General features: G+C 66.8%; 108 protein-coding genes and 1 pseudogene (2 of these 109 only partly in view). 69 read left to right on the top strand and 40 right to left on the bottom strand.

Annotated elements, in window-relative coordinates:
• A protein-coding gene (locus tag ACOI2T_RS35780; RefSeq protein ID WP_421875454.1) for an MFS transporter crosses the window boundary here: on the bottom strand, positions 1 to 157 show its 5' portion. The gene continues 1097 nt to the left of window position 1, outside the view; the window shows 157 of its 1254 coding nt (coding positions 1-157); the start codon lies at positions 155 to 157; its stop codon lies beyond the left edge, outside the window.
• A 52-nt stretch (positions 158 to 209) separates the two neighbouring features.
• Between ACOI2T_RS35780 and ACOI2T_RS35775 the strand changes: the two genes are divergently transcribed.
• Positions 210 to 758 carry a TetR/AcrR family transcriptional regulator gene (locus tag ACOI2T_RS35775; RefSeq protein WP_409502987.1) on the top strand — a complete coding sequence of 183 codons (549 nt, stop codon included), beginning with the start codon at positions 210 to 212 and terminating at the stop codon, positions 756 to 758.
• Here the strand turns inward: ACOI2T_RS35775 and ACOI2T_RS35770 are convergent, their stop codons facing one another.
• Together ACOI2T_RS35770 and ygiD are read right to left on the bottom strand one after the other, a co-directional pair.
• Positions 759 to 1253 (bottom strand): CYTH domain-containing protein, encoded by a 495-nt coding sequence (locus ACOI2T_RS35770; protein WP_409502986.1) that lies wholly within the window; start codon positions 1251 to 1253, stop codon positions 759 to 761. It abuts the gene before it with no gap.
• Between the two features lie 19 nt (positions 1254 to 1272).
• Positions 1273 to 2040 carry a 4,5-DOPA-extradiol-dioxygenase gene (gene ygiD, locus ACOI2T_RS35765; protein ID WP_409503083.1) on the bottom strand — a complete coding sequence of 256 codons (768 nt, stop codon included), beginning with the start codon at positions 2038 to 2040 and terminating at the stop codon, positions 1273 to 1275.
• A 46-nt stretch (positions 2041 to 2086) separates the two neighbouring features.
• Between ygiD and ACOI2T_RS35760 the strand changes: the two genes are divergently transcribed.
• Positions 2087 to 2728 carry an alpha/beta fold hydrolase gene (locus tag ACOI2T_RS35760; protein WP_409502985.1) on the top strand — a complete coding sequence of 214 codons (642 nt, stop codon included), beginning with the start codon at positions 2087 to 2089 and terminating at the stop codon, positions 2726 to 2728.
• A gap of 8 nt (positions 2729 to 2736) precedes the next feature.
• Here the strand turns inward: ACOI2T_RS35760 and ACOI2T_RS35755 are convergent, their stop codons facing one another.
• Positions 2737 to 3357 carry a nitroreductase family protein gene (locus ACOI2T_RS35755; RefSeq protein ID WP_409503082.1) on the bottom strand — a complete coding sequence of 207 codons (621 nt, stop codon included), beginning with the start codon at positions 3355 to 3357 and terminating at the stop codon, positions 2737 to 2739.
• A 205-nt stretch (positions 3358 to 3562) separates the two neighbouring features.
• Between ACOI2T_RS35755 and ACOI2T_RS35750 the strand changes: the two genes are divergently transcribed.
• From ACOI2T_RS35750 to ACOI2T_RS35740, 3 genes are read left to right on the top strand one after another with little or no spacing between them, the layout of a single operon-like run.
• On the top strand, positions 3563 to 5584 hold the full coding sequence (locus tag ACOI2T_RS35750; RefSeq protein WP_409502984.1) for a SaeA-related protein: 2022 nt from the start codon (positions 3563 to 3565) through the stop codon (positions 5582 to 5584).
• Positions 5581 to 8043, top strand: a complete 2463-nt coding sequence (locus ACOI2T_RS35745; protein ID WP_409502983.1) for a GAP1-N2 domain-containing protein — start codon at positions 5581 to 5583, stop codon at positions 8041 to 8043. Before ACOI2T_RS35750 ends, ACOI2T_RS35745 begins: the two co-directional genes overlap by 4 nt.
• A complete protein-coding gene (locus tag ACOI2T_RS35740) occupies positions 8036 to 9193 on the top strand; it encodes a TRAFAC clade GTPase domain-containing protein (RefSeq protein ID WP_409502982.1) in 1158 nt (385 codons plus the stop codon). The genes ACOI2T_RS35745 and ACOI2T_RS35740 overlap by 8 nt, the downstream gene beginning before the upstream one ends.
• Here the strand turns inward: ACOI2T_RS35740 and ACOI2T_RS35735 are convergent.
• Entirely contained in the window at positions 9190 to 10101 is a 912-nt protein-coding gene (locus ACOI2T_RS35735) for a DUF8017 domain-containing protein (protein ID WP_409502981.1), read from the bottom strand. The two genes, ACOI2T_RS35740 and ACOI2T_RS35735, sit on opposite strands and share 4 nt — an antisense overlap.
• 116 nt (positions 10102 to 10217) lie before the next feature.
• Between ACOI2T_RS35735 and ACOI2T_RS35730 the strand changes: the two genes are divergently transcribed.
• Positions 10218 to 10721, top strand: a complete 504-nt coding sequence (locus tag ACOI2T_RS35730; RefSeq protein WP_409502980.1) for a pyridoxamine 5'-phosphate oxidase family protein — start codon at positions 10218 to 10220, stop codon at positions 10719 to 10721.
• On the opposite strand, the gene ACOI2T_RS35725 is transcribed toward ACOI2T_RS35730, so the two are convergent.
• Positions 10718 to 11686 carry a pirin family protein gene (locus tag ACOI2T_RS35725; protein ID WP_409502979.1) on the bottom strand — a complete coding sequence of 323 codons (969 nt, stop codon included), beginning with the start codon at positions 11684 to 11686 and terminating at the stop codon, positions 10718 to 10720. The two genes, ACOI2T_RS35730 and ACOI2T_RS35725, sit on opposite strands and share 4 nt — an antisense overlap.
• Positions 11687 to 11732: 46 nt before the next feature.
• Here ACOI2T_RS35725 and ACOI2T_RS35720 point away from each other — a divergent pair, with 46 nt between their 5' ends.
• Complete coding sequence (locus ACOI2T_RS35720) at positions 11733 to 11999, top strand: DivIVA domain-containing protein (RefSeq protein WP_409502978.1); 267 nt, start codon at positions 11733 to 11735, stop codon at positions 11997 to 11999.
• Between the two features lie 206 nt (positions 12000 to 12205).
• Here ACOI2T_RS35720 and ACOI2T_RS35715 read toward each other — a convergent pair whose 3' ends face one another.
• Positions 12206 to 12499: a WhiB family transcriptional regulator gene (locus ACOI2T_RS35715; RefSeq protein ID WP_067849798.1), complete on the bottom strand. Its 294-nt coding sequence runs from the start codon at positions 12497 to 12499 to the stop codon at positions 12206 to 12208.
• A gap of 385 nt (positions 12500 to 12884) precedes the next feature.
• On the opposite strand from ACOI2T_RS35715, the gene ACOI2T_RS35710 reads away from it, so the two are divergent.
• Positions 12885 to 13658 (top strand): helix-turn-helix domain-containing protein, encoded by a 774-nt coding sequence (locus tag ACOI2T_RS35710; RefSeq protein WP_409502977.1) that lies wholly within the window; start codon positions 12885 to 12887, stop codon positions 13656 to 13658.
• 6 nt (positions 13659 to 13664) lie between these two features.
• On the opposite strand, the gene ACOI2T_RS35705 is transcribed toward ACOI2T_RS35710, so the two are convergent.
• A complete protein-coding gene (locus ACOI2T_RS35705; RefSeq protein WP_409502976.1) occupies positions 13665 to 15152 on the bottom strand; it encodes a MinD/ParA family ATP-binding protein in 1488 nt (495 codons plus the stop codon).
• Between the two features lie 388 nt (positions 15153 to 15540).
• Here ACOI2T_RS35705 and ACOI2T_RS35700 point away from each other — a divergent pair, with 388 nt between their 5' ends.
• The 16 genes from ACOI2T_RS35700 to ACOI2T_RS35625 all read left to right on the top strand — a co-directional run bounded on the left by ACOI2T_RS35700 (position 15541) and on the right by ACOI2T_RS35625 (position 33844).
• Positions 15541 to 17055 (top strand): EspA/EspE family type VII secretion system effector, encoded by a 1515-nt coding sequence (locus ACOI2T_RS35700; RefSeq protein ID WP_409502975.1) that lies wholly within the window; start codon positions 15541 to 15543, stop codon positions 17053 to 17055.
• Between the two features lie 66 nt (positions 17056 to 17121).
• The gene (locus ACOI2T_RS35695) at positions 17122 to 17406 is read left to right on the top strand and encodes an ESX-1 secretion-associated protein (protein WP_409502974.1); all 285 of its coding nucleotides are present in this window, start codon (positions 17122 to 17124) and stop codon (positions 17404 to 17406) included.
• A 3-nt stretch (positions 17407 to 17409) separates the two neighbouring features.
• A complete protein-coding gene (locus tag ACOI2T_RS35690) occupies positions 17410 to 18258 on the top strand; it encodes an ESX secretion-associated protein EspG (protein ID WP_067849788.1) in 849 nt (282 codons plus the stop codon).
• Positions 18259 to 18272: 14 nt separating this feature from the next.
• Positions 18273 to 18815, top strand: coding sequence for a YbaB/EbfC family DNA-binding protein (locus ACOI2T_RS35685; protein WP_409502973.1), 543 nt, complete (start codon positions 18273 to 18275; stop codon positions 18813 to 18815).
• Positions 18808 to 20532 (top strand): type VII secretion AAA-ATPase EccA, encoded by a 1725-nt coding sequence (gene eccA, locus ACOI2T_RS35680; RefSeq protein ID WP_409502972.1) that lies wholly within the window; start codon positions 18808 to 18810, stop codon positions 20530 to 20532. Before ACOI2T_RS35685 ends, eccA begins: the two co-directional genes overlap by 8 nt.
• A 3-nt stretch (positions 20533 to 20535) precedes the next feature.
• A complete protein-coding gene (gene eccB, locus ACOI2T_RS35675; protein ID WP_409502971.1) occupies positions 20536 to 21978 on the top strand; it encodes a type VII secretion protein EccB in 1443 nt (480 codons plus the stop codon).
• Positions 21975 to 24203, top strand: coding sequence for a type VII secretion protein EccCa (eccCa, locus tag ACOI2T_RS35670; protein ID WP_067849781.1), 2229 nt, complete (start codon positions 21975 to 21977; stop codon positions 24201 to 24203). Before eccB ends, eccCa begins: the two co-directional genes overlap by 4 nt.
• Entirely contained in the window at positions 24203 to 25984 is a 1782-nt protein-coding gene (gene eccCb / locus ACOI2T_RS35665; RefSeq protein ID WP_067849779.1) for a type VII secretion protein EccCb, read from the top strand. The genes eccCa and eccCb overlap by 1 nt, the downstream gene beginning before the upstream one ends.
• A gap of 149 nt (positions 25985 to 26133) precedes the next feature.
• A complete protein-coding gene (locus ACOI2T_RS35660; RefSeq protein WP_067849777.1) occupies positions 26134 to 26427 on the top strand; it encodes a PE family protein in 294 nt (97 codons plus the stop codon).
• A gap of 41 nt (positions 26428 to 26468) precedes the next feature.
• Positions 26469 to 27800 carry a PPE family protein gene (locus ACOI2T_RS35655; protein WP_409502970.1) on the top strand — a complete coding sequence of 444 codons (1332 nt, stop codon included), beginning with the start codon at positions 26469 to 26471 and terminating at the stop codon, positions 27798 to 27800.
• 89 nt (positions 27801 to 27889) lie between these two features.
• Entirely contained in the window at positions 27890 to 28189 is a 300-nt protein-coding gene (locus ACOI2T_RS35650) for a WXG100 family type VII secretion target (protein WP_067849773.1), read from the top strand.
• Positions 28190 to 28220: 31 nt separating this feature from the next.
• Positions 28221 to 28508, top strand: a complete 288-nt coding sequence (locus tag ACOI2T_RS35645) for a WXG100 family type VII secretion target (RefSeq protein WP_067849771.1) — start codon at positions 28221 to 28223, stop codon at positions 28506 to 28508.
• A gap of 116 nt (positions 28509 to 28624) precedes the next feature.
• Positions 28625 to 30055 carry an ESX-1 associated ATP-binding protein EpsI N-terminal domain-containing protein gene (locus ACOI2T_RS35640; RefSeq protein ID WP_067849769.1) on the top strand — a complete coding sequence of 477 codons (1431 nt, stop codon included), beginning with the start codon at positions 28625 to 28627 and terminating at the stop codon, positions 30053 to 30055.
• Positions 30052 to 31587: a type VII secretion integral membrane protein EccD gene (gene eccD / locus ACOI2T_RS35635; protein ID WP_084356625.1), complete on the top strand. Its 1536-nt coding sequence runs from the start codon at positions 30052 to 30054 to the stop codon at positions 31585 to 31587. Before ACOI2T_RS35640 ends, eccD begins: the two co-directional genes overlap by 4 nt.
• Before the next feature lie 170 nt (positions 31588 to 31757).
• Positions 31758 to 32606, top strand: coding sequence for a hypothetical protein (locus ACOI2T_RS35630; RefSeq protein ID WP_409502969.1), 849 nt, complete (start codon positions 31758 to 31760; stop codon positions 32604 to 32606).
• A 302-nt stretch (positions 32607 to 32908) separates the two neighbouring features.
• Complete coding sequence (locus ACOI2T_RS35625; RefSeq protein WP_421875440.1) at positions 32909 to 33844, top strand: ESX-1 system-associated protein; 936 nt, start codon at positions 32909 to 32911, stop codon at positions 33842 to 33844.
• A gap of 410 nt (positions 33845 to 34254) precedes the next feature.
• Here the strand turns inward: ACOI2T_RS35625 and ACOI2T_RS35620 are convergent, their stop codons facing one another.
• Complete coding sequence (locus tag ACOI2T_RS35620) at positions 34255 to 34437, bottom strand: hypothetical protein (RefSeq protein WP_409502967.1); 183 nt, start codon at positions 34435 to 34437, stop codon at positions 34255 to 34257.
• Positions 34438 to 35535: 1098 nt separating this feature from the next.
• Between ACOI2T_RS35620 and ACOI2T_RS35615 the strand changes: the two genes are divergently transcribed.
• The 3 genes from ACOI2T_RS35615 to ACOI2T_RS35605 all read left to right on the top strand — a co-directional run bounded on the left by ACOI2T_RS35615 (position 35536) and on the right by ACOI2T_RS35605 (position 38476).
• Positions 35536 to 36231 carry an EspK C-terminal domain-containing protein gene (locus tag ACOI2T_RS35615; protein ID WP_409502966.1) on the top strand — a complete coding sequence of 232 codons (696 nt, stop codon included), beginning with the start codon at positions 35536 to 35538 and terminating at the stop codon, positions 36229 to 36231.
• A 75-nt stretch (positions 36232 to 36306) separates the two neighbouring features.
• Positions 36307 to 37869: a PPE domain-containing protein gene (locus tag ACOI2T_RS35610; RefSeq protein WP_409502965.1), complete on the top strand. Its 1563-nt coding sequence runs from the start codon at positions 36307 to 36309 to the stop codon at positions 37867 to 37869.
• Between the two features lie 85 nt (positions 37870 to 37954).
• Complete coding sequence (locus tag ACOI2T_RS35605) at positions 37955 to 38476, top strand: EspA/EspE family type VII secretion system effector (RefSeq protein WP_409502964.1); 522 nt, start codon at positions 37955 to 37957, stop codon at positions 38474 to 38476.
• A 795-nt stretch (positions 38477 to 39271) separates the two neighbouring features.
• Here ACOI2T_RS35605 and ACOI2T_RS35600 read toward each other — a convergent pair.
• The 8 genes from ACOI2T_RS35600 to ACOI2T_RS35565 all read right to left on the bottom strand — a co-directional run bounded on the left by ACOI2T_RS35600 (position 39272) and on the right by ACOI2T_RS35565 (position 48088).
• Positions 39272 to 40492 (bottom strand): 9-bladed beta-propeller domain-containing protein, encoded by a 1221-nt coding sequence (locus ACOI2T_RS35600; protein WP_409502963.1) that lies wholly within the window; start codon positions 40490 to 40492, stop codon positions 39272 to 39274.
• A 291-nt stretch (positions 40493 to 40783) separates the two neighbouring features.
• Entirely contained in the window at positions 40784 to 41113 is a 330-nt protein-coding gene (locus tag ACOI2T_RS35595; RefSeq protein ID WP_409502962.1) for a YbaB/EbfC family nucleoid-associated protein, read from the bottom strand.
• Positions 41114 to 41123: 10 nt separating this feature from the next.
• Positions 41124 to 42518 carry a type VII secretion protein EccE gene (gene eccE / locus ACOI2T_RS35590; RefSeq protein WP_409502961.1) on the bottom strand — a complete coding sequence of 465 codons (1395 nt, stop codon included), beginning with the start codon at positions 42516 to 42518 and terminating at the stop codon, positions 41124 to 41126.
• Positions 42515 to 43864, bottom strand: coding sequence for a type VII secretion-associated serine protease mycosin (gene mycP / locus ACOI2T_RS35585; RefSeq protein ID WP_409502960.1), 1350 nt, complete (start codon positions 43862 to 43864; stop codon positions 42515 to 42517). The genes eccE and mycP overlap by 4 nt, the downstream gene beginning before the upstream one ends.
• A 188-nt stretch (positions 43865 to 44052) precedes the next feature.
• Positions 44053 to 44310, bottom strand: a complete 258-nt coding sequence (locus ACOI2T_RS35580; protein ID WP_067849752.1) for an HPr family phosphocarrier protein — start codon at positions 44308 to 44310, stop codon at positions 44053 to 44055.
• A gap of 9 nt (positions 44311 to 44319) precedes the next feature.
• A complete protein-coding gene (locus ACOI2T_RS35575; protein ID WP_409502959.1) occupies positions 44320 to 46344 on the bottom strand; it encodes a PTS fructose transporter subunit IIABC in 2025 nt (674 codons plus the stop codon).
• Positions 46341 to 47324 (bottom strand): 1-phosphofructokinase family hexose kinase, encoded by a 984-nt coding sequence (locus tag ACOI2T_RS35570; RefSeq protein ID WP_409502958.1) that lies wholly within the window; start codon positions 47322 to 47324, stop codon positions 46341 to 46343. Before ACOI2T_RS35570 ends, ACOI2T_RS35575 begins: the two co-directional genes overlap by 4 nt.
• Positions 47321 to 48088 (bottom strand): DeoR/GlpR family DNA-binding transcription regulator, encoded by a 768-nt coding sequence (locus tag ACOI2T_RS35565; protein ID WP_409502957.1) that lies wholly within the window; start codon positions 48086 to 48088, stop codon positions 47321 to 47323. Before ACOI2T_RS35565 ends, ACOI2T_RS35570 begins: the two co-directional genes overlap by 4 nt.
• Before the next feature lie 102 nt (positions 48089 to 48190).
• On the opposite strand from ACOI2T_RS35565, the gene ptsP reads away from it, so the two are divergent.
• Positions 48191 to 49879: a phosphoenolpyruvate--protein phosphotransferase gene (gene ptsP / locus ACOI2T_RS35560; RefSeq protein ID WP_409502956.1), complete on the top strand. Its 1689-nt coding sequence runs from the start codon at positions 48191 to 48193 to the stop codon at positions 49877 to 49879.
• A gap of 55 nt (positions 49880 to 49934) precedes the next feature.
• The gene (locus ACOI2T_RS35555) at positions 49935 to 50909 is read left to right on the top strand and encodes a pirin family protein (protein WP_067849742.1); all 975 of its coding nucleotides are present in this window, start codon (positions 49935 to 49937) and stop codon (positions 50907 to 50909) included.
• Between the two features lie 7 nt (positions 50910 to 50916).
• On the opposite strand, the gene ACOI2T_RS35550 is transcribed toward ACOI2T_RS35555, so the two are convergent.
• Together ACOI2T_RS35550 and ACOI2T_RS35545 are read right to left on the bottom strand one after the other, a co-directional pair.
• Complete coding sequence (locus ACOI2T_RS35550; RefSeq protein WP_067849740.1) at positions 50917 to 53064, bottom strand: FUSC family protein; 2148 nt, start codon at positions 53062 to 53064, stop codon at positions 50917 to 50919.
• A gap of 21 nt (positions 53065 to 53085) precedes the next feature.
• Positions 53086 to 53652, bottom strand: coding sequence for a TetR/AcrR family transcriptional regulator (locus tag ACOI2T_RS35545; RefSeq protein ID WP_409502955.1), 567 nt, complete (start codon positions 53650 to 53652; stop codon positions 53086 to 53088).
• A 124-nt stretch (positions 53653 to 53776) separates the two neighbouring features.
• On the opposite strand from ACOI2T_RS35545, the gene ACOI2T_RS35540 reads away from it, so the two are divergent.
• Genes ACOI2T_RS35540 through ACOI2T_RS35530 form a run of 3 tightly spaced genes read left to right on the top strand, consistent with a single transcriptional unit; the run spans position 53777 to position 56367 of the window.
• A complete protein-coding gene (locus tag ACOI2T_RS35540; RefSeq protein ID WP_067850061.1) occupies positions 53777 to 54412 on the top strand; it encodes a TetR/AcrR family transcriptional regulator in 636 nt (211 codons plus the stop codon).
• A 60-nt stretch (positions 54413 to 54472) separates the two neighbouring features.
• Positions 54473 to 55435, top strand: a complete 963-nt coding sequence (locus ACOI2T_RS35535) for a class I SAM-dependent methyltransferase (protein ID WP_409502954.1) — start codon at positions 54473 to 54475, stop codon at positions 55433 to 55435.
• The gene (locus ACOI2T_RS35530) at positions 55432 to 56367 is read left to right on the top strand and encodes a class I SAM-dependent methyltransferase (protein WP_409502953.1); all 936 of its coding nucleotides are present in this window, start codon (positions 55432 to 55434) and stop codon (positions 56365 to 56367) included. The genes ACOI2T_RS35535 and ACOI2T_RS35530 overlap by 4 nt, the downstream gene beginning before the upstream one ends.
• A gap of 57 nt (positions 56368 to 56424) precedes the next feature.
• Here ACOI2T_RS35530 and ACOI2T_RS35525 read toward each other — a convergent pair whose 3' ends face one another.
• On the bottom strand, positions 56425 to 56592 hold the full coding sequence (locus tag ACOI2T_RS35525) for a hypothetical protein (protein ID WP_165766104.1): 168 nt from the start codon (positions 56590 to 56592) through the stop codon (positions 56425 to 56427).
• A gap of 189 nt (positions 56593 to 56781) precedes the next feature.
• Here ACOI2T_RS35525 and ACOI2T_RS35520 point away from each other — a divergent pair, with 189 nt between their 5' ends.
• Genes ACOI2T_RS35520 through ACOI2T_RS35495 form a run of 6 tightly spaced genes read left to right on the top strand, consistent with a single transcriptional unit; the run spans position 56782 to position 61070 of the window.
• Positions 56782 to 57648: an SDR family oxidoreductase gene (locus ACOI2T_RS35520; RefSeq protein ID WP_067849730.1), complete on the top strand. Its 867-nt coding sequence runs from the start codon at positions 56782 to 56784 to the stop codon at positions 57646 to 57648.
• Positions 57645 to 58607, top strand: coding sequence for an NADPH:quinone oxidoreductase family protein (locus ACOI2T_RS35515; RefSeq protein WP_085150056.1), 963 nt, complete (start codon positions 57645 to 57647; stop codon positions 58605 to 58607). The genes ACOI2T_RS35520 and ACOI2T_RS35515 overlap by 4 nt, the downstream gene beginning before the upstream one ends.
• Positions 58607 to 59302 carry a haloacid dehalogenase type II gene (locus ACOI2T_RS35510; protein ID WP_409502952.1) on the top strand — a complete coding sequence of 232 codons (696 nt, stop codon included), beginning with the start codon at positions 58607 to 58609 and terminating at the stop codon, positions 59300 to 59302. The genes ACOI2T_RS35515 and ACOI2T_RS35510 overlap by 1 nt, the downstream gene beginning before the upstream one ends.
• A gap of 9 nt (positions 59303 to 59311) precedes the next feature.
• Entirely contained in the window at positions 59312 to 60034 is a 723-nt protein-coding gene (locus tag ACOI2T_RS35505; protein ID WP_409502951.1) for a methyltransferase domain-containing protein, read from the top strand.
• Complete coding sequence (locus ACOI2T_RS35500) at positions 60031 to 60516, top strand: DUF456 domain-containing protein (protein WP_409502950.1); 486 nt, start codon at positions 60031 to 60033, stop codon at positions 60514 to 60516. The genes ACOI2T_RS35505 and ACOI2T_RS35500 overlap by 4 nt, the downstream gene beginning before the upstream one ends.
• A complete protein-coding gene (locus ACOI2T_RS35495; protein ID WP_409502949.1) occupies positions 60513 to 61070 on the top strand; it encodes a YceI family protein in 558 nt (185 codons plus the stop codon). Before ACOI2T_RS35500 ends, ACOI2T_RS35495 begins: the two co-directional genes overlap by 4 nt.
• A gap of 262 nt (positions 61071 to 61332) precedes the next feature.
• On the opposite strand, the gene ACOI2T_RS35490 is transcribed toward ACOI2T_RS35495, so the two are convergent.
• Positions 61333 to 61587: a hypothetical protein gene (locus ACOI2T_RS35490; protein WP_409502948.1), complete on the bottom strand. Its 255-nt coding sequence runs from the start codon at positions 61585 to 61587 to the stop codon at positions 61333 to 61335.
• Positions 61588 to 61647: 60 nt separating this feature from the next.
• On the opposite strand from ACOI2T_RS35490, the gene ACOI2T_RS35485 reads away from it, so the two are divergent.
• The gene (locus ACOI2T_RS35485) at positions 61648 to 66108 is read left to right on the top strand and encodes a cation-translocating P-type ATPase (RefSeq protein ID WP_421875425.1); all 4461 of its coding nucleotides are present in this window, start codon (positions 61648 to 61650) and stop codon (positions 66106 to 66108) included.
• A gap of 14 nt (positions 66109 to 66122) precedes the next feature.
• Positions 66123 to 66395, top strand: a complete 273-nt coding sequence (locus tag ACOI2T_RS35480) for a hypothetical protein (protein WP_085150064.1) — start codon at positions 66123 to 66125, stop codon at positions 66393 to 66395.
• 237 nt (positions 66396 to 66632) lie between these two features.
• Here the strand turns inward: ACOI2T_RS35480 and ACOI2T_RS35475 are convergent, their stop codons facing one another.
• From ACOI2T_RS35475 to ACOI2T_RS35460, 4 genes are read right to left on the bottom strand one after another with little or no spacing between them, the layout of a single operon-like run.
• Positions 66633 to 67442 carry a tyrosine-protein phosphatase gene (locus tag ACOI2T_RS35475; protein ID WP_409502947.1) on the bottom strand — a complete coding sequence of 270 codons (810 nt, stop codon included), beginning with the start codon at positions 67440 to 67442 and terminating at the stop codon, positions 66633 to 66635.
• A complete protein-coding gene (locus tag ACOI2T_RS35470; protein WP_409502946.1) occupies positions 67442 to 68668 on the bottom strand; it encodes an acyl-CoA dehydrogenase family protein in 1227 nt (408 codons plus the stop codon). The genes ACOI2T_RS35475 and ACOI2T_RS35470 overlap by 1 nt, the downstream gene beginning before the upstream one ends.
• Positions 68669 to 68700: 32 nt before the next feature.
• On the bottom strand, positions 68701 to 69897 hold the full coding sequence (locus ACOI2T_RS35465) for an MFS transporter (protein ID WP_409502945.1): 1197 nt from the start codon (positions 69895 to 69897) through the stop codon (positions 68701 to 68703).
• A 46-nt stretch (positions 69898 to 69943) separates the two neighbouring features.
• Complete coding sequence (locus ACOI2T_RS35460; RefSeq protein ID WP_409502944.1) at positions 69944 to 70825, bottom strand: LysR family transcriptional regulator; 882 nt, start codon at positions 70823 to 70825, stop codon at positions 69944 to 69946.
• Positions 70826 to 70946: 121 nt separating this feature from the next.
• Between ACOI2T_RS35460 and ACOI2T_RS35455 the strand changes: the two genes are divergently transcribed.
• Both ACOI2T_RS35455 and ACOI2T_RS35450 read left to right on the top strand, forming a co-directional pair.
• Positions 70947 to 71585, top strand: a complete 639-nt coding sequence (locus ACOI2T_RS35455) for a response regulator (RefSeq protein WP_409502943.1) — start codon at positions 70947 to 70949, stop codon at positions 71583 to 71585.
• A gap of 1 nt (position 71586) precedes the next feature.
• Entirely contained in the window at positions 71587 to 72747 is a 1161-nt protein-coding gene (locus ACOI2T_RS35450) for a sensor histidine kinase (protein WP_409502942.1), read from the top strand.
• A 3-nt stretch (positions 72748 to 72750) separates the two neighbouring features.
• Here ACOI2T_RS35450 and ACOI2T_RS35445 read toward each other — a convergent pair whose 3' ends face one another.
• From ACOI2T_RS35445 to ACOI2T_RS35420, 6 genes are all read right to left on the bottom strand, one after another.
• Complete coding sequence (locus tag ACOI2T_RS35445) at positions 72751 to 74346, bottom strand: LCP family protein (RefSeq protein WP_409502941.1); 1596 nt, start codon at positions 74344 to 74346, stop codon at positions 72751 to 72753.
• Positions 74347 to 74441: 95 nt separating this feature from the next.
• A complete protein-coding gene (locus ACOI2T_RS35440; protein WP_409502940.1) occupies positions 74442 to 75581 on the bottom strand; it encodes an acyl-CoA dehydrogenase family protein in 1140 nt (379 codons plus the stop codon).
• A 175-nt stretch (positions 75582 to 75756) separates the two neighbouring features.
• A complete protein-coding gene (pntB, locus tag ACOI2T_RS35435) occupies positions 75757 to 77193 on the bottom strand; it encodes a Re/Si-specific NAD(P)(+) transhydrogenase subunit beta (RefSeq protein ID WP_067849703.1) in 1437 nt (478 codons plus the stop codon).
• Positions 77181 to 78734: a Re/Si-specific NAD(P)(+) transhydrogenase subunit alpha gene (locus ACOI2T_RS35430; protein WP_421875417.1), complete on the bottom strand. Its 1554-nt coding sequence runs from the start codon at positions 78732 to 78734 to the stop codon at positions 77181 to 77183. Before ACOI2T_RS35430 ends, pntB begins: the two co-directional genes overlap by 13 nt.
• A gap of 109 nt (positions 78735 to 78843) precedes the next feature.
• On the bottom strand, positions 78844 to 79851 hold the full coding sequence (locus ACOI2T_RS35425) for a magnesium transporter CorA family protein (RefSeq protein WP_409502939.1): 1008 nt from the start codon (positions 79849 to 79851) through the stop codon (positions 78844 to 78846).
• Entirely contained in the window at positions 79848 to 80510 is a 663-nt protein-coding gene (locus ACOI2T_RS35420) for a TetR/AcrR family transcriptional regulator (protein ID WP_067849697.1), read from the bottom strand. The genes ACOI2T_RS35425 and ACOI2T_RS35420 overlap by 4 nt, the downstream gene beginning before the upstream one ends.
• A 132-nt stretch (positions 80511 to 80642) precedes the next feature.
• On the opposite strand from ACOI2T_RS35420, the gene ACOI2T_RS35415 reads away from it, so the two are divergent.
• The 5 genes from ACOI2T_RS35415 (at position 80643) to ACOI2T_RS35395 (ending at position 85390) form a co-directional block, all read left to right on the top strand.
• Entirely contained in the window at positions 80643 to 81956 is a 1314-nt protein-coding gene (locus ACOI2T_RS35415; protein ID WP_409502938.1) for a cytochrome P450, read from the top strand.
• Positions 81957 to 81976: 20 nt separating this feature from the next.
• Positions 81977 to 82591 (top strand): DUF3159 domain-containing protein, encoded by a 615-nt coding sequence (locus ACOI2T_RS35410; RefSeq protein WP_409502937.1) that lies wholly within the window; start codon positions 81977 to 81979, stop codon positions 82589 to 82591.
• A 141-nt stretch (positions 82592 to 82732) separates the two neighbouring features.
• On the top strand, positions 82733 to 83593 hold the full coding sequence (locus ACOI2T_RS35405) for an ABC transporter permease (RefSeq protein ID WP_409502936.1): 861 nt from the start codon (positions 82733 to 82735) through the stop codon (positions 83591 to 83593).
• Positions 83590 to 84621: a taurine ABC transporter substrate-binding protein gene (locus ACOI2T_RS35400; protein WP_409502935.1), complete on the top strand. Its 1032-nt coding sequence runs from the start codon at positions 83590 to 83592 to the stop codon at positions 84619 to 84621. Before ACOI2T_RS35405 ends, ACOI2T_RS35400 begins: the two co-directional genes overlap by 4 nt.
• Positions 84602 to 85390, top strand: coding sequence for an ABC transporter ATP-binding protein (locus ACOI2T_RS35395; RefSeq protein WP_409502934.1), 789 nt, complete (start codon positions 84602 to 84604; stop codon positions 85388 to 85390). Before ACOI2T_RS35400 ends, ACOI2T_RS35395 begins: the two co-directional genes overlap by 20 nt.
• A gap of 23 nt (positions 85391 to 85413) precedes the next feature.
• Here the strand turns inward: ACOI2T_RS35395 and ACOI2T_RS35390 are convergent, their stop codons facing one another.
• From ACOI2T_RS35390 to ACOI2T_RS35380, 3 genes are read right to left on the bottom strand one after another with little or no spacing between them, the layout of a single operon-like run.
• On the bottom strand, positions 85414 to 86406 hold the full coding sequence (locus tag ACOI2T_RS35390; protein WP_409502933.1) for a zinc-binding alcohol dehydrogenase family protein: 993 nt from the start codon (positions 86404 to 86406) through the stop codon (positions 85414 to 85416).
• Positions 86403 to 87080 (bottom strand): haloacid dehalogenase type II, encoded by a 678-nt coding sequence (locus tag ACOI2T_RS35385; protein WP_409502932.1) that lies wholly within the window; start codon positions 87078 to 87080, stop codon positions 86403 to 86405. Before ACOI2T_RS35385 ends, ACOI2T_RS35390 begins: the two co-directional genes overlap by 4 nt.
• A complete protein-coding gene (locus ACOI2T_RS35380) occupies positions 87077 to 87940 on the bottom strand; it encodes an alpha/beta fold hydrolase (protein WP_409502931.1) in 864 nt (287 codons plus the stop codon). The genes ACOI2T_RS35385 and ACOI2T_RS35380 overlap by 4 nt, the downstream gene beginning before the upstream one ends.
• A gap of 86 nt (positions 87941 to 88026) precedes the next feature.
• On the opposite strand from ACOI2T_RS35380, the gene ACOI2T_RS35375 reads away from it, so the two are divergent.
• Complete coding sequence (locus tag ACOI2T_RS35375) at positions 88027 to 88557, top strand: CGNR zinc finger domain-containing protein (RefSeq protein ID WP_409502930.1); 531 nt, start codon at positions 88027 to 88029, stop codon at positions 88555 to 88557.
• On the opposite strand, the gene ACOI2T_RS35370 is transcribed toward ACOI2T_RS35375, so the two are convergent.
• Positions 88542 to 88652, bottom strand: a complete 111-nt coding sequence (locus tag ACOI2T_RS35370; protein ID WP_110775414.1) for a hypothetical protein — start codon at positions 88650 to 88652, stop codon at positions 88542 to 88544. The two genes, ACOI2T_RS35375 and ACOI2T_RS35370, sit on opposite strands and share 16 nt — an antisense overlap.
• A 114-nt stretch (positions 88653 to 88766) precedes the next feature.
• Between ACOI2T_RS35370 and ACOI2T_RS35365 the strand changes: the two genes are divergently transcribed.
• Together ACOI2T_RS35365 and ACOI2T_RS35360 are read left to right on the top strand one after the other, a co-directional pair.
• On the top strand, positions 88767 to 89450 hold the full coding sequence (locus tag ACOI2T_RS35365; protein WP_067849675.1) for a TetR/AcrR family transcriptional regulator: 684 nt from the start codon (positions 88767 to 88769) through the stop codon (positions 89448 to 89450).
• On the top strand, positions 89447 to 90220 hold the full coding sequence (locus ACOI2T_RS35360; RefSeq protein WP_409502929.1) for an SDR family oxidoreductase: 774 nt from the start codon (positions 89447 to 89449) through the stop codon (positions 90218 to 90220). Before ACOI2T_RS35365 ends, ACOI2T_RS35360 begins: the two co-directional genes overlap by 4 nt.
• Positions 90221 to 90224: 4 nt before the next feature.
• Here the strand turns inward: ACOI2T_RS35360 and ACOI2T_RS35355 are convergent, their stop codons facing one another.
• Entirely contained in the window at positions 90225 to 91163 is a 939-nt protein-coding gene (locus ACOI2T_RS35355; RefSeq protein WP_085150128.1) for a LysR family transcriptional regulator, read from the bottom strand.
• A 131-nt stretch (positions 91164 to 91294) separates the two neighbouring features.
• On the opposite strand from ACOI2T_RS35355, the gene ACOI2T_RS35350 reads away from it, so the two are divergent.
• From ACOI2T_RS35350 to ACOI2T_RS35340, 3 genes are read left to right on the top strand one after another with little or no spacing between them, the layout of a single operon-like run.
• Positions 91295 to 92320, top strand: coding sequence for a tripartite tricarboxylate transporter substrate binding protein (locus tag ACOI2T_RS35350; RefSeq protein WP_409502928.1), 1026 nt, complete (start codon positions 91295 to 91297; stop codon positions 92318 to 92320).
• Positions 92320 to 92853, top strand: coding sequence for a tripartite tricarboxylate transporter TctB family protein (locus ACOI2T_RS35345; RefSeq protein ID WP_409502927.1), 534 nt, complete (start codon positions 92320 to 92322; stop codon positions 92851 to 92853). The genes ACOI2T_RS35350 and ACOI2T_RS35345 overlap by 1 nt, the downstream gene beginning before the upstream one ends.
• Positions 92854 to 92857: 4 nt before the next feature.
• Positions 92858 to 94381 (top strand): tripartite tricarboxylate transporter permease, encoded by a 1524-nt coding sequence (locus tag ACOI2T_RS35340; RefSeq protein WP_085150134.1) that lies wholly within the window; start codon positions 92858 to 92860, stop codon positions 94379 to 94381.
• Here ACOI2T_RS35340 and ACOI2T_RS35335 read toward each other — a convergent pair.
• Genes ACOI2T_RS35335 through ACOI2T_RS35325 form a run of 3 tightly spaced genes read right to left on the bottom strand, consistent with a single transcriptional unit; the run spans position 94334 to position 97254 of the window.
• Positions 94334 to 95014: a FadR/GntR family transcriptional regulator gene (locus ACOI2T_RS35335; RefSeq protein ID WP_409502926.1), complete on the bottom strand. Its 681-nt coding sequence runs from the start codon at positions 95012 to 95014 to the stop codon at positions 94334 to 94336. The two genes, ACOI2T_RS35340 and ACOI2T_RS35335, sit on opposite strands and share 48 nt — an antisense overlap.
• The gene (locus tag ACOI2T_RS35330; RefSeq protein WP_409502925.1) at positions 95011 to 96129 is read right to left on the bottom strand and encodes an L-talarate/galactarate dehydratase; all 1119 of its coding nucleotides are present in this window, start codon (positions 96127 to 96129) and stop codon (positions 95011 to 95013) included. Before ACOI2T_RS35330 ends, ACOI2T_RS35335 begins: the two co-directional genes overlap by 4 nt.
• 39 nt (positions 96130 to 96168) lie before the next feature.
• Positions 96169 to 97254 (bottom strand): alcohol dehydrogenase catalytic domain-containing protein, encoded by a 1086-nt coding sequence (locus ACOI2T_RS35325; protein ID WP_409502924.1) that lies wholly within the window; start codon positions 97252 to 97254, stop codon positions 96169 to 96171.
• A gap of 35 nt (positions 97255 to 97289) precedes the next feature.
• Between ACOI2T_RS35325 and ACOI2T_RS35320 the strand changes: the two genes are divergently transcribed.
• Both ACOI2T_RS35320 and ACOI2T_RS35315 read left to right on the top strand, forming a co-directional pair.
• The gene (locus ACOI2T_RS35320; protein ID WP_085150298.1) at positions 97290 to 97736 is read left to right on the top strand and encodes an acyl-CoA thioesterase; all 447 of its coding nucleotides are present in this window, start codon (positions 97290 to 97292) and stop codon (positions 97734 to 97736) included.
• Positions 97720 to 98157 (top strand): SRPBCC family protein, encoded by a 438-nt coding sequence (locus ACOI2T_RS35315; RefSeq protein ID WP_085150140.1) that lies wholly within the window; start codon positions 97720 to 97722, stop codon positions 98155 to 98157. Before ACOI2T_RS35320 ends, ACOI2T_RS35315 begins: the two co-directional genes overlap by 17 nt.
• Before the next feature lie 7 nt (positions 98158 to 98164).
• Here ACOI2T_RS35315 and ACOI2T_RS35310 read toward each other — a convergent pair whose 3' ends face one another.
• Entirely contained in the window at positions 98165 to 98857 is a 693-nt protein-coding gene (locus ACOI2T_RS35310; protein WP_409502923.1) for a GntR family transcriptional regulator, read from the bottom strand.
• Between the two features lie 137 nt (positions 98858 to 98994).
• On the opposite strand from ACOI2T_RS35310, the gene fadD5 reads away from it, so the two are divergent.
• From fadD5 to ACOI2T_RS35240, 14 genes and pseudogenes are all read left to right on the top strand, one after another.
• Positions 98995 to 100638: a fatty-acid--CoA ligase FadD5 gene (fadD5, locus tag ACOI2T_RS35305; RefSeq protein ID WP_409502922.1), complete on the top strand. Its 1644-nt coding sequence runs from the start codon at positions 98995 to 98997 to the stop codon at positions 100636 to 100638.
• A gap of 180 nt (positions 100639 to 100818) precedes the next feature.
• Positions 100819 to 101619: an MlaE family ABC transporter permease gene (locus ACOI2T_RS35300; RefSeq protein WP_067849655.1), complete on the top strand. Its 801-nt coding sequence runs from the start codon at positions 100819 to 100821 to the stop codon at positions 101617 to 101619.
• A gap of 1 nt (position 101620) precedes the next feature.
• The gene (locus ACOI2T_RS35295; protein WP_067849652.1) at positions 101621 to 102490 is read left to right on the top strand and encodes an MlaE family ABC transporter permease; all 870 of its coding nucleotides are present in this window, start codon (positions 101621 to 101623) and stop codon (positions 102488 to 102490) included.
• Positions 102491 to 102494: 4 nt separating this feature from the next.
• Positions 102495 to 103712 (top strand): MCE family protein, encoded by a 1218-nt coding sequence (locus ACOI2T_RS35290; protein WP_409502921.1) that lies wholly within the window; start codon positions 102495 to 102497, stop codon positions 103710 to 103712.
• Between the two features lie 55 nt (positions 103713 to 103767).
• Positions 103768 to 104799: a virulence factor Mce family protein gene (locus ACOI2T_RS35285; protein WP_067848808.1), complete on the top strand. Its 1032-nt coding sequence runs from the start codon at positions 103768 to 103770 to the stop codon at positions 104797 to 104799.
• Complete coding sequence (locus tag ACOI2T_RS35280) at positions 104796 to 106370, top strand: virulence factor Mce family protein (protein WP_067848896.1); 1575 nt, start codon at positions 104796 to 104798, stop codon at positions 106368 to 106370. Before ACOI2T_RS35285 ends, ACOI2T_RS35280 begins: the two co-directional genes overlap by 4 nt.
• A gap of 9 nt (positions 106371 to 106379) precedes the next feature.
• Positions 106380 to 108028 (top strand): annotated as a pseudogene (locus ACOI2T_RS35275) (virulence factor Mce family protein).
• Positions 108028 to 109179, top strand: a complete 1152-nt coding sequence (locus ACOI2T_RS35270) for a virulence factor Mce family protein (protein ID WP_067848802.1) — start codon at positions 108028 to 108030, stop codon at positions 109177 to 109179. Before ACOI2T_RS35275 ends, ACOI2T_RS35270 begins: the two are co-directional and overlap by 1 nt.
• 3 nt (positions 109180 to 109182) lie before the next feature.
• Positions 109183 to 110739, top strand: coding sequence for an MCE family protein (locus tag ACOI2T_RS35265; RefSeq protein ID WP_085150142.1), 1557 nt, complete (start codon positions 109183 to 109185; stop codon positions 110737 to 110739).
• Entirely contained in the window at positions 110709 to 111332 is a 624-nt protein-coding gene (locus ACOI2T_RS35260; RefSeq protein ID WP_409502919.1) for an Rv1363c family protein, read from the top strand. Before ACOI2T_RS35265 ends, ACOI2T_RS35260 begins: the two co-directional genes overlap by 31 nt.
• A complete protein-coding gene (locus ACOI2T_RS35255; protein ID WP_409502918.1) occupies positions 111329 to 112297 on the top strand; it encodes an RDD family protein in 969 nt (322 codons plus the stop codon). The genes ACOI2T_RS35260 and ACOI2T_RS35255 overlap by 4 nt, the downstream gene beginning before the upstream one ends.
• The gene (locus ACOI2T_RS35250; RefSeq protein ID WP_409502917.1) at positions 112294 to 112845 is read left to right on the top strand and encodes an Rv1363c family protein; all 552 of its coding nucleotides are present in this window, start codon (positions 112294 to 112296) and stop codon (positions 112843 to 112845) included. Before ACOI2T_RS35255 ends, ACOI2T_RS35250 begins: the two co-directional genes overlap by 4 nt.
• Positions 112812 to 113633: a mammalian cell entry protein gene (locus tag ACOI2T_RS35245; protein ID WP_409502916.1), complete on the top strand. Its 822-nt coding sequence runs from the start codon at positions 112812 to 112814 to the stop codon at positions 113631 to 113633. Before ACOI2T_RS35250 ends, ACOI2T_RS35245 begins: the two co-directional genes overlap by 34 nt.
• 16 nt (positions 113634 to 113649) lie before the next feature.
• Positions 113650 to 113872, top strand: partial view of a YoaK family protein gene (locus tag ACOI2T_RS35240; RefSeq protein ID WP_067848783.1) — the 5' portion only. It continues 446 nt past the right edge of the window; the window shows 223 of its 669 coding nt (coding positions 1-223); the start codon lies at positions 113650 to 113652; its stop codon lies beyond the right edge, outside the window.

The following is a 113872-nucleotide window of genomic DNA, read 5'->3' as shown; positions in this document are numbered from 1 at the left end:
GCAGCAGAATGGCGAGTGAGAGCATGCCCAGTGGCAGACGCGCGAACAACTGCGACGCGGTCACGTTCACCACGCCGGGCACTCGAACGAGATCGAGATAGGCCCGCACTGAAACCCTCCCCGCAGTTCCGTCGGGCCGGTTGGACGCCGAGGCCATCACTATACCGTCCAGACGGTACAGTTAACCAGGGCTGTCGTAAGCTCTCACGATGGCTTCGTCACGCGACCGCATCCTCGACGCCTACGAGGACCTGCTGGCCGTCGAGGGCGAACGCTTCGCGACGCTCGACGCGGTCGCGGCCCGGGCGGGGGTCTCGAAGGGCGGGCTCCTGTACCACTTTCCGTCCAAGGATCGCCTGGCCGAGGCGCTCTACGATCGGCTGCAGTTCCTCGCGGCCGAGGACGTGCAGCAGATGCGAACCGCTGCCGAAGGGCCGGCGCGCCACTACATCCGCACCTCCCACTACGCGGGCACACCACTCGACCGGGCCCTGCTCGCGGTCGCGCGGTTACAGCAAGCCGGGGACACGCGGGCCCGCGCGGTTATCGAATCGGTGTCGGGGGAGTGGTTGAACGTCTTGCACGAGGCGCTCGGCGATCTCGACGTGGCCCGCGCCGTCAAGCTGATCGGGGATGGGCTGTATTACAACGCGTTGTCCACTGCGTTGGGGGGCCATCCGGCCGGAACCGACGCCGATGACGGGCTTCTCGAGGTGATCGACCGAATCATCGCGAGCGCGAACGCATCCCGCAAGTAATCACGGCCGGCCCTTGGTGGCGAGATTCTTGTTCTTGTACGCCTTGTCACTCGTGACGTCGAGCGCGAACCACTCCGGTACCGCGAACGTCGCGGCGTCCGCCTCGTCGGTGAACTCGACTTCGGCGACCACCAAACCGTCGAGGGCGCCGGCATAAACGTCGAGCTCGATCGTGTGGGGCCCGTGCGGAATCCTCAACCGGGTCTTCTCGATTCGCGCGCCCTCCGACTTCGGCCACAGCGCCTCGAACATCTCGCGCGTGATCGGGATGGTCGATTCACCGCGCACCAGATCACCGGCCGACTTCACGGTCAGTTCGAACGATGCGTCATCGGTGCTGCGCACCCGCGTCTCGGAGCCGTCCGCGGCGACCGCGAGATAACCCTGTTTGAGGACCAGTCTGCGTTCGGCCTGCCGGTCGACATCGGTCGGAAGGCCACGGGGCTCTACTAGAAATTTCCGTTCGACCTCGGTCCCAGGTTTCTCAGTGGCCATGCCAGCAGCCTTCCATATCTCACCGACCGAGCGTGTATGCCGTCATCGACAGTGACCCGAAGGTGTATCCCCGAACCAGCGTGTTCACGGAATCCGTTCCGGCAGAGGCGACTCCGGCGAAGTACAGAAACGGGATGAAGTGATCGGGGGTCGGGACGGCAAGGGCGTAGTCCGCGTGCCCGTCAAGGGTGGCGACGTCGGCGGGGGAGTCGGCGATCACCGCCTGCGCGGCGTCGTCGAAGCGCTGTGCCCAGTCGTAGCCGCCGTCGGGTAGGTCGGCATCCATGCCGCGGAGGTTGTGCACGATGTTGCCGCTGGTCAAGACGAGCACGCCACGCTCGCGCAGCGGGGCCAGCTTCGCCCCGAGCTGCAAATGGTAGTCCGCGGGTTCGTTCGCGTTGATCGCCAGTTGCACAACAGGTATGGAGGCATCGGGAAACGCGTGGACCAGTACCGACCACGTGCCGTGGTCGATGCCCCAGCTGTCGACGTCGGCGCCCACCCACGTCGGATGGACGGTGTCGCTGATCTCCTCGGCCAGCTCCGGCAGACCCGGCGCCGGATACTCGACCGCGAACAGTTCACGCGGGAACCCGTAGAAGTCGTGGATCGTGCGGGGCCGCGGCATCGCCGTCACGGCCGTCGCGTTGATGTACCAGTGCGCGCTGACCACGAGGATCGCGCGGGGGCGCGGTACGGACTGCCCGAAGAGCCGCCACGCCTCGGTATAGCGGTTGGACTCGATGGCGTTCATCGGACTGCCGTGACCGATGAACGCCGCAGGCATGATCGTGGGCATGTTGCCAGCGTAGTTACCTCAGTACCGTGGCGTTATGACGCGATTCGTGCTGATCCCGGGCGCCGGGGGAGCCGGCTGGTACTGGCATCGGGTGGCCGGGGGACTTCGCGCCCGAGGGCACACCGCGGTGTCCGTCGACCTGCCCGGCGACGGCCGGCTGCCCGACTACCGCGACATCGTGCTGGCCGAACTCCAGGGCAGCGATGTGGTCGTGGCGCAGTCGCTGGGTGGCTTCACCGCCGGCGCGGTATGCGGGGTAACCCGGCCCGCTGCAGTGGTTTTCGTCAACGCGATGATTCCGGTGCCCGGTGAGACGGTGGGGGAGTGGTGGGGCAACGTCGGTGCCGAGGAAGCTCGGGTGGCCGCGGTGGACGGCTATCCCGAGGAGTTCGACGAGTTCACCTATTTTCTGCACGACGTGCCGCCGGACATCGTGGCCGAGGGCGAATCCGAGCGAAAGGAGCAGACCGACGCGATCGCCGCCGACCCGTGCGTCTTCGGCGGCTGGGACGATATCGCGGTCAAGGTCCTCGTCGGCGCCGACGACCGGTTCTTCCCCGCCGAGTTCCAGCGCCGGGTGGCCCTTGAGCGCACCGGCATCGCCGCGGACGTCATCCCCGGTGGGCATCTGGTGGCACTGTCGAACCCCGACGCCGTCGTCGATTACCTGGCCTGACAGCCGCGTCACTCCCAATAATCCGTGGCCACCAACTCGCCGAGCGGGCGGCGGCGAACCGGTCCGTGCCTGCCGCGCGGCCAGCCCACCACGACGTGCCCGGCCAACATCCAGTCCGGCGGTACGCCCACGGCGTCGCGGATGAGCTGTTCGCCGCCGTAGGACGCCCAGCTCGTCAGGCACGCGCCGAGGCCCTGCGCCCGCGCCGCCAGCAGGAAGTTCTGCATCGCCGGGAAGATCGAACCGCCGAGCAACAGCTCAGAAGCCGTCGGGAACTTCTGCTGCGTGAACAGCACCGAGGTGAATTCGCCTGCGCGATCGTGCAATTCGTACGTGGCGCGGTTCGTCCTGGCCCGCCGGCTGGTGTCGTCGTCGGCAGGCCGGCTCATACCGTAGACCGGTTCGATCACCGCCAGCGCCTGGGCCGCGGCCTTGGCCACCACGGCCCGCTGCTCGGGCGAGCGAAGCACGACGAATCGCCAGGCCTGGGCGTTGGCCCCCGACGGAGCCCACGCCGCGGCCTGCAGGCATCGGTTGAGGACGGCATCGTCGACCGGTTCGTCGGTGAATCGCCGGATCGTCCGGCAGGTCGACATGACTTCCCAGACGTCGTCGCTGGCCGAGGACATCGCGTCGGACATCGCACTCCCTTCGGTTCGCTTCACCGAACTTATGCGCTGGCGGCGCTCAGCAGGCGGCCCGGTACTAATCTCGAGGCTGCCGGTTGGACGTCGGGATCACTGGAGGAGCGTTGGCGCAGCACTGCACGCGGCGCCGCCCGCTGTTCGAGCCTTCTGATCCGGTGCCCGTATCCGGCGAGGACTTGGTGTTTTGATGCCCGACCTGCACCCCGCTGACGACCACGACGACGCCGACCCCCGGTTGGCGCCGCTGTTGGCGTGGCGCCAACAACTCGTCGACTCCGGCGCGGTCGCGCCGCGCAGCTTCAAGGAGGCGCATCTGCGCCTGGTGCTGAGATCGGGCCGTACCGATGTCGAGCAGATCCGCGCGATGCTGCCGGGGTCGGTGGCCGAGCACGCCGACGAGATGGCCCGGCTGCTGTCCGAGCTCGCCACGCCGCAGGCAGACGAACCCTCGAGCGCGGGTAAACACCGCAGCCTCGATGACCCGCCGCCACCGGTGGCGGAACCGGAACCGCCGACGGTGGAAACCGCCGTCCCGACAGGCGAATTCGCCCCGTTCTTGTTCAGTAGCCAGCAGGTGGCACTGCACGACATCACCGTGCGCCGCCCCGATGGCGCGAGCGGCGCCGTCGAGCTGAGCTGGCCGAGGTATGAGACGCCCGGCGTCGTGATGTACCGGGTGGTCAGCACCGACGATCAGGCGCCCTACTCGCCGGACCTCGCACATCAGGTCGCGGTCACCGAGCAGCCCGCCGCCAGCGATGACCGGCCGCAGCTGACGCCGGTCCGGCACTACCAGGTGTGGGTGAACACCGGTGGCTCGCACGCCCAGGCGCGAGCCGCCCAGCCGGTGCTCTACGCCACCGCGGTGCTGGTCAGGCCCGTCACCGGATTCGACGTCCGGGAGGATGCCGGCTGGGTGGTCGGGCAGTGGACGGCGCCGCCGGGCATGTCCGCGGTGCACGTGTTCCGGATCCCGATCGATGAGGTCGACCGGGACGAGGCGCAGTACCGGATCCTCGCGGGCAGTGAGAACCTGGCGGGCTTCGTCGACACCGAACCCGTACGAGGCCAGCGATACCGGTACCGGGCCCGCTGCGCCGCCAACGTCGACGGTGTCGTTCGGCTGTCGGACGCTGCCGAGGCCGACGTCGAACTCGCGGCGGCACTCGCACCCGTCACCGACATGACGGTCGAATCCGGCGCCGACGGCGTCTCGTGCGATCTGTCATGGACCCCGCCTGCCGGGGGACAGGTCGCGATCTACCGCACGCAGAGCGGTCCGAGCGCCGGCGCCGAAGCCATCGAGCTGCCCGAGGGCGCGCTCGAACAGGTGGGGCTCACATCGGACCTTCGCCTCACCCATCCCGTCTCCGAAACGCCCGGTCCGGGTGGTCGCCGCCGTTCGACGATGACGGGAGTGTCCTGGCCCTCGGAATGGAGCCGCGCGTATTTCACGCCGGTCACGATCCTCGGCGAACGGGCGATGCTCGGCCGCACGGTGTCCTCGGTGCGAACGGGCACGATCCGCGACATCGAGCTGGCCGAATACTGCAACAAGCAGGTGCTCACGTTCGACTGGCCGGACGGCGCGGCAGGCGTCGTGGTGTACCTGGCACCCAAGGGGCATGATCCGCGTACCGGTCTGACCGGTCGATCCTTCGAGATCTCGCTTGAGGAGTACGAGAAGTACGGCGGTATGCACCTCACCGGTCAGCTGCCGGTCGGCGGCTGCTCGTTGCACCTGGCGCCGGTGGCGTTCGCGGGTGGCCGGCGCGTGACGGGTGCGTTTTCCAGCATCGAGTACCGCGGCCTGCTCCGGTTGCAGTACGCGGTGCGAATCGGCCGGGACCCCAACGGTTTTCCCACCACGGCCACGGTGGCGATACGGGCCGAACACAACGTCCCGGGGTCACCGGGCTTCGTTCTGGTCAACAATCCGCAGCGGCTGCCGCTGAGCGCGCACGACGGACAACCCGTCGACGTGGCACCGCTCGACGCACAGGGCCAGCTGGCCGACCACCCGACCAAGGAACTGCGTTGGTCGGCATTGACCACATCGGGCAACGGCGAGCTGTGGGCCGCCAACGTCAGCGGGTTGCAGGGCTGGATCCGGCTGTTCGTCAACATCGGTTCGCCTGCGCAGCTGCGGGTCATCGCACTGCTCGATCCGCCGGTGGACACCCTGCAACTCACCGCGGCGGCCCTGTGACGCCCCGGTACGGCCAGTTGGCCTACACGTCGTTCGACGCAGCGGGGTCCGTCGGAGGTTGGCAGGTCAAGGAGACCAGCGGCGAGCTGACGCCCGAGGAAACCCAGCTGCTGCTCGCCGGGGTGCGCACGGTTTTCCGCCCGGTGGAGCCGCCGCCGGACTACCCGACGCCCGAGCAGCTCGAGCAGGTGCCGCGTAGGCTCGCCTACTGCCGCACCGAGCAGTCCGGAGCCGCCTACTGGCACACCGTGCCCGCGGGCTCGGACAGCATCGGCCGCCCGGGCAACGTGTTCGCCCACGCGCTGCTGGACCGCACGCCCGATCCGCGTCGGCGGGCGATCGAATGGTGGCGCTCCCCGCAGTGGCTGCACCCGTACGGTGCGGCCGCGGTCGCCCGCGCAGCGCTGACCGACGTCGACCCCACGCCCGGCGGAGTGGTCACCAAAGACAGCGTCGTCGCATTCGCGCTGGACACGTCCACCTGGCGGTTGGCGACCCTGTTCGGTCTCCTCGATGCGGTGGCCGCCGCACTGGACGGCGGCGCGCCCGTGGTGCTCGGGGTCGAGTCCGCCGACTCGGCAGCCCAATGGATCGGGCTCATCAGCTTCCTGATGTCCCCGGGTACCGCAGCGCAGCTGAGTTTCTCGACGTTCGACCGCGCCGATCAACTCAGTCCGCACGGCGGTCAGGTACTCACCGCGGTGCCGATCGCCGATCTCGACGCCATCCCGTCCGGACTGGTGGCGATCAGCGAGACCGAGACCATGTCACTGGGTGAGCTCGGTGGCGAACCGCACCGCACCGCGGGCGGGCACAGCGTGGCCGTCACGCCCTGGTCGGCCATGGCCCAGGTGGTGCTCCTCGACCCCGGCTCGGCGCGCCGTCTGCTCGATGACATCGACGGTGTCGCGGAGCAGGTCCGCGACGATGGGCTGCACCCCGCGTGGCCCATGGCGATGGCGGTGACGGGCCGCCCCGAGTTCTCCGACGCCGAGATGGAAGCGCACGAGGTGATCGCCGCGCACTCGCCGCCGGGGATCGCGGTCGGATCCGTGGCCGCCCGCACCATCGCCGGTGTGTTGTCGGCAGCGGTGGGCACCACGACGGCCGATGCGTGGCGCGCGGTGCAGGAGCTACCGGAAGGGCCCGGCGCCGTGTTCGCCGACACCACCTACCTGTGCCGGGCGATCGAGGATGACACCTGGTTGTCGCAGATCGGGCCAATACCGTTGGGGCCGAGATTGTTTCACGGGAAACCAGTGCCTCGGCCACTGCGTGCGGCGATCGGCACGGCCCTGGCCGACGGTCAGGGGCCCGAACGGTTGCTGCGCGTGGTCGATCTGCTGCTGCGGGCGGGGGTGGAGGACGAGCGGATCCGCACGGCACTGGTCGACGACGTGGTGCCCCGCCTCGGTGACGTCCAGTTGCGTCAGCGCATCAGCACCGAGAGCAGGCTCGCGCTCGCCGCGGCGCTGCTTCGGGACGGCGACGTCGACGGCAGCGCGATCGGCGACGAGCTGCTCGACTGGCTCGCCGAGAGCGTCCGGCTGCCGCAGGCCGACACCCTCGCGCAGGCCGTCCCGTGGGATTCCGTCTGGACCCGTGCCGCGCTGCGCGCCGTACGCACTCGCCGCCGTGGCCCCGCCGAACCCGGCGACCCGGGCGCCCACCTGTGGTGGTTGCGGGCAAGCGAGCCGGGGGAGTTCGAGCGGACGGCAAGCGCGCAGGTGTGGGACCCCGCCGACCTCCTGCTGGCGGTCGGAACCGAGCCGCTACCGGGTGCGGCCGCGCTGCGGACTCTCGTCGGCGCACCCGATTCCGCCGCCCTCGACCAGCTGGCCGGCATGGTGATCGACGCGAACGGCGACAGTTTCGCGGTGGCGTGCGCCGCGGTCCGTCACATCGGCCCACAGGAGTGGCTGCAGCAGCGCTACCTCGAGACGCATCAGCGCGCGTACGCGCCGTTGTGGGATGACGTCCTGGCCGGCATCGAACCGAACGGTGTGCACGCCGACTTCGCGGTGCGGCTGCTGGCCTTCGCGCTGCTGGGAGTGCTTGCGGGACAACCGTATCCGCAAGCGTGCAACGGGTTGGTCGCGACCCACGGCCCCGACGCCGTGGACCGCGTGCTGCCCCTCGTCGCCGACCGCCACATCGTGCCGTACGCGGTGCTGGCGATCAGCCTGCTGCGGTCAGCGGCGGCGGAGACCGCCGATGTGCCGCTCGATTCGGTCCACGAACTGGTCAACCAGCTGGCCGAGCGGGTGGCCGCCACCCTGCCCGGCGACGAGAACGATGCCGAGGGCGTGACGACGCTGATGGTGCAGTTGTCGGGCGACTCGTCGGAGGGCACAGTGCGGGGATACCGCAAGATGGTGGGCAGGTTGTTGGCACGGCGGGGCGACCCGCACACGTCGCTCGCGGCGCGACTACGGGGGAGTGGTGGCAGGCATGAGTAAATGCCCGCGGTGCTTCGCGACGCTGAGTCCCAACCAGCATCTGTGGACGTTGCCCGCGCAAGCCGGTGGCACGCGTTACCGCGACGAGGTCGCCTCGGCGTACACCGGCGCTCCCGCCGACTGTGGCCCGCTCTACACCTGGTCGCGCAGCCCCGGCTACAACGGCCCGCCGCCGCCGACATCGGAGGCCAGCCGGGCGCTGCAGGGCCCGGCCGTGGAGATCTGCCCGGTATGCCATTTCACGTTGCCCGACGGCTGGCGTGAGGGGCACGCCATCTGCATCGCGCTTGCCGGTGCCCGCGCCACCGGCAAGAGCCTCTACATCGCGGTGCTGGTCAAGCAGCTCGAGCTGTTGTGCGAACGGTTCGGGTTCTCGATGCAGCCCGTCACGCGCGGTACCGCCCACGCCTATGCCACGAACTACGAGGCACCGCTCTACGTGCAGCGGGGGCTGATCCCGCCGACCCCGACGGTGCACACCCAGACCTCCGATCACCGTGAGCCTCTGATGTTTTCGATAGGGACCTGGCACGGGGTGCGCCGCCACCTGGTGCTGCGCGACGTCGCGGGCGAAGACATGGAGTCCGGCGACCTGCACGCGCCGCCGTTCCAGTTCTTCGCGCACGCCGACGCGGTGTTCTTCATGTTCGACCCGTTGCGGGTCAAGACGATCCGCGATCAACTGCACGATCTACTGCCGGCGCAGGTGGTCAGCGGCGGGGATCCGCGCACCGTGCTGACCAACCTGTTGACGGCGGTGCGCCCCGGTCAGCCGAAACTGGCCGTCATCCTGTCGAAGTTCGACGTGCTGCGTGCATTGCGGGAGGTGGAGGGCTCCGAGTGGGGCCTGATCATGTCCAACGGCGGTGCGGCATACCTTCGCGACACCTCCGACGGCAGGCAGTACGACGACGTCGACGGTCAACTGCTGCACGAGGAGGTGCGCAGCCTGCTGATCCGGCTGCACGGCGGTTCGATCGTCGCCGCGGTCGAGAACCCGGCCACGGGCATCCGGCTGCCGAGCCGCAATTTCGTGGTGTCCGCCCTCGGGCATCCGCCCAACGGAAATCGCCTGCACGCCAGGGGCATCGCGCCGTTCCGGTGCGTCGACCCGGTCCGGTGGGTCACCTCGAGCTTCGGCGTGCTCTAGTCGTCCTTGCGCAGGGTCGCGACGATCTCGTCGATGAGCTTCGGGTCCGGCGCACCGGGGTAGCCCTGTTCGAGTGAAACGATGAACATCACCGAACCCGGCTGACCGTCCACCTTGGTGGCCAGCATCGAATGCAGTGCCGACGGGCCGGTGCACTCGCTCGCTTCGATGCCGGTGACGGTCGCGATGACCTGGACCGCGGGTTCCCCGCTGACCGTCAGCTCGCGTCGCTCGCCCAGTGAAACCGTCGGCACCACACCGCTTCTCGACGTATAGATGTCCTCGACCAGTTGGGTTTCCCGCTGCAGGGCCTCGTCGATGTCGTCGGTGCTGTTGGCGCCGGGGACACCGGTGGCGCCGCGGTGCAGGTCCGGGCACTGCTTGTTGGGCATTTCGGCCGAGCCGGTCATCGTCCGCACGGGGCAGAAGCCGAACGGGCCGTCCGGACAGGGGACTTCCCAGCCGATCATGGCGGTGCAGCTGTTGACCGTCCAGTCCGGCGGTACGTCGTAGCCGAGCCCGCGGGGGCTCGCGACGGCGATCCAGTCCGGGGGAGTCTGCGGCGTGGGGCTGGCGACCCGTCCTTCACATTCCGGGGTAGCGGTGGTCGACGTGGTCGCCGATGTGGTCGTGGTGACGGCCTCGGTGTCCTCCCCGCCGGAGTTGAATCTCCATAACACCCCGCCTACGACGATCGCGATGACAAGAACCGCTGCCATCGCCGCGATGATCCACGGGGTCTTGCTGCGTTTCGGGGGCCTGCCGTGGATGGGTGGGGCCTCGCCGTAGCCCGGCCAGTTGTAGCCCGGCTGGTAGCCGCCGTAGTACGGGTTCGCCGGTGGTTGACCGTGGTAGGGGCCTGGGGGCGGCGGATTCCACCCGGGTGGATACCTCGAGGGATCGGTCAAAGCCGCGCGCTCCTCTGCAATGTTCGTTGTCCGGATTATAGGTACCGTGCCGCACCCCTGTGTCGCGCCGCACAGCGGCCGCTTATGGTGAGCACACCGAGCAGAGAGGGCGATGCGTGGGCAGGAACGAGCGGGCCAAGATCGTCATGACCGACGACGAGATCGCCGAATTCGTCGAACACAGCCGGACCGCCACCATGGCCACCGTGCTGCCGAATGGCCGGCCACATCTGGTGGCGATGTGGTACGCGGTCCTCGACGGCGAGATCTGGTTCGAGACCAAGGCCAAGTCGCAGAAGGCCGTGAACCTGCGCCGCGATCCGACGGTCACCGTGATGATCGAGGACGGCCTGACCTACAACACCCTGCGCGGGGTGTCGATCGACGGTGAGGCCGAGATCGTCGATGACCCGGAAACCATTCTGCGCGTTGGCATCAGCGTGTGGGAGCGTTACACCGGGCCATACACCGATGAGATGCGTCCGTTCGTCGACCAGATGATGAACAACCGCATCGCGGTCCGGGTCGTGCCCAGCAGGCTGCGCAGCTGGGATCACCGGAAACTGGGCCTGCCCGAGATGCCGGTGGGCGGCAGCACGGCGCAGTACCTCAACGCCTAGTTCGACGGGCGCGGGCGCGGCTTGAGTCTGCCGTTCGGCAGCGGCGGGGCGGGCAACCGCGCGGTGTCGCCGCGGTAACCGGAAACGTCGCCGAAGCGCGCGTCGTGGTCCTGCCAGAGTTCGCGATACATCGCGATGTCGTCGTGGCTGCGGCCGACGAAGTTCCACCACATCACGAGTTCCTCGGGGAACGGCGGGCCGCCGAGCAGGACGACGCGCGCCGGGCTGTCCGCGGGATTGGCGAGGTGCAGCAGCCGGTGGCCGGGAGCCTGGTAGGCGAGGTCAGCGACCTCGAGCGGCGTATCGCCGACGTGAACGACCCCCTGGTCCAACAGCACACCGTGTTCGAACGCGGGGTCGACATCGAGCGTCAGCACCGCACCGGCCTCGAGGTCGATCTGTGCGCCGAGCAGCGGCGTGAAAGTGTGCACCGGCGATCGGGAATCGGCCAGCTCGCCGAGAAACACTCGCAAGGTGGCGCCGTCGAACGTCCGGGGCGTGGGCGCGTAGTGCGCGAAGTCGCGACCGGTGTCGCGGTCCGAATCGGGCAGCGCAACCCACAGTTGCACGCCGTGCAGAACCGCCGTGTCGTCGGTGGAGACCTCGGAGTGGCAGATCCCGGCACCGGCGGTCATCAGGTTGAGCTCGCCGGGCCGCACCATGGCGTGCACGCCCGCGCTGTCGCGGTGTTCGATCTCGCCCGCGAAAAGCCAACTGACGGTCTGCAGCCCGGTGTGCGGATGAGGCGGAACATCCATGCCGCGGCCGCTGGCCCGGACATCGTGGGGTCCGTAGTGGTCGGCGAAACACCATGCGCCGATCAGCGATCGTTCGCGCTGCGGCAGGGTGCGCCGGACGAGCAGCGCCCGCGGCCCGCCCAGCGGCACCTCGCGTGCGTGCAGGACGCCGGTGAACGCCGAAGTGGCACATGTGAGCTCGGCAGGCGCCGTGTCGGTGTTGCTCATGAAGCCCACGGTAATGCGACCGGCTTCCGCGGTCGCCGCGGTTAGCATGAGCGCCATGAGCCGCGTGCTGACCGCCGAGGATGTTCGCAATGCCGAGTTCTCGAAGCCGCCGATCGGTAAGCGGGGCTATGACAAGAAGTCGGTCGACGATTTTCTGCAACTCGTCGCGCGCCGCCTCGACGGGCGGGGCCATCTCAGTGCCGACGATGTTCGCAACATCGGATTCCCGAAGCCCCCGATGTTTCAGCGGGGCTATGACGAGGACGAGGTGGATGCTCTGCTCGACGCGGTGGTCACCACGCTCGAGCTGTAGCGGGAAGAAGTTTGGGGGACGGTGCCGTCAGTGCGCCTCACGGCGAGTGGTCGCTCGCAGCGACGGTTTTGGATGGGGCCCGGGGCATGCCCGGCACCGTCGAGAGATGTAACGGCACACCCCGGGCCCCTATTCCCCCCCGATCGAAATGTCGCCCTCCCGCCGCCGTCCCCTCGAACGCGGCGGCGAGAGGGCAATGAGTCACGTCAGGCGGCGTCGGGGAAGATCAGCCGGGTCTTGCGCACCGGATAACCGTGGCGCTCGGCAAGTGACCGGAGCTGCTTGAGCGCGAACGTCCGGCCCCGGCCACCCTCGGGGACCATGATGCCGGCCCACAGGCCTTCGGCCCGGGGGAGTTCGCAGGCTTCGCGGGCGCACAGCCAGCGCCGCGGGCACTCGCGGCAGATGACCTTGGCCTCGTCGTCGGGAGTAGAGGTCCACCGTTCCGGGTCGCTCGTGCACACGCCGAGCGGGATTCCGTTGGCCATGAGTGCGTTCATGCTGCTGCTCCTGTTAGGGACTGTTGCGGTGGTCACCGCGTTGAGCAGAACGCTATAGCAACAACCGTAGCGATGCAACAGTTTCGCCGAAACTGAATCACGCCGCCGCTACGGAAGTTTGCATCGGTAACGACCGGTGACCACCTGGGTAAAGACGGGTTGCATCCAAAACTGCACGTCAGCGGGCGGTTTACGGAACTGGATCCAATCCGTAGCATCGGTGCGGTTTGTGCTGTGACAAAGGTGTAGCACCTATGTAATTTGCTGAAACCGCGCGGAATCCGAGGCGTAGCGGTGCTTCGGTAGGGGGTTAGGATTGACTGGTCCAGCGCCCACTTTCAGCCGCCCCAGCTCTGCAGGAACACCAGCGAGGAACCGTCCCGAGATGACCGATGCGGAGTTCGATCTCGCTACCGGTGAATTCGACATCGGGCTGGTGCGCGCCGGTGCCGCGGCCGCAGCACGGCGTCGTGAGCTCGACATCAGCCAGCGCAGCCTCGCCGCGGACGGCATCATCAACGCCGGCGCGCTGATCGCCTTCGAGAAGGGCCGTAGCTGGCCCCGGGAGCGGACGCGCCTGAAGCTCGAGGAAGTGCTGCGGTGGCCGCCCGGGACCATTGCGCGGCTGCGCCAGGGCGGGTCGGTGCCGGCACCGACGGCGCCCGTCGCACCGCCGTCATCGCCGCCCGCCGCGACAACCGACACGATGATCTCGGTACCCGGCACCGACGAGGTGCCGCTGATCGCGCAGGCGGTTCTCACCGCCGTCAACACCCTCGAGTCGACCGTGCCCACCCTGCCGGCCGAAGACGATCCCGAGTTCACGCCGCGGGTGACGGCGATGCTCGCCGATCTCCGCCAGCTCGAGGCGGTCGCCTCGCGTGCGGCCAGGATCAGCATGGTGACGCCGGCGTTGATCAAGGCGCTGAGCGCGGTCCGTCGCCAGATCGACGAGCTGACGACGCGTGCGGCCGCGGCCCCCGGGGCGACCTTGGGTCAGCGCCTGTACGCCGCGCGCCGCCACGCCAACCTCACCGTCGGCGAAACCGCGCAAGCCGCAGGGGTTTCCGAGGACGCCATCGCTCGCGCGGAAGCCGAGTACCCGGTGGATGCCGCGGCCGTGCACGCGATCGAAGCCGTCATCAAGACGCTGCGCTGAGCTGGTTCAGGACCGTTCGCGCGCCCGGTCGTCGTGTGTCGGGAAATGCTCGGCCAGTGCCGCGGCGATCTCCAGGAACTTCTTGCGCACCGGCGGTGACATCTCGTGGATGTCGACGACCCCGCCGGGCCGAAGGTGTCCGTCGAACGGGACCTCGACCACCACCTGCCCCTGGCCGGAGAACTGGTTGGCGAGGATCGACCGGGTGCGTTTGTCGGCGTGGCCGTCGGAGTCGTTGAGGACGACGACGGTCCGTTGCAACAGGCTGGTCATCCCGCGGGCGGCCAGCCAGTCGAGCGTCTGGCCGGCCGTCGCGGCGCCGTCGACCCACGGCGAGGACACCACGACGAGCGCGTCGAGATCACGCAGAACCTCTTGTGTCACCGGCGAATCCATCGTCGAGCTGCAGTCGACCACCGAAATCGAGAAATGCCGGTCCAGCCGGGTCGTGGCCTCGCGGTAGATCGCCGCGTCCAGCACGCGGCGGCGGGCCGGACTGCCCTCGCCGGCGAGGACGAACAGACCCGCCGAGTTGTTGCCGACCCGGCTGCGCACGTCGGCGAAGGTCTCCAGGTGCTTGTCGGAGGCCAACTCCCAATAGGAGCTGTGCGCGCGGGGATCGACGCGGCTGCCGAGTTTTCCGAACGAGGTGTCGGCGTCGATCGCGACCACGCGGTCGTCCTGGCGCAGGTGCGCGAACATCGACCCGATGCTCGCGGAGACCGTCGTCTTGCCGACGCCGCCCTTGCCCATGACGCCGACCTTGTAGTGCCCGCGCAGGACCCCTTTGACCTTGGCTTCCATTTCGGCCTGGCGGATGTCCTCGGGCGAGGGCCCCGGGTTGATGAGGCCGAACGTGGCCCGGTACACCAGCAGGCGCCAGCCGCTGCCGGGCGGTTGGCGCCGCTGCGGCACCAGGTCGTTGACCCTGATCCGGTCGGCGTAGGACCCCGGCGGGATGGCCGGCGGCGTGTGCGGCGGTTTGCCGGGCGCACCGGCGTCCGGTGCGAACCCTCCTTCGGTGGGCCACGGTTGGCCGGGCGGCGGGCCGTAGGGCTGTTGCGGTGGCGGGCCGGGTGGGCGCTGGGGTGGCATCTTCCAGCCCGGCGGGTGCTGGTCCCACGGGTCGGGGCGGGGGGCCGCCTGCCGCGGGTCGTGCGCAGGTTGCGGCGGCTGCTGCGGCGGATGAGGAGCGGGCGGCTGTGGCGGCGGGGGCTGCTGCGGCGGGGCTTGCGGAGGCTGGGCCGGCGGTTCCCGGAACGACGTGCGCGCCCGTTCGGCATCGGGATCGGTCGGAACGCCGTGCGGATCGTCTGGTTCGGCGTTGTTGGGCGACTTCGGCACCGTCGGGTCGACGGGCGGTCGCCCCGGTATGGACGGCGGCTCGGGGGCCTTACGCGGCCTCTTGGTCGGGCTCGTATCCGGTTCGAAATCGCTTTCCTCCGGCCCCGTCCAGCCAAGCTCTCTACGCAGGGTGTCGTCGGGGTCGGTCACGACAAAATCTCCTCCGGAAGTAGACGACGAGAATCTCGACCGCTCTCAAGTATCGACTACAACTCCTTTTGGCCGCAGTAGCCATGCTGGGTTCGCCGCCAGCAAACAGATTTTGGCACCGTCGTCCGGATTTCCGCGTCCCGGGGGCGATGCCGCGGGCGACGTTGTGCGCACCGTGTGACCCAGCGGGCGGATGCTGGTGACCGCATCGTGCGACTCGTGGTCTCCGCGCCCGGCGTCAAGCGGCTATAGGCGTTGCCAGCTGCAGTTATGGTGCCGTTGTGGCCACGCTGAACCAGCACTCAAGCGGTCCACGGTCGACCGAAATTGGTGCAAGAGATGTAGGTGATGCGCTGGTAATCTCTGATCCGGCGGAGGGGATGCAGGCATGGGAATGCTGAGCGATGTGGCCGATTTCGGCAAAGATGTCATCGATGACCGGGAAAAGTGGGCGGACCGATTCAAGAAGGTCGGCGACTTCATCGAGCGCAACGCAAAGGGCGACAAGCTGGAACGGGTGGCGAAAGCCGGCCGCAAACTCGCCGACTTCAGCAAGAAGTTCACCGACTTCTTCGAGTCGCGGCTGGGAAACCGACTGGTCAAGGCCGCCAAGTCGCCGATCCTGGCGGCCGGCCAGCACGTCATCGACGGCATGAAATTGACCACCGGGTTGGGCGACCCGGAAAGCGGCAGCCGGTTCGGTCAGGGGGCCGAGCGGCTGGGCGATGCCGGTCAGACTCTCACCGCGGCCTTCCCGTCCGCCGATTGGGACAGCAGCGGGTCGAACACCTACACCGGCAGGAACAACGAGCAGGTGAGCCGCACCCAGACGATGATCGGCGCCGATCAGTTGGTGGCCTCGGTGCTTTCGCGGGAAGCCCAGCAGATCGCCGCGACGCGCGACAACCTGGACAGCCAGTCCGACTGGCTGGGCGACATGAGTCTGATCACGATGGCCACCGGCTGCATTCCATTTGTCGGTAAGGCGGCGCAGATCGCGGCCGAGGTCGCGATGGTGAGCAAGGCCGTGGGCGAGTCGACGAATCAGCTCATGTCGATGCAGGACAACGCGAGCGCGAACGCCGCCGAGGTCCGCGGCGCGGTGAGCAAGTATGAGGCGATCGCCGATGCGGCGAAGCCGACCGGTGGCGATGAAGAGTTCGAGCCCACCGATGACGACGAGGCCAGTCCCGAGGCGCGCACCGAAGCCGATGCCGCTGCGGGCTCGGCGGCCGTACCCACCGCCGGATCGTCGACCAGTGCCGGCGGCGGGGGTGCTCCAGCGCCGCAGCAGGCATCCATGCGGGCGACGCCGTCGGTGCCGGCAGGCATGCCGGCGGGTGCAGGAGCGGGCGCGGCCCCTGGCGCGATGGGCGGTGACGTCGCCGGGGTGTTCGGCGCCGTGCTCGGTTCGGTGATGGGTCCCATCGGTGGGTTGCTCGGCGGCGTGATGCAGGCGGCGGGTCAAGCCGCACAGGCCGCCACGCAGGCCGCGACGCAAGCGGCTCAGGTGGCGAGCCAGGCCACAGGTCAATCGCCGGATCCGGCCGCCCTCGCCGAAACGGATGACAAACGCGACGAAAATTCCGAGGACGACGGCGAGGGCAAAGAGGAGAAGCCTCGCGACGACGGCCAGGACCGCGAGGCCGCTCAGACCGACGGCGAAAGTGACGCCGAATGGCCCGACGAGGCCGGTCCCGGCGGTAACACCGCTGGAGAAGGTGAGGAAGGCGCAGCCAAGACCTTGCCGCCCGACCTCGCCGAAGCTTCTGCGGAGATCACCGGAGCCGGTGCGGCGCCGGTGCATATCAGTGCGGATTTCGAGCAGAGCCAGCTACGTATGCCGGCGGCAGCTACATTAGAGCGCGGTATTCCTGGATCTGCGTCCGCGATCGATACGTGATGGTTCAGGAAATATCAGGGATCGAGGGGATTCATGTCGGGTGATTTGCGGGTTACCACCGCTCATTTGCGCGAGTTATCGGCCAAGCAAGGGGAGGCCGCTGCCGTTCTGACTTCGGCGACCGCCGCGGTCGACGGCGTCGACTCCGCGGTGCGCTGGACGCACGGGCCGATCTCGTGGTCGACCGCCGCGGCGGTCGAGGCCGCCCAGAACGCGCGACGCATCGCGGGCACCGGGATGGCGAACGTCTCGCAGGACCTGGGCGAGAAGTTGACGAGTGCCGCGGGCCGGTACGACAACACCGACACGACGACGGCCGAGGCCCTCGACGGAACTGTCGGAGCGAGGTAGGTCATGACTGCTCCGTACGGCGCCGATTCGGGCGCAACGCACATCGACGACGTCGTCGGCGTCGAGGTCACCATCGACGGGATGCTGGTGATCGCCGACAAACTCGAGCTCACCGACTTCCCGCCGTCGATGGGCATCCGGCTGAACATTCCGCAGCCCGATCTGCGCAAGATCGTGTGGGAACAGGTCGAGCGTGACCTCACGGCGCAGGGTGTGCTCGACGTCTTCGGGACGCCGCACCCCGAGGTGGCCGCGATGCTCGACACCCTGAGCCGGCCCGACCGCACGCTCGAGGGCCGGTGGTGGCGCCGTGACGTCGGCGGGAAGATGATCCGGTTCGTGGTGTGCCGCAAGGGGGCTCGGCATGTCGTCGCCGCTCGTGACAACGACATGCTGGTTCTGCAGCGGGTCGCACCCCAGATCGGTACGGCAGGCATGGTGATGACCGTGCTCGGCGAGGGAACACCCGCCAACGTCGAACCGTTGACTGGTGTCGCCGAAACGCTCGCGAATTGCCGCACCGCCGAGGAACTCACCGGCTACGGGATCCCGCCGACTTCGGCGCGGGCCTATGCCGGGATCATCTCCGAGCCCGACAGCTGGGTGGAGATCGTCGCGACCGAGCGTCATCCCGGCGGCACCACGTCCCAGGTCGATGTCGCGGCGGGCGTGCTGGATTCCAAGCAGGGCCGCATCGTGTCGATACCGCGTCGTGTCAACGGCGAGCTGTACGGCAGCTTCCTGTCGGGCACCAAAGACAATCTGCAACGTGCTCTGGACGGTCTGGTCGAGTTCCTGCCGTCGAAGGCATGGTTCGACAAGTCCGACTCGGACAGCTCCAATCTGCACTGAGAAAGGCCGCCACGGTGGGTGACTTTCCGCCACACGATCCGGATGACGACGGTGATTACGACAGTCTCGCCGCGCTGGATTTCTCCTACCCTGACGACGATTCGGACGATCTGGGCCTGGCCGCGTTGGACACGTACGACACCGTCGGTCAGGCCGGCGACGGTGAATACTGGGACGGCATCGGCGCACCGGGCGAGGTCGGCAACGAAGACGCGGACCTACCGGTGCCGCTTTTCACCGTCACCAACCCGCCCGGGACCGTGACGGTCAGTGCATACCTGGACGGACGAGTTCATCAGATCGATCTATCGCCGAAAGTCACCAATATGACCGAATCCGATCTCGCGGACGAGATTCTCGTCATCGCGGACCTGGCCGGCCAGCAGGCCAGGTCCGCTCAGTACTCGTTCATGCTCGAGGGCATGCGCGAGCACGGCCATGACGACGTCGCGACGCGCGATTTCCTGACCCGTGACCTGAACCTGCCGACACCCGAACAGGCCGATACGGCCCGGGCCCAGGTCTTCTCGACCCGTTATGGAGGTGACCATGGTTGACCACCTCGCCGGGATGTTCGGCAGCGCGGTCGGCATGCTGCCCAGCTCGCCGGCCCGTTCGCTCGAGATCTTCACCGAGATAACCAATTACGACGAGTCGGCGTGTGACGCGTGGGTCGGCCGCATCCGGTGCGGCGACACCGATCGTGTGACGCTCTTCCGGGCCTGGTACTCGCGGTCGAATTTCGGCCAGCTGGCCGGCGCCGCCGAGATCTCGATGAACGGGTTGAACGCCCGCATCCCGATCGGCGGCATCTACGGCAAGGACATCACGTATCCCATCAACTCGCCGTTGGCGATCACGATGGGATTCGCGGTCCAGGAGGCGACCGAAGGCAATTACGCCGACGCCATGGAGGCGTTGGAGGACGCCCCGTCGGGTGGCGCCGACCACCTGGTGTCGTGGATCAAAGCGGTGATCTACGGTGCGGCGCAACGCTGGACGGATGTCATCGACGAGGTGCGTGGGGCTGACCGCTGGCCGGACAAGTTCCTCGCCGCCGCGGCAGGAGTCGCGCACGGCGTCGCGGCGGCCAACCTCGGTTTGTTCACCGAGGCCGACCGCCGTCTGACCGAAGCCAACGACACCCCGGCCGGCCAGGCCTGCGCCCCGGCGATCGCCTGGTTCCTGGCGATGGCGCGTCGCAGCCAGGGCAACGAAGAGTCGGCACAGGTGCTCCTGGAATGGCTGCAGGCGAACTTCCCCGAGCCGAAAGTGACTGCCGCACTGCGTGATCCGGCCTACCGGCTGGAAACCACAACGGCCGAGAAGATCGCCGCCCGCAAAGATCCGTGGGATCCGAACAGCGTCGTCGCCGACACCTCGGCGCGCGACAAGCTGCTGTCGGAAGCCCAGGCCGAACTCGACCGGCAGATCGGCCTGAATCGGGTCAAGGAGCAGATCGAGGCGTACCGCGCGGCCACGCAGATGGCCAGGATCCGCGCCGCGCGTGGCATGAAGGTGGCGCAGGCGTCCAAGCACATGATCTTCGCCGGGCCGCCGGGCACCGGTAAGACGACGATCGCGCGCGTCGTCGCCAACATCCTGGCCGGCCTGGGCGTCATCGGCGAACCCAAGCTCATCGAGACGTCGCGTAAAGACTTCGTCGCCGAGTACGAGGGACAGTCCGCGGTCAAGACGGCCAAGACGATCGACCGCGCGCTGGGCGGGGTGCTGTTCATCGACGAGGCGTACACCCTCGTGCAGGAACGTGACGGCCGTGCCGACCCGTTCGGTACCGAGGCACTGGACACGCTGCTGGCGCGGATGGAGAACGACCGCGACCGGCTCGTGGTGATCATCGCCGGCTACAGCAATGACATCGACCGGCTGCTCGAGGCCAACGACGGTCTGCGCTCGCGATTCGCGACCCGCATTGAGTTCGATTCCTACTCGCCCGACGACATCGTCGAGATCGCGAAAGTCATTGCCAAGGCCAATGATTCACAGCTCGACGACACCGCGGCCAAGCGCGTGCACGAGGCGGCGACCCTGCTTAGCCAGCGCAGGCTTAACGGCAAGCCGGCCCTCGACATCGCAGGCAACGGCCGCTACGCCCGGCAGCTGGTCGAAGCCGGTGAACAGAACCGGGACATGCGGCTGGCCCGCTCGCTGGACTTTGACAGCCTCGGCGTCGAACAGCTCAGCGAGGTCAACGGAGAAGACATGGCGGCGGCGATCGCGGCAGTGCACGGCCGCCTGAACATCGGCGAATAAGCGATGGCAGGCTTCCGGCTCACCACCAAGGTTCAGGTCAGCGGCTGGCGATTTCTGCTGCGCCGCGTCGAGCATGCGATCGTGCGCCGGGACACCCGGATGTTCGACGATCCGCTGCAGTTCTACAGCCGTGCGGTGTTCGCCGGAATCGTCATCGCAGTACTGATCTGCCTGGGTGCGGCGCTGATGGCGTACTTCAAGCCGCTCGGCAAGCAGGGCAGTGACACGCTGTTGGTCGATCGCAACACCAACCAGCTCTACGTCATGCTGCCGGGCAGCTCGCAACTGCGCCCGGTGTACAACCTGACCTCGGCGCGGTTGGCACTGGGCAACGCCAGCGAGCCCGTCGCGGTGAAGTCCGAGGAGCTCAACCGGCTCCCCAAGGGCCAGTCGATCGGCATCCCCGGCGCGCCGTACGCGACGCCGACGGGTGCGCCCGCGTCGCGGTGGTCGCTGTGTGACACCGTCGCCAAACCCGACAGTGCCGCACCCGAAGTCGAACCGTCGATCCTCATCCGGTCGTTGTCCACCGACATGTCGGTCGGCCCGATGCGCGCCGATCAGGGCATGCTGGTCGCCTTCGAAGGGGCCAACTGGCTGGTCACGGAGGGCGGCCGGCACTCCATCAACCTGGCCGACCGCGCGGTGACGTCGGCGGTCGGTATCCCCGTCACCGCCAAGGCGGCCCCGATTTCCGAGGGCTTGTTCAACGCACTGCCGAACATGGGTCCGTGGCAGCTGCCGCAGATCGCGGCCGCGGGTGCGCCGAATACCCTTGGGCTGCCGGCGAATCTGGTCATCGGTTCGGTGTTCCAGACCGCTACGGAATCCGATCCTCAGCACTATGTGGTGTTGGCGGACGGCGTGGCACGGGTCAATGACACCACGGCGGCCGCACTGCGGGCCACCAACTCCTACGGTCTGCTCGAGCCGCCTTCGGTCGAGGCGAGCGTGGTCGCCAAGATCGCCGAGCAGGTGTACGTCTCACCGTTGCCGGACAAGCCGCTCGAGGTGATGTTGCGCCAGGATTCACCGGTGCTGTGCTGGTCCTGGCAGCGTGAGCCCGGCGACCAGGCACCCAAGGCGACTGTCATCGCCGGCCGCCGGCTGCCCATCCCGTCCACGGCGATCGGCTCGGGCATCGATCAGATCGACGGTGACGCAGTGGTTTACATCGAGGGCGGCCAGTTCGTCCGGCTGCAGTCACCGGACCCGCGGGTGGGCGAGAGCCTCTACTACATCGATCCGCAGGGTGTGCGGTACGGCGTCGCCAACGACGATGCCGCGAAGACTCTCGGTCTGTCGGGTGCGGTGAACGCGCCATGGCAGGTGGTGGGCCTGCTCGTCGAGGGGCCGGTGCTGTCGAAGGAGGCGGCGCTGCTCGAGCACGACACGCTGCCTGCCGATCCGAATCCGCGCAAAGTCGAAGGCGGGCAGGGCTCATGACGACGAAGAAGTTCACGCCGACCGTCAAGCGCGGCCCACGGCTGACTCCGGGCGAGATCAACGTGACCCCGCCCGACGACCTCGGGGTCGAGATCCCGCCGTCGGGCATCCAGAAGGCGCTGCCGTGGGTCATGGGCGGCGGCATGCTCGGGATGATCGCGATCATGATCTTCACGGGTATCCGGCAGCTGTCCCCGTACATGCTGATGATGCCGCTGATGATGGTCATGGCGACGGTCGGTTTCATGGCCGGCGGCGGTCCCGGCGGCAAGAAGGTTCCCGAGATCAACGCCGACCGCAAGGAGTACCTGCGGTACCTCGCGGGGCTGCGCACCCGCGTGACGTCGTCGGCGTCGGCGCAGGTGTCGTTCTTCAGTTATCACGCACCACATCCCGAGGACCTGCTGTCGATCATCGGCACCCACCGCCAGTGGGCGCGGCAGGGCAGCTCCGAGTTCTTCGCCGCGGCCCGCATCGGGATCGGTGCCGAGATCGCCGTCGACCGGCTGCTCAAGCCGAACACGAGCGGCGAACTCGCCGGCCCGCAGGGCGCACCGGCACCGCACCTCGAGCCGGTCAGCCACATGTGGGTGACGAAGTTCCTCCGGACCCACGGTCTGATCCACGACTGCCCGAAACTCGTTCAGCTGCGCACGTTTCCGACCATTGCGGTGGGCGGCGACCCGGACGGCGCCGCGGGGCTGTTGACCGCGATGGTCTGCCATCTCGCGGTGTTCCATCCGCCGGACCTGCTGCAGATCCGGGTGCTGACCGACAATCCCGAAGACCCGAACTGGTCGTGGCTGAAGTGGCTGCCGCACACCCAGCACCAGACCGACACCGACGCCGCGGGCGCCACCCGCCTCGTCTACACGCGGCCCGACGGGCTCAGTGACCTGACCGCGCGCGGTCCGCACACCGCCGACGCGGCGCCGGGCGGCCCGTATGTCGTCGTGGTCGATCTGACCGGCGGCAAGGCCGGATTCCCGGTCGACGGCCGGGCCGGCGTCACCGTTCTCACCCTCGGAAACCATCGCGGCTCGGCGTACCGGCTGCGCGTGGACGCCGACGGCACCGCCGACGACCGCTTGCCGAACCAGAATTGGCGTGAGGTGACCCGGGTCTCGGACCGGATGACGCCAGGACAGGCGAACCGCGTCGCCCGCAAGCTCGCCGGATGGTCGATCACCGGCACCATCATCGACAAGAACGTGCGCGTACAGAAGAAGGTGTCCAACGAATGGCACCACCTCGTCGGCGCACAGTCTGTCGCGGAGGTCACTCCGGCGCGGTGGCGGATGTACACCGACACCGACCGGGACCGGCTCAAGATCCCGTTCGGCCACGAACTCAAGACCGGCGAGATCATGTATCTCGACATCAAGGAGGGCGCGGAGTTCGGCGCCGGTCCGCACGGGATGCTCATCGGCACGACCGGTTCCGGTAAATCCGAGTTCCTGCGGACGCTGATCCTGTCGTTGGTCGCCACGCACCATCCCGACCAGATCAACCTGCTGCTCACCGACTTCAAGGGCGGCTCGACGTTCCTCGGTATGGAGAAGCTGCCGCACACCGCGGCCGTCGTCACCAACATGGAAGAGGAAGCCGAACTCGTCAGCCGCATGGGCGAGGTGCTGACCGGTGAGCTCGACCGTCGCCAGTCGATTCTGCGCCAAGCCGGTATGCAGGTCGGTGCCGCGGGCGCGCTGTCCGGTGTGGCCGAGTACGAGAAGCACCGCGAGCGCGGCGCTGATCTGCCGCCGCTACCAACGCTTTTCGTCGTGGTCGACGAGTTCGCCGAGCTGCTGCAGAACCATCCGGACTTCATCAACCTGTTCGACCGCATCTGCCGTGTCGGACGGTCGCTGCGCGTGCACCTGCTGTTGGCCACGCAGTCGCTGAACACCGGCGGTGTCCGCATCGACAAGCTCGAGCCCAACCTGACGTATCGAATCGCCTTGCGTACCACCAGCTCCGCGGAGTCCAAGGCCGTGATCGGAACGCCGGAGGCGCAGTACATCACGAACAAAGAAAGTGGCGTCGGGTTCCTGCGGGTCGGCATGGAGGACCCGGTGAAGTTCCGCAGCGTCTACACCGGCAACAACTACGTGCCTGCCGACGACGATGACGTGGACGGTGAGGTCAAGCCGCGGTCGCAACGGCAGGCCCGCGTGCGGATCCACCAGTTCACGACGGCCCCGATCTTCGATACGGCGGTGAACTGATGAGCACAGAGGCTGAACCGAGAGTGCTGCGCGAGGTGGTGCTCGAGCAGCTGGGCACGGGCGAATCGCGCGCCTACAAGATGTGGCTGCCGCCGCTCACCGACCCCACGCCCGTCAACGAACTCGTCGAGCGCGACTACCAGCGGCAACCGCTGCGTTTCGGGCTCGGAATCATGGACGAGCCGCGCCGTCACCGCCAAGAGGTCTGGGGCGTCGACGTTTCGGCCGCCGGCGGCAACATCGCGGTCGGCGGGGCGCCGCAGACCGGCAAGTCGATGTTCCTGCAGACGCTCATCCTGTCGGCCGCCGCCACGCACACGCCGCGCGACGTGCAGTTCTACTGCGTCGATCTCGGCGGTGGCGGTCTGATGTACATGGAAGACCTGCCGCATGTCGGCGGTGTGGCCACGCGCGCCGAGCCGGACCGGGTCAACCGCGTCGTCGCCGAGGTCAAGGCGGTGTTGCGCGCGCGTGAGCAGGTCTTCAAGCAGTACCGCGTCGGCTCCATCGCGGCCTACCGGCAGATGCGGCAGGATCCCAACAACCCCGCCGCGCAGGATCCGTTCGGCGATGTGTTCCTGGTGATCGACGGCTGGCCGGCGTTCGTCGCGGAGTTCCCCGACCTCGAGCCGGCCGTGCAGGACCTCGCCGGCCAGGGTCTGGCGTTCGGCGTGCACGTCATCATCTCCACCCCGCGGTGGACGGAACTGAAGTCGCGCGTGCGTGACTACCTCGGCACCAAGGTCGAATTCCGGCTCGGTGACGTCAACGAGACCCAGATCGACCGCATCACGAGGGAGATCCCGTCGAACCGACCGGGCCGGGCGATCTCACTGGAGAAGCATCACCTCATGATGGGCGTCCCGCGACTCGACGGGGTGCACAGCGCCGACAACATCGTCGACGCCATCTCGTCGGCCGTGTCGCAGATCGCCGCCCGCCACACCGACGAGGCGCCGCAGGTGCGGGTGCTGCCCGATCGGATCTACCTGCATCAGCTGGATCCGAACCCGCCGGGACCCGACGCCGATTACCGCACGCGGTGGACGGTGCCGATGGGTGTGCGCGAGTCGGACCTCACGGTGGCCTACAACCAGATGCACATGACGCCGCATCTGCTGATCTTCGGTGCGCCGAAGTCCGGCAAGACGCGGATCGCGCATGCCATCGCGCAGGCCATCTGCAAGCGCAACAGCCCGCAGCAGGTCCGGTTCATGCTCGCCGACTACCGGTCGGGCCTGCTCGACGCGGTGCCGCAGAGCCACCTGCTCGATGCCGGCGCGATCAACCGCAACAGCGCGACGCTGGAAGAGGCCATCAAGGCGCTGGCGGTCAACCTCAAGAAGCGGCTGCCACCGCCCGATCTGACGACGGCGCAACTGCGGGCACGGTCGTGGTGGAGTGGTCCGGACGTGGTGCTGCTCGTCGACGACTGGCACATGATCGTGGCGGCCTCCGGCATGATGTCGCCGATGGCTCCGCTGGCGCCGTTGTTGCCCGCCGCCGCCGACATCGGCCTTCATCTGGTGGTTACGTGTCAGATGAGCCAGGCCCACCGGGCGACGATGGACAAGTTCGTCGGGGCCGCCTATGGGGCCGGTTCGCCCACGTTGTTCCTGTCCGGCGAGAAGAACGATTTCCCGTCACGGGAGATCACAGTTAAGAAGAGGCCCCCTGGCCAGGCGTTTCTGGTTGCGCCGGATGGCAAGGAAGTCATCCAGGCCGCGTACGTCGATCCACCCGAAGAAGAAGTGTTAGCACCACCACTACAGGGCAGTTAGTATTTATTCCAACGCACTCAGCAACGCTGGCGGCGGCCCGCCAGCAAAGGGATCGGGGGACAGATTCCTTGACGACTTGGCAAATTGCTGCCATGCCGCCCATGAGTGCTTGTCCTTGACTAATCCGAATCGGAAAGGGGATTACGCAAATGCAACCGATGATGCACAATCCGGGTGCCGAGGCTATTGCCGCACAGGTGATCGCAAATGCCGCACGTGGTCTGGCCGGTGGCACCACCGCATCCGCCGCGGTCTCTGCACTGGCCCCGGCCGGCGCTGACGAGGTGTCGGCCATGGCGGCCGTCGCGTTCGCCAGTGAGGGTGTGGAGGCACTTGCGGCGAACGCATTCGCCCAGGAGGAACTCACCCGGGCAGGCGCTGCGTTCGCTGAGATCGCCGGCATCTACAACGCCGTCGACGCGGCCAACGCCAGCACGCTGTAGCCAAGTCGCAGTCAGTTTCGAGCAGATAGGGTCACCCACCGATGGTCGCGGCGCCGCCTATTCCGCCGGTTTGGATCGCATTTCCCCCGGAGATCAACACCGCACGTTTGATGTGCGGTGCCGGCCCGGCACCGATGCTCCAGGCGGCCACCGGATGGGAAGGCCTCGCGATTCTGCTGGAAACCCAGGCAGCGGAATTGGCCGGGGCGCTCAGCAACCTGACGGGCCTGTGGAGTGGCACGGCCAGTGAACGTGCCATCGCCGCCACGATGCCGATGATCATGTGGTTGCAAACCACGGCCGCGCAGGCGCAGAAGCGCGCCCTGCAGGCAACGGCACAGGCGAGCTCCTACAGCCTGGCCATGGCAACCACGCCGCCATTGCCGGAGATCGAACAGAACCACATCACGAACGCGGTCCTGAACGCGACCAACTTCCTCGGCATCAACACGGTGCCGATCGGGCTGAACGAGATGGACTACTTCGTTCGGATGTGGAACCAGGCGGCCGGTGCGATGGATGCCTATCACGCCGAAACGACCGTCAACCTGCTGTTCGAACCGATCATGCCGATGAAGCCGATCGTGCTGCCCGGTGTCTCCGCTGCAGTTGCGGGGTCGGCCCTTGCCGAGGCTGCACCGCGCGCCGCCCAGGGCGCGGCCCGCAACCTGGTGATCGAAAAGGTCGGCGCCCAGGCGATGATCGAAAACTCGGCCTTGCTGATGGGCAACGCCGCTGCGCAGGTCAACCACGCCGAGCAGCGCGCGGTCGGCGCGGCGAACAAGGCCGACAACGCCGCTCAGCAGGGGCAGCAGCAAGAGCAGCAGCCGGGCCAACAGCTCCTGCAGCAGGGCATGCAGATGGCCATGCAGATGGGTGGCCAGGCCGCACAGATACCGGCTCAGCTCGGTCAGCTGTTCCAGAGCCAGGTCCAGCAGTTCACGCAGCCGCTGCAGCAGGTGGCCACCCAGATGGTGAGCCAGTTCAGCAGCATGGGCGCCGAGAAGAGCATGCAGGTCGGTTTGATGGGCGCGAGCCCGTTCTCGAACCATCCGATGCTCGGTGGGTCAGGTCCGAGTACGGGTGCCGGCCTGGTGCGGGCGGCGTCCCTGCCGGGGGCTGGCGGGACGGCACCGCGCACGCCGATCCTGTCGAACCTGCTCGGCATCAGCGGCGAGATCAAGACGCCTGGACTGGCCGGAGCCGGGTCAGGTTCGAGCGGTCCGTTGGCACCGGTTGGCAGCGGGGCGGGCGGCGGTGGGCCGATGACCCAGGCCGGCCAGCGAAAGAAGGAAGGCGGGTCCAAGGACGGGCTCGTCGCTCCGACACCACTGACGTACGACCTTTCAGAAGATGATGACGACGACTGGTAAGTCGTCACAACACAAGACTTTCCGGCCGCCCGGCCGGAGGACTCGCCATCAATGTTGGTGAGGACAAAGGAAAATAAGGGGAATCCAACATGGCAATGAATACAGATGCCGCCGTCCTCGCCAAGGAGGCTGCTAATTTCGAGCGCATCTCGGGCGAGCTGAAGAGCGTCATCGGACAGGTCGAGTCCACCGCGGGCACTCTCGTCTCGCAGTGGCAGGGCCAGGCCGGCACCGCCGCCCAGGCTGCGTTCCTCCGCTACCAGGAGGCCGCCACCAAGCAGGTTCAGATGCTCGACGAGATCTCGGCGAACATCCACACCTCGGGCACGCAGTACACCTCGACCGACGACGACGAGGCCGGCACGCTGTCCTCGGCGATGAACCTCTGACCACCAGACCGCGAGAAAACGGAGAACAGACATGACTGAACAGGTATGGAATTTCGCCGGTATCGAGGCCGGCTCGAGCGAGGTCGTCGGCGCCGTTGGTACCACCAACGGACTGCTCGACGAGGGCAAGGGTTCGCTGGCTGCGCTCGCCGCGGCGTGGGGCGGCCAGGGTTCGGAGGCCTACCAGGCCGTTCAGATGCGTTGGGACCAGACCTCCAACGAGCTGAACATGGCGCTGCAGAACCTCGCCCAGACCATCAGCCAGTCGGGCGCGAACATGCTGCAGACCGAGAACGGCGTCACGGGGATGTTTGCCTGATCGACGCGTGCACGATGATGGGCGGGTCGGCCGACAAGCTAGGTGGCCGAACCCGCCCATCACGTGCGCATGGGTGTAAAGATCTGTTTATCTGCTTTGAGTATTGAGGGGTCCCCATGTCGGCCGACTATGACCGGCTCTTTCATTCGTCCGAACCGGGTAAACCGGTCGATGACGCCACGATCACCGTGGACAGAGATGCCATCCTGAAGGCCACCGCCGCGGCACCGCCGCCGATGCCGACGGGGGAAAAACCCACCGCCGACGCACCGTCGGGCTCGATGCCCGTCGCGCCGACCCAGTCGCAGTCTGCTGCCGCGCCTTCGCGTCACGCCGAGACCGCGCCGCAGGTCCCGCCGCCGATGCCGCCGCCGCCGGCGACCGCGCCGCAGTGGCCGCAGAACTCGATGCTGCGCGCACCGCAGCAGCAGTTCGGCACGGGTGCGCGCCACGAGCAGCCCCGTACGTTGCCCGGCCCGCCGCAGCGCGTCGCACCGGGGCCGGCCCCATCCCAATTCACCGACATCGATCCCGAGATCAGCGGGGCATGGCGTGCCGGCCAGGCGATTCCGGCGCCCGCCCAGCCCGGTCCGACGTCGGCCGCTTCCATGGGCAACCACCGCGCGATCGACGCGCTGTCGCACGTCGGCGTGAAGACCGCCGTCAAGATGCCGTCGCAACGCGGCTGGCGTCACTGGCTGTACGTGATGACGCGTATCAATCTCGGGCTCTCGCCCGATGAGGTCTACGAGCTGGATCTGCACAACCGGATCCGCCGAAATGCCCGTGATTCCTACCAGATCGGCGTCTTCGGTCTGAAGGGCGGCGTCGGCAAGACCGCGGTGACCGTCGCACTCGGATCGGCGATGGCCAAGATCCGTGGTGACCGGATCCTGGCGATCGACGCCGATCCCGACGGCGGCAACCTCGCCGACCGCGCCGGACGGCAGTCCGCAGCGACCATCTCGGATCTGCTCGCCGATCAAGAATTGTCGCGTTACAACGACATTCGCGCTTACACGAGCATGAACGCGTCGAACCTCGAGGTGCTGTCCTCGGAGGACTACAGCGGTGCGCAGCGTGAGTTCAACGACGACGACTGGAAGGGCGCCACCGCGGTGGTGTCGCGCTACTACAACCTCGTGCTCGCCGACTGCGGTGCCGGGTTGTTCCAGAAGGCGTCTCGCGGTGTGCTGTCGAGCATTTCGGGCATGGTGATCGTCGCGAGCGCATCGATCGACGGGGCCCGGCAGGCCGCGGTCACGATGGACTGGTTGCGCCAGAACGGCTATCAGGACCTGCTCGGCCGTTCCTGCGTGGTGATCAACCATGTGACACCGGGCAAGCCGAATGTCGACGTCGAGGATCTGGTGCAGCAGTTCGAACGCCACGTGCCGCCCGGCCGCGTCATCGTGTTGCCGTGGGACAAGCACATCGCGGCAGGCACCGAAATTCAGCTCGATCTCCTCAGCGACACGTTCGAGCGTCGGATCACCGAGTTGGCGGCGGCGCTGTCCGACGATTTCGACAGGCTTGAACGGCGTTGACCTCCACCGCCACCGCAGCTGCTGACGCGTCGAGCGCGACGCCCGGCCGACCGTCGACGACGAGGGTCACTGTCCTCACCGGTAAGCGCCTGACAGATTTGGTGCTGCCGGCGGCAGCCCCGATCGAGTCCTACATCGACGAGACGGTCAGCGTCCTCGGCGAGCTGCTCGAAGACACTCCCAAAGACGTCCTCGCCGGGTTCGACTTCTCGCAGCAGGGTGTGTGGGCGTTCGCGCGCCCGGGTGCCCCGCCGCTGAAGGCCAGCGAATCGCTCGATGATGCCGGCGTTGTCGACGGTTCACTGCTGACGTTGGTGTCGGTCAGCCGCACCGAACGCTACCGGCCGTTGGTCGAGGACGTGATCGACGCGATCGCGGTGCTCGACGAATCACCGATCTTCGATCGCAGCGCGCTGAATCGCTTTGTCGGGCTGGCAATTCCAGTCATCGCCACATTCGTCACGGTCATGGCGGTGATCAACTGGAACCGTACCGGTCACGATTGGTGGTGGTCGGTAGCACTTGCGGTGTTCGGCCTGGCGCTGCTCGGCGGCAGCATGCTCGCCAAGGGCCGCTACGACAACATCGACATATCCGAAAGCCTGCTGATCGCCTGCGCGCCGGTTCTCGCTGGTGCCGCGGCTCTCGCGGTCCCGTTGCCCCGCGGATTTGACGGACCCGGCGCACCGCAGGTTGCAGGCGCCGCGGCCGTACTGCTGCTGTTGACGCTCGGCACTCGCGGTGGACCGCGCGGCCGAGCCGAAGTGGCGTCGTTCATGGCGATACTCGCGATCGCGGTGACCGCGGCCGGCGTCGCGTACGGCTACGGCTGGAACGCCTGGGTGCCTGCCGGCGCCATCGCCTTCGGCCTCATCGTGGTGACCAACGCCGCGAAACTGACTGTCGCCGTTGCTCGTATCGCCCTGCCGCCGATCCCGGCGCCCGGCGAGACGGTGTCCAACGACGAACTGCTCGACCCGGTCGTCACACCCGACATGGTCGACGAAGAATCGCCTACGTGGCAGGCGATCATCGCGTCGGTCCCCGAATCCGCGGCACGGCTGCAGGAACGCAGCCAATTGACCCGCCAGCTCCTGATCGGCTTCCTGTCCGCCGGTGCGCTGATCCTCGCGGTCGGTGCGATCGCAGTTGTCGTGCAAGGACACTTCTTCGTCCACAGCATGATCGTGGCGGCGCTCGTCGCCGTCATCTGTGGCTTCCGGTCCCGGCTCTACGCCGAAAGATGGTGTGCTTGGGCGCTACTGGCTGCCGCGATCACGGTGCCGACCGGGGTGATGATCCGCCTGTGCCTGTGGTGGCCGGACAGTGCGTGGCTGATCATGGCGATCTACCTGGCACTTGGTCTGGTTGCGTTGATCGTGGTCGGTGCCACCGACAGCGTCCGACGCGTCTCACCGGTCACCAAACGCATTCTCGAGCTTCTCGACGGCGCATCCATCGCCGCGGTGATTCCACTCCTTCTTTGGATCGCCGGCGTGTACGACCTCCTTCGCAACCTGCGGCTGCATTAGTCGGAGGCGGCTGGTGCTGGTCAAAGTTGTGCGATCGGGGTGTATTCAGCTCGGGTAGCATTTTGCTGAACTACTGGTAGAGGGGACTGCCGATGAGCGCCGGGGCCGACGTCCGCACGAGCCGGGCGGGCTGAGTATCTGGTTGGCCTGCGCGAGGATTGGGGATTGCGATGAGTGAGCTGAGGGTCAACGTGCCCGAACTCAGAGCGAAGAGCTCTGGCCTGGAAGATGCGGCTAACAGCCTTCCGGAACCTCCTCAGCAGTTCACGTCGGCCGGAACTGATCCGCTGTCCCAGGCACTCACGAAGTTGACGCAGGAGAAAGAAGCGTCGTTCATCGAGGCGCTGCCTGGCACCAAGTCGGATTCTCAGAAGACGGCCAGCGACATGGGCGTGGCAGCTGATTGGTACGAGAAAACGGACCAAGAAATTCACGACGCCATCATGAAGCGGGTGGCCGAGTTCGACTCGATCTTCGGCCCGCCCGATACCGTCGGCGGGGGCGGAACTCCGGCTTCGAGCGGCGGTCAGTTCGGGCAGCTTGTTTACGGTGAGACGCCCGCTGGCCAGGGCGCGGCACCGCCGGCAGCGGTTGGCGGGCAGGCCCCGGTCGAGGCTGGTCAGCAGGGAGCGCAATCCGCAAGCCAGATCGCTCAACAACTCGGCCAGATGCCCATGCAGATGATGCAAGTGCCAATGCAAATGATGCAGCAGGCCGGGCAATTGCCGCAGGGCATCATGCAGGGTGTTCAGGGCGGGGTCGAGCAGATCAACAAGTTGGCGGGCGAAGCCGGCAAGAAGGATGCCGGTGAGAAAGCACAGCCCGAGCAACAGGCGCCGGCGGAACCCGACAAGCGCGAGGAAACCGCTCCACCTGTGCCCGCGGGTGCGGACGACACGGGTGCCAACACGCAGAATGCGCCGGTGGGACCGCCTACGTCTGGTGGCGCACCGCAGAGTGCTGCGCCCGTACCACCGAGCCCCAACAGGGTCCCATCCGATCCGTCAATTGCCTTGTGACCACGTGTGTTTGATGTGAAGGTGCGCCGATGACTTTGCCTCCCCCGCCGGATTCATATGGTTCCCAGCCGCCGAATGGTGGTGGGGTGCCGCCGTGGGGTGGGCAGCCTCCGCAGGGGTCTGGCGGCCAACCGCCATATCCTGGTGCACCGCAAAGCCAGCCATACGGGCAGCCATATCAAGGTCAACCAGGTGGGGCCCAGCAATGGGGACCGCAGCAACAGTGGGCGGGTGGACCGCCGCCACCACCGAACAAGGGTGGTAAGGGTAAATGGATTCTTGTTGGCCTCGCGCTCGTCGCCGTGATCGCCGTCAGCGTCGTCGCGACTGTCCTTGTCCTGCGCCCTGATTCGGGCGGCAATGGCAACGGGACCCCGACCGCCAACGGGGATTCAGAGTTCGCGAGCGCGAACGATACTGGGCCTGCGAACGTTATTACTGAGGATCCGACTTGCGATGCGTGGGGGCGGATTTCGCGGGATTACAGCGCTCAAGCGGAATCTGTGAAGTGGGCTGATCGTGACCCCAAGGTCTCAGCGGACGACTGGACTCCCGAACAGCGCACTGTCTATGACACCGTCGGAAAAGCGTTAACAGATGCCGTGAGCCTGACCCCAAACCTTCAGAAACAGACTCCGCACCGAGTCATGCGCGAATTGTATGGCCAATTCATCGCGTATGCGACAGCATTTGTCGACGCAATACCGAAGTACGACGCAAGTTTCGAGCCTCTCGCGAATGCGACCGGTGGGTTGATATCCGCTATAGCGAACGTATGTGCTGCGATCGATTACGACGCCATCCAATCTTTAGCGCCCTTAATCTCAGAGCCAAAATCCCCATCTGACGCTGCGACTATCGACACCGAGAACGAACGATTCCTAGTCGACCCAATCTCTACTTGCAGCCAATGGATTCCGGCCGCAACAAAATACAGTGATGCTACCGAACCGTGGATCGCTGTCGATCCGAAGATTCCCTCGACAGAATGGACACCCGAGCAGCGATCAATTTACGACGCGGTTGGTCAGGTAATGTCGGACTACGCTAATCAGATTGAGGAACTCGGTCGCCAAAGCGATAACGGCGTGCTGGAGGATATTGCTGTACTATCAGCCCAGTACTTTCGTGCCTTCGTAATAGCGATCCCAAATTACTCCTCGAACGATAATCTCTTAGCGGAGTCGGCTCGCTTCTTGTCCGGCACTATATATTGGGCTTGCAAGGCGGCAGAGTGAGCGCCGCATCACGAAGTTCCCTCGGAGGCGTCGCGGGTGTAGCCGGCGGCGCAGGTGGCGCAGCGGTTGGTGCTGCTCTAGGTGGTCGAGCAGGGACGACACTCGGCAGTCCGGCTAAGCGGGATAAGCCCAGTGGTCAATACGCCGATCAGATGACGGGGCCAGGCGGCTGGCCAGAGACGGATGAAGGCGAATTCGAGCGACGTAAGGAAGTCCTTACCGAGATCAAATCCAAAGTCACAGAGGCTAGGCTCGGATGGGATAACCTGCGTGCATTGCTATTTAACGGAACGTATATATGGTCAGGTAAAGGCGCTAGCGCAGCGGCCGGACAGGCGGAGCAGCGCTCTAAGGCGATGACGAAATGCGAGAACGAGCTTGAAAAGGCAATCCAATGGTGTGATACCGCTTCAAAAGGGATTAGCACTGCCAAAGATCACATTATCAGCAATGTGGATAGAGAGCTCGGCGAAATAGGGCGGCTTCTTCGAAATGCCAAGGATCAGGATGTTTCCGAGGCCATCCAAGATGTAGTTAACAGAGGTCTGGGAAATAATCAGAAAACGTTGCAGCTGCTCGCCGACCTCGTTCATGGTGGCGGCTTAGCTCAATCCCCATTAATCGAGGACGAAGATCGTCCAGATCAGGCGGAAGAGCGGGAGCCCGGTATATATACTTTGGTTTCTGAGCATCGACGAGGTGCACCCGTTGATGCACTACCCGGTCATACACCGGACGCAGTGCCTCCGAATCTACCCGCCACACCGCAAAGAGGGCGCGTCGATGCAGTAGCGCCAGAATCGGTCCCGGACGCGGCGCCGAAACCGGCCGCGGACGTCCCCCAGGTATCACCAGGCGACTCGCCCGGTGCAGGACCGGGCGCGGGAGGGCCAGCTGGCCCGTCGAGAGGCCGAGTCGATGACGCGCTCACGGGAAGCACACCGCCTCCTGCAACCACTGCTCCAAGGAGTCCGGCTTCTCCGAACGGTAAACCACCTGTTGGATCCGGAGTTCCTTCCTTTCCTGGCGTGCCAGGCGGCCCCGATGCGCCGGCACAGGCAGGCGCACCCAGCATCGGCGGTGGCGCCCCTGCCGCACCCACCGCCCCAGTCAGCCCGCTTAGCGGTGGCGGCGGACCGTCGTCAGTGGCAAGCAGTTTCGAGCCGGCGGCAGACGCGTCGCAGGCAGCGTCGGCCGCACAGGCTGGCGCCCAGCCGCCGCCGAATCCGATGCAGCAGTTCGCTCAGTCGTTTGCGAACGCGGCCGGGCCGCAGATGCAACCAGCTTCGGCGGGCATGGCTCCGCCCCCGCTGGAACCGCTCGATTCGACCGCGCCGACGAACACTGGTCCAGCCCCGGCTGCCCAAAGCAGTGCACAGGCGCCTGTCGCCCCGCCGCCGCCCGCAACCGGCGGTGGCTCGACCGGCATGGGGATGGGTTCGGGTGGAGGCGGAATGCCGCCACCGATGCCATTAGGCCCACCTCCGACGGCGCCGCCGGCAGCTCCCGTCGCACCCGCGAGTGCCCCACCGCCTCCGCCGGCTGCGCCCAGCGCGGCGAGTGCGGCGGCCATTGGTGCGGCGCCAGTGCCCGTTTCGGCTGCGCGCGCTCAACGCGACGCGGCCGCTGGGCTATCCCGCCGGGCCTCGGGTTCGGATTTGGTGGACTTGGCCCGTCGCATAGGCGCGGCGTTGAACGTCGATGTGAAGCAGCCGCGGCTCTTCTGGCTGACCGGACTGACCACCGATGGGTCAATCGTGGTGGCCAACAACTACGGGATCGGGTTCATCCCGGACGGCGTAAACCTGCCCGAGCGGGTGAAGTTCGTCAGCGCCGACGAATCCATACCGCCGGTGGAACGCGGGAAGTGGGCGACGTACCCGATCGTGGCCCTGCACGGGTGGGCACAGGCTCACGACACGTCGCTACGCGCGGTGATCGCCACCGAAGAGCAGTTCAAGGGGTTTGATTCCGGCGTCGCACAGGTGGTGCTGCAACCCGATGACCTTCCGACGAACGGTCAGATGCAAGGTCGCTCGCGACTCGAAGTGATCGCACCCGACGCGATGGCGAAGTTGGCGAAGGTCAGTGACACTGCGCTTGGTGAACTTCTGCCACCCGCACCAGCTGATCCGGATGGACCAGCGGACCGTCGGGCAAAATTGCTCAGAGAGGTCTTCCAGCCCCTGCTGAGTAAGGACCCCGGGCGGGTGGTCGTGCACTTGAACGCGATGATTGCCTACGCAAACCATATGCAGGAGTTGGCGTTACATCGCGCGCATACCGCCGTCGGACCCGACGCGCAGCGCGCCGCGATCGCCGACGGAATCTATTGGCAGCACCTCAGTGTGCTCACTACAGACGCAATCAGCGATGAACAGGCATAACCGCGCTGCGCACGTCGGACGACCGTTGGTCACACCGACACGCTATGAGCCCGGGACCGAGGCGTAGGGGGACCTATGGCAGATCAGATCAAGGTCGCTGCTGAGGAATTGACAAAGCGTGCGACATGGATCAGCGAACAAGCCGGGCGCTGGCCGACGGAGGCACCGAAGGCGTCGCCACCGGACGAGTTGAGTTCGACCAAGACCGCGGTCGACAACCTCAACGCGTACGGCGAATCGCTGCAAAAGTTCACCGATGTCTCGAAAGAGGAAAGCCTGCGCCTGGCAAGGACATTGGAGAAGGTTGCCAAGGCGTACTCGGATGTCGACGAGAACTGGGTCGATCCGATAGAGCGCGGTACAAAGGCGGAAGCGATTCCCGTACCTGCGCCGGAGCCTGAACTCCCCTTGCCGCCGGAGCCGCCGAAACCTGAAATGGTCAGTGCCGACGGGTATCTCAGTGTTGAAGAGACCGAGGAACGCCTCAACTCAGGCGACGCCGGGTCCCTCAACGACGCCATCGAGGCGGGTTTCAAGGGCATGATCGCCGTCACCAGCCTTGCGCCTGAAGCAAGCTTCGCCGACTGGGAAGGCGATGCCGCCGATGCAGCCTTCGCGAAATTCAACAAATTCCGGGACTGGCTTCAAGACCTATCGGACGCCTGGGAGAGTTACGCCGGCGCAGCCGTAGCGATCAAGAACGCTCACGACAAGGCCGTGGCCGACCACAAGCCGATCGCCGAGGCGTATAAAGCCTTGCAGGACACTTTGGACGACGCGCTGGAAGGGACGAACCCGAATCAGGCGGACATCGACGCACTGGTTGCGAAGATGGAGGCCGAGCAGGAAAAGTCCCGAATGGTCCGCGAGACCTACGCGAGTAGCTCGGATCCCGAGATGGCCAAAGTGCCTACCCCTCCATTCGGCGTAGCCGCAGGCGGAGGACCGCCGAACAACGGCGGCCAGCCTCCCGGTACGGGGGGCGGCGGTGGTGGCGGTACACCCGGCGGCCAGCCACCAGGAGGTATGCCTCCCGGGCAGCCCGCAATGTCGCCGGCGAGTGCGAATCCCGCTGGAGGCCAACCCGAATCGGCCGGCGCAGGAGGCTCGCCGGCAGGAGGCGGATCACCTTCCGGCGGTGGACAAGGCCAAGGCAGTGGCGGTGGCGGTGGTGCGCCCTCCGGTGCAGGTGCTCCGACGGGAGCTGAATTACCTTCTGGCTCCGGAGATATCCCGGGTCTTGCCGAGCCGAGTCTCAAACCCGCCAGTGCCGGTGGCGGTGGCGGGTCGGGTGGTGGCGCCGGCGGTGGCGGTGGTGGCATGCCCTCGGCCCCTCTCGGTCCGGCGGTTGGCGCTGAGACGGTTGCGCCGCCGGGTGGCGGGGCTGCTCGAGGTGGTGCCGGTATGCCAGCGGGCGCCGGACCGGCAGGCGGTGGAATGGCCGGTGCCGGCATGGGTGGTATGGGCGGAATGGGCCACGGTGCCGGCGGCGGCAATCAGGGCAAGGATAAGCGGCGGGACCCGAACCTGACGCCGGACGAAGATCTCTATACCGAGGACCGGGCTTATACCGAGGCCATCATTGGTCTCCAAGAACGTCGCAAGCGAGAGATGCAGGCGCGCAAGGATCCCAGCTAACCGATTCAACCGGGCACATTACTGTCATGGAGTTCGTTTGCCGTCGGCCATACTTGGGTAATCGTCCTGGCGAGAGGGCTTCGGGGTGAGTGCGCTTGATGGGTTCTACTCGACGTGGAACAAGGCCCGCGAAACCTTCGGGCAAGGTACTCCCGACGACGGCTCTCGGTTCGACGGTAGCTCCCGATTAATGCAGATGAAGGCCGGCGTCGACGCCGCTGCACCCGATGACCGCTGGCAAGGGTCCGGGTCACAGGCGTATGCGGCAGCCAACAAAGAGCACGCCGCGGTGTTCGAGAAGCTCGCCGAGCTCGATAAGAAGATGGCGGGCGAGGTCAAAAACGCTGCCTCCGTCGTTACGACCGGACGGGCCAACCTCGACACTGCTAAAGGCTGGGTCGACAGCATGGTGAACTCACTCGCAAAGAGTAATGCGAACGACCGTGAACAGAAGTTGATTCCAATTGCCCGCGAAGGTGATGGTCCCCGCGATGCCGTTTATCCGCACCCTAAGCAGCCGTACTTGGTTGATAGCCACCTGGTCGTTGCCGGTTGTCGTGCAGCTAGTCTTGGCAGTCCTTTTAGCCTCAATGTGGCTACTGGGTAAGTGGCCCTTCTCAACCGATGCTAACTTCGGGGGTGAACGTGCATGGTTGCTGACGGCCACAGTAATCGCTGTAATGTGTTCGGGACTCACGGCGGCGGCGCTTTCATCGGTGGCTTCGCGATCTCCCCAACGTCAGGGACTTGCCATTAGCTTCGCCGTCGCCGCAGCAATCGTTCTTATTGGCGCTTGCTTGTACGCCTTCTTGATATATCGGTAGCGTAAGGATTCGCTTTGGACGAGAATTCAGCCATTACGCGACACCTGAGCCGTTACGGTATATGGGGTTTTATTGCTGCGGCTTCGAACACGTTATTCCTAGAATTCGCAACGTGGGTGCTTGCTCCGTGGCTGCTATATGCGCTCCTTATCCTCCCGTCGATTATTCTCATCGACTTGGCCATTTCCGCTCTAGTGGCGATATTTGGTGGCGTGGCTGGGCAAATTGGCCGCGGACTGATGATCGGTTGTATCGCGGCCCCAGCGTCGTTGGCTATATTTGTTCCGGTCTTCATCATCGCGCACGCAATAGGTCCTATCTGATTAAGAAGTTCTCACTCAGGGGGGGCTTTAAACAGCGCGAAACGTCCTTCATCTGCCGCCGGATTGCCGCTGAGTAGATCGCGGTTCCCGTGATTGACACATGAATCTAAAGCGCGGCCACGTTCTTGAACCGCCGGCAAACCGTCGAGTCGATCCACAACGCGGTTGGGTGATCGCTTTCATATGACGCACCGGCCAGGGCCGTGCCAGTCGATGTCGCGATAGGGATTGTCTAGAACCAGCAGACCCATCGAATCATTCACGATGCGACACAAGAGAGTGGAGCTCCTTGGCGTCGTCGGAGAGCTCTACAAGCGTGTCGTTGATCCTCCATAGTCGATGAAACGACTCAGCATTAACCGGTGTGGCCCAAAGTTTCTCGCAGCTGGCAAGGTCCATCGCAAATGTCGATGCGCCAGTAACCTCGTTGGCGCTCGTCTCGAATACGCCGACACTTCCGTCATTTCCGATGTACTGACTCATGTTTGGCCTGCAGGCAACCCCTCCTTTGCCTGTTGTCAGGTCGAATTGTCGCCAGCGTCGCACTTTCGATGAGCCTTCCCACGTCGATTCAGGAACATAGAGGCGGTGGCCAATAAGCAAGGCATCACTTCCGAGGCCGTCGGGAAGTTGGATGAGTTCCGTTCCGTTAGCACCGAAGACGCTGTAGCTCGGGGAAGACTCCACCACAGGTGGAGTCGACGACAAGACCGACAGAGGTCCCGAAATATGTGTCTCGTGAAGGCGATTTCCTGTCTCATCGAAGAACATCACCGCGTCAGATACTGACATGCTGTTTTCAGCAACAGCCTTGATCGCGAAACCTCCCGGGTACACAACGGCAGCCTGCGGGACCAGCCCATCATCGATGTCGGGCGTGATCACTTTGCCGTCGATCAAGGAGAAAACAACCACTTGATCCGTGCCATCAGCCGAATCTTCGGCTATAGCAAGTGGCGCATGGTCGGCATCTGCAGTCCTAGGCGAGGTCGAGACCTTGGTGGTGCCCGGAACGAGCCACGTCGTTTCGGCTTGAGGACCGATGCCGAAAATGCCCTGGCCTAACATCTCTGCTACGGCGTATATGCCCACTTGGTCTACTCTGACGCCGCTTCCCGGTGTCGTGTGTAGCTGAGTCGGGCCGTTGAACAGAACTTTTCCCGTACGCGTGTCGATCACCCACGCTTTGCTTTGGACCTCGTCGCCGCGAACCTCGTCGGCGACGCACAACACCGACTCGGGCCCATTCAGGAAGCACTTGGGGGTATTCGAACCGGAGTCGATCGTCACCGGTGAAAACAGTGGTTCGCCTGTGTGGATGTCCAAGCCGACCAGCCATAGTTGCCGGTGGGGCTGACCTGGGTTGGTGGCGAGAAAGTAGCCGTGATTATCCACCGAGCCAACGAACGGAGTTGCCCACGTTGGATTGTCGGTAGTCCCTATGATGCTCGAGTCGGCAAGGCCCAGATCTTGCACGGTAGTACGCCACCCGGGTACCGGACGCAGCCCCATAGGTGCGGCGAGGACCTGTTGCGGCGGCGGTTGCCAGTCGCCTCGATGAAATGCTGTGCTATCGGACGACGGCCGGGTGCTCGCGAAAATGAGAACTCCGCCTACGACCGTAACCACCGCGACAGCGACAGCCAGGCCAACGATCCACCACCGCACACGACGCGGCACGGGTCGGACCGTATCGAAACTCCCCGTCATGCCCGCTGATCGCCCTGATCGCGGTTCTGAAGTCTCGAGGTACGACGGGCGCCGCTCCTAGCCATCCTCAGCGGTGATGTCCGCGACGATCGCGTCGAGCCGTTCCCGGTCCGCTTCAATCGATGCGGTCGCCGCTGCCGCTGCCTTCTGCAAGGCTTCGTTCAGCCGCTGCTCCACTGTTGCCGCGCCAAGTCGCAGCAACCCGTCCTCGATGAACACCGACGTCAGGTGATGGTGACCGTTCAACGTCACCTCGACCGTATCGGTTTCGTCGGTGCCGACGAACGCCTCGTTGTTCATCTTGTGGAGTTGGTCGTCCATGAGCGATTGCAGCCGCTGCGCCTGGCGCAATACGGCAGCGACCTGTGGATGCACGTCGTCGGTCACTTCAGTCCCCCTACTGCTCCAACGCCATCTGATAGCGGCTCTCTTCGCGTGGATTGATCAGCCGGATCGGCAGTTGCCGGTGTCGTGGCGTATCGATGAAGTTGGGCCGCAAGATCACCCGGCCAACACCTTGGTGGGGCCCGAGATAGGTCGTCGCATTCGGCCAAGCGACACGAGGCGTTCGGCCGACGCGTCCGTTGATCATCGTGGCGAACTCACGAAATTGCGGTCCCAAGGTGATCACCGCGCCGGACGCGGCCGCTCGAATCACGAACTGTGTAAAGAGCCTTGCGTCGCCGAGGTTGATGCTGACATCGACGTCGTCGAATGGCATGTACACGGGGTAGCGGTCGGATGTCTCGCCGACCAGCACGCCAGCCGAACCGATCGGCAAGTCATAGTGCTTGTCGGTGACCGGGGTGAGGCCTTGCAAGGCCGCTCGCTGGCCACCGAACAGGCACGAAAAGCCGCGTGGGGTCGTCGGATTGGCCAAGGTCGTCAGCAGAACGGTGCTGGTAGGTGCCGCACCCGGGCGTATGCGCACCCGGGTCGTGGTGTGATCGGCCCGTGCCGACCACCACACATCGGGCCCGCCCGGTGCGTTGTAGGCCGCGGTGAACGTGCTGCGTCCCTTGATCGCCGACCACGTCTCACGCTCGAAGCTGATCTCGGTGGCCTTGTCGTAGTCATCGAAGCTGCGTGAGCATCGTGCGTCAATCCCGTTGCTGGCCAACTGGTCCGCAATACGCGTCGTCGATGCCACGAGGTAGCGCGCCAGGCCCGAGACCCCGGCATCGCGGCGCAGTGCCGACCGCCGGGTTTTCTCGGGATCGGCCCGAAGCACAATCCATGTGCGCCGGTTCGCCGGCGCGGGATACGGGCCGACGACCTGCTCGTAGAGCGCCACGAGGCTGGCCGGGGCCGTCTTGCCGACCCGGTAGCCCGCCGACACCACGTCGGCCTCCAAGTCGGGGCAATGAGCTTCGAGCAGTTCCTCGACGAGCTTCGTGCTCACGATGTCATCCGACACCGCGTTGCCGTTGACGATCACGGTCGGTGTGAAAGGTCGTGGCACGAGCTCGATCACGGCGATCAGATAATCGCCCTGCCAGCGGACCGCGACATGATCGCCGGGCATGACGGTGGACCCGACCGCCGGCTCGGAAGCCACATCGGGTGTGCTGCGGTGGCGGCGACGCCACGAGAAGATCGCCACCACCCAGCCGGTGATCCGGCGCCCACGGATGGTGAGCACCGAGAAGATCGCGATGAGCACCGACAGCGTGATCCCCAACCACATGAGGTTGAAGTGCAGGCACACGGCGATGCAGGCGGGGATCAGCGCCGCCGTCCAGATGGCGTGGCCGGTGGTGAACCGAAAGCCGAACTGTCGCAAGAAGTTCATCGCCGGCGCCTCAACGCGCGCCGTGCCATGGCGCCGATGCCCAGGATCAGCGCCAGCGACACCCCGACGACCACCACTGCGGTGATCGGGCCGCGGTCTGGCGGCGGAATATAGACCGGCGGCGGAACTTCCTTCACCCGGAACGGAGCCTTCTCCGGCCCGTCGGGCACCTCCCACGTCAGCGCTGCGACCGGGTCGACGACGCCGGCACCGACATAATTGTCGACGCCTCCGCCCGGGTGGCGCGCGGTTGCGGTGATGCGGTTGATGATCTGTGCCGGACTCAGATCCGGGAAGCGCTGCTTGAGCAGCGCCGCCAAGCCGGACACGTAGGCCGCAGAGAAGGACGTGCCGTTGAGCGGAACCGGGCCGTCCTCACCCGGTGTCGCGTTGACGGGCTGGCCGTCGTAGCCGAGCGAGATGAGGTTCTCGCCGGGAGCCGCTGCGCCAACCCATGGGCCCGACATCGAGAAATTGCTGGGCTGCCCGTTCTGTCCGATGCTGCCGACTGTCAGTACCAGCGGGTCATACCAGGCCGGGCTGACGATCGTCTGCACCTGCTTCCAGCCCCGCGGATCGGCCGGGATGGACGGATCGGGTGGCGGGTTCTGCGTGCAGTCCTGGCCGGTGTTGCCGGCCGCGACGACGATGACTGCGTTCTTCACGTTCACGGCGTAGTTGATGGCCGCACCCAGGCTGGTCTCGTCGATACGGCGAGTCACCTTGTAGCAGGCCGCCTCGCTGATGTTGATCACCTGCGCGCCGAGATTGGCCGCATGGACGACGGCGCGGGCAAGGCTGCGGATGGAACCTGCCGTCTGGGTGCTGTTCGGGTCATTGGGATCCTGCCGCGAACCCTTGGGCTGGAAGGCGACCGACGTCTGGCGCAGCGAAAGCAACCGGGCATCCGGCGCGACGCCGACGAAGCCGTCGGTCGGGGCGGGCCGCCCGGCAATGATCGCGGCGGTCATCGTCCCGTGCGCATCACAGTCGGACATACCGTTGCCCGCAGCGTCGACAAAGTCGCCGCCCGGCTCGGCAGGAACGCGAGGTGACCCCTGCACGCCCGTGTCGATCACGGCCACAGTTACTCCGGCGCCGGTTGCGAACTTCTGCGCCTCAGCGATCCGAAGGTAGTCATTCGCCCATGGTTTGTCGGCGAAATTCGTGTTGGGCAAAACCGTCGGAGCTGCGCAGATCTTGCGCTGCTCCATCGGCTGATCCGGGCCCGTTTCGTCAGGTGGGACCGCTGCGGCATCGATCATAGGCGGGTCGATCGCCCACGCCGGAGGAGCACTGAAGAAAGCCAGCAACAAAGCCAGCAGCATTACGGCTATGCGGCGCACGCCTCACACTCCCCCGATGAAATTCGACCCGTCTGCAGTGTGCTGATGCACATCTGGCAAACAAGCCAATGTCCGCTCTGAAATGCATCTTCTCACGTCAAGCCGACTGGCTAATGGCACGGGGGAAACTATAACGGCGGACTGAATGCGCCGATGACGCTTCTTGTAGCAACGCCACCGAACATCAGTTAAGCGTCGAGATCCTGTTCGATGAGTTCGGCAACTTTCTTCAGTGTTTCGGCGTCGTCGGATGTGACGGTCACCTGAGCGCCGTTGCCGGCACCGAGCGTCATGATCATGAGGGCTGAACCGGCGTCTACCGGTTCACCGCCGTCGACCGACAAGGTGACCGGGACTCCGGCATTGACGACGGCTTCGGCGATGATCGCAGCCGGGCGGGCGTGGAGCCCGATGGCTGAGCCGACGGTAACGGTCTTGCTGGGCATGGATTCTCCTCAGGTGGTGGCCAGCGCCGGTGCTTCCGGCGTGGTGACGGACGGTTTGGCGAACTGTTTGGCGGTGATGACGGCAACGGCGCTGACGACGGTGCCGATGGCGAGGGCGATGAGGAACCACAACAGGTTTCCGATCGCGAAGAACACGAAGATGCCGCCGTGCGGTGCTTTCAGCGTCACGTTGAACGCCATGACCAGCGCGCCGGTGACGGCACCGCCGAACATCATCGACGGGATCACCCGCAGCGGGTCGGCCGCGGCGAACGGGATGGCGCCCTCGGTGATGAACGACGCACCGAGTAGCCACGCCGCCCGACCGTTCTCCCGTTCCGGCTCGGTGAACAGCCCGGGCCGGATGGCCGACGCCAACGCCATCGCCAGCGGCGGCACCATTCCGGCGGCCATCACGGCGGCCATGATCCGTAGCGTCGCGGGGTCGGCGATGTTGAGCCCGGCCGTGGCGAATGCGTAGGCGGCCTTGTTGACCGGCCCGCCGAGGTCGAAGCACATCATCAGGCCGAGGATGACACCGAGAATGATCACCGACGTTCCGGTCATGCCGCTCAGCCAGTTGGTCAATCCGGTGGTCAGCGCCGCCAGCGGGCGGCCGAGGAGCAGGAACATGAGCAGGCCGACGATCAACGATGCGAAGAGCGGGATGATCACGACGGGCATGAGGCCGCGGAACCACTGCGGGACGCTGATGCGGCTGATCCATAGCGCCGCGAACCCGGCGATCAGTCCGCCCACGATGCCGCCGATGAAGCCGCCGCCGACGAACACTGCCACGGCTCCGGCGGTGAAACCCGGTGCGATACCGGGACGGTCGGCGATCGCAAATGAGATGTAGCCCGCCAGCGCGGGAACCAGGAACATGAAGGCCAGCCCGCCGAGCGTGAACAGCACTGCTCCGAGATACTGCACGAGACCGCCCGGCGGAAGGTCGGCAAGGGTATTGGTGACGGCGATGTGGTGGCCGAGTGAGTTCATCCCGTAGGACAGCGGTTCCGCGCCGTCCGGTGGATTGCCGATCTCGTAGCCGGCGAACAGGAATCCGAGCGCGATCAGCAGACCGCCGGCCGCCACGAACGGGATCATGTAGCTCACGCCGGTCAGCAGGATCTGGCGCAACCGGGTACCCCAGCCGACGTCACCTGCCGGCGCCGCGGCCGCCGGTTCAGCAGAGCCGGCGACGCGCGGCGCGTCGGGATCGCCTGCCGCCGTGATGGCTTCGGCGACCATCCGGTCGGGTTCGTTGATGGCGCGTTTGACGCCGGAGGCGATGACGGGCTTGCCCGCGAAACGCTGGCGGTCCTTTACACCGACATCGGTGGCGAAAATGACCGCATCGGCCGCGGCGATGGTCGCCGCCGAAAGCGGGGTGCTGCCCGACGATCCCTGGGTTTCTACCGTGAAGTTCACGCCGGCCTTCTCCGCGGCCTGCTTGAGAGAATCGGCCGCCATGTAGGTATGGGCGATTCCGGTGGGGCAGGCGGTGATTGCGACGATCGACACGGGCTTGGCCGGTTCCGGTTCCGGTTGCGCAGCAGGAGCAGAAGGAGGAGCAGGCGCCGGGTTCACCACACCGTCCACCAGCGACACGACCTCATCGGCGCTCGACGCGGCCCGCAGCGATTCGACGAAGTCTTTTCGAACGAGGGCGCGCGCGAGGCTCGACAGCAGCTTCATGTGTTCGGCGCCACCGGATTCCGGAGCGGCGATCAGGAACGTGAGGTCGGCTGGGCCGTCCGGGGCGCCGAAGTCGACCTTGGGGGACAGCCGAGCGAAACCGATCGTCGGACTGTCGACGTAGGGGGAGCGGCAGTGTGGAATCGCGATGCCGCCCGGCAGCCCGGTGGCGGACTGCGCCTCGCGGGCCATCGCGGCACCGACCAGGCCGTCGGTGTCGGTGGTACGTCCGGCTCCGGCGAGCGCGTCGACCAGGCGGGCGATGACCGCCTGCTTGTCACCGCCAGCGTCGACGTCGAGCAGGACCAGATCGGTGGTGATGATCGGTTGAGTCATTGCAGTACTTCCGGGTTGGTGGTGACGAGCGGGGTTACGCGTACGGCGTCGAGGTCGAGTTGTGCGGGGGCGGGCAGTGCCGAGCCGGGGAGTGCCGCGGCCGCACTACCGTAGGCGACGGCCATCCTCAGCCGGCGTGGCGGTTCGGCGCCGCCGACGGCCGCACGCAGGTAACCGGCGAGGGACGCATCGCCCGCGCCGACCGTACTGCGCGGCACGATCGGCGGCGGGGTGGCCAGCCACGCCCCGGTGGTGTTCACCAACACCGCGCCTGCGGCGCCCAGGGTTGCGAGCACCGAGCCGACTCCGCGGGCCACGAGTCGTTCGGCAGCGCTCACCACCGGCGACAGATCTCCTTGTGCGGCAGCGGTTTCCAGTGCCGTTGGCGACGCACCGACGATGCTGGCCAGCTCTTCGCCGTTGGGCTTGATCAGATCGGGCGCAGCCACCCCGAACCCGGCCGCCAGTTCAGCGAGCGGCTTCTCGGAGGTGTCGACGGCGACGCGGCACGGCATGGGCGCAAGCAGTCGCACCACGTGTGCGTACCAGTCGTCCGGGACCCCCGGCGGCAGTGAACCGGACAACACCACCCAGGAGGCCTGCTCGGCCTTGGCGACCACGCATTGAGTCAGCGCGTCCAGCGCGGCCGCGTCGAGACAGGCTCCGCGCTCGTTGAGTTTGGTTGTGGTGCCGTCTGTTTCGGTGATCGCCAGGTTGGTGCGCACCGGCTCTGCGATCGGGACTCCAGTGAACGGAACACCTTGGGCCCGCAGCGCGACCAGCAGCGGATCGGTGTCGGCTGCGGGCAACACCGCGACAGCGCCGACCCCGGCCAGGGTCAGGGCCCGCGCTACGTTGATGCCTTTGCCGCCCGGTTCGACGGTGACCGAGTCGACGCGTTGTACCGCGCCCCGCGTGAGTGCGGTGGCGAGCGTGACCGTGCGGTCCAGGCTCGGGTTGGGCGTGACGGTGACGATCATGCGATCACCACCTCGACGCCTTGCTCGGTGAGCTGCTTGCGATCGGTTTCGTCGATCTCCGCGTCGGTGATCAGCGTGTCGACGCTGTCGAGTGGGGCGAAGCTCACGAAGTCCTCCTGGCCGACTTTCGACGAATCGGCAACGACCACCACATAGTTCGCGGCCCGCACCATCGCACGCTTGACGGCTGCCTCCTCGGTGTCCGGGGTGGACAAACCGTGACGGACGCTGATCGCGTTGGTGCCGATGAAGGCGATGTCGACCCGCATGGTGTCGAGTGCCCGCAGCACCTGCTCGCCGACCGCCGCCTGGGTGAGGCCGCGCACCCGCCCACCCAGCAGTTGAAGGGTCACCGTCGGCATGGCGGCCAGGCGGCCCGCGATCGGCACGGAGTTGGTGACGACGGTCAACTCCCGGTCGGACGGGATCTCGGCGGCCACCCGCGCCGTCGTGGTCCCGGCATCCAGGAGGACGGTGGCGCCGCTCAGGGGAAGGAAGTCGATGGCCGCGGCGGCGATGGCATCTTTCTGCTCGGCTCGGGTGGTGTCGCGTTCGCCGACCCCGGCCTCCACGAGATGCAAGTTGCGGACGGGGACCGCACCGCCGTGCACGCGGCGCAGGACACCGGCCTTGTCGAGGACCGCGAGATCGCGACGGACGGTCTCGGTGGTCACGTCGTAGGTCTGCGCCAGCTCCGCGACCGAGGCTCGGCCGCGGCTCATCACCAGTTCGGCGATGGCCTGCTGGCGCTCTTCGGCGTACATGGGTCTCCGTTTATGTGGTTTGGGCCGCGCATGAATGTTGATATGTGTTGTTTTACGCTTGGCTGTGTTGACTTGTCAATGGTTTCCTGTAATCTGTCTCACATGAGCACTTCATCTCCGGCCACGTCACGGCACGTTCTCCGCGGGGTCCCGGTGGTGTCGGGCGTGCAGTACGCACCGGTGATCCGGCCGGGACGGCTCCCGGAGGTCGAGGTTCCGGACATTGATATCGACGCGGCGGACCGGGCTGCCGAAGCCGGCCGCTTCAACGCTGCCGCGACGGAGGTCGCGACCCGCCTGCGCGGTCGTGCAGCGCACGCGACGGGCGCCGCATCCGAGGTGCTGGCCGCCACCGCCACGCTCGCCCAGGACCGGGCATGGCTGGGTGCCGCCGAGAAACGTATCGCCGCCGGGGCCCCCGCGGTGCGTGCGGTCACCGAGGCCGTCGACCAGTTCGTCGAATTGTTCACCCAGCTCGGCGGTCTCATGGCGGAGCGTGTCACCGACCTGCGCGATATCCGGGACCGGGTCATCGCCGAACTGTCCGGCCTGCCGGAGCCGGGCGTGCCGCTTCCCGACGTGCCGTCGATCCTGTGTGCCGAGGATCTTGCGCCCGCCGACACCGCCGGCCTGGACCCACGGCTCGTGGTCGGGTTGGCCACGACTCTCGGCGGGCCGACCAGCCACACCGCGATCATCGCGCGCCAGTTGGGCATCCCGTGCGTGGTCGCGGTTGCGGGTCTCGACGACATCGTGGCAGGCACGATGGTGCTGCTCGACGGCACGGCGGGCACCGTCACCGCGGATCCTGATCCTTCCGAAGCCGCCGGCGCGCTCGCGACCGCGCAGCGCGCGGCGGCCGCGGCCCGGCGGTGGGCGGGGCCGGGCGCCACGGCAGACGGCCACGCGATCGCGATCCTGGCCAACGTGCAGGACGGCGCCGCCGCTCGGGCAGCGCGCGAGACGCCGGCCGAAGGCGTCGGGCTGTTCCGTACCGAGCTGTGCTTTCTCAACCGGGACAAGGAACCGACCGTCGCCGAGCAGGCGCAGATCTACGGTGAGGTGTTGCAGGCGTTCGCCGGTCACAAAGTCGTGATCCGCACCCTGGATGCGGGTTCGGACAAGCCGCTGAAATTCGCGGGTCATCCCGATGAGGCCAATCCGGCGCTCGGCGTGCGTGGCATCCGGATCGCGGAGGGCAACCCCGGCCTGCTGGACCGCCAACTCGAGGCCATCGCCGCGGCGGCGAAGACGACGGATAACCAGCCGTGGGTGATGGCGCCCATGATCGCCACCGCTGCCGAAGCGAAAACCTTTGCCGCGCAGGTGCGTTCTCACGGACTCACGCCGGGCGTGATGATCGAGGTGCCTGCCGCGGCGCTGCTGGCCGACAAGATCCTCGAGCACGTCGACTTCCTTTCCATCGGCACGAACGACCTCGCGCAGTACACGATGGCCGCCGACCGCATGTCGGCTGAGCTCGCCACCCTGACCGATCCCTGGCAGCCCGCGGTGCTGGCGCTCGTGGCCATGGCGGTGCGGGCCGGTGCCGCGGCGGGCAAGCCGGTCGGGGTGTGTGGCGAGGCGGCCGCCGACCCGCTGCTGGCCTGCGTGCTCACCGGGCTCGGCGTGACGTCGTTGTCGGCGGCCGCGGCTGCGATCCCCGGCGTGGGCGCGAAGCTCGCGCAGGTGACATTGCAGCGGTGTCGCGACGCCGCCGACGCGGTGCTCGCAACGGCCACGGCGGCCGACGCGCGTGCCGCTGCGCTGGGTGTTCTCGTGGGGGAATAATCGGACCGCGGTCCGGTTATAGGAGTATCAGCTCAGATACCCCTAGGAGGTACCGATGCCAGCCATCACTGCGGACACCTTGACCTTGCCCCGTATCGCGGCAGCTCAGGCGTCCGACACCGAACGCCCGGTGCGTTCCATCACGACCGGCCCGCGTGGTTACGAGGGCGAGGGCTTCCCGGTCGTGCGCGCATTCGCCGGTGTGAGTGCCGCCGATCTCGATCCGTTCGTCCACATGGACCAGATGGGTGAAGTCGAATACGAGCCGGGCGAACCCCGGGGCACCGACTGGCACCCGCACCGCGGATTCGAAACCGTCACCTACATGATCGACGGGCGTTTCGCCCACCAGGACTCCCACGGCGGCGGCGGCCTGATCACCGACGGCGCCACCCAGTGGATGACCGCGGGTTCGGGCATCCTGCACATCGAGACGCCGCCGGCCGAGCTCGTCGAGAGCGGCGGAACGTTCCACGGCATCCAGCTGTGGGTCAACCTGCCCCGCAAGGACAAGTTCGCCAGCCCGCGTTACCAGGCGATCGAAGGCAATGAGGTCAAGCTGCTGTCGTCGGACGACGGTGGCGCGCTGGTCCGGATCATCGCCGGCGAGATCGACGGCAACCAGGGGCCGGGAAGCACGCACACGCCGATCACCATGGCGCACGCCACGATCGAACCGGGTGCACAGCTCAACCTGCCGTGGAACCGCGACTTCAACGCGCTCGTCTACGTACTGTCCGGGCGCGGCAGCGTCGGCCCGGTCGCACATCCGATTCACCAGGGCCAGCTCGCGGTATTCGGCCCGGGTGACCGGATCACCGTGGCCGCCGAGGGAACACAGGACTCGAACCGGCCCGCGCTGGAGGTTTTGATTCTGGGCGGCAAGCCGATTCGCGAGCCCGTCTTCCACTACGGGCCGTTCGTGATGAACTCGAAGTCGGAGTTGATCCAGGCGCTGGAGGATTACAACGCGGGCAAGTTCGGTCAGATCCCGCCGAACGCGTTGATGCCGCACCGGCCCTTGCGGTGACGCCGCGCTAGTTGACCGATTCGGCGGGCTGCGGGTACAGCAACTCCAGCTCGCCGAGATTGGCCGCTACGGTCACCAGCGGCAGGGCCGCCGATACCGCGAGGCCGTCACCGTCGTTGGCCTCGGCGCGCAACGCCAGTACGAACGTGTCACCGATCGGCACGAGCGCCGAAGTGGTGTCCACGCCGGTGAGCCGGTCGCAGATGGCCTTGGCGTGGGTCTCGATCGACTCGCGCGTCGTCTGGTAGACGCCGAGCGGTGGCGGCACGACGTCGGCGATGAGCTCGGCCGCCGCCCGTACCCGGGTGGCCCGGTTGGCCGCCCGGACCACCGGAGCGCGCTGGTCGGTTGGTCCGCCGTTCTCCGAAAGATACTGGCGCACAGCATCATCCAGTGTCCGCGATGCTTCGAGGCCGGCGTGGCTGAGCGCGATCACCCGGTCGGTGGCGTCCTCGGAGGCGCCACGGGTCACGCGCAGCACGGCGGCCTTGAGGAATTCCGCGCCGACGGCGCGGGCCTGGTCGATCGCGTTCGCCACCGAGGCCTTCGCGCCGCGCGGCCACAGCAGGACCGACACCACGATGCCGACGAGCGCACCCACCACGACGTCCTCCACGCGGATCAAGCCCACCTGCCAACCGGTCGGGGCGATCAGGTTGAAGTTGATCAGCACCATCATCGTGAACGCGGCCTGCCCGGCGATGAACGACGCGACCTCGGGCACGTACGCCGAACCGAACGCGACGATCGGCAGGAGGATCCACAGCACCACCGGATCCACCCCGACCAGTTCGATGAGCACCGCGCCGAGCACGAATCCGATCGCCGTCCCGGCCACGGCCCGCAACACCCGCGTACCCGTGGTGAGCGCGCTGCTCCGTAGCACCGACATCGCGCCGAGCACGACCCAGAACCCGTGCTCGACCGGGAACACGTGGGTCACGGCGACCGCCAGCGCGAGCCCAAGGCCCGTGCGCAGGCTGTTGCGCAACACCACCGCCCGGGTCGCCAGAAATCCCTTGGCGATGGCCGCGATCGCAACGGTCTCGGGCATCACCCAGTCCGCGGTCCCCGTCTCGGGCAGGCGCCGGCCGAGCACGCGCGCCCACACCGGCCGGGCATCGGCCAGGGCGGCGTTGCCGATGACGCGCCCGGTCACCGCGATGGTTGCCGAGATGGTGCGGCGGACGAGCAGCGTGCGGCCGACCTCGACGGCGGCCGCGTCGTCGGCGCTGCCGAGGATCGCGGCGATGTCGTCGCGGTAGGTGCCTTGCGCGACCGTGCGCTGCTCGGCGAGCGCGGCCCACAGGTCCGCTCCCCGCCTTGCGCGTTCGGCGGCGTCGTGGATGCGCAGCACCGCGGCACTGTCGCGCAAGACGCGCACCGCGGGATCGCGCATCGCGCCGAGTTTTTCACCTGTCTCGTCGGTGATCCGGTCGGATATCCAGCCCAGGTCGTCGACCACCCGGACCAGGGCGCGGCTTCCCGCGGTGAGGGCGACGGGACGATAGTCGGCGCCGAGGAAGCTGGCGTACAACTCGTTCATCGCGCGCGTGACGTCGCGTGCGGATGCCTTGCCTTCCAACCGGTCGGCCAGCTTGCGGCAGACGCGGGCCGCGTACCGGCGCAGTTCGTCATGGTGGCGCGGAGGAAAGAGGAACAGCGCCGCGGGGACGCAGACCACGAGCGCGATCAGCCAGCCGAGGAGCCGGTCCGGGATGGGCCCGACGGGTGTGCACAGCGGCAGCACGAACAAGAGCAGGGTCGCACGCTGACCGGCGGCGACGATCTCGCTGAGCACCCCGGAGAACGCCACGACCACACCGATGACGAACATCGACAGCACGCTCAACCAGACGTGCGGCGCGATCAGGGTGCCCAACACGATCAGCACGGCCCCGTTGAACGCCAAGCCGCAGTACGCGAGCGCGCGGGCTGGCCGGTTGCCTGGGAAGTCCGCGGTGATCAGCAGCGAAACCGCGCCGAAGATACTGAACAACGGGGTCTGGGATCCGGCGCCGACGGCGAAGGCGATCGCGGCCGCGATCGGCAACACGATCCCCGCGCGCGCCGCGCGTCGCAGCGCGTCGTACTCGGGGTCGCGATCCCGCAGCCGGTCTGCTGCCCGGTGCCACATGTCGGCCGGGGTCAGCATGAGACTCGATCGTAGGCGTCTCTAGCCGGTTTCCGGTGTCGGAGTGAAGCGGCCCGACTCCAGCGCGTCGCGCAACTGGAACGAGATCCACTTGAGTGCCTCGGTGTCGCGCGGCAGCGTGCTCTGCTCGTAACCGACGATCAGGTAGACACCCCATGCCGCGAAATAACGGGCGTTGAGATCGTCACCGATGATCTCGCGCGCCGACTCGTAGATGATGTCGAACCGCAGTTGATCGACGACGGCCTGGACGGTGTAGACGTCCGGGTCGAGCGAACTCCACACCCGGATCGCCGCCTCGGCGCCGTGTGGCAGCGCGAGCGCCTCCTCGATGAGGGTTTCGATGCGCCGGTGCGGATCGGGGTCGGCGCGCACGGCCTCCACAACCCGCAGTGTCCGCGCCTGCCGCCAGTGTGCGATGAGCTCTCTGGTGTACGCGGACCAGTTGGGGAAGTAGTGGTAGAACGACCCGGTTGTGACGCCAAGCCGGTTACACACTTCGGCGAGTTTCAGGCCGCCGTAGCCCAGATCGGACAACACGTCCAGACCGGTGTCGAAGTACGACTCCCGTGAAACGACGCCTGCCATCCAGGTCACCCTAGTTCGTCGGTCAAGCCTCAATTTCCGGGGGTATTTGCTGGCAAATCCGCGCGCGAAACTCCGAATAGACACTCTGTGCGAGCGCCGAGGTGACGTGTGGCACAATTTGACCGTGGCGCACATTGCGAGCCGAGGACCGGGTCGTCCTCCGGCAGCTAAGGCAGCGGAGACACGCGAGCGCATATTGCATGCGGCGCGCGAGGTGTTCAGCGAACTCGGCTATGACGCCGCAACATTCCAGGCGATCGCGATCAGAGCCGATCTCACCAGGCCTGCGATCAACCACTATTTCGGTAGCAAACGCGTGTTGTACCGCGAGGTGGTCGAACAGACGAATACGACCGTGATTGCCGCGGGCATCGCCCGAGCGCGGGAAGCCACCACACTTCTCGGCAGGCTCTCGGCATTCTTCGCAGCCGCGATGGACGCCGAATCGGCGGATCGGTCGGCGGCCGCGTTCCTGGTCACCTCGGTGCTGGAGTCGCAGCGTCATCCCGAACTCGTGTCCGAAGAGCACGACGCGCTGAAGAATTCGCGTGAGTTCGTGGAGTGGGCCGTCAACGACGCGATCGAGCGCGGCGAACTCAATACCGACACCGACATCCCGGCGATCGTCGAAATGCTGGTCGCGGTGATGTGGGGCATGGGGTTTTACGCGGGGTATGTCGGCAGACAGGGCGAACTCGGCATCATCGTCGACAAGTTCGAAATGCTCATGGCCAACAAGCTCTGGCAACTTCGCGATTGAGCGGGGGCGTGACGCACGCCACCCAATAGCCTGGCTAAGTTTTAGTAGCATTGCTACTAAATGACTGATCTGAGCGAAGCGCAGTCCGTACGGGCTGCCGGGGACAGCTGGGACATCACCGAGAGCGTTGGGGCAACTGCGCTGGGCGTCGCGGCGTCGCGCGCCGCCGAGACCGCACAACCCGACCCGCTGATCCGCGACGAGTTCGCGTTCCTGCTGGTGTCTGCCGCGGGACCGGCCTGGGCCCAGCTCGCGAGTAGCGACCCGTACTGGATCGGCGACGACGAGGACGCGCGTCGTATCCACGAGATGGCACGCAACTATCAGGCCGTGCGGACGCACTATTTCGACGACTATTTCGCCGAGGTCGCGCACGCCGGGATCCGGCAGGTCGTGATCCTGGCCGCCGGCCTCGATTCGCGGGCATACCGGCTGGACTGGCCAGCGGGCACGACGGTGTTCGAGATCGACCAGCCGAAGGTGCTGCAATACAAGACCGCAACGCTCGATGCGCACGGCGCCGTCGCCCGGTCGCGCTACGTTGCGGTTCCCGTCGATCTGCGCGACGACTGGCCCGCGGCCCTCATCGAGAACGGGTTCGACCCGGCACAGCCGACGGCCTGGCTCGCGGAAGGACTACTGCCGTACCTGCCGGCCGATGCCCAGGACCGGCTCTTCGAATTGGTCGGCGCGCACAGTGCACCCGGAAGCCGGATCGCCGTCGAGGCTTTCAATCTCGATCCCGAGCGCTACACCGAGGAGCGGCGTGCCGAGCGCCGAGCTCGTGCCGCGCACATGCGCACCCAACTCGATCTCGACATCGACGTCGACGCCCTGATGTACGCCGATGCCGACCGGGCCGATGCGGCCGAATGGCTGGCCGCACACGGCTGGGAGGTCGACGCGGTGGCAAGTATTGACGAGATGGCCCGGCTGGGCCGACCGGCCCGAGAAGCCGACCTGGCTGAACTCGGCATGGACAGCGTGCTGCTGCGCGCTCGACTGGACGGAGAATCGCGATGAGCTCACTACGCACTCATGACGACACCTGGGACATCGCCACGAGCGTGGGAGCGACGGCCGTCATGGTCGCGGCCGCGCGTGCCGGTGAAACCGCACGCGACGACGCGCTGATCAAGGATCCGTACGCGAAGATCCTGGTCGCCGGTGCCGGTACGGGTGTGTGGGAGTCGTTGCTGGACACCGAATTCGCGAGCAAGATCGAGGACGCCGACCCGGAGGCCGCGGCGATCTTCGAGCACATGGGCAACTACCAGGCGGTCCGCACCCACTTCTTCGACGACTACTTCGCCAAGGCGGTCGACGCCGGAATCCGCCAGATCGTGATCCTGGCGTCGGGTCTCGATTCCCGCGCGTACCGGCTGGACTGGCCCGCGGGCACCACGGTGTACGAGATCGACCAGCCGAAGGTGCTGGAGTACAAGGCCGCCACGCTGGCCGAGCATGGGGTGCAGCCGGCCGCGCAGCGCCGCGAGGTCCCGGTGGATCTGCGGTTCGATTGGCCGAAGGCATTGCGGGACGCGGGTTTTGACGACAGCAAGCCCACCGCGTGGCTGGCCGAGGGCCTGTTGATGTACCTGCCTGCCGACGCCCAGGATCGGCTGTTCGAGCTCGTGACGGAGTTGTCGGCGCCGGCCAGCCGAATCGCGGCAGAAACCGCAGGCGTCAGCTCCAGTGAGCGCCGCGAGGAGATGCGGGAGCGCTTCCAGAAATTCGCCGACCAGTTCAACCTGGGTTCGGCGCTCGACATCCAGGAACTCATCTACGAGGACCCGGACCGCGCCGATGTCGCGGACTGGCTCAACGCCAACGGCTGGCAGGCACAAGGACAGCACTCACTGGACGAGATGAGCAGGCTCGACCGCCTCGTCCAGATGACGCAAGAGCACGACCGCAACGCGTTCTCGACGTTCGTCACCGCCGAAAAGCGCTGAATCACAACGAAAAAGGGCGCCCGCTCGGGGCGCCCTTTTTCGTTCGCTGATGGCGTGTCAGCGGCCGTTGCCGAAAACCGGGGCCGTCTGGCTGACGGTGGCGCGCTGCTGGGTGTCCTGCACCCAGTCGTGGTGCCCGATGTCGGCCGACGCCGGCCCGGCCAAGCCGAGCACTGCCGCTGCCAGTCCGCTGGCGACCATTGCGGTGAATCCGAGCTTCTTCATTTCATGTCCCCTTCCGAACTCTTTTCTTGACTCATTCAACTTAAGAAGCGCGGTGTTAATTCCAGGTGACGTGTGACTTCGCTTACTGAGCCGACCCGGTGCATTGCTGCCGATGAGCCCGCCGTATACAGAGAAGGAAAGCCACGCAGCTGTGACAGCCATTACGGCCCGTCGGAGGAGAGGAATCCCATGCCAGGAGTGCAGGACCGCGTCGTCGTCGTCACCGGAGCCGGTGGTGGTCTCGGACGTGAATATGCCCTGACGTTGGCCCGTGAGGGCGCCAGCGTCGTCGTCAACGATCTCGGCGGCGCCCGCGACGGCACCGGCGCCGGCCACAACATGGCCGATCAGGTGGTCAACGAGATCAAGGAAGCCGGCGGCCGGGCCGTCGCCAACTACGACAGCGTCGCGGAGCCCGAGGGCGCCGAGAACATCATCAAGACCGCGATCGACGAGTTCGGCAAGGTCGACGGCGTCGTCAGCAACGCAGGCATCCTGCGCGACGGCACGTTCCACAAGATGACGTTCGAGAACTGGGACGCCGTGCTCAAGGTGCATCTGTACGGCGGCTACAACGTCATCCGCGCGGCTTGGCCGCACTTCCGTGAGCAGAGCTTCGGCCGCGTCGTCGTCGCGACCTCCACGAGCGGTCTATTCGGCAACTTCGGCCAGGCCAACTACGGCGCCGCCAAGCTCGGCCTGGTCGGCCTCATCAACACGCTGGCCCAGGAAGGCGCCAAGTACAACATCAAGACCAACGCGGTCGCCCCGATCGCGGCGACTCGCATGACGCAGGACATCCTGCCGCCCGAGGTGTTCGAGAAGCTCACGCCCGAGTACGTCGCACCGGTGGTCGCCTACCTGATGACCGAGGAACTGCAGGACACCGATTCGGTCTTCATCGTCGGCGGCGGCAAGGTTCAGCGAACGGCACTGTTCCAGAACGAAGGTGTCACCTTCTCCGACGGCGTGCCGTCGGTCGACGATGTCGCCGCCAAGTGGGGCGAGATCACCGACCTGTCCGCGGCCCAGCAGGCAAGCTTCAAGCTGGGATGAAAGCGCTTGTAGCGCAGGCACTTACCGGCACCGCCGGGCTGGCGTACGCCGATGTCCCCGAACCCGAGTCGCATGACGCGGTGATCGTGGACGTCGGTGCCGCCGGCGTCTGCTTCCCGGATCTGCTGTTGTTGCGCGGTGAGTACCAGCTGCGGCTGGAACCGCCGTTCATCCCGGGTATGGAAGTCGCCGGGACGGTGCGCTCGGCGCCCGAGGGGTCGGGCTTCACGCCGGGCCAGCGGGTATCGGCGTTCACGATGCTCGGCGGCTACGCCGAGCAGGTCGCGGTCAACCCGTCCGGCGTGATTCCCACGCCGGACGGTCTCGACGACGGGGCTGCGGCCTCACTGCTCGGCAACTACTACACGATGCAGTTCGCGTTGGCCCGCCGTGGCGCGCTGCAGCCCGGCGAGACCGTGCTGGTGCTCGGCGCGGCAGGCGGGATCGGCACGGCCTCGATACAGCTCGCCAAGGCGCTGGGCGCGCGCGTCATCGCGATGGTGCACCGGCCGGGCGCCGAGGAGTTCGTCTCGGGGCTCGGTGCCGACGTGGTGTTGCCGCTGACCGACGGTTGGCGCCAGGCCGTGCTCGATGCCACCGACGGCCGCGGTGTCGACATGGTCGTGGACCCGATCGGCGGCGAGGCGTTCGACGACGCGGTTCGCGTCTTGGCCACCGAGGGCCGGTTGTTGGTCATCGGGTTCGCCGCCGGAGGCATCCCGACCGTCAAGGTGAACCGGCTGCTGCTGCGCAACGTCAGCGTCGTCGGCGTCGGCTGGGGCGAGTTCGTCAACCGCACACCCGGCGCACAGGCCGACGTCGGAGCCCAGCTCGGCAAGCTGGTGGCCGACGGGCTGCGGCCCCCGCCGCCGGTGCGCTATCCGCTGTCCGACGGGGTGGCCGCGCTCGACGCCCTGGCGGGCGGGCAGGTGCGGGGCAAGCTGGTCCTGGAGCCGTAATGAAGGCCGTGGCGTTCGACGTGTTCGGGACCGTGGTCGACTGGCGGTCCTCGATCATCGCCGAGCTCGAAACGTTCGGTAAAAATCAAGGGCTGCAACGGGATTGGCCTGCCTTCGCGGACAACTGGCGGGCTGGTTACGCCCCGGCGATGGACCGGGTGCGCCGCGGTGAGCTGCCGTGGACCAGGATCGACGATCTGCACCGCTCAATCCTGGTCGACCTGCTCGACGGCGCGGGCATCCGAATCGCCGACGGCGAGATCGACCACCTCAACCGGGCCTGGCATCGGCTCGACCCGTGGCCGGACTCGGTGGCAGGTCTCACTCGGCTCAAGGAACGCTTCGTCATCACCACGCTGTCCAACGGCAACGTGTCGCTGCTGACCAATATGGCCAAACATGCGGGACTGCCGTGGGATTGCGTGATCTCGGCGGAGTTGTTCCGGCATTACAAGCCCGACCCCGAGGCATACCTGGGGTGTGCCGAACTGCTCGACGTCGCACCGCGCGAGCTGACGTTGGTCGCGGCTCACCCCTCCGACCTCCGCGCGGCCCGCGCGGCGGGCCTCGGAACCGCGTACGTGGCGCGGCCGCTCGAGTTCGGGCCCGGCCGCCCGCCGCATTCGGTCGAGCAGGGTGAGTTCGACATCGTCGCGACGGATTTTGGCGACCTCGCCGACCAGCTCGGTGCGTAGCGTAGAACCATGGACACCGCTTCGAGCCAGGCCTTGCGCAAGGCGCTCGATCTGCTGATCGATCCGCCGGCCGAACCCGATCTCAGCCACGGCTATCTCGATCTGCTCGGAACGGGCAGTGACGCCCCGAAGAACACGGGTTTCATCCAGAAAGCGTGGGCATCGCCGCTCGGTTCGATGCTCTATGACCAAGCCCAGTTGCTGAACCGCCGGATCGTGTCGGCATCGCGGCCGCCCATCGACTGGTTGAACATTCCCAGCGGCGGCACCGCACTCGATGTCGGCAGCGGGCCAGGCAACATCACCGCGGCGTTGGCGCGGGCGGCGGGCCTGGACGGCGTGGCCCTGGGCGTCGACATCTCCGAACCGATGCTGGCGCGTGCCGTCGAAGCAGAGGCCGGGCGGCAGGTCGGGTTCCTGCGGGCCGATGCGCAGCGGCTGCCGTTCCGTGACGAGAGCTTCGACGCCGTCGTCTCGCTCGCGGTGCTGCAGCTGATTCCGGATCCCGTTGCGGCGCTGTCGGAGATGGTGCGTGTGTTGCGGCCGGGCCGGCGGATGGCGGTCATGGTGCCGACGGCCGGGCACGGTGCGGCGTTGCGGTTCCTGTCGAGGGGCGGCGCCCGGTTGTTCGCCGAGGACGAGCTCGGTGACGTGTTCGAAGATCTCGGCCTGGTCGGCGTGCGGTCCAAGACCCATGGGTTCATCCAGTGGGTCCGCGGGGCCAAGCCGTGAGCACGCTCGGGATCGTTCTCGTCGCGCTGGCGATCGCGATCGGCTTGATCGGCATCGTGGTGCCCATCCTGCCGGGCGGGCTGCTGGTGTTCGCCGCGATCGCGGTGTGGGCCGTCGTCGAGCACAACACGGCGTCGTGGATCACGCTCGGTGTGGCGACCGTGCTGTTCGTCGCCGCCGAGGTCATCAAATATCTCTGGCCGGTGCGGCGGATGCGCGCGGCAGAAGTCCGGACGCTCAGTCTCGTGGCGGGCGCGGTGCTCGGCATCGTCGGCTTCTTCGTGATTCCGGTGATCGGATTGGTGATCGGATTCGTCGCGGGGGTCTATCTGGCCGAGTTGGGCGCACGCCGGGACTATCGGCGCGCGTGGGCATCGACCGTGCACGCGCTCAAGGGTGTTGCGTTGTCGGTCGGTGTCGAGTTGGTCGGAGCCCTGTTGGCGACGATGGCCTGGGTTGCGGGGGTGTTCGCGACAAATTGACCGCCAACGGGCAGTGGACGCTGGACGCGTCGGACGGTGAATTGTTGCTGCACACCGGTGTCACCGGGACTGCGGCGCGCATGGGTCATCGGCTGACGATTGCGATGCGGTCGTGGCAGGCGACCGTGCAGTGGTCGGGTGACGATCCCGTCGAGGTCGCGGTGACGGTCGACCTCGAATCGCTTGACGTCATCCGCGGTGAAGGTGGTGTGACGCCGCTGTCGGGCGCCGAGAAGAAGCTGGTGCGTGCCAACGCGACGAAGTCGCTGCGGACCGGCAAATTCCCACACGCCCGATTCCGGTCGGCCGCCATCGAACGCGACACCGACGTCATCCGACTGATCGGCACCCTCGAACTCAACGGCCGCGCCGGCGAGCAGACCGTGGACATCCGGGTCGAGGATGACGGGGGTTCGTGGCGAATTTCCGGTGCGGCCGTCGTCGCGCACACCGACTTCGGCATCAAGCGGTACTCGATGATGATGGGCGCCATGAAAGTGGCCGACGAGGTTGAGGTGACGTTCACGGCCGGGCACCCAAAGTCCACCGAATAGCTTTGCGCTGCAACGGTTCCTGACCACATCCGAGAAATTCGTTGACGCATGTGTAGATCACGGCGTTAACGGGTATCGACCACAGGATGAACGTGAGGAGTCCGATCATGAACATCGTCTCAGGTGTCGTTCAAACCGTCGGCCGGACCGCGGACGTCGCCACCGCCGCAGCGGGAGCAGTCGGAGGCGCGGCCATCAACGGCGTCGTAGGTGGAATCAAAGGTACCGGAGCGGGAATCCGCGACGGGTTGAGTCGGGGCAGTCACTCGACGGCGGCGGCGGCCGTCACGATGGCCGCGGTCGGCACCGCGGGACTCATCGAATGGCCGGTGTTGCTCACGGTGGGCGGCGCGGCACTTCTGGTGCACCAACTCAACGAGCGTGCGCGCGACGGGCACACCGATGAGGCCGGTACGTCGTCAGGATCGTCGGGCACGTCAACCAGGTCGGCATCGGCGCGGTCAACATCACGATCGACGTCGTCACGATCGCCCTCCAAGCGCTCGTCGCCGGCCAAGGCTTCGAAGGCATCGGCCCGCCGGGCTTCAACTGGTTCGTCAACCCGGCGTACCGCTAAGTGATCGCCGGCATCGGACGGGCAATCCAGCGCGCGGCGACCGTGGCCACGACGGTGGCCGCGACACCCGTCGTGCTGACAGTCGGAACCGGTATGCGCATGGCGTCCGGTTCCGTTGGATTGGCCACCCGGCTCACGTCACCCGACACGCTCCAGTCCGCGCTCACGGCCGCCACCGAATTCGTCGGCGGCAAGCCGGGGCGCCGCTACTGGCGCGGGGATGAGCGGTGCTGGATCGAGGTTCGCGGGCTGCAGTCAGAGCACGGAAGCGAGATCGGCGCTGCCGTGGCACGTGCGGTCCGCGCGCAACCCGGTATCCGCTCGGCGAAGCTCAACTATCCGCTGTCGCGCATCGTGGTCGAATTCGACGACTCCTCCGAAACGCCGGATGTGCGACAACTCAGCGAGATCGTCGCTGCCGCCGAAACGTACGGCTCCGACGAGTACGCGGCTTCGGCCGCCGAACTCCCCGGCGACGGCATCGCGTTGGCCGGAAAGGTGATTGCGGCCGCCGCGAACGGTGCGGGCGTCTGCGTGGCGACGGCCGGCCGGGCGTTGATGCTGCCGCGGCTGCCCGCCGGCCTGACCGCCGCCGTGACGCTCGTCGACTATCAGCCGCGGGTCCGGTCGCTGCTCGAATCCCGGCTGGGGCCACAAGCAGCCGACGCGACGCTCGCCATCGCCGCCGCGACGGTCTATGCCCTCACGCAGTCGCCTGCGGCGGTCGCCGTCGAATTCGTCCGCCACCTCTCACAGGTCGCAGAGGCCGTCGCGGCATCCAACGCCTGGCAAGTTCACGAACCGGCACTGGCCTCCGAGGCGGAGTGCGCTGACACGGTTCCGGCACCGCCTCGACCGCATCCGCTGCCCGCCGGTGCGGTCGAACGGCACGCCGAGAAGTGCGCGCGGGCGCAAGCGGTCGCGGCCGCATCTGCCGGCGTGCTCGCCCGCAACCTCAACACCGCGGCAACCGCGGCGGTGGTCACGGCGCCCAAGGCCGGCCGCAACGCCCGTGAGGCGTTCGCGAGCTCGCTCGGGCGCGGACTGGCCGAGCGGTTCGATGTGTTGCCGATCCGGCCGCGCGCGTTGCGGATGCTCGACCGCATCGACGCCGTTGTCGTCGATCCGCGGGTGCTCGTGACGGACGAACTGCGAGTCGGCCAATTCCGTGACGTCGCCGAACGCGACCGTGCCGCGGCCTGGCGGTGGGCACAGGACAAACTCGACGAGGGTGCGCTGTCGGCCGGCTGGCACACACCGGATTTGGGCGGGGCGGCACGCAATGGCCGGGCTCGCGGCAAGGTGCTCGTGCGTCACGCGCATGACCCGCTGGCCCAGAGTCTGCTCGGCGAGATCCGTCGGGCCGGCGCGCATGCCGTGTCGCTGGATCTCGACCAGCTCGGCGATCTGCGTTCGTCGTTCGACGATCTGTACCCGCCCGACGGCGGTATCGATGCCGCGCTCGCCGGAGCCGTCGACGCCCTGCAGCGCAACGACCGCACGGTGGCCGTGCTGTCGGTGGATTCGGCGCGTGCGCTTCGGGCCGCCGACCTCGGGGTCGGACTGCTCGGTCCGCACGGTGGAACACCATGGCACGCCGATCTTCTCGCGGGCGACCTGGAGGCCGTGTGGCGCATCCTGCACGCGTTGCCCGCGGCCCGCCGGGCCAGTGAACGTGGCGTCGAACTCGCGACGAGCGGCTCGTTGCTCGGTGCGCTCTTGATGATTCCGGGTGTTCGTGGCATGGGTCCCGGTCCGGTGACGGCCGGTGCTGCCGCCGGTCTGGCCACCGGGTTCATGCTTGCCCGCGGGGTGCTGCTCGATCCGGCTCCTGCACCGGCCCCGGTGGAGGACTGGCACGCCATGACACCCGATCAGGTGCAGCAGCATCTCGCCGTTTCGGAACCTGATCAACCGCAAGAGGTTTCACCGATCGGACCGGCAGTGGTACGGCGGATCGGCGGCTCTGCCCGCCAACAGGTGTCCGAGCTCGCGACCGCGCTGCGTGGTGAACTGTCGGATCCCTTGACCCCCGTGCTCGCGGTCGGCTCTGCCGCGAGCGCATTACTGGGCTCACCGGTCGACGCCGTTCTCGTCGGGTCGGTGCTGACCGGAAACGCCGTACTCGCTGCCACGCAACAGGTTCGGGCCGAGCGGCTGCTGCGACGGCTGCTGGCGGTTCAGGATCCGCCGGCGCGCCGGGTCGTCGGCGAGGGGTACCAGAACGTTCCGGCCGCGCGGTTACGGCCCGGTGATGTGATCGAAGTGCGTGCGGGTGAGGTGGTGCCTGCCGATGCGCGGATCATCTCGGCGGTCGACGTCGAAGCCGACGAGGCGGCGCTCACCGGTGAGTCGCTGCCGGTGGCCAAACAGGTCGACGCGACACCGGGTGCGGTTCTTGCCGAGCGGCACTGCATGATTCACGCCGCCACGACGCTCGTGACCGGCACCGCGGTGGCCGTGGTGACCGAGGTCGGCGCGCAGACCCAGGCCCGGCGCGCGGCCGACATCGGACGCCGCGAAGGTCAGGCGGTCGGGCTGCAATCCCAGCTTCGCGAGCTGACCAACCGTGCACTGCCCTACAGCCTCGCGGGCGGCGCGCTCGTCAGCGGCTTGGGCGTCCTGCGCAAGCTGCCGTTGCGCAGCGCGGTGGCCAGCGGCGTGGCAGTCGCTGTCGCGGCCGTGCCCGAAGGGCTGCCGCTCGTGGCCACGCTCGCCCAGCAGGCGTCGGCCCGGCGGTTGACCCGCGCCGGCGCGCTCGTGCGAAGTCCCCGATCAGTCGAGGCACTCGGCCGCGTCGACGTCGTGTGCTTCGACAAGACCGGCACCCTCAGCGAGAACCGGCTGCGGGTATCGGAGGTGCAACCGGCGGGCAAGTCGTCGCGCGAGCAGGTGCTCGACTGCGCGGCCCGTGCCACGCCGCCCAAGAACGGCGACCACCATGAGCATGCGACCGACGCCGCGGTCGCGGAAGCAGGCAGCTTCGACTTCGGCACGATCGACGGCGCTGTCGCGTACCTGCCGTTCCGGTCGGGCCGTAAGTTCTCGGCCTCCGTGATAGGCGAGGTGCTGTCGATCAAGGGTGCGCCCGAGGTCGTGCTGGCTGCGTGCGGTGCCGACGCCATGGCGGACAAGGTTGACGAGATGGCGCGCAGTGGACTGCGGGTCATCGCGGTCGCGCGGCGCGTGCTGACGGCGGCGCAGGCCGAGCGCGCCCGCGCGGAAACCGACGACTTCGCCGACTTGTGCCGCGACGAGCTCGAGCTCGTCGGGCTGTTGGGGCTGTCCGATACCCCGCGCTCGGAGTCGGCAGCGTTGCTGAAGTCGTTGCGGCACCAGGGTATCGGCGTGCGGCTCATCACGGGCGACCATCCGGTGACAGCCAAAGCCATCGCGGCAGAGCTGGGCATGCCGGTGACTGCCGATCAGGTCATGAGCGGCGAGGAATGGGTCGCGATGCCACGCCGCAGCCAGGAGCGTGCGGTCGCCGAAAAGCGCGTGTTCGCCCGGATGTCGCCCGAGCACAAGGTCCAGATCGTCCAGACACTGGAACGCACCGGCCAAGTGTGTGCGATGGTCGGCGACGGCGCCAACGACGCCGCGGCCATCAGAGCCGCCACCGTCGGCATCGGCGTCGCATCGCGCGGCAGCGATCCGGCGCGCAGCTCGGCCGATGTCCTACTGCTCGACGGACGGATCGGAGCGTTGGTCGACGCGCTCGACGAGGGTCGCCATCTGTGGCGGCGGGTCCAGGCCGCGGTGTCGGTCCTGCTCGGCGGGAACGCCGGTGAAGTGGTGTTCTCGATCATCGGCAGTGCGCTGACCGGGCGGTCACCGCTCAACACCCGCCAACTGCTGTTGGTGAACATGATGACGGACGCGCTTCCGGCCGCCGCTCTCGCCGTGAGTCCGGCGACCCGCTCGGTCGACGGTGCCGGGCATGGTCCGGATCAGGCCGCGCTGTGGCGTACCGTCGCGATCCGCGGTGCGACGACCGCGGGTGCGGCGACGGGCGCCTGGCTGCTGGCGGGCTTCACGTTGACGCCGCGTCGCGCGTCGACCGTCGCGCTCGTGGCGCTGGTCTCCACCCAGCTCGCACAGACGCTGATCGACTCCCACAGTCCGTTGGTGGTCACCACCGCGGCGGGCTCATTGCTCTTGTTGGGTGCGTTGATCAGCACACCGGGGGTCAGCCAATTGCTCGGTTGCACGCCGCTCGGCCCGGTCGGATGGACGAACGCGCTCGCGGCAGCAGGTGTGGCGACCGCCGCGGCCGCCGTGGCGCCGCGGTTGGTCACCAGATTTCAGTCGTCGATTTCGACGACGCCGCAACGCCACAACACCGCATACAGCTCCCGCAACGGGATGGCCAATGCGCGCGTCACGACGTCGGTCAATGGATCCGCACTCACGACTCACACGGTGCGAAGGTCAAGCGTCGAGAAATCGAAAACGACATGACGGAAAGGCAACGAATGGCCGAAGACTCACAGAAAGCAACCGGCCACCGCGCAGCGGTGCAGCGGGTGCGTGAGGCCCGGGGGTTCGCCGTGACGCTGCCCGTGGTGGGCAAGGTCAGCGTTCCGCGCCCGGAACAGCTCGCCTACTACGGCGCATTGGGTTTGCTGGCGGCAACGGAGATCATCGAATGGCCCGTCGCGCTGGTGCTCGGGGCCGGGCACCTACTCATGCAGAACGAACACAGCCGCATCGCACAAGAGGTGGGTGAGGCACTCGAAGATGCGTGAGGGCCGAGATCCCGTCGGCCGGGTCCGGGCGGGTTACCGTCGTGCCCGCCTACGCGCGACAATGTCGCGGAAATCGCCACACAGATCACGTGAGCCACTCTGGGCTCAGCGTTGCGACCGCACCAGCCACTCCAGCGTCGTCAGCATCACCGGTAACGAAAAATGGAGTGCCCGATTGTCAGCGACATTGTCGCTACAAGGCGGGCACAGCGACACCATGCCGGTCTGCCCGCGCCGTCAGCCGAGGAGCGTCTTACGCAACGCCTCGATCTCGTCGGCAGAGACCCCGGCGGCTTCGACGAACCCTGTGACCGACCCATAGGCGTCGTCGAGCTTGCTCCAGGCGGCCGCCAGGTAGTCCTCCCGCACGCCGAGCACTTCGTCGGTCAGCCGGGCCTCGGCGAACGTGACCACCTCGGGCGCATCGTCGGCACGTGCGCGCACCGAATCCATGATTCGCGTGCGCAGTGCGGGGATCGCGTCGTTGCTGCGGAGGAAATCGGCGATGACGCGGTCACGATCGATACCGACCGTCGCCAGCACGGTCGCGACCGTGAAGCCTGTGCGGTCCTTGCCGGCAAAGCAGTGCGCGATCACCGGCTTGCCGTCGGCCAGCAGGGTGATGACCTGGCGCACCGCGTTGTGGGCGCCCGGCAGCGTCGGGAACTCCTCGTACACCTCGGTCATGTAGCGCCGAGCCGCCTCGGTGACGTCCTCGTCGCCCGGGGACTCCGACATCACGCGCTGAAAGGTGCTCTCGTGCGGTGCGTCCTGGTTGGAGTCGTCGTCGGGGTGGAACGGCAGCAGATGGACCGCCACGCCGTCGGGCACCTGGCCCGGGCCGCGCCGGTTCACCTCCTGGTGCGACCGCAGATCGGCGACGTCGGTGATGCCGAGCCGGCGGAACACCGCACGGCCGTCATCGGAGAGCCGGCTGAGTTCACTGGAGCGGTAGAGCACCCCGGGCCGGATCCCGGTCTCGGCTGCGACGTCGCGGAAATTCCACACGCCGCCCAATTGCACTGAGGCCCCGTTGCTTTCGGTCACTATCCCGTTACCGCCGAAGCAAGAGGCGATTTCTCGCGGCCCAACTCGGCACGTGCGATCGTGCGCATGTGGACCTCGTCGGGCCCGTCGAACAGGCGCATGGCGCGGTGCCAGCTGTAGAGCCGGGCGAGCGGCGTGTCGTCGCTGACGCCTGCCGCGCCGTGCACCTGGATGGCGCGGTCGATGACGTTGCAGGCGACCTGCGGGGCCACCGACTTGATCTGCGATACGAGCACGTGCGCGGCTTTGTTGCCCTCCTGGTCGATGGTCCAGGCGGCCTTCTCGCACAGCAGGCGGGCCTGGTCGATCTCGTTGCGGGACTTGGCAATCGATTCCCGCACCACACCCTGCTCGGCAAGCGGTTTGCCGAACGCGACGCGCTTCTGCACGCGGTCGACCATCAACGCCAGCGCACGCTCGGCCGCACCCAGCGCGCGCATGCAGTGGTGGATGCGGCCCGGGCCCAGCCGCGCCTGCGCGATGGCGAATCCGCTGCCCTCCTCGTGCAGCAGGTTCTCGGCGGGAACCCGGACGTTGTCGAACACGATCTCGCAGTGGCCGTGCTGGTCCTGCCAGCCGAACACCGGCAGCGAGCGCTGAATATCCACACCGGGGGTATCCACGGGCACCAGGATCATCGACTGCTGTTGGTGTGAGGCGGCGTCGGGATTGGTGCGGCCCATGACGATCAGGAGCTTGCAACGCGGATCGGCGGCGCCGGTGATCCACCACTTGCGGCCGTTGATGACGTAGTCGGCACCGTCGCGGAGCATCGTCGTCTCGATGTTTCGCGCGTCCGAGGACGCGACGGCGGGCTCGGTCATCGCGAAGGCGCTGCGGATCTCACCGGCCAGCAGCGGCTCAAGCCACTGCTTGCGTTGGGCCTCGGTCGCGAACAGGTGCAGCGTCTCCATGTTGCCGGTGTCGGGTGCGGCGCAGTTGAGTACCTCGGGAGCGACCTCCAGGCTCCACCCCGAGATCTCGGCCAGCGGCGAGTACTCCAGGTTTGTCAGACCCGATTCCGATGGCAGGAACAGGTTCCACAGCCCCTGCTCGCGGGCTTTGGCCTTGAGCTCCTCGACGATCGGGGGGACCGTGTGGTCCTTGTGGCCTTTCTCCTCGCGATAGGCGTGGTAGGACGCCTCGGCCGGGAACACGTGTTCGGTCATGAAGTCGGTGAGCCGCTTGTGGTAATCAGCCGCTTTGGCCGACATCGCGAAGTCCATGCCCGTCACGATATGACACGCGTCAAAGGGGGTCAGCGCCGCAGGGTGAGCGCCAATATCCCGGCCAGCGCGGCCAGACCCATCACGGTGCCTGCGACCGCGGGCCAGCCCGCGGCATCGAACGCGAGGCCGCCGAACCAGCCCACGGCACTGGAGCCGCCGTAATAGAAGAGGTTGTACAGCGATGACGCCTGGGCCTTGCTGTTGCCTGCCGCCACGCCGACCCAACCAGAGGCGATCGCGTGGGCGCCGAAGAAACCGGCGGTCGCGACCACGAGTCCCACCAGCACGGCGACGATGTTGTTGCTCAGCGTGATCGCGACACCGGCGATCATCGTGATGATCGAGGCCACCATGACGGTCCGGCGCCCGAACCGGGTGGCCTCCGCGCCGGCCCGCGCGGACGCCCAGGTGCCGGCCAGATAGGCCAGGAACACCAGGCTCACCACGGTCTGTGGGAGGTGGAACGGCGCCGCCATGAGCCGGAAACCGAGGAAGTTGTAGATCGCGACGAAGCCGCCCATCAGCAGGAATGCCTGGCTGAACAGCACCAGTTGGCGGGGCGAGCGCAGGTTGACCAGCAATCGTCTGCCGAGGTCGCGTTGATTGCGCGTCGGGGTGAAGCCCTGTGCAGGCGGCGCGAGTTTGACGAACGCCAGCGCGGCCAGCCCGCACAGCACCGCCACGATCAGGACGCCGACGCGCCAGCCGGCGTATTCCGCCACGGGTCCGGTGACGAGCCGGCCCGCCAAACCGCCGATCGTCGTGCCTGCGACGTAGGTCCCCGCCGCGCGGGCGGCATGCCCGGCGTTGATCTCCTCGGTGAGGTAGGCGACCGCGACCGCCGGGACCCCGGCGAGCACGAGGCCCTCGAGGAACCGGCCGCACAACAGCAGCTGGTAGCTCGGCGAGAACGGTACGAGAAGCCCGAGAACCGTTGCCGCCGCGACGGATATCGTCATCACCTGCACGCGCCCGATGCGGTCGGCAAGTGCGGCCCACGGGATGACGCCGACGGCAAGACCGATGGTCGCCGCCGATACGGCCAGGGCGGTGTCGGCGGCTCCGGTGCCGAGGTCCCTGGCGATCAGCGGCAGCACGGCCTGCGGCGAGTACAGCTGGGCGAACGTCGCGACTCCGGCGCAGAACAGGGCGGCGAGCAGGCGCCGGTAGTCGCTGGAGCCGCGCGGATGCCCTTGCCAGACAACAGTGGTCGGTGGGGCAGTCACTGAAACGAGGCTAGGCAGTGCCTGTCAATGTGTCCAATGCATAGAGTTACTCAACATCATGCGTGCTGCGTATGACAAAGTCCGCGAACCGCTCGGCCGCAGGCGGCAGCGACCGGTCGGCAGACCAGGCCAGGCCGAGTTGACGTTTGGCCGAGGCCTGGGAAAGCGGCAGGTAGACGGCCCCGGGCTCGGCCCGCTCGGGGCGGGGCACCGGCACGACGGCAACCCCGAAGCCCGCTGCGACGAGACCCTCCATGGTGGGGATCTCCATGGCTTCGAACACCACGTCGGGGTCGATGTCGGCCTCGGCACACAGTTCGTCGGTGAGCTGGCGAAGCCCGAAGCCGGGTGCCAGCGCGACGAACGGTTCGTTGCCGGCATCGGCCAGCTTGACGCGATTCCGCGACGCCAGGCGGTGGCCGCGCGGTACCGCGAGGCACAGTCGTTCCATGTACAGACCGCGCCAGCGATAACCCTCGGGGCGCGGTGAGGTGATCGCCAGATCGGCCTGGCCGCCGGCCAGTCGCTCGACGATCTCGTGCGCGGCACCCTGAACCAGTCCGAACTGCACCCGTGGCGCCTCCGCACGGAACCTTCGCAGCAGATCCGGGACGAACCAACTGGCTTGCGAATGAAGGAACGCCAACCGCACGGTGCCGCTGTCCGGGTCGCGTAATGCGGCGATTCGCTCGGTGGCCGAACGCATTTCGGCGATCGAACGCCGGGCATGCTCCAGCAGGATCTCGCCATATCCGTTGAGCCGCAGCCGCCGGTTCACCCGGTCGAACAGCGGGACGCCCACCTGCTCCTCGATACGTGCCAGGGCCCGCGACAAGGTCGGCTGGCTGATGCCGAGTTCGGTCGCGGCGTCGGTGACGTGCTCGGTTTCGGCGAGAACGACGAACCAGCTCAGCTCGTCTGTGTGCATGGTGGTGACTTTCCCTGCCGGGCAGGCACAAACTTGCGCTTTCGCCCGGCGTGTCGAGGGAGTTTGTGACAGCTCACCAATCGGGGAAACCCGTACGCATTGCTGTGCGATGCTGTGCCGCATGGCCGAGAAGGTGCAGGTCGTGGTGGGCGACGACCACCCGATGTTCCGTGAGGGCGTGGTCCGCGCCCTGACCTCGAGCGGCGAGATCGAGGTGGTGGCCGAGGCCGACAACGGCGCCGACGCACTGGAACTCATCAAGACTCATCGGCCGCAGGTGGCTCTGCTGGATTATCGGATGCCGCAACTGGACGGTGCGCAGGTTGCGGCTGCCGTGACGCGTGCCGAGCTGCCCACCCGGGTTCTGCTGGTGTCGGCACACGACGAGTCGGCGATCGTCTACACCGCACTGCAGCAGGGGGCGGCCGGGTTCCTGTCGAAGGAGTCCACGCGCAGTGAGCTCGTCAACGCGGTGCTGTCGTGCGCGAAGGGCCGTGACGTCATCGACCCGAACCTGGCCGCCGGCCTGGCCGGTGAGATCCGTCGCCGCAACGAACCCGACGCTCCGGCGCTCAGCCCGCGGGAACGGGAGGTACTCGATCTGATCGCCAAAGGCCGCAGCATCCCGGCGATGGCCAAGGAGCTGTACCTGGCACCGTCGACGGTGAAAACCCACGTGCAACGGCTGTACGAGAAACTGGGCGTCAGCGATCGCGGTGCGGCGGTCGCCGAGGCCATGCGCCGCCGGCTCCTGGACTGACATGGCGTCTGGCGTCGAATTCTTTGCCGCGCAACCAGTCCGGGTCTCTGCGGTACTGCGGTTGCCGCTGATCGGCTTGATCATGGTGCTGGTCTCGGTGTGGGAGGTCGACCACTGGCTGCCGGTCCTCTACGCGGTCATCTTGGGTCTCTATGCGGCCGCCGCGGTGCTGTGGTTGGTGGTGGTGTTGCGCGGGCCGATGCCGCCATGGGCCGAGTGGGCGTCCACCGGGGTCGACGTCCTGGTTCTGGTGGCACTGTGCGCGGTGTCCGGGGGCGCGACGGCCGCACTGCTGCCGGTGTTCTTTCTCCTGCCGATCTCGGTTGCGTTCCAGGATCGGCCAATCTTGACCGCGATCCTGGGAACCACCACTGCGGCGGCATATCTGGCGGTGTGGATCTTCTACTCGAAACGTGACGACAACGTCGGCCTGCCGAATGTGGTGTACATGCAGGTCGGTTTCCTGGTGTGGCTCGCGGTGGCCACCACCGCGTTGTCGCTTGTGCTGGCCCGCCGTTCGGCACGGGTGCGCGCACTGCTCGACGTGCGTCGCCGGCTGGTGTCTGAGTCGACGCGAGCCGACGATCTCCGCAACGCCGAACTCGCCGAGCATCTGCACGACGGGCCGTTGCAGACCCTGCTTGCGGCGCGGCTCGAACTCGATGAGGTACGCGAACGGAACCCGGATCCGGCGCTGGACATGGTGCACGCGGCACTGCAGGAGACGGCGAGCGGGCTACGGTCCACCGTGACCGCACTGCACCCCCAGGTGCTCGCGCAACTCGGTCTCACGCCTGCGGTGCGGGAGTTGTTGCGGCAGTACGAGAACCGCGGCGATCTCACCGTGCGTGCCGACCTCGATGAAGTCGGGCATCCGGACGGCCAGGCGCTGCTCTACCGCGCGGCGCGCGAACTGCTGGCCAACGTGAACAAGCACGCTCGCGCGAGCACGGTTTCGGTCGGCCTGCGCCGGACCGGCGACAGAACGGTGTTGACCGTGACCGATGACGGCGCCGGATTCGATCCGAACACGGTGGCCCAGGCGGTCGCGGACGGGCACATCGGCCTGGCCTCGCTGCAGGTCCGCGTCGAGGCGATGGGCGGGACCATGACCATCAGCTCAGAGACCGGGTATGGGACGCAGGTGACGGTGACGCTGTAGTCGTCACTTGACGCACGGCACCCCGGATACGGTCATCTGACTGAGGTCGGTGGGTGCCGGGGTGTACGTGCCGCTGGCCGTGGCGGCGACAGTGGTGACCGGTGTGCTGGGGGTCGTGCTGGATTCGGTTGTGCTCGTGGAATCGGCGGTCTCGTCGGCAAGGCTCATGTTGAGATAGTCGTCGCCGGGAAAATCGGTGCCGATCGTCAGCTGCACCGTGTCGGCCAGAATCTCTTGCGACGGCGTGGCCGTCACGTCGAGTTCGGTGGCCAGCGCTTGGGCCGCGGCCTCGGCGCCCGGTCCGTAGGCGATCGTGGTGGTGGCGGCCAGCGCCTCGGCGTCACCGATCTGGCCTTGCGTGAAACCGCTTGCGCCGAAGATTGTTTCGAGTTTCGCCGCCAACCCGATATAGGTGGAGGCGTTGACGACGTCGAGGATCGCGCCGTGGCCGTCGAGGGCCGGACTGGTCGGGGTGGACGACGCGGATGACGCGGCGGGGTCCGTCTCGGACACCAGGTCGTGCACGATCTTTCGCACGGTCGGGACGTCGATGATGTTGATGTCCTCGCCGTACTCGTTCTGGGTGAACTCCACGATCGGCAGGGTGTAGAGCGTCGGCGGCTCCTCGGTCAGGTCCGAGGCCCGCTTGGCGAAGCTGGCGAGGTCGAAGTCGGCGTCCAGCGCCACGTTCTGCTTGGTGACGTCCAAGAGGTCACGCAGCGTCGTCGGGCTGCTCAGCGCGCCGTTCTTGCTGAGCGCCGATACCAGTGCGGCGATGAAGGCCTGCTGCCGGCGGGTGCGGTCCAGGTCGGTGAAGCTCGCGTCGTTCACGTCGCGGCGCTGCCGCACGAACGCCATGGCCTGTGCGGCGTCGATCTGCTGCTCGCCTTTGTGAAAGTTCGCTCCTGAGTAGGGATCTGACGTGTCCTCGTTGAGACACACGGTGATCGGCGCGACCGCCTTGGCGATCTCGAAGAACGCGCCGAGGGTGATCTCGACGAAGTGGTCGATCGGAATCTCGAGAAGGTTCCGCACCGTGGCGATCTGGGCCTTCCGTCCGGCCTCTCGGGCTTCCTGCTCGCTCGGTTGAGGTACGTCTTCCGAGGAATCCGACGAATTCATCGCGGCGTCGTACGCATAGCCGTAGGCCTGCTTGACCTTGCCCTCACAGATGTCGTTCGGGCAGCCGGCCAGGTCGACGTAGTCGTCGCGCGGAATGGAGAACGCGGTCGCGGGGCTGCCGTCACCGGGTAGGTGAACCACGATCAGCACGTCGGCCGTGTAGTCACCCGCTGACTCGTCGCCGGCATGCATCGCGTCGTAGATGTCCTGCGGCAGCGGGTTGCCGTACTGATCGAGCCTGCTGTCGATCCCCATGATCAGGATGTTCTCGGTGTCCCCGGTCGAGCCGGGGTCACCGTCGAGCGCATTGGAGGTCGTGATGCCGTCCAGCGCGCCGCGGTAGGTCATCCAGCCCGTACCGGTGACGACCAGCGCAACGACCGCGGCCAGGCCGGCCGCGGCTCGCGATGCGGTTCGCACGCGCGGGCGCCGCCCGCGACGCCAGCGGTGTTTCCGCGCATGGGCTGGTGAATTCATGTCACCTGCCATTATGGGGTCGATCGCGCGAAATTGACCGGTCAGGAAATTGCGGCCCGCTCATGCACCCCCGGCGTCGGGACGCAGCCCGATCGTTACGAACCCAGACCGCGCGAGATGACGAGCCGCTGAATCTGGTTGGTGCCCTCGAAGATCTGGGTGATCTTGGCTTCGCGCATGTAGCGCTCGACGCGGAAGTCGCGGGTGTAGCCGACCCCGCCGAGTACCTGCACCGCATCGGTGGTGACCTTCATGGCGGCGTCGGTCGCCACGAGTTTGGCAACGCTGGCCTGTGTCGAGTACGGCAGGCCTTGATCGCGTCTGCGCGCGGCGTCCACAAACGTGGCGCGGGCGCTCACGACCGCGGCGGCCATGTCGGCCAACAGGAAACCGAGGCCTTGATGATCGATGATCTTGCGGCCGAACGTCGTTCGCTCGTTGGCGTAGCGGACGGCCTCGTCGAGGGCGGCCTGGGCGATGCCGACAGCGACCGCGGCGATGCCGAGACGGCCGGAATCCAACGCGGAGAACGCGATTGACAAGCCCTGGCCCTCGGCGCCGATCAACCGGTCGGCGTCGATGACGGCGTTGTCGTAGAACGCGGACGTGGTCGGTACGGCGTGCAGGCCCATCTTCTCTTCGGGCTTACCGAAGCTCAGGCCGTCGAGGGTCCCGGGCACGAGGAAGCAGGAGATGCCCTTCGAGCCCTCACCGGTCCGCGCGAACAGGGTGTAGAAGTCCGCGCGCCCGCCGTGGGTGATCCAGGATTTCGACCCGTTGATCACGTAGCCGTCGTCGCTGCGTTTGGCGGCACACCGCAGCGCCGCGGCGTCGGAGCCGGCTTGCGGTTCGGACAGGCTGTATGCCCCGATCTGCGCACCGGACAGCATGCCGGGCAGCCAGCGCGCCTTCTGCTCGTCGGTGCCGAACGTCAACAGCGGATGCGACGAGAGGCTGTGCACGCTCACCGCGACCGCGACGGCCGCCCACCGAGCGGCGATCTCCTCGAGGACCTGTAGGTACACCTCATAGGGCTGCCCGCCGCCGCCCCACTGCTCGGGCTGCGGCAGGCTCAGCAGCCCGGCCGCGCCGAGCTGGGCGAACACACCCTCGGGATAGGTCTCGGCCTTCTCGTGCTGGTCGACGATCGGGTCCAGCACCTTGTCGGCGATGTCGCGGGTCAGTGCGATGAGTTCGTGCGCTTCGTCAGAGGGCAGTAGGCGGTCCACCGGCATAGTTGGACATCCTAGTTTCTCTCCGCGGGACTGGACCTAGCGACGGCGAGTTGTTCGGGTCACGGCACTGTGACGAGCGTGCAGCCTTTTGCGGAAATCTCGCGAAATCGCCACCGTTGCTTGCACGCTCGTCACAGTGCGCGCCGAGTGACTTGTGCCAGGTACCTGCAGAGGACTACGCGTGCACGGCGGACAGCGCGTTGTTGATCGCGTCGACGCGGTCCTTGGCGTCGCCGAACAGCATCTGGGTGTTCTCGCGGAAGAACAGCGGGTTCTGCACGCCGGCGTAGCCCGAGGCCATGGACCGTTTGAACACGATGACGTTGGCGGCGTTCCACACCGTGAGCACCGGCATCCCGGCGATCGGGCTGCCGGGATCTTCGGCGGCAGCCGGGTTGACGGTGTCGTTGGCGCCGATGACGAGGACGACGTCGGTGTCGGCGAAGTCGTCGTTGATCTCGTCCATTTCGAGCACGATGTCGTAGGGCACCTTGGCCTCGGCCAGCAGAACGTTCATGTGGCCGGGCAGGCGGCCCGCGACGGGGTGGATGCCGAAGCGGACATTGACGCCGCGATCGCGCAGCTTGCGGGTCAGCTCGGCGACGCCGTACTGCGCCTGGGCCACGGCCATGCCGTAGCCGGGCGTGATGACGACCGAGCTGGCCGAGCTCAGCAGCTCGGCGGCGCCCTCGGCGGTGATCTCGCGGTGCTCGCCGTAGTCCTTGTCGTCGGCGGGCCCGGCCTCGATGCCGAAGCCGCCCGCGATCACGGAGATGAACGAGCGGTTCATCGCCTTGCACATGATGTAGGACAGGTAGGCACCCGAGGAGCCGACGAGCGCGCCGGTGATGATCAGCAGGTCGTTGCCCAGCAGGAAGCCCGATGCCGCCGCGGCCCAACCCGAGTAGCTGTTGAGCATCGACACCACCACGGGCATGTCCCCGCCGCCGATCGAGGCGACGAGATGCCAGCCCAGTAGCAGGGCCAGCACGGTCACGACCACGAGCAGCCACAGCTGCGGGTCGATCACGAACCACACGGTGAGCACGAAGAAGGCCACGAGTGCCCCGACGTTGAGGATGTTCTTGCCGGGCAGCATGAGCGGTGCGGACTTGATGCGGGCCGAGAGCTTCAGGTTGGCGACGATCGAGCCGGTGAACGTGACGGCGCCGATGAAGACACCGACGAACACCTCGGCCGAGTGGATGCCGATCATGCCCTCGCCGGCCAGGTGGGCGGCCTCGGCGCCGGCGGGATCACCCTCGACGTGCAGGTAGCCGTTCCAGCCGACGAGCACTGCGGCCAGGCCGACGAAGCTGTGCAGCAGCGCGATCAGCTCGGGCATGCCGGTCATCTCGACGACCTTGGCGCGCCACAGGCCGATCGCGGCGCCGACGATCATGGCGACGATCAGCAGCGCCAGGCCCAGCGGCTCGATCTTGCGCTCCAGCGCCAGGGCGACCGTCGCGACCAGTGCGACCGCCATGCCGGCGATGCCGAATGTGTTGCCTGCCCTGGATGTTTCGTGCTTGGAGAGGCCGGCCAGCGCGAGAATGAACAGCAGGGCCGCGACGACGTAGGCGGCCGTCGCGATGTTTTCTAGGGTGAACACGTTCTTAGCTCCTCGAAGAACATGGCGAGCATGCGTCGCGTCACCGCGAATCCGCCGAAGACGTTGATGGAGGCCAGCAGGATCGCCACGAAGGCCAGTGAGGTGATAGCGATGTCGCCGTGGCCGATCTGCAGCAGCGCACCCACGACGATGATTCCCGAGATCGCGTTGGTCACCGACATCAACGGGGTGTGCAGCGCATGGTGCACATTGCCGATGACGTAGTAGCCGATCACGATCGCCAGCGCGAACACCGTCAGGTGCACCTGCAGCGCGGCAGGCGAGATCGCGATGAGCGCGAAGATCGCGGCCGCGACCGCGAAGGTGATGCCGAGGCGGCGCCCGGTCGACATCGGCGGCTTCTCTTCTTTGACGGCCGGCGCGGCGGCAGCCGGCTGAGCGGCCGGTGCGGCCGAGACCTGGACGGGTGGTGGCGGCCAGGTGGTCTGGCCGTCGCGCACGACGGTCACCGACCGTTGCACCACGTCGTCGAAATCGAGCGTGAGCTGCCCGTCCTTCTCCGGCGTCAGCAGCTTGAGCAGGTTCACCAGGTTGGTGCCGTACAGCTGCGACGCTTGTGCGGGCAGGCGGCCGGCCAGGTCGGTGTAGCCGATGATCGTCACGCCGTTGTCGGTGACGATGGCCTGGTCCTTGACGGTGCCCTCGACGTTGCCGCCGTTGGCCGCGGCCATGTCGACGATCACGCTGCCCGGCTTCATCGACGCGACCATCTCGGCGGTGATGATCCGGGGCGCGGGCTTACCGGGGATCAGCGCGGTGGTGATGATGATGTCGACGTCCTTGGCGAGCTCGGCATACAACTGCGCCTCGCGAGCCTTGTAGTCCTCGCCCATCTCCTTGGCGTAGCCGGTGGCCGACACCTCGGCTGCCGCCGGGTCGACCGACACGTACTCCCCGCCCAGCGAGGCGACCTGGTCGGCGACCTCGGGACGCGGGTCGGTGGCCTTCACGATCGCGCCCAGGCTGCCCGCGGCGCCGATCGCCGCGAGCCCGGCCACGCCGGCGCCGACGACGAGCACTTTGGCCGGCGGAACCTTGCCCGCCGCGGTCACCTGGCCGGTGAAGAAGCGGCCGAACGTGTGGGCGGCCTCGACCACGGCGCGGTAGCCGGCGATGTTGGCCATCGACGACAAGACGTCCAACGACTGCGCCCGGGAGATACGCGGCACCGCGTCCATGGCCAGCACCGTGATCGGGCGCGTCGACAGCTTCTCGACCAGTTCGGGCTTGAGCGCGGGCGAGATCAGGCCGACGAGCGTCGCACCGTCGCGCAGACTCTTGATCTCACTGTCGTCGGGCGCATTCACCTTCAGCACGACATCGGAGGCCCAGGTCTGATCGGACGTGCCGATGTCGGCGCCGGCGTCGACGTAGGCGCCGTCGGCGAAACTGGAGGCTGCCCCTGCGCCGGATTCGACGACGACCGTGTAGCCGAGCTTGATGAGTTGGCCGACGGTCTGTGGGGTGGCGGCGACGCGTGTCTCACCAGGCAGAGACTCGCGGGGTATCCCGATGATCATCGATTTTCGGTCCGATCTAGTTGGTTGGGCATTGAAGAGTCTTGCATCTGGTTCGCGATATTGCGCGTGCCCCCTAGGGCGGTAAGCGACGCGCTTACCAACTGAATCGCTACAGCCAGTCGCGCCGTTTGAACATGACGTACAGCAGGATGACCAGTACGACGATCAACGCTGAACTGGCGATGAAGCCCGCCACGGTGTTGATTCCGGGATAGGTGACGTTCTGGCCGTAGAAACCGGTGATGGCCGTTGGCACCGCGATGATCGCGGCCCAGCCGGTGAGCTTTTTCATCACGGTGTTCAACCGGGCATCCTGCAGCGACAGGTTGGTCTCGAACACCGTCGTGACCATGTCGCGCAGGGATTCGGTCCACTCGGACGCGCGCAGCACGTGGTCGTACAGATCGGCATAAAGCGGGTCGAGTTCGGGCGACATCTTGGCGTCCAGCCGCCGGTGCTGGATGGTGCTGACCACCTCGCGCATCGGCAGCACCACCCGGCGCAGCTCGACGAGGTCCTTGCGCAACCGGAACGTGCGCCGCTGCAGCCCGTGCTTGGGACCGCCGTCGGCGAACAGTTCGTCCTCGAGCGATTCGATCGCGTCGTCGAGGGCCTGGACGGCTTCGAAATGCCCGTCCACGACGACATCGAGCAGGCCGTGCAGGAGCGCGCCGACGCCGTAGCGCTGCCCTCCGAGCTCGTCGAACCGCCGTGACACCTCACCGATGTCGAACTCGGTGGCCGAAGCCTCGACGCTCGGTAGCCGGACGGTGATGAGCCCGCGCGGTAGCACGAAGGCCGAGATGCGGTGTTTGACGAGAGCCGACACCGCGTCGCCGTTCGGTACGCGCGTCTCGACGGCGTACACCGTGAAGAACGTATGTGTGTGGTACACAGACGCTTTCGTGCGCTCGTTCGGGGCGATGGCATCCTCGACGGCCCAGACATTGAGTCCGAGCTCGTCGGCCAGACCGCGCAGCGTGTCGTGGTCAGGGTCGTAGATGTCGGCCCACAGCAGGGTGTCGTCGTCGGCGAGGCAGTCCGAGATCGCCGAGAAGCTGAAGTGTTCGTCGTCGGGTTCACCGGCTCGCCAGATCCGGCCCTGCACCTGCGTCATCCGACCGTCACCATGGGCAGAAGGTAGGTGCGGACATAGTCGCGGGTGTCCTCGATCGTCGCGAGCTTGATCCTCGTGTGCGGTGTGACGATGAACGACAACGTGAGCCGCGTGTGCAACTCGGCGACGGTGCGGATGTGACGCTCCTGTTCGGGCGTCGTCTCGGCCGTCCCGTAGAGGTCGGTGCGCAGCTGCGCGGCCGAATAGTCGGTCGCGAAGTCGATGATCGCGCCTGCGTCGATGGTCAGGCTCGGCAGGATGGTCTCGGGTTCGGTGCGCAGTAGTTTCTTGAGCAGCGCGTGCTCGCGCAGGAACGTCACCGTGAACACCGTGCCGTAGACCAGGCGGTCCTCCAGAGTTTCGGCGTGCGCGCGGGCCTGTGCGCTGCCGTCGAGGTAGCGCCGCGCTTCCGACAGCACGAGCGCGTCGATCAGGGCGTCTTTGGTGGGGAAGCGCCGGTAGAGCGTTGCCCGGCCGACGCCGCTGCGCTTGGCGACGTCCTCCATCGTGGTGCGCCGGATACCGACGAGTTCGGCCTGTTCGAGCGTCGCGCTCAAGATGCGGGTGCTGATCGCGTCGGGCTCACGTACGCGCGCCAGGACGTCGGGGTCGGGTTCGGCGAGCCGCCGCACGAAGTCCGCTGTTCGTGTCGATGTCACCGAACTCCTCCTTGCCTGCCCGTGCCGTCCGCCGTAGCCTAACCATCGAAACAAGCGAGACGATGATCGTCTAACTGTCTCACACGTCTCACACGTCTCATCGTAATGAGCGTCGCGACAAGGGGAGGTCTCATGGACATCGGATTGTGGGCACGGTGGCTGGCGTTGCACGCCGTACCGAAGTCCTTCATGACCGTCCAGGCGTGGCGGGGAAACCCCATGGCCCGGCTGATCGTCAATCACGGCCGGGGCAATGACCCCTATCCGGTGATGGAAGACGTCAGGTCGCGGGGCCGGCTGATCCGCACACCCTTCGTCTGGGTCACCGCTGACCACGCACTGTGCCGGGAGATCCTGCGCGACAAGCGGTTCGGCGTGACGCCGCCGACCGGTATGGAGATGCCGCGCGCACTGCGGATGCTGCTGGACCGTACCGACCCGGGTGTCGCCAACCCGGTCGAGCCGCCCGCGATGGTCATCGTCGATCCGCCCGACCACACCCGTTACCGGCAATTGGTGGCGCAGAGTTTCACCCCACGTGCGATCGAGACACTCGACACCCGGGTGGCCGCGGTGACGTCCCAACTGATCGACCAACTCGCCGCGAACCCGCGGCCCGATCTGATCGCCGACTACGCCGCGGCGCTTCCCGTCGCGATGATCGCCGAAATCCTCGGCCTGCCCACCGAAACCCATGCCCGGCTGCTGGAGTGGGGACACCACGGTGCACCGTTGCTGGACATCGGAATCCGGTGGAGCACTTATCGCCGGGCCATAGCCGGGCTTCGCGGGATCGACACCTACCTGAACGAGCACTTCCGTCAGGTGCGCGCCGGCGCCCCCAGCGACAACCCGTTCAGCCGGATGGCGGCGGACCACACGCTCACCGACCGCGAACTCACCGCGAACGCCGCACTGCTCATCGGGGCCGGCTTCGAAACCACGGTCAACCTCATCGGCAACGGCATCGTCCTGTTGTTGCGCCATCCCGACCAGCTCGTGCTCTTGCGCGACAACCCCGAACTGTGGCCCGCGGCCGTCGACGAGATCCTGCGCATCGACAGTCCCGTGCAGATGACGGCCCGCACCGCGCAGTCCGACATCGAAATCGGCGGGCAGCGGCTGAGGGCCGGCGACATGGTCGCCGTCCTGCTCGGCGGTGCCAATCGCGACCCCGCGGTGTTCGACGATCCGGCACGCTTCGACGTCACGCGCCCCAACGTCCGCGACCACCTGGCCTTCGCGTCCGGAATCCATGCCTGTCTCGGAGCCGCCTTGGCCCGCATCGAAGGGACGACCGCGCTGCGTGTGCTATTCGAGGCCTATCCGGACCTGCATCTCACCGAGACGCCCGAACGGCGCGGCCTCGTGAACCTGCACGGATACCTCCGGCTGCCCGCCCATCTGGGCACTGCCCGCGTCGAGGCCGCCGAACTGTTTCGCTGAGCTAGGTACGCTCGGTGAGCATGACGGACTCTCCGCTCGACGGACTGCTGGCCCGCGCGGGCGGCGTTCGCGGCCTGGTCTATTCGGGATTGCCCGTGACGACGTTCGCGCTGACTTCGGCAGTGTTCGGACGCATCCCGGCGACCATCGCGGCCTTGACAACAGCCGCGCTCGTGCTCGGGTGGCAGCTGTTTCGTCGGGAGTCCACTCGGCCGGCGCTGTGGGGGTTCGCCGGTGTGGCGGTGTGCGCGGGGCTCGCGCTGGTCACCGGCCAGGCCAAGGACTTCTATCTGCCCGGCATCTGGATGTACTTCCTGACGGCGACGCTGTTCACCGTGTCGATCGTCGTCAGGCGTCCGCTCGTCGGCGTCGTCTGGGCTTGGGTCACCGGGCGCGACGGCACCTGGCGACGAATTCCCCGCGTACGGCTGGCATTTGACGTGGTGACCGCCGTGATGGCGACCGTGTCCTGGTCGCGGTTCCTGGTCCAGTACTACCTCTACGACACCGACCAGGAGAGCCTGCTCGCGATCGCCCGGATCGCGATGGGATGGCCGCTGTTCCTGGTGACCACCGCAGCGATCCTGCTGGTCGTCCGGTACGCGATCCGGACGCTGCCGCAGTCCGCGACATAAAACTCACCGCGATTCCAGACCTTCATCCCGGTCCCCGCCGCCGGTACTAATACGCGGGTGAACACGACGCAGTCCGCCGACTCCTGCTGTCGCTGAAGCCGAACCGCCAACGTCGCTTCAGCAACAGAAAGTCGGCCGTCCGTGTCTGTCTTCGTCGATATCGTCCCCAGTGAGTCGCATACCGACTCGCGACCTGCCGCCACGCCCGCTAGGTGGCGCACGTTGCTCACGAAAGCCGTGTTGCCGTTGCTCTCGGTGGTCGTGTTCTTCGTGGTGTGGCAGCTCGTCGCGCTGGCCGGCATCTGGAATCAGACCTTCGTGCCGTACCCCAGCATGGTGTGGCGCGCGTTTCTCGACGTGTCGACAACTCATGACGGCGTTCGCGGCTACGGCGGCTACCTGTTGGTCGAGCACCTCTACATGACGCTGCGCCGCGTGTTGGCCGGTGTGGTCATCGGCGTGGTCGCGGGGGTGCTGCTCGGCCTGCTCATGGGCTCGGTCGGTTGGCTGCGCAGCGTGCTGGAGCCGTGGCTGACGTTCCTGCGTGCCCTGCCACCGCTGGCGTACTTCTTCTTGCTCGTCATCTGGCTCGGTATCGACGAGGCCCCGAAGATCACGCTGCTGGCCCTGGCCGCGCTTCCGCCGGCCGCCGTCGCCACGACTGCGGCCGTCGTCGCCGCACCGGTCGGGTTGCAGGAAGCGGCGCGCGCCCTCGGCGCCTCGCGCGCTCAGGTGATCCGCGACGTGGTGGTGCCGTCCGCCCTGCCCGAAACCTTCACCGGCATCCGGTTGGCGGTCGGCATGGCGTACTCGTCGGTGGTCGCCGCCGAACTGTTCAACGGCATTCCCGGCATCGGCGGATTGGTAAAGGACGCAAGCAATTACAACAACACGCCGGTCGTGCTGGTCGGCATCTTCGCCATCGGGATCTCGGGCCTGGTGATCGATGGAGCCCTACGTGCCGTGGAGCGGCGCGCTGTCCCATGGAGAGGAAAGATATGAACCTGAAGGCACTTCTGGCGACGGCGGCCGCCGCGATGCTGACGCTGGCGGGCTGCGCGGTCGACAACTCCGGAAACGACTCGCAGAAGCCGACGATTCGCCTTGGCTACCAGTCCTTTCCGAGCGGCGACCTGATCGTCAAGAACAACAGGTGGCTCGAAGAGGCGCTGCCCGATTACAACATCAAGTGGACCAAGTTCGACTCCGGTGCCGACGTCAACACGGCGTTCATCGCCAAGGAACTGGACTTCGGTGCACTGGGGTCCAGTCCCGTCGCCCGCGGGTTGTCGGCGCCGCTCAACATTCCGTACAAGGTCGCGTTCGTCCTCGACGTGGCCGGTGACAACGAAGCGCTGGTGGCACGCAACGACAGCGGCATCAACACCATCGCCGATCTGCGGGGCAAGCGCGTCGCGACACCGTTCGCGTCGACCGCGCACTACAGCCTGCTCGCCGCGTTGGCGCAGAACGGCTTGTCGCCCAGCGATGTTCAGCTCATCGACCTCCAGCCGCAGGCAATCCTGGCGGCCTGGGACCGCGGTGACATCGCCGCCGCCTACACCTGGCTGCCGACGCTGGACCAGCTGCGCAAGACCGGCAAGGACCTGATCACCAGCAGGCAGCTCGCCAAGGACGGCAAGCCGACCCTTGACCTGGGTGTCGTCTCCGACGAGTTCGCCGCGGCGCATCCTGATGTGGTCGACACCTGGCGTGAGCAGGAGGCCCGCGCGCTCGACGTCATCAAGAACGACCCAGCCGCCGCGGCCAAGGCCATCGCGGCGGAGATCGGCCTGCCTCCGCAAGAGGTCGAGGGACAACTCAAACAGGGCGTGTACCTGACGCCGGCCGAGGTGGCGTCCGAGCAGTGGCTCGGGTCGGAGGGTGCGCCGGGCAACATCTCCGCCAACCTGCAGAGCGCATCGCAGTTCCTGGCCGACCAGAAGCAGATTCCGGCAGCGGCACCGCTGCCGACATTCCAGGACGCGATCTATACGAAGGGATTGCCGGGTGCCATCACCAAACAGTGATGCCGGCGGCGCGCTGCGGATCCGCAACGTCGCGCACCGGTACGGCCGCGGCGCCAGTGAAGTGACCGCGCTCGGGCCGGTGAACCTCGAAGTCGAGCCGGGGGCGTTCTTGGTCCTCGTCGGCGCGTCGGGGTGCGGCAAGAGCACGTTGCTGCGATTGATCGCCGGTTTCGAAACCCCGTCCGAGGGTGAGGTTCAGGTCGCGGGTACGCAACCGACGCCGGGCGTCACATCCGGCGTGGTGTTCCAGCAGCCGCGGCTGTTCCCGTGGCGCACCGTGGGCGGCAACATCGAACTCGCGCTCAAGTACGCGAAGGTGCCGCGCGAGCGGCGAGCCGAACGACGTGACCAGCTTCTCGAGCGCGTGGGGCTGGAAGGCACTGCGCGCCGCAAGATCTGGGAGATCAGCGGTGGCCAGCAGCAGCGCGTGGCGATCGCGCGGGCGCTGGCCGCCGAGACCCCGCTGTTCCTGCTCGATGAGCCGTTCGCGGCCCTCGATGCGCTCACGCGTGAGCGGCTGCAGGAGGATGTCCGTCAGGTGAGCGCGGAATCCGGGCGCACAACGGTTTTCGTCACCCACAGCGCCGACGAGGCGGCGTTTCTCGGATCCCGGATCGTGGTGCTGACCCGGCGCCCCGGCAAGGTCGCCCTCGATCTGCCGGTCGACCTGCCCCGCACCGGCGTCGACCCGCACGAGCTGCGGCGCTCACCCGAATACCTCAGGCTTCGGGCTGAGGTGGGGGAGGCGGTGAAGGCAGCCGCGGCGTAGCCGCGAATCAGGCCAGGGCGGCCTCAGTCGAGGACGACGACCATTTTTCCGCCGGCCTCGCCCGCTTCCATGACGCGGTGAGCCTCGCGGATCTCGTCGAACGAGAACACGCGCGACGGTGCCGCCTCCAGCCGGCCGTCGGCGACCTGGCGGGCGATGTCACCCAACGGCACGTCGGACAACGGGAAGCCGGGAGAGCCGAACACGAAGCTGCCGAAGAAGCTGAGGTTCACGCCGCTGGCCATCCGAAGCAGCGGGTTAAAGTCGGGTATGGGATCGAGTCCGCCCAACCACCCTGCGAGGCATGCGGTTCCGCCCCGCCGCAGCATGTCCAGCGAGTCGAGGATCGTGCTGTTGCCGACGAGATCGAGTACAGCGTCGATCTCGCCCGATTCGGCGATGTGAGCGCTGAGATCCGGCACCTCCTTCTCGGCGCGCGCGGCGCCGAGGTTTTCGAGCAGGGCGAACCGATCAGGGTTGCGCGTGGTGGCGATGACGTGGGCACCGGCGCCGACGGCGAGCTTGACCGCGGCCTGCCCGAACGACGAGGTTGCCCCCCGGACTACCAGCGTCTGCCCTGATCGAAGATCGATGTTGCGAAACAGACAGGTCCAAGCGGTTGCGTAGGTTTCGGGCAACGCGGCGAGCGCCGCCCACGGCAGGTCGGGCTCGATGAGTGCCACGTTGGCTACTCGGACCCTGGTGTACTCGGCGTAGCTGCCGTTGATGGTGCGGCCCAATCCGCCCATGAGTGCGGCAACCTTCGCGCCGACGGGGAACTCGCCGCCCGGGCACGAGTCGACGATGCCGACGCATTCGATACCGCTGACCTTGGCCGCCTCGGCCCATTCACCGCGCCGCATGTGCATCTCGGCGTGGTTGATACCGAAACCCTTGATATGGATGACGACTTCGCCCGCCTTCGGTTCGGGCTTCGGGATGTCGGTATAGACCAGGCGGTCGAGGCCGCCGAAGCCGTCCAGGACAATGGCACGCATGGCTGATGTGCCGGTCATGACTGACCCTCCAGAATTGCGTTGAGCTGTAACAGATCTGTGGCCACCACGGTCGGTTGCGCTACCCCGGGTGCAGGTAACGGCGCGTTGCCCGGCCGGGTGATCAGGGCCCCGCTGAAGCCGGCCGCCTGTGCGCCGAGGGTGTCCCACATGTGCGCGGCCACCATCATGCAGCTTGACGGTGCGACACCCAGAGCGTTGGCCGCGCTGGTGTACAACACCGTCGACGGCTTGTAGACGCGGTGTTCGTCGACACTGAACTGATGCTCGAAGAAGCCGGCCAAGCCGGCGTGCTCCAACGGTGTCGGGCCGTAATGATGCGGTGAATTGGTCAGCGTCGCGAGGCGAAACCCGTTGTCACGGAGGCGCTGGAGACCCTCGGCGACGTCGGGATGGGCCGGCATGGTGCGCATGCCGTCGGCAAGACCACGCAGATCGTCGTCGTCGATGGCGACGCCGCGAATGTCGGCGGTCATGCGCAGCACTGCTTGCCCGAGTGAGAAGAAATCTGTGTAACCACCAGACAACGTGACGGCCATCGAGTACATGACCAACTGGCCGAACCATTCGCGCAGCACTGCGGGGTCGCCGAAGACCCGGTCGAAATGTGGCTGCAGCGAATCGATGTCGATGAGTGTCTCGTTCACATCGAACACCAGCACCTCGGGCTTCATCGGACGCGCCGCTGCAGGAACGCGTCGATCAGGTCGGCGACTTCCTCGACGTGCGTCTCCAGCAGAAAGTGTCCGCCGTCGAGCAGGTGGATCTCGGCGTCGACCGCATCCTTGCCGAACGCCCGCGCACCGTCGGGCCCGAAGATCGGATCGCCCTGTCCCCAGACCGCGAGGACGGGAACCTTGCTGGTGCGCAGGTATTCGTGCAGTGCCGGGTACAGCGGGGCGTTGGTCGCGTAGTCACGGAACAGCTTGAGCTGAACTTCGTCGTTGCCGGGGCGGGCAAGCTGCGCGGCGTCGTGGGTCCAGGTGTCCGGGCTGACGAGGGTCTCGTCCGAAACCCCGGTCAGGTATTGCCATTTGATGCCATCGACATCGAGGGCGGTGCGGACGCCGGCCTCGGTCTGCGGCGTCTGCTCGCGCTGGTAGTCCCACACGACGGTCCAGAAACTCTCGACGAAGCCTTCGTCGTAGCCGTTGCCGTTCTGCGTCACGATCGCGGTGATGGCTTGCGGCCGGCGCAGCGCGAGCCGCCAGCCGATGGGAGCGCCGTAGTCCTGGACGTAGATCGCGTAGCGGCTGACACCCAACTGATCGAGCAGGCCCTCGGTGAGATCGGCGAGCGCGTCGAAGGTGTAGTCGAACTCGCTGACCGTCGGGGCGTCGGAGTGTCCGAAGCCCAGGTGGTCGGGGGCGATGACGTGGTAGCGCTCAGCCAGCCGCGGGATGAGATCGCGGAACATGAACGAGCTGGTGGGAAATCCGTGGAGCAGCACGATCGCGGGGGCGTCGGGGGAGCCGGCTTCGCGGTAGTGCAGGCGCTGTCCGTCGACGGTGGCGTACCGGTGATGCACGGTCATGTCTAACTCCTTTGGTTGTTTTTACTGGTTAGCGATATTCAACGCCGACCCCGGGTAACCTGTCAATAGGAATTTGGAGGTTAGATATGGATCTGGTGGCGGTGCGCCCGGAGGACGAGACGCTGCTGCTCGATCTCCTCAACACCACGCCGGTGATGGAGGGTGTGCAGCACGACCTGCTCGACGAGCCGAAAACGGCTGCTGCCTGGTTGAGAGATCACGGCCTGACGCACATCGAGTTGGCGGACCTCATCTCGGCCCGCAATGTTCTTCAGGCCGTGGTGCGCGGTACGCAGTCGCCGCGGGCACTGAAGCCGTTTCTCACCGCGGTCGCACTGCAACCGACGATGACGGCTGACGGGGTGACGTGGGAACTGGCGGCCGGCGGCGTCGCACCGGGCGCTGTGCGCGCGGTACTGGCCTGGGACGCGTTGCGAATCAACAGCCCGGGTCGGTTACGGCCGTGCGCGAACGACGAATGCAGGCTGTTTCTGATCGACCGAAGCAAGCCGAACACCGCACGATGGTGTTCGATGGCGATTTGCGGAAATCGCATGAAGGCGCGCAGGCACTACCAGCGCGCCAAGACGACAGAGCCGGATCAGACCGGCGGATAGGCTGGTGGCGGGTAGACACCGCGCAGAGCCCACGGCAGCCACGAGAAGAAGAAATCGCCCTCGTCGCTGATGTCGTAGTCAGGATTCGGATCCATTCCGGCAGTCTAGACCGACTGGGCAAGATCAGAACAGGGATTGCCTACACTGTTCAACCAGCCAGTTGATTGATAGCCCCGGCATGGCCGGGCGAGGCCGATAGTGAGTGTCCTATGTCATCCGATGCAGACGCCGGTCGGGGCCGCACCGCGGCCGCGAACAACGGAACGTCCCGACGCGACGAACTGCTGACCGTCGCCGCCAAGTTGTTCGCCGCGCGCGGCTACCACGGCACCCGGATGGACGACGTCGCAGAAGCCGTCGGCCTGAACAAGGCCACCGTCTATCACTACTACTCCAGTAAGTCGTTGATCCTCTACGACATCTACAAGAGCGCCGCGGACTTCACGGTCGAAGCACTGCACGACGATCCGACGGCGACCGCCCGCGAGACGATCTACCACTTCACCCGCCGGTTGTTGGTCGGCATCGCCAACGACCTGGAGCGCGCCGCGGTGTACTTCCAGGAAGGCCCCTACATCGCCGAGTGGTTCACCGAGGAACAGGTCGCCTACATCCGCCGCGCCGAGACCACGGTCTACGAGCACGTACGTGACGTGATCGACCGCGGCATCGCCAGCGGCGAGTTCCACGACTGCGATTCGCACGTCCTGGCACTGGGCTACATCGGGATGACCCTGGGCGCCTACCGCTGGCTGCGGCCGCACGGCAGGCGGACCGCCGAGGAGATCGCCGTCGAGTTCAGCACCGCACTGTTGCGCGGGCTGATCCGCGACGAAGCCGTCCGTACGGACTCGCCGCTCGGCATCGACATCGAGACCGGGCAGCGTTCGTGAGCGATCTGTTCCGCCTCGACGGCAAGGTCGCGGTGGTCACCGGCGGCGGCCGCGGCATCGGGCTCATGATGGCCCGTGGGCTGCTGCAGGCCGGTGCGAGTGTCTACCTGTCGGGCCGCAAGGAGGCCGAACTCGATGCCGCCGTGACCGAACTTTCGCCGCTCGGCCGCGTCGCCGCGGTGCCTGCCGATCTCGGGACCGCCGAAGGGGTCGCCGCGTTGACCGCGGCGGTCACCGGGCGCGAGGACGCGATCCACGCGTTGTTCAACAACGCCGGTGCCGCGTGGGGCGCACCCTATGACGAGTTCCCGGAGTCCGGCTTCGACAAGGTCTACAACGTCAACGTCAAAGGCGTCTTCCTGCTCACGCGGGCGCTCACGCCGCTGCTGAATGCCGGTGCGACCGAAGACGATCCGGCCCGGGTGATCAACACCGGCAGCATCGACGGCATCGTCGCGCCCGAGCGGGGACGCGACAACTTCTCCTACAGCGCCAGCAAGGCCGCGGTGCACATGCTGACCCGTCACCTGGCCGGCGAGCTCGCCCCGAGAATCCTCGTGAACGCGATCGCGCCGGGCCTGTTCGAGTCGCGTATGACGAAGGAGCTGCTGCGGGCCGGCTCAGACGCGGTCGGGTCGGCATTGCCGCTCGGGCGCATCGGCAAGCCGGACGACATCGCGGGCATCGCGGTGTTTCTCGCGAGCCGGGCCAGCACCTACATCACCGGTGCGGTGATCCCGGTCGACGGCGGCGTCAGCACCATTCGCTGAATTCCTAGCCGAGGGCGATGAGGTCGTCGAGGTGTTCGGCTGACCGCTGCACCAGTTGCAGCACCTGCTGCAGCAGCGGTGTGAGACCGCGGCGCGCCCAGATCGCGTGGAGTTCGACGGGACGCGACGGATCGCTTTCGGGATGCCCGCCGCCGACGTCGACCAACGGTTTGTAGACCACGCCGTCGACGTGCAGCGCCGTCGCGCTCGCCGGCACGAGCGCAACTCCCTCACCGGCCGCCACGAGCAGTACCGCGGTGAGGATCTGCTGCACGCGCTGCTTGATCCGCGGATGTCCGTTGAACAGGAAGCGGACCGTCAACTCGTGGAAGTACCTGGCCTGCACCGGGTGGTAGCTGATCACCGGCAGCCCGTCGAAGTCCTCGGGACCGAGCGGCCCCGTCGCACCGGCCAGCGGGTGGTTCATCGGCACGACCGCGCGCAGCGGCTCGCGCGCGACGACGATCGACGACAGCGCCGCGGTGTCGAACGGCGGGCGGGCCAACCCGAGATCGAGCTCGCCGCGCCGGATGCCGTCGACCTGCGCGCCCGTCACGCGCTCGTGCAACACGACCTCGATGTCGGGAAGCTCGCTTCCGAGCAGACCCAGCAGCGGGCCCAGGATGCCGATCGCCGACACCGCGGTGAAGCCCAGGTGCACGGTGCCCGCCGAACCGCGCTCCACCCGTTGCGCCTGTTCGGTCGCGGCGTCGAGGGTGTTGAGCATCCGGTAGCAATCCTCGAGGAAGGCCGCCCCGGCCGGCGTCAGCAGGACACGCCGGTTGTCGCGGTCCAGCAAAACCGCCCCGACCGAACGCTCAAGCTTCTGAATCTGCCGGCTCAGCGGCGGCTGGCTCATCGCGAGCCGGTCGGCGGCCCGGCCGAAGTGCAGCTCCTCGGCAACCGCGATGAAGCAACGCACCTGGTCCAGCGTGATCGCCATGCATTGAAGGTATCAAGCGATGCTAAAAGAGGCTTGGACAGGTATCGTCCACGCTCCTTAACGTGTAGTGATGGCCGCCACATGACGGGCGTATTGCGCAGCACTTCACATCCCCCACAGGAGTACACGTAATGGCGATCTCAACCGCTCGCTCACGACCCGGGCGCACCCGCACCATCCTTGCCGCGGCGGCAGCCGCGGGTCTCGCCCTCACCGCGTGTGGCGGAGTCGAGACCACAACCGGCGGTGGCGGATCCGACGCAGGATGGCCCTCGGGCAGCGTCGAGATGTACGTCGGCGCATCGGCCGGCGGATCGAGCGATCTCATCAGCCGCGCGGTGTCGAAGGGCCTGTCCGACGATCTCGGAGCCTCGTTCCCGGTCATCAACCGCGAAGGCGCCAACGGCGCGCTCGCGGCCGCCGAGGTCGCGAAGGCTCCGGCGGACGGTTCGGTGATCGCGATCCAGAACGCGTCGCTGTTCACCATCACCCCGCTGGCTGTCAGCCCCGACGAGGTCACCAACCTCGACGACTTCGACGTCGTCTACGGCGTCTCCCGAGACGACTACGTACTCGTCACCAATCCGGCGAGCGGATTCAAGACGCTCGAGGACATCAAGAACGCCAACCGCCTCGTGAAATACGGCACCACCGGCGTCGGCACCGGCGCGCAGCTCTCGGCGGCCCTGCTGTTCAAGACCAGCGGCGTGGATTCCCAGGCGGTTCCGTTCGACGGCGGCGCCCCCGCGCTGGCCGCGGTGCTGGGCAACCAGGTCGACGTCGCGTCGATCCAGGTGGGCGAGGCGATCGAGAACATCCAGTCGGGCAAGCTGACACCGCTCGCGGTCTTCGGCCCCGACCGCATCGACTATCTGCCCGAGGTCCCGACGGCCAAAGAGCAGGGGCTCGACGTCGAGGTCACGCAGTATCGGTTCATGACGGTGCCGAAGGGCACGCCGCAGGAAGTCAAGGACAAGCTCATCGAAGGCTTGAAGGCGACCTATGCGACCGACGAGTACAAGAAGTTCAACGAGCAGAACAGCCTCACGCCCATGGAGATCTCCGGTGACGAGGTGACCGCACAACTCAACAAGGACAAGCAGCGCTACGCGGATCTGGTCGCCCAGTACGGCATCAACCTGCGGGACGAGGGCTGATGACCGCCGTGCAAGAACCGCACGCCCGCGACGTCCTCGCCGAGATCGAAGCCGAGGTCGCCCACGAACTGGAGGACGAGCGCCCGGCCGCAGGCGGGACCGCCTACCAGGTGATCGGGGCACTGGCCGGCCTGGCGATCGGTGTCGTCGGTGCGGTGCTGGCCTACGGGTACGGGCTCGGCTCGCTGGCCGAGCCGGGCCCTGGCCTGTGGCCATTCGTCGTCAGCGTCGTGATCGCGCTGCTGTCGGTGCTGCTGCTCGTTGTCGGCCGTGGACTGACCGACAGCGAAAAATTCACCCGCAGCAGCCTTTTGGCGGTCGCCGGGGGTGTGACGTTCGTGGCGTTCGGCCTGCTGATGCCGTTGATCGGGTTCGAGATCCCGGCCGTGCTGCTGTGCGTGATCTGGCTGCGGTTCCTGGGCGGCGAGAGCTGGCGCAGCACGATCGTGGTCAGCGTTGTCACGACCGCGGTGTTCTACTTCCTGTTCCTCTACGGCCTGCGGATCCCGCTGCCACATCTGATCGCCTTCTGACGCCATGGATTTCAGCGCATTCCTGGACGGCTTCGCACTCGTCGCGGAGCCGCACAACCTGCTCTACTGCCTGATCGGCGTACTGATCGGCATGATCATCGGCGTGCTGCCCGGTCTCGGCCCGGCCGCCACCATCGCGATCCTGCTGCCCATCACCTACACGATCGATCCGGTGTCGGCCATCATCATGCTGGCAGGCATCTATTACGGAGCGCAGTACGGCGGCACGATCACCTCGGTGCTGTTGCGGCTACCGGGTGAAGCATCGTCGGTCGTCACGGTTTTCGATGGTTTCGCCCTCGCCAAACAAGGCAAGGCCGGCACAGCGCTCGGCATCGCGGCGATCGGTTCCTTTGTCGGCGCGACGATTTCGATCATCGGTCTGACCCTGCTCGCCCCGGTGGTGGCCAGCGTCGCCCTCGATTTCGGGCCGCCCGAGTACGCCGCGCTGGCGCTGCTCGGTGTGCTGCTGGTCGCCACGATCGGCAGCGGCAACAAGCTCAAGGCGTTGATCGCCGGCGCGGTGGGCCTGCTGCTGGCGACCGTGGGGCGCGACAGTTTCAGCGGCGCATCCCGATTCACGTTCGACAGTCTGCAACTCGCCGACGGCATCGACTTCGTGGTCGTGGCGATGGGTCTGTTCGGCGTCGGCGAGATCCTCTACAACCTCGAGCAGCGGCACGGCAAGCCGCACGTCCCGGCCAAGGTCGGCAACGTCTGGCCGTCCCGCAAGGACCTCAAGCAGTCGTCGGGTGCCATCGGCCGTGGTTCGATCATCGGCTTCGTGCTCGGCGTGCTGCCCGGCGGCGGAGCCACGCTGTCGTCGATCGTCGCCTACGCCACCGAGAAGAAGCGGTCGAAGACGCCGGAACGGTTCGGGCGCGGGGCCGTTGAGGGCGTGGCCGCGCCGGAGACGGCCAACAACGCGGCGGCGACGTCGTCGTTCATCCCGCTGCTGACGATCGGCCTGCCCGCCAACGCGTCGATGGCGATGCTGTTCGGCGCGCTGTTGATCCTCGGCATCTCACCCGGCCCGCAACTCGTCGACGAGCACCCCGACGTGTTCTGGGGCGTCATCAACTCGATGTACATCGGCAACCTGCTGCTACTCCTGCTCAGCATTCCGCTGGTCGGCATCTTCGTGAAGATCCTGCGGGTCCGCCCCGCCATCCTGGCGCCGATCACCGCGCTGATCACGATCCTGGGCGTGTACACGATCAACAACTCGGTCTTCGACATCTTCCTGATGATCGTGTTCGGTGTCATCGGCTACCTGATGAAGAAGTTCGGGTTCGATCCCGGCTCGATGGTGCTGGCATTCGTGCTGGGCACCATCATCGAGTCGAGTACGCGCCGTTCGCTGTTGATCTTCGACGGCGACCCGACCGGCTTTGTGACGCGGCCGATCTCGGGTGCGATCCTGGCGATCTTCGTCGTGGTGGCGCTGCTGCCGGTCTTCCGGCAGGTGCACAGGCGCCGCTCAGAGCCGGCCGGCGTCGAGCCGCCGACGAGTGTTACCAAGGTGTAGGCGCATGGCGGCCCGGGCCAGATCCGGGTCGCCTGCGATCACCGCGGCCGCGACCTCGCCGTGCTCCCGCCGGACGCGTTCGGCGTGCGCGGCATCGGTGATGGAGTGCGTATCGCCGAGCCGGGTGCGCGGAAGCATGATCATCATCGGACCCAGCGAATCCAGCAGGTCGAGATAGAAACGGTTACCGCTGACCGCCGCCACCGCCCGGTGAAAGCGGAAGTCGGCCTCGACGGCATCCTCCGGGGCCGCGTCGACGAATTCGGCGAGCGCGGCCCGGACGGCTTCGCCGCCCTGGTGATCGATGCGGGCGGCCGCCAGAGCGGCCGCCTCACATTCGATGCCGAGCCGGAAGTCGATCATGTCGAGTACATCGTGATGGGTCCGGATGGCTGCCGACTCCACCGTGAACGACGTCGGCTCCGGCACCGCGAGCACGAATGACCCACGGCCCTGGAATGTTTCGACCAGACCTTCGGCGCGAAGCCGCGTCACGGCCTCGCGCACCACGGTCCGCGAAACCCCGAACTCCTCGATCAGTTCGGCTTCCGAAGGCAGTTTCTGCCCGGGCGGGAGGTCGCCGGCGAAGATCTTGTCCTTCAGACCGGCGACCACCCGTTGCGATGCGCTCACGAGCCGAATTCTGCCCGCTCTTTGGTGAGCGCCCGCATCTGGTCACTGAGCGTGAAGCCCAGGCCGGCCCGCTCGGGCAGCCACATCCGGCCGTCGCGAATCTCGATGCGCTCGTTGAACAGCGGGTTGAGCCACTCGAAGTGCTCGACCCACGGCTCGGTCGGGTAGGCCGCGGCGAGGTGCAGGTGGATCTCCATCGCGTAGTGCGGGGCCAGCGCGAGCCCGGCGTGCGATGCCAGCGTCGCGAACCGCAGGAACGGCGTGATGCCGCCGATGCGGGGCGCGTCGGGCTGCACGATTCCGCGGTAGCCCGCGTCGATCAGCGCCATGTGCTCGGGCACCGAGGTGAGCATCTCGCCCGTGGCGATGGGGGTGTCGAAGGTGTGGCTGAGATCGGCGTGACCGACGGCGTCCCACGCGTCGAGCGGTTCCTCGATCCAGATCAGGTCGTACTGCTCAAGCTCGCGGCACATCCGCCGGGCCCGCGCGCGGTCCCACTGCTGATTGGCGTCGACCATGAGCGGGTTGTCGCCCAGGTGCTCGCGCAGCGCGGCGACCCGCTCCAGGTCCGTTCTCCAATCCGGTTGCCCGACCTTGATTTTGATGCCGCCGATGCCGGACTCCAGCGACGCGGTGGCCTTGTCCTTGATCTCGTCGACCGAGGCCTGCAGGAAGCCGCCCGAGGTGTTGTAGACCCGGCACGAATCCCGGTGGGCGCCGAGCAGTTTGGCGAGCGGCAGGCCGGCGCGACGGGCCTTGAGATCCCACAGCGCGACGTCGAGCGCGGCGATGGCCTGGGTGGCCACGCCCGACCGGCCGACGGACGCGCCGGCCCACAACAGGGACTGGTAGATGCGGTCGATGTCGGAGGGGTCCTGGCCGATCGCGACCTCGGCGATTTCGGCCAGGTGGGTGTATTGAGCCGGCCCGCCGGCGCGCTTGGAGTAGCTGAACCCCATGCCCTCGTGGCCCTCTTCGGTCGCGACCTCCACGAACAGCAGGACGGTTTCGGTCAGCGGTTTCTGCCTGCCCGTCAGGACCTTGGCGTCGCTGACGGGATTGGGCAGCGGTAAGACGACGTGTGAGAGCGTGAGATGACGAATGCGATCAGACATATGACAAGTCTAGAACTTGTCATATAAGTTGAACAGGGGTCAGCTGAAATCGATGATCTGGCGCACCGCCCGGCCGTCGGCGAGCTCGTCCATGCCCGCGTTGATGTCGTCGAGCGCGATCGACGATGACACCAGGGATTCCACCGGAAGCCGGCCCGCCCGCCATAACTCGACAAAGCGGGGGATGTCGCGCGCCGGCACCGCCGAGCCCAGGTAGCTGCCGATCAGTGACCGGCCCTCGGCGACAAAACCCAACGGCGACAACGAGATTCGGGCATCCGGCCGGGGCAGGCCGACCGTGATGGTGCGCCCACCCGGACCGGTGAGGGCGATCGCGGTCTCCAGCGCGGCGGGATGGCCCGCCGCCTCGATCACCACCTCGGCCTTGAGATCGGCGGCCTGCTCGGGTGTGTAGGTCTCGTGCACGCCGAGTTCGCGTGCCCGCGCCAACTTGTCCGACAACTGGTCGACGCCGACCACCCGCACGTCATCATGCGCGAGCGCGGTCAGGGCCGCCGCCATTCCGACACCGCCGAGACCCACGACCGCCACGGTCTGGCCGGGCTGCGGCTTGCCGACGTTGAGTACCGCACCTCCGCCCGTCAGCACCGCGCAGCCCAACAGTGACGCCACCACCGCGGGGACATCGGCGGGAACGGGCACCACCGAGCGCCGGTCGACGACCGCGTGGGTCGCGAACCCCGAGACTCCCAAGTGGTGAAAGACCCGTTCACCGTTGCGGCTCAGCCGAATATCGCCTTCCATCAACGTGCCCGCACCGTTCGCGACCGAGCCCGGGCCGCACGGGGTCAGCCCGTCGGTTGCGCAGGCCGGACAGTGACCGCACCGCGGCAGGAACGTCATCACGACGCGCTGACCCTCCGGCAGGTCACCGGCTTCGACAATCCCGGCCGCCTCATGACCGAGCAGCATCGGGACGGGCCGCACGCGGTTGCCGTCGACGACCGACAGGTCGGAGTGGCACAGCCCGGCCGCTTCGATGCGGACCAGCAATTCACCCGGGCCGGGCTCGGCCAGGTCGAGTTCGCCCACGCGCAGCGGCCGCGATTCGGCATAGGGGCGGGGCAGGCCGATGGCCTCGAGGACGGCTCCACGGATCTTCATGAGGACCAGCCTGCCCCGACTGCAAGACTTCAGCCATGACGGGTACCGAACTCACTCCTGGCGATTTCCCGCTGCACTGGCCGGTGCTGACCCGGTGGACCGACAACGACATGTTCGGCCACCTCAACAACGCCGTCTACTACGAGTTGTTCGATACGGCGATCAACGGGTGGATCAACACCAACTGCGACATCGATCCGGTCAACGCGCCGTGGCTCGGCGTCGTCGCCGAGTCGGGCTGCCGCTACTTCGCCGAGCTGAAGTTCCCCGACCCCTTGGTCGTCGGGCTGTCGGTGGCCCGCTTGGGCAACAGCAGCGTCACCTATCAATTGGGGTTGTTCGAACCCGACGGGCCGGTCGCCGCGGTCGGGCACTGGGTGCACGTGTACGTCGACCGGACCTCCCGCAGGCCGGTGCCGATTCCCGACGCGATCCGCGCGCTGCTGCAGTCGATATGCTCTGCCGATGCCGCTCGTGAGTAAAACCGTCGAGATCGAGGCCCCGGCCGAGAAGATCATGTCGATCGTCGCCGACTTCGAGGCCTATCCGCAGTGGAACCCCGAGATCAAGGGCTGCTGGATCCTGGCCCGCTACGACGACGGCAGGCCCAGCCAGCTCCGGTTGGACGTCGAGATCCAGGGCCAGTCGGGCGTCTTCATCACCGCGGTGTACTACCCGGGCGAGAACCAGATCTTCACGATGCTGCAGCAAGGCGACCACTTCAAAAAGCAGGAACAGAAGTTCTCGGTGGTTCCGATCGGCGCCACGTCCCTGCTGACGGTCGACCTGGAGGTCGAGACCAAGCTCGCGATTCCCGGGCCGATGGTGAAAAAGGCCATCGGCGACACCCTGGACCATCTGGCCAACAGCCTGATCGCCCGGGTTCAGCAGTTGGCCGGCTGACGCGCCCCTAGTCCCACATCCCGATCTCGTCGAGACGTGCGATCAACCGCTGGGCGCCGTCGGTGAACTGCCCGCCGTTGAGTTCGACGGCTGTGCGGGTGTCGCGCCTGCGCAGCGCGTCGATCAGCCGCCGGTGGCTCTCGACGGCCTCGTGTCCCCAGCGGGGATCGGTCGAGTAGATGAGCGCGGGCAGGTAGCGCGCGACGTGCAATAGGAACCACGCCAGTTTGATGCGGCCGCTCGCGTGGTTGAACGCGCGGTGGAAGGCGAACTCCGCGGCCGAGATCTCCTCGGGATCGTGCCGGTCGACCGCGGCCGCGAGTTCGCCGTTGAGCCGTTCGAGTTCGTCGATCTCGGCGTCGGTGATGCGCTCGGTGGTCGTCGCGGCCAACTCGCGCGCGATCGTCGCCTGCAGCCAGAAGATGTCTTCGACGTCGGTGCGGCTGAGCGGTACGACGACGTGGCCGCGGTGCGGCTCGAGTTGCACCATGCCCTCGCCGCGCAACGTCCGCAGCGCCTCCCGAACCGGGGTGATGCTGACCCCGAGCGCGGCGGCCGTCTCGTCGAGCCGGATGAAGGTGCCCGGCCGCAGCCCGCCGGTCATGATCTCGGCCCGCAGATGCGCGGCCACCTCATCGGAGAGCTGCTCACGGCGCACTCCGCGGCGGCGTTGCACGGCTGCTCTGACAGGCGCGTTCACGTGTTTTCCGGTCGCCTTTCGGTCCGTCTGACAGGGGGTTGTCCCCGAGGCGCCGAGGCCATAATGTGACCGGGGCAACCCAATGTTTGATCAAATATCAACATCGTGCAACCCGATACCCATGGAGTACAGAGCCGTTGACTGCCGCGCCTTCCCTCACCGAGCAGCCGTACCTGGCCCGCCGCCAGAACTGGACGAACCAGCTTGCGCGGCACGCACTGATGCAGCCCGACAAGACCGCGCTGCGGTTCCTCGGGCAGACCACGACGTGGGGTGAACTCGATGACCGGGTGTCCCGGTTGGCCGGGGCGTTGAGCCGCCGCGGCGTCGGATTCGGCGATCGCGTGCTCATCCTGATGCTCAACCGCAACGAGTTCATCGAATCGATGCTCGCCGCCAACAAGCTCGGCGCGATCGCGGTGCCGGTCAACTTCCGCATGACGCCGCCGGAGATCGCGTTCCTCGTCAGCGATTGCGAGGCGCGGGTAGTGGTCACCGAGTCGGTGCTCGCCGGGGTGGCCACCGCGGTACGTGATCTCGACGCCACGCTGAGCACCGTGATCGTGGCGGGCGGCGACACCGAAGACGGCGTACTGGGCTATGGCGATCTGATCGCCGAGGACGGCCCGCTGCCCGAGCCGGTGGACATCCCCAATGACTCCCCGGCCCTCATCATGTACACCTCGGGCACCACCGGCAGGCCCAAGGGCGCGGTGCTCACGCACACCAATCTGACCGCCCAGGCGATGACGAACCTGTTCACCATCGGGGTGGACCTCAACCACGACGTCGGGTTCATCGGCGTCCCGCTGTTCCACATCGCCGGCATCGCGGGCAACGTGCTCAGTGGCCTGACGCTCGGGCTGCCGACGGTGCTGTACCCACTCGGTGCATTCGATCCGGACGCACTGCTCGATGTGCTCGAGGCCGAGAAGGTCACTGGCATCTTCCTCGTTCCCGCCCAATGGCAGGCCGTCTGCGCCGCACAGCGCGCCAAACCACGCAATCTCAAGCTGCGTGCGTTGTCGTGGGGTGCCGCCCCGGCCTCGGACACCCTGCTCAAGGAGATGTCCGACGTGTTCCCGGGTGCCGAGATCTTCGCCGCGTTCGGCCAGACCGAGATGTCCCCGGTGACGTGCATGCTGTTGGGCGAGGACGCCATTCGCAAACTCGGATCGGTGGGCCGGGCGATTCCCACCGTCGCCGCCCGCGTCGTCGACGAGGACATGAACGACGTGAAGGTGGGCGAGGTCGGTGAGATCGTCTACCGCGGGCCGTCCATGATGTCGGGTTACTGGAACAACCCGAAGGCCACCGCGGAGGCGTTCGCCGGCGGCTGGTTCCACTCGGGCGACCTGGTCCGGCAGGACGAGGACGGCTACATCTGGGTCGTCGACCGCAAGAAGGACATGATCATCTCGGGCGGTGAGAACATCTACTGCGCGGAGGTGGAGAACGTCTTGGCCGCCCACCCGGCGATCGTCGAGGTCGCGGTCATCGGCCGGCCCCACGAGAAGTGGGGTGAAGTGCCGGTGGCCGTTGTAGCACTCAGTCGCGCTGACAATCCGCTGACCCTCGAGGACCTCGACGCGTTCCTGACCGACCGCCTGGCTCGTTACAAACACCCCAAAGCGGTCGAAATCGTGGATGCTTTACCCCGTAATCCCTCGGGGAAGGTTCTCAAGACGGAACTCAGGGAGCGCTTCAGTGCACAGAGCCGCTCTGACGTTAGCGAAAGTACCTCTGCACCAACGGTTTCTGCAGGTCAACGCGATGGATGAAGCCTTTGGGCCGCCTTTGCTAACGGTTCAAGGCACAATCCAGCCGATGCGGTGTACGGCCCGGTTCGGATCGGGTACAGTCCGGTGGTCTCACTTACTACCCGCGAGTAGGGAGATGCAGATCACACACGGCGTTTGGCGGCAAGGAGGGGGCGTGCGACACGTCCAAGGGGACCAGCGGTGACGGCGTCCTCCGACGGTCTCGTCGGTTATGTGCGCGGTCAGCTGGAGAAGCCGCTGGCAATGGTCGGCGGCTTCTTCAAGATGTCGGTGCTGACTGGAAAGGCACTGCTCACAAGGCCTTTCCAGTGGAAAGAGTTCGTCATCCAGAGCTGGTTCCTGATCCGGGTGGCGTTCCTGCCGACGCTTGCGGTCTCGATCCCGCTGACCGTTCTCATCATCTTCACGCTCAACATCCTTCTGGCGGAGTTCGGCGCGGCCGACGTGTCCGGTGCCGGTGCGGCGCTCGGCGCGGTCACGCAGCTCGGACCGCTGGTGACGGTGCTCGTCGTGGCGGGCGCCGGATCGACCGCCATCTGCGCTGACCTCGGCGCCCGGACGGTCCGCGAAGAGATCGACGCGCTCGAGGTGCTCGGCATCGACCCGATCGAGCGGCTGGTCGTACCGCGCGTGGTCGCCTCCACCTTCGTGGCCTTCATGCTCAACGGCGCGGTGATCACCATCGGCCTGGTCGGTGGCTTCTTCTTCGGCGTCTATATCCAGAACGTCTCCGCGGGCGCGTACGTATCGACGCTGACCCTGCTGACCGGCTTTCCCGAGGTGATGATCTCGGTCATCAAGGCGACGCTGTTCGGTCTCATCGCCGGGCTCGTGGGCTGCTACCGCGGCCTGACCGTGGCGGGCGGTTCGAAGGGTGTCGGCACCGCGGTGAACGAGACCCTCGTGCTGTGCGTGGTGGCGCTGTTCGCGGTCAACGTCGTGCTCACCACGATCGGTGTGCGGTTCGGGACAGGGAACTGATATGAGTACGACACAGGTCCTGCGCTCGCGGTTCCCGCGAGCGTTCTCGCGCACGGCCGACGTCGCGGGCGCTCCCGCACGATTCCTCGACAGCATGGGGCACGTCGCCTGGTTCGTCGTGCAGGCCATCGTCCATGTGCCACATGCGTTCCGGCACTACCGCAGGGAAGCCCTGCGACTGGTCGCCGAGATCGGCATGGGCACCGGCGCCATGGCCGTCATCGGCGGAACCGTCGCGATCATCGGCTTCGTCACGCTGTCGGCGGGCTCACTGATCGCGATCCAGGGCTTCGCATCGCTGGGCAACATCGGCGTCGAGGCGTTCACCGGCTTCTTCGCCGCACTGGCCAACATCCGCGTCGTCGCACCCGTCGTAACCGGTCAGGCGCTGGCCGCCACGGTCGGGGCCGGCGCGACCGCCGAACTCGGCGCCATGCGCATCAGCGAGGAGATCGACGCGCTGGAAGTCATGGGCATCAAGTCGATTTCGTACTTGGTGTCCACGCGCATCATGGCAGGCGCGATCGTCATCATCCCGCTCTACGCGATGGCCATCCTGCTGTCGTTCATGTCCGCGCAGCTGGTGACGACGATCTTCTACTCCCAGTCCGTCGGTACGTATGAGCACTACTTCCATACGTTCCTGCGCGTCGACGACGTGATGTGGTCCTTCCTCGAAGTGATCATCATGTCCATCGTCGTCATGTTGAACCACTGCTACTTCGGCTATTTCGCGAGTGGCGGTGCTGTCGGTGTTGGTGAGGCCGTAGGGAGGTCGATGCGTACCTCGTTGATCGCGATCGTGCTGGTGGTCCTGTTGGCATCGTTGGCGCTGTACGGCACCGACCCGAACTTCAACCTCACGGTGTAGCGAAATGACGGCGCCGCAAGCTCCCTTGAACAAGCCGAAGACACCGCCGTACAAGCTCGCCGGTCTGGTGCTCGCGCTTGTCGCCGCATTGGTTTTCGCGCTCACGTGGATGCAGTTCCGGGGTGTGTTCGAGGACAAGGTGCAGTTGACGGTGATGTCGGGCCGGGCCGGTCTGGCGATGGACCCGGGCTCGAAGGTCACGTTCAACGGCGTGCCGATCGGCCGCCTGGCCTCCGTCGACGTCGAGACGGTCGGTGACAATCCGGAAGCCAAGCTGACGCTGGACGTGGACCCCAAGTACCTCAAGCTGATTCCCGAGAACGCGACCGCCGAGCTGCGGGCGACGACGGTGTTCGGCAACAAGTACATCTCGTTCGTGTCGCCCGAGGACCCGTCCCCCGCACGTGTGTCGGCTGCCACGCCGATTCAGGCGCAGGGCGTCACGACGGAGTTCAACACGCTGTTCGAGACCATCACCGCGATCTCCGAACAGGTCGACCCGATCAAGCTCAACGAAACCCTCACCGCCACCGCGCAGGCGCTCGACGGGCTCGGCGACAAGTTCGGCCGGTCGATCGTCGACGGCAACGACATCCTCGCCGACGTCAACCCGCGCATGCCCCAGATCCGCCGCGACATCACGGGTTTGGCCGACCTCGGCGAGATCTACGCCGACGCGTCCCCCGATCTGTGGGACGGGTTGACCAATGCGGTGACGACCGCGCGCACGCTCAACGAGCAGCGGGGCAATCTCGATCAGGCCCTGGTCGCGGCGGTGGGCTTCGGCAACACCGGCGGCGACATCTTCGAGCGCGGTGGCCCGTATCTGGTGCGCGGCGCACAGGACCTGCTCCCGACATCGGCGTTGCTCGACGAGTACAGCCCAGCGCTGTTCTGCACGATCCGCAATTACCACGACGCGGCCCCCAAGTTCGCCGCCCAGACCAGCAATGGGTATTCGATCCAGTTGCTCGACTCCTTGGTGGGAGCCGGCAACCCGTATGTGTACCCGGACAACCTGCCCCGCGTGAACGCCAAGGGCGGGCCCGAAGGGCGGCCGGGCTGCTGGCAGCCGATCACCCGTGACCTGTGGCCCATGCCGTATCTGGTGATGGACACCGGCGCGTCGATCGCGCCCTACAACCACTTCGAATTGGGGCAACCGATTTTCACCGAGTATGTCTGGGGTCGCCAAGTGGGGGAGAACACGATCAACCCATGAGCGGAGCGAATAGACAGCAGATGGCACGCGGGACCCGAGCCTGCGAGGGAGCCGCATGAGCATCAAGGGCACGCTTATCAAGCTCGGCATCTTCTCGTTGGTGCTGCTCACCTTCACCGCGCTCATCTTCGTGGTGTTCGGCCAGATCCGATTCAACCGGACGGCCGAGTACTCGGCGATCTTCAAGAACGTCAGCGGCCTGCGCAGTGGGCAGTTCGTCCGTGCGGCAGGCGTCGAGGTCGGCAAGGTGTCGAGCGTCGAGTTGATCAACGGCGGTGAGGAAGCCGAGGTGAAATTCAGCGTCGAGAAGTCGCTGCCCCTGTTCGACCAGACCACCGCCGCGATTCGGTACCAGGACCTGATCGGCAACCGCTACCTGGAACTCAAGCGCGGTGAGAGCAACAAGATCATCCCGCCGGGCAGCACGATTCCGCTCGAGCGCACCGAGCCGGCACTGGATCTCGACGCCCTCGTCGGTGGATTCCGCCCGCTGTTCCGCTCGCTGGATCCCGAGAAGGTCAACACGATCGCCAAGTCGATCATCACGATCTTCCAGGGCCAGGGCGGCACCATCAACGACATCCTGGACCAGACGGCCCAGCTGACCGAGTCCATCGCCGAGCGTGACCAGGCGATCGGCGAGGTCATCAAGAACCTCAACACGGTGCTCGACACGACGGTCAAGCACCAGAAGCAATTCGACGAGACCCTGGTGAACTTCGAAACGCTGATCACCGGCCTGAAGGACCGGGCCGACCCGATCGGCGCTTCGGTGGCCAACATCAGCAACGCGGCGGGCTCGCTGGCCGATCTGCTTTCGGACAACCGGCCGTTGCTCAAGGACACCGTGGGCTACCTCGACGTCATCCAGAAGCCGCTGGTCGATCAGCGGCAGGAGGTCAACGACATCCTGGTGCAGATTCCCGCGGCGTTGAAGATCATCGGTCGTGCCGGTGGTATCTACGGCGACTTCTTCAACTTCTACGCCTGTGACCTGACGTTGAAGCTCAACGGGTTGCAGCCGGGCGGTCCGGTCCGAACCGTCAGGGTCACGTCGCAGCCGTCGGGTAGGTGCACGCCGAAATGAGGACACTTCAGGGTTCCGACCGGTTCCGTAAGGGCCTGATGGGCGTCGTGATCGTCGCGCTCATCATCGGCGTCGGCTCGACGCTGACCAGCGTGCCGATGCTGTTCGCGGTGCCGACTTACTACGGGCAGTTCGCCGACACCGGCGGGCTGAACATCGGTGACAAGGTGCGCATCGCCGGTATGGACGTCGGCACCGTGCGGAGCATGGACATCAACGGCGACAAGGTCGAGATCGGCTTTACGCTGGGCGGCCGCACGATCGGCACCGACAGCCGCGCCGCGATCCGTACCGATACGATCCTGGGCCGCAAGAACATCGAGATCCAGCCGCGTGGTGACGAGACGCTGAAGCCGCGCGGCATGCTGCCGCTGGGGCAGACGACGACGCCGTACCAGATCTACGACGCGTTCCTCGACGTCACGCGCGCCTCGCAGGGCTGGGACACCCAGTCGGTCAAGCAGTCGCTGAATGTGTTGTCCGAGACCGTCGATCAGACCTCGCCGCACCTGAGTGCCGCATTGGACGGGGTCGCGAAGTTCTCCGAGACCATCGGCAAGCGCGATGACGACGTCAAGAAGCTGCTGGCCAACGCGAACAAGATCGCGACGGTGCTCGGCGACCGCAGCACGCAGGTCAACCAGCTGCTGGTGAACGCGCAGACCCTGCTCGCGGCGGTAAACGAACGCGGTCAGGCCGTGAGCATGCTCCTCGAGCGCGTGTCGTCGGTGTCGAATCAGGTTGAGGGCCTCATCAATGACAACCCGAACCTGAACCACGTGCTGGAGCAGTTGCGCACCGTCAGCGACATCCTCGTCGAACGCAAACAGGATCTGGCCGACACCCTGACGATCGCGGGCAAGTTCATCACCTCGCTGGCCGAGGCGCTCGCGTCCGGTCCGTACTTCAAGGTCATGCTGGTGAACCTGATCCCGCCGACGATCCTGCAACCGTTCGTCGACGCGGCCTTCAAGAAGCGTGGGATCGACCCGGAAGAGTTCTGGCGCAACGCGGGCCTACCGGCCTTCCGCTTCCCGGACCCGAACGGCGAGCGCTTCGAGAACGGCGCACCGCCCGCGGCCCCGACGCCGCTGGAAGGCACCCCCGAGCATCCGGGTCCCGCGGTGCCGCCGGGATCGCCGTGCTCGTATACGCCACCGGCAGACGGCATTCCGTCTCCGGGCAACCCGCTGCCGTGTGCCCATCTGACGCAGGGTCCGTACGGGCCGGTGCCGGGTGGCTACGGTCCGCCCGATGTCGCGACGTCGGCACCGAATCCGGATGGGATCGCGCATTCGCCCGGTGTGCCGAGCGCTGCCATCCCTGGACAGATGCCTCCGGACCAGCCGGGTGCACCTGTCGAGCTGGCCCCCGGCCCGCCGGGAGCCCGCACGGTTCCGGTGAGCCCGCAGCCCGGGCCGCCTGACTTCACTCCGGGTATCGCACCGCCGCCCCCGGCGATCGTCGGTCCGCCGCCACCACCAGGACCCGGCCAGCAATTGCCGCCTGCGGGTACGCCACCGCTTCCCGGCAATCCGCCGTTCCTGCCGCCAGGGTCGCAAGAGGGTTAGGCGAACGTCATGTCAACGATCTTCAACATCCGAAACATCAAGTTGCCCAGCGTTTCCCGGGCAGCTGTGATCGTCGGCGCGCTTCTGGTGGCCGCGGCGTTGGTGGCCGGGTTCCTCGGTATCAACCTGTACAAGCGACTGACCACGACCACGGTCACCGCGTACTTCCCCGAGGTGCTCGCGCTCTATCCCGGCGACAAGGTGCTCATCATGGGCGTCAAGGTCGGCGCGATCGATTCGATCGAGACCGCAGGCGACAAGATGAAAGTGGTCTTCCACTTCAACAACAAGTACAAGGTGCCCGCGGACGCGACGGCTTCGGTGCTCAACCCGAGCCTGGTGGCCTCGCGCGTCATCCAGATGTCGCCGCCCTACACCGGCGGACCGGTGATGGAGGACGGCGCGGTCATCCCGATCGAGCGCACCCAGATCCCCATCGAGTACGACGAACTGCGCAACCAGGTCACGCGCCTGCTCGCCGACCTGGGCCCGACGCCCGAACAACCCAAGGGCCCGTTCGGCGACATCATCGAATCGTTCGCGGACGGGTTCGCCGGCAAGGGCGATCAGGTCAACCGGACGCTCAACGGCCTGTCCGAGGCGTTGACGACGCTCAACGAGGGCCGCGGCGACTTCTTCGCGGTGGTCAAGAGCCTGGCGTTGTTCGTCAATGCGCTGCACCGAAGCGATCAGCAGTTCGTGGCGCTCAACAACGATCTGGCGCAGTTCACGAATTCGTTCACCAACACCGATCAGGAGTTGGCGACGGCGCTGCAAGATCTGGAGCGGGTCCTCAAGACCACACGTGAGTTCCTGGACGAGAACGGTGGAGTGCTCACGCACGACATCAACAACCTCGAGCAGGTGACCACGGCGATCCTGCAGCCGGAACCGCGCAACGGCCTGGAAACCGGTCTGCACGCCTATCCGAACCTGGCCGCCAACGTCGTCAACATCGTGGCGCCCAACCAGGGCGGCATCGTGGGCCTTCCCGTTCTGCCCGGCCTGACCAACTTCTCGAACCCGCTGCAGTTCATCTGCAGCTCGATCCAGGCCGGAAGCCGGTTGGGCTACCAGGATTCCGCGGAACTGTGCGCGCAGTACCTGGCCCCGATCCTCGATGCGATCAAGTTCAACTACCTGCCGTTCGGCCAGAACCTGGCCAGCACGGCGATGACGCTGCCGAAGCAGATCGCGTACTCCGAGAAGCGGCTGCAGCCGCCGCCGGGATACAAGGACACCACCGTTCCGGGTATCTGGTCGCGCGACACGTTGTTCTCGCACGGCAACCACGAGCCGGGCTGGATCGTGGCGCCGGGGATGCAGGGTGTCCAGGTGCAGCCGTTCACGCAGAACATGCTGACCCCGGAGTCGCTGGCCGAACTGATGGGTGGCCCGGACATCGTGCCGCCGCCTGCCCCGCCGGCGTTCGGCGTGCCGCCGGGCGGCAACCTGCCCGGTCCGCCGAATGCGTACGACGAGCGAAATCCGTTGCCGCCGCCGTGGTATCCGCAGCCCGGCCCGCCGCCGGCCCGGCTCCCGGAGTTATCCCGGGTGATCCGTTGTCGGCGCCCGCGCCCGCGCCCGCGGCCCCGGCCGCACCCGCTGCCCCGGCACCGGCCGGCCCGCCGCTGCCCGCCGAAGCAGGAGCCCCGTGATGAAGATTCGAAAGGTGAGTCGCATCGGCCGCCGCATCGCGGTGCTCGCCGCGGCGGCGCTCGTGCTGACCTCGTGCGGTCAGTGGCGCGGCGTGGCCAACGTGCCGCTGCCGGGCGGGCCCGGCACCGAGTCGGGGTCGACGACGCTGTATGTGCAGATGCCGGAAACGTTGGCCCTCAACGCCAACAGCCGGGTCCGGGTGCGCGACGTGTTCGTGGGCCGGGTTCGCAAGATCGAGCTCATCAACTGGGTGCCCACGCTGACGATCGATCTTCAGCCGGGCATCGAGCTGCCCAAGAACACGCTGGCCAAGATCGGTCAGACCAGCCTTCTGGGTTCGCAGCACGTCGAGCTCAATCCGCCCGAGGACCCGTCGCGGGAGATGCTCAAGAGCGGCGACACCATTCCGCTTGCCCAGTCGTCGGCCTACCCGACCATCGAGCGGACGCTGGCGGGTATCTCCGGCATCCTGACCGGTGGCGGCATCCCGAACATCGAGGTCATCCAGACCGAGGTGTTCAACATCCTCAACGGCCGCGCCGATCAGGTTCGCGAATTCCTCAACCGGCTCGACACGTTCACCGACGAGCTCAACCAGCAGCGCCAGGAGATCAACCGCGCGATCGACTCGACGAACCGGTTGCTGAACATCGTGTCGCAGCGCAACGACACGCTGGACCGGGTGCTGACCGAATTCCCGCCGCTGATCCAGCATTTCGCCGAGACCCGGGATCTGTTCGCGGACGCGGTGACTGCGCTGGGCCGGTTGTCGGCAGCCGCCGACGAGACGCTGTCGAACACCAACGCGAATCTGCACACCAACCTGCAGAACCTGCAGCGGCCGCTCAAGCAGCTCAGCCGGGCGGCTCCGTATCTGGTGGGCGCGCTCAAGCTGCTGCTGACCGTGCCGTTCAACATCGACAACATCCCGAAAGCCATTCGTGGCGACTTCATCAACGTGTCGTTGAAGTTGGACCTCACGCTGAGCTCGGTCGACAACGCGTTCCTGTCCGGAACCGGCGTCTCGGGCATGCTGCGGGCGCTGGAACAGGCCTGGGGCCGCGACCCGAACACGATGATCCCGGATGTGCGGTTCACACCGAACCCGCACAATGCACCCGGTGGCCCGCTGGTGGAAAGGGGGGAGTGAGGCATGCTGCTGACCCGCTTCATCAAGATGCAGCTCGTCATCTTCCTGACGCTGACGCTGGTCGCGCTGGTGGTGCTGGCGTTGTTCTACCTGCGGCTGCCCACGTGGGCCGGGATCGGGATGTACAAGCTCAACGCCGAGCTTCCGAACTCGGCCGGTTTGTACGAGACGGCCAACGTGACCTACCGCGGCACTACCATCGGCAAGGTCACGTCGGTGGAGCCCACCGAGCGGGGCGCCCGGGTCGAGATGGAGATCTACGACCAGTACAAGATCCCGGTCGACGCGAGCGCCAACGTGCACTCGGTGTCGGCGGTCGGTGAGCAGTTCATCGACCTGATCTCCGAGGGCGACCCCAAGCAGTACTTCAGCGAGGGGCAGACCATCACGAAGGGCACCGTGCCCGCCGAGGTCGGCCCGGCGCTCGATGCCGCCGAACACGGCCTCGCGGTGCTGCCCAAGGAGAAGATCGGCACGCTGCTCGACGAGGCGTCCAAGGCCTTCGGCGGTCTCGGCCCGTCGCTGCAACGCCTCGTCGACTCGACGCAGGCCATCGCGGGCGACTTCAAGCAGAACATCGATCCGGTCAACGACATCATCGAGAACTCCGGGCCGATCATCGACAGTCAGGTGAACTCGGGCGATGCGATCTCGCAGTGGGCGGCGAACCTGAACACGCTCGCCGCACAGAGCGCGCAGAACGATGCCGCGCTGCGCAGTGGTCTGCAGCAGGCCGCGCCGACCGCCGATCAGCTCAACGCGGTGTTCAGTGACGTACGGGAATCGCTGCCGCAGACGCTGGCGAACCTCGAGATCGTCATCGACATGCTCAAGCGCTACAACAAGAACGTCGAGCAGGTGCTGGTGGTGCTGCCGCAGGGCGGCGCGATCGCACAGACCGCGACGATCTTCGCGCCCGAGGGTCTGCTGCACTTCGGCCTTGGCATCAACTCGCCGCCGCCGTGCCTGACGGGCTTCCTGCCCGCCTCCGAATGGCGTTCGCCCGCAGACACTTCCACGCGTCCGTTACCCGACGGCCTGTACTGCAAGATCCCGAAGGACGCGCCCAACGCGGTCCGCGGTGCCCGCAACTATCCGTGCGCCGACGTGCCCGGAAAGCGGGCAGCCACCCCGCGGGAGTGCCGTAGCGAGGAGCCGTACGTGCCGTTGGGCACCAACCCGTGGTACGGCGACCCGAACCAGATCCGGAACTGCCCGGCTCCTGCCGCGCGCTGCGATCAGCCGGTCGATCCGGGCCGCGTGATCCCGGCGCCCTCGATCAACAACGGGCTCAACCCGTTGCCGGCGAGCCAGCTGCCTCCTCCCGAGGTGGCTTCCGGACCGACGAGCGATCCGCTCACCGCGCCCCGTGGTGGCAGTGTCACTTGCAGTGGACAACAACCCAACCCCTGCATCTACACTCCGGGAGCAGGCTCGACCGCTACCTATAGCCCATCCAGCGGTGAGGTGGTCGGTCCCGGCGGTGTGAAGTACTCCGTCACCAACTCGAATAACCCAGGAGATGACGGATGGAAGGAGATGCTGGCGCCAGCCAGCTGAACCTCACCGATCAGCAGGAACCGGAGCACACCGAACCTCAAGCCGAGGAGACCGTAGAGGACACCACCGAGGCCGTCGATGAGCGCCGGCCGTCCCGGCTCGGTCGGGGCTGGATGTCGGCCATCTGCGCGGGGCTGGTCGTCCTGGCTGCCGCCGCAGGTGTCGGTGGCTACCTCGCGTTGCGCGCGCATTCGGCCAGTGAGCAGATCGCGCGCGACGAGGCCGCGGCCCTGCAGGCGGCCAAGGACTGTGTGACGGCGACTCAGGCGCCGGACACCCAGGCCATGATCGAGGCCCAGACCAAGATCATCGAATGCGCGACCGGTGACTTCGAGACGCAGGCCGGCCTGTACAGCGGGATGTTGCTCGACGCCTATCAGGCGGCCAACGTCCAGGTGAAGGTGTCGGATCTGCGCGCTGCCGTGGAGAAGCACAACGACGACGGGTCGATGGACCTGCTCGTCGCGGTGCGCGTGCTGGTGACCAACACCGAGAAGTCGGATGAGGAACAGGGCTATCGGTTGCGGGTGAAGATGGCGCGCGCCGAGGACGGCACCTACAAGGTCGCGAGACTGGATCAGGTCACGTCGTGACTGCCGTGCTCGACTCCACCGACGTGGAAACCGTGAACGACACTCCGGACGTGCCGTTGGCGTCGTGGTGGTCGCGGGCCGGGGCGTTCGCGATCGACGTGGTTCCGGGATTGGCTGGGATAGCGACGCTGGCGTTGCTGGCCTTCGCGGCTCCGCTGTACGGCTGGTTGTGGTGGGGCTCCTTCGTCGCGGCCGTCCTGGTGACAATCGCCGTCCTGGCCAACCGCGTGTTGTGGCCCGCGACCAAGGGCTGGTCGGTGGGCCGCGCGGTGTTCGGCATCAGGGTCGTGACGCGCGACGACGGCAAGGCCGGTTCGGTCCGGCTGTTGCTGCGCGATGTCGCCCATCTGCTCGATACCGCCGCGGTGTTCATCGGTTGGCTGTGGCCGTTGTGGGACAAGCGCAAGCGCACGTTCGCCGATCTGCTGACCCGCACCGAAGTGCACCGCGTCGAAACCCCTGAGCACGACGCCCGTCGCCGCGCCGGCGTGGTTTTGGTGTCCGCGGCGCTCGTGTGTGTGGTCGCGGCGGGTGTGGGCTACCTGGCCGTGTACCGCCAGGACCAGGCGGTGCGCCAAGCGCACGAGCAGATCGCCAACGACGGCCCGCGGATCGTCGAGCAGCTGCTGAGTTACGGCGTCGATTCGTTCGACCAGGATTTCGCGCGCGCCCAGAGCCTCGCGACCGACAACTACCGCCCCCAGGTGATCGCGCAGCAGGACGCAGTCCGCAAGGCGGGCCCGACCACCAACGAGTACTGGGCGGTGAGCAGCGCCGTGCTGTCGGCCACCAAATCCGAAGCGTCGATGCTCTTGGCGATGCAGGGCCAGCGCGGAACCAACCCGCAGGACCTGAAGTTCATCACCGCGACCGTGCGGGCCGACTTCCGCAAATCCGGCGACGCGTGGCAGGTCGACAACCTCACGGTGCTCAAGAAGCCTCAGATGAACGGGGGCGGTCAATGAGCCCCCGCCGCCGTATCGAACCCGACGAGCGCGACTACTTCGCGGTCGAGCCCAAGCCGCCCATTCGGTGGGGGCTGCCGATCATCGCTTTGTTGTGCGGACTGTTGATCGCGGCGGCCGTCGCGGGCAGCACGTTCATACTCGTGCGGCACGAGACCGATCGTCGCACCGAGATCAAGAACGCGGCAGCACTGAGCTACGTGCGCGAGTTCATGACCGTCTACACGACGCTCGATCCGTTCCACGCCAACGACTACGCGGACCGCATCCTGACGCAGGCCACCGGCGACTTCCAGAAGATGTTCAAAGAGAAGCAGAACGAGATCATCATCCAGGTGGCCCGCGCCGAACCGACCGCAGGCACCGTCCTGGAGGCCGGTATTCAACGCTGGAACGACAACGGCAGCGCTGACGTGCTGGTCGCGACCAAGATCAACACCCGGTCGCCGGACGGGAAGACCAACATCGAGAGCGGAAACCGTTGGGTGGCAACGACTATTCTGGAAGGACAACAGTGGAAGATCAGCCAGCTGATCCAGGTGATCTGACGTCCGACGACCAGAAGCCACGCCGCCGTTGGGGTTTCGGACGCAAACGCAACGCGGAGCAGCCCGCCGAGGAGACGGACCGCAACGAGCCGTCCCCGGAGGCACGGCCCAAACGTACGCCGGTCGGCAAAGGGCGACGCGCAGCCGCGGTGGAGCCGGAGCCGGAGGTTGAACCGGAACCGGAAGCCGAGGTTGAGGCGGAAGCCGCGGAGCCTGAAGAGCCCGAGCCCGCCGCGGAGGAAAAACCGGAGCCTGTCCTCGTCCCGCACCGCCCGGCCGGGAAGCGGCTCACCTATGCCGCGGTGGGTGCGGCGGCGGTGTTCGTCACCGCGGGCGCATTCGCGGGGGCGATGGTGCAGCCGTACCTGTCCGATCGCGCCCTGGTGGACACCAAACTCCAAGTGGCACAGACGTCGGCCGATGCGATCACCACGCTGTGGACCTACACGCCCGACAACATCGAGTCGTTGCCCGACCGGGCGTCGCGGTACTTGTCGAATGACTTCGCCAATCAGTACCGGCAGTTCATCGATTCCATCGTGCCCTCCAACAAGCAGGCTCAGATCACCAACAACACGCAGGTGGTCGGCACGGCGGTGGAGAGCATCAGCCCGACGGAGGCCACCGCGATCGTCTACACCAACTCGGTGTCGACCAGCCCGGTGACCAAGAACGTTCCGTCGTTGCGGTACCTGTCGTATCGGTTGACTCTCGTTCGCGACGGCGGAGATTGGCGCATCACGCAGATGCCCGCGCTGACTCAACTGGATCTGTCGCCGCAGCTCTAGCCTCGAGGAGCTGGGCATGGCCATCGCGTCGCCGGTATCCGAACGACTCACTGTCACTGCGCTTCTGCTGCTGACATTGGCCACCGGAATCGTCGATGCGATCAGCGTGCTGGTACTCGGTCACGTGTTCGTCGCGAACATGACCGGCAATGTGATCTTCCTTGGCTTCTGGTTCGTGCCCCATTCGGGGGTGGACCTGACTGCCGCCGTCGTCGCATTCGCCGGTTTCGTGGCGGGCA

The sequence above is a fragment of the Mycolicibacterium wolinskyi str. Jessa 2025 genome (assembly GCF_049241375.1).
In the GTDB taxonomy this organism is placed as follows: Bacteria; Actinomycetota; Actinomycetes; order Mycobacteriales; family Mycobacteriaceae; genus Mycobacterium; species Mycobacterium wolinskyi.
The sequence above is the reverse complement of the archived record's forward strand: the minus strand, read 5'-3'. Positions and strand labels throughout refer to the sequence as shown.

Bases quoted from the DNA above. Each gene is read 5' to 3' on its own strand.
- ACOI2T_RS35775 (WP_409502987.1), top strand. From the start codon at position 210: ATGGCTTCGTCACGCGACCGCATCCTCGACGCCTACGAGGACCTGCTG.
- ACOI2T_RS35770 (WP_409502986.1), bottom strand. From the start codon at position 1,253: ATGGCCACTGAGAAACCTGGGACCGAGGTCGAACGGAAATTTCTAGTA.
- ygiD (WP_409503083.1), bottom strand. From the start codon at position 2,040: ATGCCTGCGGCGTTCATCGGTCACGGCAGTCCGATGAACGCCATCGAG.
- ACOI2T_RS35760 (WP_409502985.1), top strand. From the start codon at position 2,087: ATGACGCGATTCGTGCTGATCCCGGGCGCCGGGGGAGCCGGCTGGTAC.
- ACOI2T_RS35755 (WP_409503082.1), bottom strand. From the start codon at position 3,357: ATGTCCTCGGCCAGCGACGACGTCTGGGAAGTCATGTCGACCTGCCGG.
- ACOI2T_RS35750 (WP_409502984.1), top strand. From the start codon at position 3,563: ATGCCCGACCTGCACCCCGCTGACGACCACGACGACGCCGACCCCCGG.
- ACOI2T_RS35740 (WP_409502982.1), top strand. From the start codon at position 8,036: ATGAGTAAATGCCCGCGGTGCTTCGCGACGCTGAGTCCCAACCAGCAT.
- ACOI2T_RS35725 (WP_409502979.1), bottom strand. From the start codon at position 11,686: ATGAGCAACACCGACACGGCGCCTGCCGAGCTCACATGTGCCACTTCG.
- ACOI2T_RS35720 (WP_409502978.1), top strand. From the start codon at position 11,733: ATGAGCGCCATGAGCCGCGTGCTGACCGCCGAGGATGTTCGCAATGCC.
- ACOI2T_RS35715 (WP_067849798.1), bottom strand. From the start codon at position 12,499: ATGAACGCACTCATGGCCAACGGAATCCCGCTCGGCGTGTGCACGAGC.
- ACOI2T_RS35710 (WP_409502977.1), top strand. From the start codon at position 12,885: ATGACCGATGCGGAGTTCGATCTCGCTACCGGTGAATTCGACATCGGG.
- ACOI2T_RS35700 (WP_409502975.1), top strand. From the start codon at position 15,541: ATGGGAATGCTGAGCGATGTGGCCGATTTCGGCAAAGATGTCATCGAT.
- ACOI2T_RS35690 (WP_067849788.1), top strand. From the start codon at position 17,410: ATGACTGCTCCGTACGGCGCCGATTCGGGCGCAACGCACATCGACGAC.
- eccA (WP_409502972.1), top strand. From the start codon at position 18,808: ATGGTTGACCACCTCGCCGGGATGTTCGGCAGCGCGGTCGGCATGCTG.
- eccB (WP_409502971.1), top strand. From the start codon at position 20,536: ATGGCAGGCTTCCGGCTCACCACCAAGGTTCAGGTCAGCGGCTGGCGA.
- eccCa (WP_067849781.1), top strand. From the start codon at position 21,975: ATGACGACGAAGAAGTTCACGCCGACCGTCAAGCGCGGCCCACGGCTG.
- eccCb (WP_067849779.1), top strand. From the start codon at position 24,203: ATGAGCACAGAGGCTGAACCGAGAGTGCTGCGCGAGGTGGTGCTCGAG.
- ACOI2T_RS35660 (WP_067849777.1), top strand. From the start codon at position 26,134: ATGCAACCGATGATGCACAATCCGGGTGCCGAGGCTATTGCCGCACAG.
- ACOI2T_RS35655 (WP_409502970.1), top strand. From the start codon at position 26,469: ATGGTCGCGGCGCCGCCTATTCCGCCGGTTTGGATCGCATTTCCCCCG.
- ACOI2T_RS35650 (WP_067849773.1), top strand. From the start codon at position 27,890: ATGGCAATGAATACAGATGCCGCCGTCCTCGCCAAGGAGGCTGCTAAT.
- ACOI2T_RS35645 (WP_067849771.1), top strand. From the start codon at position 28,221: ATGACTGAACAGGTATGGAATTTCGCCGGTATCGAGGCCGGCTCGAGC.
- ACOI2T_RS35640 (WP_067849769.1), top strand. From the start codon at position 28,625: ATGTCGGCCGACTATGACCGGCTCTTTCATTCGTCCGAACCGGGTAAA.
- ACOI2T_RS35630 (WP_409502969.1), top strand. From the start codon at position 31,758: ATGAGTGAGCTGAGGGTCAACGTGCCCGAACTCAGAGCGAAGAGCTCT.
- ACOI2T_RS35620 (WP_409502967.1), bottom strand. From the start codon at position 34,437: ATGAACGAGGTCGGCGAGCAGCTGCAACGTTTTCTGATTATTTCCCAG.
- ACOI2T_RS35610 (WP_409502965.1), top strand. From the start codon at position 36,307: ATGGCAGATCAGATCAAGGTCGCTGCTGAGGAATTGACAAAGCGTGCG.
- eccE (WP_409502961.1), bottom strand. From the start codon at position 42,518: ATGAACTTCTTGCGACAGTTCGGCTTTCGGTTCACCACCGGCCACGCC.
- ACOI2T_RS35580 (WP_067849752.1), bottom strand. From the start codon at position 44,310: ATGCCCAGCAAGACCGTTACCGTCGGCTCAGCCATCGGGCTCCACGCC.
- ACOI2T_RS35575 (WP_409502959.1), bottom strand. From the start codon at position 46,344: ATGACTCAACCGATCATCACCACCGATCTGGTCCTGCTCGACGTCGAC.
- ACOI2T_RS35570 (WP_409502958.1), bottom strand. From the start codon at position 47,324: ATGATCGTCACCGTCACGCCCAACCCGAGCCTGGACCGCACGGTCACG.
- ACOI2T_RS35565 (WP_409502957.1), bottom strand. From the start codon at position 48,088: ATGTACGCCGAAGAGCGCCAGCAGGCCATCGCCGAACTGGTGATGAGC.
- ptsP (WP_409502956.1), top strand. From the start codon at position 48,191: ATGAGCACTTCATCTCCGGCCACGTCACGGCACGTTCTCCGCGGGGTC.
- ACOI2T_RS35555 (WP_067849742.1), top strand. From the start codon at position 49,935: ATGCCAGCCATCACTGCGGACACCTTGACCTTGCCCCGTATCGCGGCA.
- ACOI2T_RS35550 (WP_067849740.1), bottom strand. From the start codon at position 53,064: ATGCTGACCCCGGCCGACATGTGGCACCGGGCAGCAGACCGGCTGCGG.
- ACOI2T_RS35545 (WP_409502955.1), bottom strand. From the start codon at position 53,652: ATGGCAGGCGTCGTTTCACGGGAGTCGTACTTCGACACCGGTCTGGAC.
- ACOI2T_RS35535 (WP_409502954.1), top strand. From the start codon at position 54,473: ATGACTGATCTGAGCGAAGCGCAGTCCGTACGGGCTGCCGGGGACAGC.
- ACOI2T_RS35530 (WP_409502953.1), top strand. From the start codon at position 55,432: ATGAGCTCACTACGCACTCATGACGACACCTGGGACATCGCCACGAGC.
- ACOI2T_RS35525 (WP_165766104.1), bottom strand. From the start codon at position 56,592: ATGAAGAAGCTCGGATTCACCGCAATGGTCGCCAGCGGACTGGCAGCG.
- ACOI2T_RS35520 (WP_067849730.1), top strand. From the start codon at position 56,782: ATGCCAGGAGTGCAGGACCGCGTCGTCGTCGTCACCGGAGCCGGTGGT.
- ACOI2T_RS35515 (WP_085150056.1), top strand. From the start codon at position 57,645: ATGAAAGCGCTTGTAGCGCAGGCACTTACCGGCACCGCCGGGCTGGCG.
- ACOI2T_RS35510 (WP_409502952.1), top strand. From the start codon at position 58,607: ATGAAGGCCGTGGCGTTCGACGTGTTCGGGACCGTGGTCGACTGGCGG.
- ACOI2T_RS35505 (WP_409502951.1), top strand. From the start codon at position 59,312: ATGGACACCGCTTCGAGCCAGGCCTTGCGCAAGGCGCTCGATCTGCTG.
- ACOI2T_RS35480 (WP_085150064.1), top strand. From the start codon at position 66,123: ATGGCCGAAGACTCACAGAAAGCAACCGGCCACCGCGCAGCGGTGCAG.
- ACOI2T_RS35470 (WP_409502946.1), bottom strand. From the start codon at position 68,668: ATGGACTTCGCGATGTCGGCCAAAGCGGCTGATTACCACAAGCGGCTC.
- ACOI2T_RS35460 (WP_409502944.1), bottom strand. From the start codon at position 70,825: ATGCACACAGACGAGCTGAGCTGGTTCGTCGTTCTCGCCGAAACCGAG.
- ACOI2T_RS35455 (WP_409502943.1), top strand. From the start codon at position 70,947: ATGGCCGAGAAGGTGCAGGTCGTGGTGGGCGACGACCACCCGATGTTC.
- ACOI2T_RS35450 (WP_409502942.1), top strand. From the start codon at position 71,587: ATGGCGTCTGGCGTCGAATTCTTTGCCGCGCAACCAGTCCGGGTCTCT.
- ACOI2T_RS35445 (WP_409502941.1), bottom strand. From the start codon at position 74,346: ATGAATTCACCAGCCCATGCGCGGAAACACCGCTGGCGTCGCGGGCGG.
- ACOI2T_RS35440 (WP_409502940.1), bottom strand. From the start codon at position 75,581: ATGCCGGTGGACCGCCTACTGCCCTCTGACGAAGCGCACGAACTCATC.
- ACOI2T_RS35430 (WP_421875417.1), bottom strand. From the start codon at position 78,734: ATGATCATCGGGATACCCCGCGAGTCTCTGCCTGGTGAGACACGCGTC.
- ACOI2T_RS35425 (WP_409502939.1), bottom strand. From the start codon at position 79,851: ATGACGCAGGTGCAGGGCCGGATCTGGCGAGCCGGTGAACCCGACGAC.
- ACOI2T_RS35415 (WP_409502938.1), top strand. From the start codon at position 80,643: ATGGACATCGGATTGTGGGCACGGTGGCTGGCGTTGCACGCCGTACCG.
- ACOI2T_RS35410 (WP_409502937.1), top strand. From the start codon at position 81,977: ATGACGGACTCTCCGCTCGACGGACTGCTGGCCCGCGCGGGCGGCGTT.
- ACOI2T_RS35400 (WP_409502935.1), top strand. From the start codon at position 83,590: ATGAACCTGAAGGCACTTCTGGCGACGGCGGCCGCCGCGATGCTGACG.
- ACOI2T_RS35390 (WP_409502933.1), bottom strand. From the start codon at position 86,406: ATGACCGGCACATCAGCCATGCGTGCCATTGTCCTGGACGGCTTCGGC.
- ACOI2T_RS35385 (WP_409502932.1), bottom strand. From the start codon at position 87,080: ATGAAGCCCGAGGTGCTGGTGTTCGATGTGAACGAGACACTCATCGAC.
- ACOI2T_RS35380 (WP_409502931.1), bottom strand. From the start codon at position 87,940: ATGACCGTGCATCACCGGTACGCCACCGTCGACGGACAGCGCCTGCAC.
- ACOI2T_RS35375 (WP_409502930.1), top strand. From the start codon at position 88,027: ATGGATCTGGTGGCGGTGCGCCCGGAGGACGAGACGCTGCTGCTCGAT.
- ACOI2T_RS35370 (WP_110775414.1), bottom strand. From the start codon at position 88,652: ATGGATCCGAATCCTGACTACGACATCAGCGACGAGGGCGATTTCTTC.
- ACOI2T_RS35365 (WP_067849675.1), top strand. From the start codon at position 88,767: ATGTCATCCGATGCAGACGCCGGTCGGGGCCGCACCGCGGCCGCGAAC.
- ACOI2T_RS35355 (WP_085150128.1), bottom strand. From the start codon at position 91,163: ATGGCGATCACGCTGGACCAGGTGCGTTGCTTCATCGCGGTTGCCGAG.
- ACOI2T_RS35350 (WP_409502928.1), top strand. From the start codon at position 91,295: ATGGCGATCTCAACCGCTCGCTCACGACCCGGGCGCACCCGCACCATC.
- ACOI2T_RS35345 (WP_409502927.1), top strand. From the start codon at position 92,320: ATGACCGCCGTGCAAGAACCGCACGCCCGCGACGTCCTCGCCGAGATC.
- ACOI2T_RS35340 (WP_085150134.1), top strand. From the start codon at position 92,858: ATGGATTTCAGCGCATTCCTGGACGGCTTCGCACTCGTCGCGGAGCCG.
- ACOI2T_RS35330 (WP_409502925.1), bottom strand. From the start codon at position 96,129: ATGTCTGATCGCATTCGTCATCTCACGCTCTCACACGTCGTCTTACCG.
- ACOI2T_RS35325 (WP_409502924.1), bottom strand. From the start codon at position 97,254: ATGAAGATCCGTGGAGCCGTCCTCGAGGCCATCGGCCTGCCCCGCCCC.
- ACOI2T_RS35320 (WP_085150298.1), top strand. From the start codon at position 97,290: ATGACGGGTACCGAACTCACTCCTGGCGATTTCCCGCTGCACTGGCCG.
- ACOI2T_RS35315 (WP_085150140.1), top strand. From the start codon at position 97,720: ATGCCGCTCGTGAGTAAAACCGTCGAGATCGAGGCCCCGGCCGAGAAG.
- ACOI2T_RS35295 (WP_067849652.1), top strand. From the start codon at position 101,621: ATGAGTACGACACAGGTCCTGCGCTCGCGGTTCCCGCGAGCGTTCTCG.
- ACOI2T_RS35290 (WP_409502921.1), top strand. From the start codon at position 102,495: ATGACGGCGCCGCAAGCTCCCTTGAACAAGCCGAAGACACCGCCGTAC.
- ACOI2T_RS35285 (WP_067848808.1), top strand. From the start codon at position 103,768: ATGAGCATCAAGGGCACGCTTATCAAGCTCGGCATCTTCTCGTTGGTG.
- ACOI2T_RS35280 (WP_067848896.1), top strand. From the start codon at position 104,796: ATGAGGACACTTCAGGGTTCCGACCGGTTCCGTAAGGGCCTGATGGGC.
- ACOI2T_RS35270 (WP_067848802.1), top strand. From the start codon at position 108,028: ATGAAGATTCGAAAGGTGAGTCGCATCGGCCGCCGCATCGCGGTGCTC.
- ACOI2T_RS35265 (WP_085150142.1), top strand. From the start codon at position 109,183: ATGCTGCTGACCCGCTTCATCAAGATGCAGCTCGTCATCTTCCTGACG.
- ACOI2T_RS35260 (WP_409502919.1), top strand. From the start codon at position 110,709: ATGGAAGGAGATGCTGGCGCCAGCCAGCTGAACCTCACCGATCAGCAG.
- ACOI2T_RS35250 (WP_409502917.1), top strand. From the start codon at position 112,294: ATGAGCCCCCGCCGCCGTATCGAACCCGACGAGCGCGACTACTTCGCG.